This window comes from Paraburkholderia lacunae, from assembly GCF_003353175.1.
GTDB classification, from domain to species: domain Bacteria; phylum Pseudomonadota; class Gammaproteobacteria; order Burkholderiales; family Burkholderiaceae; genus Paraburkholderia; species Paraburkholderia lacunae.
Map to the genome: position 1 here is coordinate 1 of NZ_QHKS01000005.1, position 113,591 is coordinate 113,591.

The window sequence follows — 113,591 nt, forward strand, 5'->3', positions numbered from 1 at the left end:
CGCCAGTGGAGCGGTTTAGCTCAACGAATTGTTAGCGGAACGGAAACGGCCCGTTCGCCGTGCCTTCGACCCTCTCATTGCGCCGTTCCCGTTCCGCTAACAATCCTCTGGGTTATCACGGCAACCGCCTCCTGACAGGAGTTGTAGATCCGGTAGGGCAGGGAGGCGTCTGCCTGCTTCTCGGCCTTAGCCGACCCTCAGGCACCGGCATCATGAGGCGGCTACAGTTCGCTTAGGCCCACCTGCCCTCGCGGCGCACCAACTGTAATCCAGGGATATCGGCGGCATACTTCGTCGCAGCATCAATGTCGCGGGTACCGAGCCGAACATACCGGAGTTCGTGCAAATTGATCATGAACAGGACCCTGCGATTCGCCTATCTCCAAGGATAGGCGGCATTACCCTTGTGCGCGTGCACAACGTTCGTGGTTGCTCGCCCTGGACCTGCTTCGGGCTGGAGACGGAAAGAACGGCTGGCCATCGTTCGCGTGGTCTGGCAAGGAACACATCATGATCAGAGGTCAACGCGCCCGTAACGGCCGCGGGTCACCACACGGTGACCGCTCCCAAAGATGGGGTGCGCCGGTGACTGGGGTTTGCCAGTGCGCCTTGCGCGCATGCTGCATGAGGTGCAGGATCTCCACGTCCTGCACGGATAGAAGTTCGTTCCGGCACTGGCTGGAACGCTCGTCACACCCCGACCTTGGATCTGGATCGAGTGGCCATGCGGCACGATCGCTTCATGCCGTCAATGACATAAAGGTATCACCGTGAAATCCGATCCGTTTACCTGACGATCGCAATCGCCTTGACAAACATGTCCCCATAGAAGCGGCCGTTCAACTTCCTGATCCAACACCAGACGCTAGAACTCGCTTCGGTAAGCGAACAACCCGGGAAGACCACCGGTCATTACGAACAGAATATTTTGCCCCGCAAGATACTTTCGGGAGGCGACGCTTTCCACCAGCCCCGCAAACGCCTTTCCGCCATATACGGGATCAAGCAGGAGGCCTTCCGTCGATGCAAGCAGGCGAACAGCCGCACGCATACTGTCGGTTGGGATTCCGTAGCCCGGCCCGAGTTGCCCTTCATCAATCGAAATCGCATCACTATCAACTCGCAGATTCGCATCGATGAGTCGAGCTGTTTGATTTGCTTTATCGAGCGTGATGGAGTGAGCCTGCTCGGCATTTCCATACACGGTGAATCCAGCAACGAACGACGGATTCAAACCGAGAGCGACAAAACCGGCGACGAGTCCAGCGTGCATTCCGCCGCTTCCATTGGGTACTACGATACGATCAAACGACAAACCCTCTGCACTCGATTGCGCCGTGATTTCAGCCGCGCAATCTGCATATCCCAAACAGCCCGTGGGACTTGAGCCGCCGAGCGGGCACACGTAGACACTCCGGCCTTGCGCACGCAGCTCTTTCGCGCGCTCTTCAGCGAATTGCAGGGCATTAGCGGAGCCGGGCAGATCATGCACGCGCGCACCGAACAGGTCATCGAGCAGGATGTTTCCGTTGCCTAGATAGTCGCTATCGAAACGCGGCACGGCCCTCGTCAGGACAAGCTCGCATTTGAAACCGACACGCGCCGCCGCTGCGGCCGTCAACCGGGCGTGATTCGACTGTCGGGCGCCGACGGTAATTATCGTATCCGCCCCGATTGCCAACGCTTCGCCGATCAGGAACTCAAGTTTTCTCAGCTTGTTACCGCCGCCGCCAAGGCCGTTGAGATCATCTCTCTTGACGAAGACATTCACGCCGCCCAAATGAGTACTTAGGCGAGGAAGATGCTGAATCGGTGTCGGCCCCTCAAGAAGAGTACGACGCGGAAACTTCGAAAGATTGAGCTTGGGTGCTGATTCGATGGTCATTGGCTTTGGGGATCGTTGATTTTCACGACGAAAATGGCTCCGGGTCATACTTGCACAGGCTACAAATGATATTGGATGAGCAGCGACGTCCACCTTGAGCGCCGCCCAATGATCACACGTAGCAGGCGTCTATATGCCGATTGAAAATCATCTAGCGGGCCTCCCCCCGCCGCCCTGACGGGCGACGGGGTTAAAGTGAGTTTGCCAAAACCGCTTTAACCGGAAGGAGGCCATGATGAACTATAGCGGCATTGACCTGCATTCGAACAACAGCCCGGATCACGAGCAATCAGGTCAAGCAACTGGACCAGGCCGCGGTCGACCGGCTGCAACTCCCGGACGACGTGGCGCTCGCGGTCCGCGCGAACGTCGCTGACTAATAAAGCGGAAGTTGAAAAGAAATTCCAGCTTCCGCTTTATTAGTCACTCCCGCACACACCTGAACCCCGCGTAGACATACTGATAGTGCGGTTGAAACCAGTTTCGGAAAGCCGGCCGCAACATGCATTGCGCAGTACGCGCCGAACCGCCTTTGAGCACGTAATGCTGTCCGTCGAAGAAGTTGGCGGAATAGCCGGGATAAAACGGAAACGCCTCGAAGCCTGGCAGCGCGTCGAATACCGTCGATGTCCATTCCCAGCCATTGCCGAACTGACCTTCGACGCCGAACGCGCTAACGTTATCCGGATGAGCGTCGACCGGCTGCGGGTCCCAACTGCGGAAATCGAAATTTCCCGACGCGGCTTGCGGCGCGCCGTGGGCCGCGCGTTGCCATTGCGCTTCGGTGGGAAGCGTCTTGCCGGCCCAGCGTGCGTAGGCGCTGGCTTCAGCGTGACTGACGTACACGGGCCAATCGAGCGGCAGGGGCACTTCAGCGAACATCGTGCGCAACGTCCATGCACCGTCTTCGCGGTTTCCTTCGCGTTGCAACCAACAGGCGGGATGATCGATCCGCTCGGCTTCCCGCCATGTCCAATCTTTTTCCGACCACCACTTCGGCTCCCGATAGCCGCCCGCCTCGATGAACTGGCAATACGCGCCGTTCGTCACCATATGACGGTCGATTTCGAAGGCGGGCACATCGACGCGCAATTCGCCGAACTCGTTGTCCCAGCCGAAGCGACCACTTTCGCGCGCCATGCCGAGCACCGTCGATCCGGCCGGCACGCTGACCATCGACTCGGCAATCGCGCCGCGTCCAACGTGCGTCGGGCTCACATCGCGTGAGTCTGCGACCTTTTGCGCAAGCGGCAACTGATGCAGCATATACGCGAGCGTTTCGGCGTGCATCAGCCGATGCTCGATCGCGACATTCAGCAATTGCTCGGCCGCGCCGGCCTGCGCACCAGCGTGACCCAGGTGAGCCGAATCGCCCAATGCGGCGAGCGTCCGGTCGATCTGCTCGCGAGCGCGCAACCCATAGCCGCGCACGACTTCGAGCGACGGCCAATCGCCGGGCTGGTCGGTGGGGAACCCGCCGTCGACGGGATCGATGCCGAACGCAAAGAGCTGGTCGAGGTGCGGATCGAATGCGGGCAGGTCGCACAGACGCTGATCCAGCAGATTGCGGTCGAAAGCTTCCAGATGGCCAATGTAAAACACGATCCGGTGGCGCTCGCGGATCGGCCGTTCATACAGAAATTCGGGCTTGACGATGGAGAACAGTGCGTCAGTGATGTGACGCGCGTCGATCAAACGCTGAACGAGCGGGTGATGCGGGGCGGGGTCGCGATTCATGTCGGCGGGTCTCCTAGCCGGGGACAGACTAAAGACTGTACCCGCTCGCAGGAGCCATGCCAAGGCGAATGCGTGCCAAAAAGAGATAGGCGGGGGGATAGGCGGGGACGTGACGGCGTGGGCCAGGTCCGGCGCGTCTGGTTTAAACCTGCCGTAGGCCTTCGAGATCGACGATGCGGATGTGCTTGCCTTGCGTGTCGATCAGGCCGCGCTTTTGAAATCTTGACAGGGTGCGGCTGACGGTTTCGAGCGTCATACCGAGGTAGCTGCCCATGTCTTCGCGCGTCATGCGCAGGTTGAATTCCGCCGACGAATAGCCGCGTTGCGCGTGGCGCTCCGACACGTCGAGCAGGAATGCCGCGACGCGCTCGTCTGCCGACAGCGAGCCGAGCACCATCATTTGCGCGGCCTCGCGAATGATCTGTTCGCCCATCAGTTTGTGCAGACGTTCCTGCATCGAACTGATTTCGCGGCACAACGTCTGGAGCGCAGTGTAGGGGATGATGCAAACGGTGCTGTCCTCGAGCGCCACGGCGCTGCATGCGTGCGCGTCTTCACTGATGCCGTCGAGGCCGAGCGCTTCGCCGGCGAGGCGCAGGCCGGTAACCTGCTCCCGGCCGTCGCGGTGCGCCATGACCGTCTTCATCGAACCTGAACGCACGGCGTAAAGGTTGTCGAACCGGTCGCCGCTGCGGTACAGCGCTTCGCCGCGCTGCACGGAGCGTGCAGTGCAGATCAACGCTTCGAGTTTCGGCAGTTCGTCGGACGACAAGCCTTGCGGCATGCAGAGTTGCCGCATCGAACAGCTCGAACAACGCGCGGCGCTCCTCCCGCTAGCCCGCAGCGGCGAAGCACGGCGGCTGCTGCGCGCGGATGAAGTAACAGCGGAACTGGCGGTAGCAGCGGTAGGAGTAAGCATGTTCTGCAGCCATTTGTCGAGGTAATGACTGATTGTCCCACCGCGTAGGGCCCACGTTTAGCGGCAAAATGACGCGTTCGCGCAGCGAGGCTGCTTGAGCGGCGTTACGCTCGCGCTTCCGCTTGCGGATTCCGCCTGTGCATTCCGCTTGCGGCTTCTACTTGCGGCCTCCACTTGTGGCTTCCACGTGTGGCTTCCACTTGTGGTTATGTACTGCTATGCATCGGGATGAACGCCGGCTTCGCTGCTCTTGCCCGCAGCAGAGGGGATCAATAGCACGGGCAAGCTGGCTTGGCGCACGCAGCGTTCGGCGACGCTGCCGAGGATCAGGCGCTGAAACCCGCGCCGGCCGTGTGTGCCCATGACCAGCAGATCGGCGTTAAAAGCGGCGGCGGCCTTCAGTACCACGGTGGAGACGTCGTCGAGCGACGATGCTTCGCCCACCGCAAGTTCCCCTTCGACGCCCTCGTCGCGCATGGCCTGCGCGAATTCCGCGCCGAGTTCCTTGCCCTCCTCGACCAGGCGGTTGCGAAGAATCGAAGGATCGTAGCCGGGTGCTTCGAAATACATGGGCGTATTTTCGACGACATAGAACGGTTGCAGAACAGCGCCCGTGGATTTGGCGAGCGCCAATGCCGCCTCGAACGCGCGGCGCGAGGTGTTGCTGCCGTCGACCGCTACAAGGATGCGTGTGTACATATCAACTCCGCGTCTGAAGGGATTCGGGTGCCGCGGCCAATTCGCATGACCGCGTCCATTGACGATTCATGACCGCTTCGAGCTTAAATGATCGCTGAAAAAGACCCACCCGGGTCAGGATGTAAATCAAACACTTGTCAAATTGTCTTGCCTGGATGGATGGCGTGACAAGCGGCGTGCAGCAAGCGTTTCCGGCCTGCGCATCGACCCGGAACACCTCCATGAAGTCAGGATAGGCTCCGGTTTGCCTTACAATCAAAGCCTACTCAGACAAGCTGGCTCAGCATCGCTGATGAACGAGCGCAAAACGACAGGCCTGCCCGACAGGATTTACGGCGACATTCTTAATCGCATTCTCGAAGGCGAGTACAAGGAAGGCGACCGGCTGCCTACCGAGCATGCGTTGGCCGAGCGCTTCGAAACTTCTCGGCCGACCATCCGCGAGGCGCTGGCGCGGTTGCGGGCGGACGGCATCATCATGACCCGGCACGGTTCCGGCACCACGGTCGCGCGCCGGCCCGATCCGGCCGTGCGTCGCTTCGCACCGCTCGAAACGCTGTCCGACATCCGCCGCTGCTATGAATTTCGTATCGTGACCGAAGCGGGCGCCGCCGAACAGGCCGCGCTCAAGGCCGAGGCCGACGACCTTGCCTCGATCCAGCGCGCGTGGGACGAACTGGAGCGCGTGATCGAAACCCAGGGTATCGGTGCAAAAGACGATTTCATGTTCCACCTGGCGGTGGCGCGCGCATCGAGGAATCCGTTTTTCATCACGGTCATGTCATTCATCGAAGAACAGATCGTGTTCAGCATGAATCTGTCGCGCAATCTGTCGCTCGTGAAGACTGTCGAGCGGCAGCGGCTCGTGCAGGCAGAGCATCTGGCGGTGCTCGAGGCGATTCGTCGCAAGGACGGTCCGGCCGCCGGCCAGGCAATGCGTGCGCACCTGGAAAACGCGCTCGACCGGATGTTCGGTTCCTGAAGTTCTGCACGAGTCGAAACCGGGCCGCCGTCTCCGCGGTCCGGTTTCGACCCGGCTGCGTGTGGCTACGCCGCCACGGCCATCGGCCCGAACAGGGCAGTGAGGGTTTTCGGGCTGACCGCGATATCCAGCGCCACCGCGCGTTCCACGCCGATCTGCAACGGCGGGCCGAGCCGGCTGATCTCCATGCCGGTCTTGCGCAGCAACCGTTCGATCGGCGTAGTGGTGACCGTGACATAGCGCGTGATGCCCATCCGGCCGGCGAACGTCATGACCTCGCGAATCGCCTGCATCGTGAGGTCGGCGAAACCGAACGACTGTTCCTCACCGCTGGTTTCGATCGCGAACCGGCTCAACTCCCAGATGTGCCGCCCGACTGGCGCGGCCGCGCCGTGAAGCAGTTGCGGGAAAGTGTCCTTCAGCATGTTCGGTCCCTCGGTGGGCATCAGGCGCCAACAGCCGCGCAGATGATGGTCGTCGCCCTGAATCAGCATGTAGTGGGGCTCGAGCGCGTCGTAGCCGTCGATTTCCATTCCTGCGATAGTCGGGATGTCCCACCCGAGCCGCCCGTGAAAAACCCGAGCCCGCAGGCGGTACATCTCGTTGATGTCCGCGTTGTCAAATTCTTGCCGCATTCCAATCCGGATCTCTGTTTGCATGACGTTCTCCTGAACGTGTTGGGGTACCCAATACGCAAGAAAACTTATGCATTTTGAATCGATTTGCCACCTACCTACCTGGATAGGTGTGAATGCTTATCGGGTAAAGCAAAATCGAGATAAGCATCAGTAATCAACCGACAGGACACGACATGGAACTTCTGGAAAATCACTGGCAAGCGCAAACCGGCATCCAAGCCCGCATGGCTGAACCGTCTTCGGCAGTGGACCGCGTTCTGATCATCGCCTACCGCAAGAAGAAAAAAGAAAGCCAGCGCCGCTTCTGGGCGCGCTTCGGCGTGACGCAATCGCGCGGCAGCCGGTTTGAGTCGGGCGCTGAGATCCCGGCACCGGTGGCGATCCTGCTGGGCCTTTACTTCACCAAGACCGTTTCCGACGCCGATCTAGGCCGAGCCGAGCGAGTGCTGTACAGCCGCGACGCCGCTGCCTTGTTCAACCCGGGTCAATAAGTCCGAGCTGCGCGGCGATGACGGCCGCCGCGCGCCGCGAATTCACGCCGAACTTCGTCCTGATGTTTTTCATGTGGAAGTTCACCACGGCTTCCGAACAGTTCAGGATATGAGAGATTTCCCAAGTGGATTTGCCGCGCGCGGTCCATTTCAGACATTCCCGTTCGCGCGGCGTGAGCTTGGGCAATAAAGTCTGGGCATGCGTATTCAGGTGGCGCTGACTGGTGTCGATCACCAGATCGCGCAGTAACACGAGATTCGGCAGTGCGACGTCGACGTGGCTCCAGAATGCGTCGGACGGATTGCTGTCGTTGACGAAGCACATCATGCCGGCCTCCTGGTTTGGCCCGTGGATCGGCAACGACACCCCTGCGCACAAGCCGTACGAGCGGGCTTCCTCGTACATCGATTGCTGCGGGGCTGTCGTGAAAATGTCCGGCGACCAGATCAGCGGTGTCGCGCGCGTCATGCAATGCGTGACAGTGGGGTCGATGTGCACGAGACCCTGCTCGTCATACGTGCGACGCCATGCCGACGCGTAAGTGCTGCGTATATAGGCGTCTTCAAGGCGCATGGCCGGGCGCGGCAGCATGGCGATCAACAGGCGGTCGAAGCCCCATGTGTCGGCAAGCCCTGCGACGGCACCGAACCATTCCGCTTCGTCCGCGGCGTTCAGTAACGGAGCCATCTCCTCGATAAAATGTAGCGCCAATTTGACTCTCTCAGATCGCAAACGACACGTTGCGGTTAATTGCGGTACAGCCGTCCGTCCGGTTGTTTTATCGTCACAATCTATCACCAAAATCTACTTCGCAAATCCTGGCTCGGTTCGACAAGAACCGGCGGTGCTACGGCTTGCGCGAGGCGACGTACGAATTGCTCTTTATATCGGATTTTTTCGGTTTTATTGCTATTGGCACAGCAATAAAACGGGTAATTTCCACAACGCTGCTTTCGTTAGGCCACGTATATATTTTCAGTCATGCGAGCAGTCACTGCACTTACGGGAGTTCGGAAAAAAAGACCTTAATCCGTTATTGGCGGAAAATAGTGCTTAATTCCGGCGTACGCTGCATGCGTTTTTAAAGTTGTTTGACAACTTATTGGGCCTGGCGCTACCTTGAATCGTCGAATCCGGCTCCCGTTTGAGGCATCATGAACGATTCCCCGATCCTCGGCAGCGAGTTCGCCGCTTCGTTGGAGCGTCAGTTCGCGCAATCATCCGCAGCGTATTGATCACACATCGATGTGTCGCATTGGTGAAGCATTCGCCGCGCGCAACGATGCTGGCTTCGGCCCGTCTTCACCGACAACCTTCAACTTCAATCCGCCAAAGTACAACCCATGAGCGACAACAGCCGACGCTACCCCGATCCCGCCATCCGCATCGTCGATCCGCGCTTCAAGGCGCTGACCCTCGCGTCGGCGTCGGTCGAATGTCTGTATCAGGGCGCTCGTTGGTCGGAAGGGCCGGTCTGGTTCGGCGACGGCCGCTATCTGCTTTGGAGCGACATTCCCAATGACCGCATCCTGCGCTGGGATGAGCCGAGCGGCACGGTCACGACGTTTCGCCAGTCGTCGAACCATGCCAACGGCAACACGCGCGACCGCGCGGGGCGCCTCGTCACGTGCGAGCACCTGACGCGCCGTGTGACACGTACCGAATACGACGGCTCGACGACCGTGCTCGCCGACCGTTATCGCGGCAAGCGCTTCAATTCGCCGAATGACTTGATCGTGAAATCGGACGGGTCGATCTGGTTCAGCGATCCGACCTTCGGTATCGACAGCTTCTACGAGGGCGAGCAGCAGGAGTCGGAACTGCCGGCGTGCGTCTATCGCATCGATGGACAGACCGGCGAGGTGACGGTGGTCGCCGATGAGGTGCTGGGGCCGAACGGTCTGGCGTTTTCGCCGGACGAGTCGGTGCTGTACGTGGTCGAATCGCGCGGCGAGCCACGCAAGATTCGCGCGTTCGATGTCGATGGTCATAGCGGCGCGCTGTCGAACAACCGGGTGCTGATCGACGCCGGGCCGGGCACGCCAGACGGTTTTCGCGTCGATATCCACGGCAATCTGTGGTGCGGCTGGGGCATGGGCGACGATGAACTCGACGGTGTACGCGTCTTCACGCCGCAAGGCGAGCTGATCGGTCACATTGCCTTGCCGGAGCGCTGCGCGAACGTCTGTTTCGGCGGACGGCACCGGAACCGGCTGTTCATGGCGGCAAGCCACGGGTTGTATTCGCTATATGTGAACACGCAGGGAATTCAGGGCGGGTGAATGTCGGCTTGCGTCCAGGTTGCCTGACAAGTGACGATTCGAGTTTCTATCCGGCTTCGGGTTTGCCCTTGATTTGCTCCGAAAAAATCATTGAAAAATAAAGGCTTTGGACCTAAGCGGCCGGCTTTGTAGTCAAAGCCGTGTCGCCATAATTTGCTTGACATCAGCAGTTGGGCTTCGCTATGTTGCTTTGGTAGAGCGACACCGCCAGCACCGCATTCGACCGGCGGACTTCCATACTAAGAAGCGAGGAGACGCAATGACTGTTTCTGGCAGATTGGCGCTCAGGCTGGTGTCCGTATGTTTCGCGGCAAGCGCCGCCTTCGCATCCGCGGCGCACGCGGCCGATCCGGTGACGCTCAACATCGTCGACGTCGCCGGGAATCTTCAGCTCACTCAAAAGGGCTTCGAGGCGTTCAAGGCGAAGTATCCGAACCTTATCGCCAACCTCACGTTCACGAATGCACCGGCGCCGCAGTTGCCCGGCAAGATCAAGGCGATGCAGGCCGCGGGCCGCTCCGACATCGACCTCGTGCTGACCGGCACCGACGCACTGGCCGCCGGCATCGAACAGAATCTCTGGATGAAGCTGCTACCCGACAATGCAGCGGCCTTCCCGGGCGTGCTCGACAAATACGCGCCCGGGCCGCGCAAGATGCAGGATCTCGCACAAGGCTTCGGCCTCGAAGTCGCGTATATGCCGGCCGGTCCGCTGATCGAGTACAACCCCGCCAAAGTCGGCGATCCGCCGAGGACGCCCGAGCAATTGCTGCAATGGTGCAAGGCGCATCCGGACAAGCTGATCTACGCCCGCCCGGCGAACTCGGGTCCAGGCCGCACGTTCCTGATGGGCTTGCCCTATGTGCTCGGCGACAAAGATCCACAGGACCCGATTCACGGTTGGGACAAGACGTGGGCCTTCCTCAAGCAACTGAACGATTGCATTCCTTACTATCCGGGTGGCACGTCGGCGGTGATGAAAGAGCTCGGCGAGGGCACGCGCGATATGACCGTCACGGTGACGGGATGGGACATCAACCCGCGCGCGCTCGGCATCGTGCCGGCGGAATTCCGTGTGCAGGCATTCGACAACATGACGTGGGTGAACGACGCGCACTACATGGTGATTCCGAAGGGCGTGCCGAAGGAAAAGCTCGACGTGCTCTACAAGCTGATGAATTTCATGCTCGAACCGGCGCAGCAGGCGATGACTTATGACGACGGTTATTTCTATCCAGGTCCCGCGATCAAGGGCGTGAGCGTCGAACAGGCGCCCGCTCATAGCCAGGATGTGCTGAAGAAGTTTGGGCGGCCCGAGTACGCGAAGCTGCTCGCCGAGCGTCCGCATGTATTGCCGCTGAACGCGACCGCGATGGTCGCGGCTTTCAGGAAATGGGACAGCGAGGTCGGCGCGCAGAAGACCAAGTAATCCGCAAGGTGGGTCCGCGAGGTGGTCCGTTGAGGCCGTTGCGATCCGCGCGTCATTCGTATCAGGAAACCGCCATGAAGCATCACTTTGAGCAATTGCGGCTCGATTCGGTGAGCCGCAGTTTCACGAATGCGGAAGGCCATGCGATCGCGGCGTTGCAGGGGCTCGATCTGGACATCCGGCGCGGCGAGTTCATTGCGTTGCTGGGACCGTCGGGCTGCGGCAAATCAACAGCGCTCAATTGCATCGCCGGTTTGCAGCCGTTGAGCGGCGGCGGCATCTGGCTCGACGACGAACGTATCGACGTGCTGCCGCCGGAAAAGCGCGGCTTCGGCATGGTGTTCCAGAACTACGCGCTGTTTCCGCATATGACGGTGCTCGATAACGTCGGCTTTGGCTTGAAGATGCGCGGGGTCGGCAAGAGTGAAATCGCGCGCCGCGCGCGTGAGGCGCTGCAACTGGTTCAACTGGTCGGCCATGAGCGCAAGCTCCCCGGACAACTTTCCGGCGGTCAGCAGCAGCGTGTGGCGATTGCGCGAGCGATTGTGATTGAGCCGCCGCTGATCCTGATGGACGAACCGCTGTCGAATCTCGATACGAAACTGCGCATCGAAATGCGCGCCGAAATTCGCCGTATCCATAGTCAGCTCGAACGCGCGACCCTCTATGTGACGCACGATCAGGACGAAGCGCTGTCGATGGCTGATCGCATCGTCGTTATGAAAGAGGGCGTGGTGCAGCAGATCGCGACGCCGAAAGAGGTTTATACGCGGCCGCAAAACCTGCATGTCGCGCGCTTCATGGGTTATCGCAATGTGGTCGAATTCACGCTCGAGGGGATGCAAGGCGACAGCGTTGCGGTCAGCGCGAACGGGGTACGTCTGATCGGCGTGCCGATGGCCGGTTTCAACAGTAAGCGCGTGAGCGTCGCGTTGCGTCCCGAGGATATGGAACGTGCTGAGCCGGGCGCGGAAAACGCGTTCGACGCCTTGGTGACCATGGTCGAATACGGCGGCCACGATTCGCTGTTGCACGTGAAGACCGCATTCGGCGACTTGTGGGCGCGCGGCGCGGGCGAGTTCAAGCAAGACGAGCGAATCAGCTTGCGCGTGCCGCCGTCACGCACGCTCGTCTATGACGGAGAAGGGCAGTGAGCACGGCTACGCTGCCGCCACCGCTTGCGCCGCGCGACACCAAGGCGTGGCTGGTCGCGCCAGCTTTGATCTTTATCGCCGCGTTGTTCATCTATCCATTTGCCTATGGTTTGGCGCTGTCGTTCCGGCCGATGAACGGCGGCGGGCTGTGGGCCAACTATCTGGCGTTCTTCACCGATACGTCGATGTGGCCGACCATCATCGTCACGTTGAAGCTTGCGGTGCCGGCGACGCTCGTCAATGTCGGCGTGTCGGTTCCGGTGGCATTCGCGCTGCGCCACAATTCGCCCTATCAGAAATTCGTCACGACACTGCTGGTGATCCCGGTTACGCTCGGCACCGTGCTGATCGCCGACGGCATGCTCACGTACTTCGGACCGAACGGCTGGTTTCCGCAAGCCTTGCAAGGCCTGCATCTCTACACCAATGAAGTGCGTCTCACGCATAACTTCTGGGGTGTGCTGATCTCGCTGATCGTGTCAGGCTTTCCGTTCGCGTTTCTGCTCACGCTGTCGTACATAACGGGTATCGATCCGACGCTGGCGAGCGCCGCGGCCACGCTCGGCGCGAGTCCGTGGCAGCAGTTTCGGCGCATCTATGTGCCGCTGCTGGTGCCCGGTCTGACGATGGCCGCGTGCCTGTCTTTCGTGCAGGCGTTTTCGGTGTTTCCATCGGCGGTGCTGCTCGGTGCGCCTGCTGGCCCGACGCGTGTCATGTCGATCGCCGCCGCCGAAGCCGCGTTCGAAAGCTACGACTATTCGCTCGCCTCCGCGATCGCGATGGTGATGGGCTTCGTGCAATTGCTGGTGGTCGCCGCAATGCTCGGGGCGCGCCGCTTTGCCTACCGCGGTCCGGTGACGGGAGGCAAGGGCTGATGGCAACCGATCACCCTGCGCCGCATCCTTCGTGGACCGCGTCCGCATCGAGCGGCCAGGACCACGGCCACGACGACGGTGCCCGCCAACCCAGCAAGCGTATCAAGCAGCGCGACAGTTTGCCGGGCCGCGCGTGGCGCGTGCTGGTGTGGGGCGCGATGGTGTTTTTCCTCGTCAACGTGGTGTTGCTGATCGCGACGGTCGCGGTCAACTCGGTGGCGACACGCTGGTTCGGCACCTTGTTGCCGCAAGGTTTTACGCTGCATTGGTATGCGCAGGCATGGCACGATTTTCAGTTGGCGAGCGTGTTGTGGGTCACCGTGGAAGTGGTCGGCGCGGTGGTGCTGCTGTCGGTGTCGCTTGGCGTGCCCGCGGCTTATTCGCTTGCACGGGTGCAGTTTCCCGGCAAACGTTTCGCGATGCTGATCTTCCTGTTGCCGCTGATGGTGCCGCCCGTCACGTATGGCATTCCTCTCGCGACCGTGATGTACAAGGTCGGCCTCGCCGGCACGCTTGGTGGCGTGATCCTCGCGAATCTCGTGCCTGCGTTGCCGTTCGTGATCCTCGTGATGACGCCGTTCATCGAACAGATCGATCCGGATCTGGAAGCGGCGGCGCGCATTTTCGGCGCCAACACTTTCCGCTATTTTCGCTACGTGCTGCTGCCCTTGCTGGTGCCGGGCATGCTGGCGGCCGGCCTGCTCGTGCTGGTGCGGACCATCGGCATGTTCGAGCTGACATTTTTTACGGCCGGCCCCGCGACGCAAACGCTGGTGGTCGCGTTGTACTACGCTGTGTTTTCAACCGGCGTGCGCGCGCCGCAGTCGATCGACGCGATGGCGATGATCTACATGGCGATCACGCTGATCTGGGTGCTGATCGCGCTGCAATTCGTCAGCCCGACGCAGATCGTGTCGCGCGTGAAGGAACAGAAGCGCTGAAGCGCGGCTGCGGACGCCGCCGGCGAGCCCGCGATTCACCGAGTTCGACGAAGGTCAATACCCGACGCGATAGACGCGCCCCGTCTGCGCGCCTTCGACGCTGCGCAGATAGGCCAACGCGGCGCGCTGGCCAGCCACGGGTTCGAAGCCGCGGAAGTAGGGCGCGAAAGCGTCGAGCGATTCCGTCAGCACCGTCGGGCTCACCACGTTGATGCGGATGCCGCGCGGCAGTTCAATCGCGGCGCCGCGCACGAAACCTTCCAAAGCCATATTGACGGTAGTTGCATTCGCGCCTTCGCGAATCGGCTCGTCGCCGACGATGCCGCTCGTCAGCGTGAACGAGCCGCCGTCGTTGACGTAGGGATGGGCGGTCAGCACCACGTTGATCTGCCCCATCAGCTTGTCGCGCAGCCCGATCCAGAATTGTTCGACGCTCATGTCCGGCAGCGGGCCGAAATGCAGCTTGCCGGTGGTTGTCACGACGGCATCCACTTTGCCGATCTCGCGAAAGAGCCGTTCGATGCTCGCCGGGTCGGTGCTGTCGACGCGATACTGGCCGCGCGTCGCGCCCACTTCGATCACTTCATGGCGCGCCTTCAGCTCCGCGGCCACGGCCTGGCCGAGGGTACCGGTTGCGCCTATCACTACGACCTTCTTCATCTGCTGCTCCGTTGGTGAGTCAATGTGCAGCCGATTGTGTCGGCGTCACGCGAGCGGAAAAAGCCTCTATCGCGTACAGGTCCTGCAACCTGGAGTTTCGAATCCGCACGCAAATCGCACGCCGCCTTTCAAACGGCGCGCGATTAAGATTTCCTTGATTAATAAGCCCGGGCGGCTCGATTCAAACGTCTGTGTCAACCGTGAGCCAGGCGGGCATGAATTATTTCGACCGAAGCAATTCAATCACGCGCGTAGGCCGTAAATGATTGACGGCGTAATGAGTGCGGCCGGATTCGCGTCGGCTGCCGAGCGGGCGCGGGTCGTCGATTTGGGGACCCCGCGAATATGCGGTTTGTGGTTCGACCATGCCTTTGTCGATCACGAGGTAGCCCGGTTCGAGCGCCAGCAGCGGATGATGGCCGCCGACGCGGCTGTCGAAGCCGGCCATGCCGTCCGGCGACTCCGGCATGCTGTTGCAGAGGGTCGCATTGCTGCAGATGATCTCGTCGACGGCAATCGGGCTGTGGTTCGCGATGCGCGCAGCCTCGCGATTCTTGCCGTCGGTGTCGACGGTGCTGTCGTGCGTGCGGTCGTTGTGTAATTCCGCCGTGCTCGGGCGGGCGGCGCCGGGCAGCCTGGCCGCGTTTGCCTGCTTGCTGATTTCGGTGCTGTTCATCATGCTTTCTCCGGTGAAGAGGACATGGTTGAAGTAACAGCAAAACCCGTTCCGTACAGCATCACGCTTGCTTGCGTTCCGGTTGCGCCGCGCTTGAGCGGCGGCTACGCGGAAGGGGTCTTTCGCCTGGCGATTGCGTCCGGGATTCTTTTCGTTTTTTTTAATGAACGCGTATTTTCATCAGAGTATGATCTTACTCCGGCGAGCGGAGCGCGGTGAAATCGGCGACATTTGCCTGACTGTTTCAACACGGCGGGCATGAAACGGCTGCGCCTAACTCAAAACATCTTACGGGGCCGTCAGGGCGGGTGACACATGCACTTCGATGCTGCATTCACACATCGCGGCTACTTGCTGAATTGTGCGCCGGCGCGCGCGGGCGATGGAAGTTGGCAACCCTATGTGGTCATCTCTCGCTCGAGCGACGGCGAACTGGTCGCCAACCGTTTTTTCCCCACCGATCTGCGCTTTCCCGACGAAGCCGCCGCGATCGCGCACGCACGCGACTGGGCGGTGCGCTGGATCGATGCGAGCAGCGTCACCATCTGAATCGCGTCGAGCGGCGGCGCGTCGCGGGCCAGACCGCCCTGCGGCACGGCGTGGCGCGCGAACCGCGGAAAAACGCGGTAATCTCTCGGCATAATCACTCTGAACCGTGCCCAGGCGCGGCGCTGTCCTTTTATGCCTAAAGTGCCTTCCCAGAACTGGGGTCTCGAACAGATCGTCGCGGATCTGCGCGCGTCGCGCGAAGAATTGCATCGCACGCGTCATCCGCTCGGCATTCGCGAGCTGCCGTCGCGTGAAGCGGTGGCCGGGATTGTCACCGGCCTGCGCGCGGCGCTGTTTCCCACGCATTACGGCGCCCCCGATCTGACCGACGAAACCGTCGATTACTACGTCGGCCATACGCTCGAAAGCACCTTGCGATTGCTCGCCGAACAGATTCGCCGGGCGCTGCGCTTTCTGCCCGAATTCGGCGAGACGCCGGAGGCGGAATTGAAAGAACACGCGTTCAATGTCGCGCGCGAATTCGGCATGCAACTGGCGGGCATTCGCGCGTTGCTGGTCAGCGATATTCAGGCTGCCTTCACTGGCGATCCGGCGGCACAGCACATCACCGAAATTCTGCTGTGTTATCCGGGTGTGTGGGCCATGACGCATCACCGTCTCGCGCACGCGCTGCATCGGCTCGGCGTGCCGCTGCTGGCGCGCTTCATCAACGAGATCGCGCATTCGGCAACCGGCATCGACATTCACCCGGGCGCGGCCATCGGGCCGAGCTTTTTTATCGACCACGGCACGGGCGTCGTGATCGGCGAGACTGCGATCATTGGCGAACGCGTGCGCTTGTATCAGGCGGTGACGCTCGGCGCGAAGAGCTTCGCGGCCGATCTCGACGGCACGCTGGTCAAGGGCAAAGCGCGCCATCCGATTGTTGAGGACGACGTGGTGATCTACGCCGGCGCGACGATTCTCGGCCGTGTGACGATCGGGCGCGGCTCGGTGATCGGCGGCAATGTGTGGCTCACGCATAGCGTGCCGCCGGGCAGCAGCGTCTCGCAAGGCAAAGTTCGCGAAGGCGATCGAGGTGACGAGGTGCGCCGGTGATGGGCGCATTGCGTCGCTGTTTGCCGTTCCCCGCCTGAGGGATAAGCTCATGTCGCGCGGCCGTGTTCATATGCCTCGCTGCGCGATCGCCGGCGTGGAAGCGACGGTGGCCGACACCGCGCACGCGTTTCCGCGGCATTCGCATGACCGCTTCGGGGTGGGCGTGATCGTCAGCGGCGGGCATCGGTCCGCGAGCGGGCGCGGCATGGTGGAAGCGCGCGCGAACGACGCGATCACAGTCAATCCCGGTGAAGTGCACGACGGCAGTCCGCTCGATGAGCGCGGCCGTGCCTGGCGCATGCTGTATTTCGAGCCGGCGCTGCTGGGTGGCGTGGCCGGTGAGCTTGGTGAGGCTGCAACGCGCGAGGTCGAGCTCACGCAGCCTGTCGTGCACGATCCATTGCTGAAAGTGCTGTTCGAGCGGCTGTTTGTGGCTGCGGTTGAAGCGCAATCCGCGCATGATGATCTGGTTCGCGAAGAGGCGTTGCTCGGATTGCTGGGGTATCTGGTGCGGCGTCACGCGACGGTGCAGGCGGGGTTGGGTTCGCCGTTGTCGGCGACGAGTGTGTTGGGGCCGATTGCGCGCGCCAAGGCTCGTATCGATGACGATCCGGCGGCACCGCTTACGCTTGCCGATCTTGCCGCCGATGCCGGTATGAGCCGCTTTCAACTGTTGCGCGGTTTCGCGCATGAGATGGGGTTGCCGCCGCATGCTTATCGGATGCAACGGCGCGTTGTGCTCGCACGGCAGCTGATTGCGCGCGGTGTAGGGCTTGCCGATGCTGCCGCCGGGGCAGGGTTTGCCGATCAGAGTCATATGACTCGGGCTTTTGTGCGGTTGCTGGGCGTGACGCCTGCCAGCTATGCGGCGGCAATGCGCTGAGTTTTTTCTGTTTGCCTACGGCGTGCCACGCGTGCGTCCCTGCAATTTCGTTCAAGACCTTCCGTCCGTCCCGCCTCTAATCTGCCTGCTCATTCCAACGAATAAGGAAGGGCAGCATGATGAACTACCCCCACGCTCACATTCGTTCGCTGCCCCCCAAGGGGGCCGCTGCCTCCCTTGGGGCGGCCCGGCGGAAGGCAGCATGAACTCACGCTATGCGGGATACCTGCTCTGCGCGCTCGCGATGATCGGCGTCTGCAGCACGGTGGTCGTCAGCAAATCGATTGCGGCGGGATTGCCGCCGTTCAGCGCGACGGCGCTGCGATTTGCCATTGCGTTTCCAGTATTCGTGCTGGTGATGCGCTGGCGCCGCGTGCGTTGGCCGCGGCTCGATCGGCGCGACACGCTGCTGGTGATCGCGCAGGCCGGAGCGGGTAGCGTCGGCTATACGGTGCTGCTGATCAGCGGTATGAAGCTTGCTTCGGCGGCCGATGCGGGTGTGATCGCAGGCACCTTGCCGGCTGTCTCCGCATTGGTCGCCGTGCTCGCGCTAGGCGAGCGGCCCGCACCCGCGTTGATCGGCGCGATTGCTCTAGCGACGGTGGGCGTGCTGGCCTGCACCGTCCATATCGACGATCTCACCGCGCCTCACGCGGCCAGTTCGCTGATAGGTAACGCGCTAGTGTTCGCGGCGATTGTCTGCGAGGCGCTGTTCATCCTGCTCAATCGCAAGTTGCGCACACCGGTCGCGGCGTTGCCGCTGTCAGCCTTGATGTGCGGCATCGGCTTCGCTGTCGCAATCGTGCCGGCATGCTTCGAAAAACCCTGGAACATACCCTTCGATGCAACCGTGTTGGCCGGCGTCGCCGGCGTGATTTATTACGCGCTCGTACCGACCGTGGCGGGCTTCGTGTTCTGGTACGCGGGCGCGGCGCGCATCAGCGGCGCGCAAGCCGGGCTCATGACGGCGCTCGTACCGGTCAGCGCGGTCGGGCTGGCCGCCGCCGTGTTGCACGAGCCGGTCAGTGCGGCCCAACTCGCAGGCGTCGCGTGCGTGCTCGGTGCGGTGCTGCTCGCTACTGTCGGCCAGATGCGCATGGTGCGCAGCGCGGCATGAGGCAGAGCAGGGGGCACGGTTCGAGCGGCCCTGGATGCCGCAGCGCGACCGGTACCGCTGCTTAGGTATTGGCAACCGAGACCACACCCGGATTGCCGACGATTGCCAGAAACTCACGACGTGTAGACGGATCGGTACGGAACGTGCCGAGCATGCGCGAGGTGACCATCGTGACGCCTGCCTTATGCACGCCGCGCGTCGACATGCATTGATGCGCGGCTTCCAGAATCACGCCGACGCCTTCCGGTTGCAGCACGTCGTTCAATGTGTCGGCGATCTGCACCGTCATCTTTTCCTGAATCTGCAGGCGCTTGGCGAACGCATCGACGAGACGCGCCAGCTTCGAGATGCCGACCACCCGATGCCCCGGCAGATAGGCGACGTGTGCGCGGCCGATGATCGGCACCATGTGATGTTCGCAATAGCTTTCGAAGCGGATATCTTTCAGCACGATCATTTCGTCGTAGCCGTCCACTTCGGAGAAAGTGCGGGCGAGGAGCTCGCGCGGATCGATCAGATAGCCCGCGAAGAACTCCTCATAGGAGCGCACCACGCGCGCCGGTGTGTCGATGAGGCCCTCGCGCTGCGGATCGTCGCCGGCCCAACGCAGCAGCACGCGCACGGCTGCTTCGGCTTCCTCGCGGCTAGGGCGTTCCGGCGCGGCTGCGGGTTTGGTTTTCTTTGCCTTGCTGCTGGTCATCCGTCGCTCCTTTGGGATCGCGCGTCGACGCTCGAAGGAGCGTAAGGGGTCAATGAGTGCGGCCATTGTTCCATGTTTTCGCCGGGTCGCGCTGATATCCCTTTTCGCTGCCGGGGCGCGCGGCTATTTCGGCCACTCGTCCTGATCGTCGTTGAAGAGTTCGGCGACCACGCCGCGCAACCAGCTCCCGCGCGGATCGTTATGAAACTTGCGATGCCAGTGCTGCCGCAGATCGAAGCGCGGCAGCGGCAGCGGCGGCTCGACCAGCGTGATCGACGCGTGCTCCGACACGTACGCGAAACCGATTGCATGCGGCACTGTCGCGAGCAGATCGGTGCGCGCGAGGATGAACGGCAGGCTCATGAAGTGCGGCGTTTCGAGCACGGCGCGGCGCTTGATGCGTTTCTTTTCCAGGAATTTTTCGAGAACTTCCTGGCTGCGTCCTTCGGCGCGGACCACCGCGTGGCCTGACGCCACAAACTGGGGCAGCGTGAGCGGCGCTTTCGAGAGCGGATGACCCGTGCGCATCAGGCAGATGAATCGATGGGTGAAGAGCCGTTGCTGAAAGAAGTTGTTTCCCGACAGATCGGGGAAATAGCCGATGGCCAGATCGACGTCGCCCGATTCGAGTCCGCGTTCGACATGCGAGTGCGAGAGCGACACCGAGCGCAGGTTGGCGTTGGGCGCGCGTTCGGCGAAGAGTTGCAGCAGACGCGGCAGGAAGACGATTTCGCCGACATCGGAGAGCGCGATGGAGAAGGTGTGGGTGCTGGTCACGGGGTCGAAGTCTTGCGCGTCGAGCATGCCTTTTTCGATGCGCAGGAGCGCGTCGCGGGCAGCGGGCAGGATCGTCAGCGCTCGCGGCGTAGGCTCCATACCGCGGGACGTGCGCACGAACAGCGGGTCGCCGAAGTATTCCCGCAGGCGGCCCAGTGCGGTGCTGACGCGCGGCTGGCTGACGCCTAGCTGCTCCGCGGCGCGGCTGACGTTGCGGGTGTCTTCCATTGCCACCAGATAGGGAATCAGGTTTAGGTCTAAATCGAGGTCCGGCATTTTCTTTGGCCTGCGGCGCTGTGAGAGGTATTCGGTATCCGAATAGAGGGTAGTAGGTTAATGGTTGATCTGGATAGTGGGGTAAGCCTGGGGTTCGGTTTTTTTAAACCAGACCGCAGCGCACACAAAACCCTATCATCATGGAATCCCCTGCCTTGACAACCCGCCCGAAGGGCAACCATAATCTGCTGCGACGTTCGCTAATCGAATCAACGTTCATATAGCGAACAAACTCGAGGCGATGAACGAGTACTTCAATCCGGCAGGCACAGCCGGGTAAAAAAGGCCCGGAGACCGTCCCGCAAACGCCACTGCCTGCAAAGGCAAAAGCCGATCGGTGCGCAGCGCCCCAAAAGGAAATTCGACATGATCAACAAGATTTTCGAGTCACTTCAAGCGGCGGTCGCCGACGTCCACGACGGCGCCACCGTCATGATCGGCGGCTTCGGCACGGCCGGCATGCCGTCCGAACTGATCGACGCGCTCATCGAGCATGGCGCGCGCGAACTCACCATCGTCAACAACAATGCCGGCAACGGCGACATCGGCCTCGCGGCGCTGCTCAAAGCCAAACGCGTGCGCAAAATCATCTGCTCATTCCCGCGCCAAACCGATTCGTATGTGTTCGACGCACTCTATCGAGCCGGTGAAATCGAACTCGAACTGGTGCCGCAAGGCAACCTCGCCGAGCGCATTCGCGCTGCGGGCGCAGGCATCGGCGGATTTTTCACGCCGACCGGCTACGGCACCAAACTCGCCGAAGGCAAGGAAACCCGTCTGATCGACGGCAGGCACTACGTGCTCGAGTCGCCGCTGCACGCGGACTTCGCGCTGATCAAGGCGTACCGGGGCGATCGCTGGGGCAACCTCGTCTATCGCAAGACGGCCCGCAACTTCGGACCGATCATGGCTAGCGCGGCCAAAACCGCGATCGTCCAGGTGTCGGAAGTGGTGCCGCTCGGCACGCTCGATCCGGAAGTGATCGTCACCCCCGGCATCTTCGTGCAGCGCGTGATCGAAGTGCCGCAAGCGGCGCATCAAAACGCAGCCGCCACCGCCGCCTGACCCGGAGACCGACATGAAGAAACTGACCCGCGATGAAATGGCCAAGCGCGTTGCGCTGGATATCCCTGAAGGCGCCTATGTGAACCTCGGCATCGGCGTGCCGACGCTGGTGGCCAACCACCTCGCCGCCGACAAGGAAATTTTCCTGCATAGCGAAAACGGTCTGCTCGGCATGGGCCCCGCGCCCGCTCCCGGCGAGGAAGACGACGAACTGATCAACGCCGGCAAGCAGCACGTCACCCTGCTGACAGGCGGCGCCTACTTCCATCACGCGGATTCGTTCGCGATGATGCGCGGCGGCCACCTGGATTTCTGCGTGCTCGGCGCTTTCCAGGTGTCGGCGACGGGCGATCTGGCGAACTGGCATACCGGCGCGCCCGACGCGATTCCGGCCGTGGGCGGCGCCATGGATCTGGCGATCGGCGCGAAGCAGGTCTACGTGATGATGGAGCACCTGACGAAGCAGGGCGAAAGCAAGATCGCCGCCGAATGCACGTATCCGGTGACGGGCGTGGGCTGCGTCGATCGCATCTACACCGACCTCGCGATGCTCGACGTCACCGGCGAAGGCCTGGTGGTCCGCGAGATCTTCTCGGACATCGACTTCGACGCGCTGCACAAACTGACCGGCGTGCCGCTGATCGATGGTACCCAGGCGGCGCGCGCGGCCTGACCCGAAGCGAAAGCGCGGCCGATGTCTGGCCAATGCGCATGATCCAAGCGCATGATCCAAGCGCATGATCCAAGCGCATGACCCAGGCGCATGACCCAGGCGCTACAGAAAGGCGCCCGAACGTCACACCGTCACATCGACGCGCAAGAGGCATACGCGAGGCGCGTGACATGATGGCGCGACTGACGTTCCGGCCGCGTTCGGCGCACAATACTCCGCAGCGCCGTGTGTACGCTGTCTACCGTTCATCAGGCGCGTCTTGCCGCGCGCCGAAAGCCGCGCTAAAACCTTCACTTTCGATTCCCTCGATCATCGTCCATCATGCTCGACTCCAGCGCCCGTCTGACCGGTCTCCTTTGCGGCACGCAGCCGATGAACGACACCTGGGCGCCGCGTGCCACGCTGCAGCGGATGCTCGACGTCGAAGCGGCGCTCGCCCGGGCATCGGCCGCGCATAACGTGATTCCGCCAGGCGCGGTGGCCGCGATCGAAGCGGCCTGCCACGCCGATCAGCTCGACGCCGACGCGCTCGCACGCGACGCGGCGCTCGGCGGCAACCTCGCGATTCCGCTCGTCAAGCAACTCACCGCGCGCGTGAAAGCCGCGGATGCCGAAGCGTCGAAGTACGTCCATTGGGGCGCGACGAGCCAGGACATCATCGATACGGCGACCGTGCTGCAACTGCGCGACAGCTTCGATTTGCTGGACCGTGGCCTGCAGGCCACCTGCGACGCGGTGGCGGCGCTCGCCGCCACCCATCGCGCGACGCCGATGATCGGCCGCACGTGGCTGCAGCAGGCGCTGCCGATCACCCTCGGTCTGAAATTCGCGCAGTGGCTCGACGCGCTGCTGCGTCATCGCGAGCGGCTCGACGCACTGCGCCCGCGCGTGCTCGTGCTGCAATTCGGCGGCGCGGCTGGCACGCTCGCCAGCTTGCGCGAGGCGGCCCCGCAAGTCACGCAAACACTCGCGCGGGAACTCGAACTCGCCGTGCCCACTTTGCCGTGGCACACGCAACGCGATCGCATTGCTGAAACGGCGTCGCTGTTCGGCATGCTGATCGGCACGCTCGGCAAGATCGCACGCGATATCTCGTTGCAGATGCAAACCGAGATCGACGAACTGGCCGAGCCCGCCGCGGCAGGCAAGGGCGGTTCGTCGACCATGCCGCACAAGCGCAACCCGGTTGGCTGCGCGGCGGTGCTGACCGCCGCAACCCGCGCGCCCGGGCTGGTCGCTACGGTGTTCGCCGGCATGGTGCAGGAGCACGAACGCGCGCTCGGCGGCTGGCAAGCCGAATGGGACGCGCTGCCGGATCTCGCGCGTCTCGCGGGCGGCGCGCTCGCCAACATCGAACAGATCGCCGCGGGTCTGAACGTCAACGTGCCGCGTCTTGCGGCGAATCTCGACGTCACGCACGGCCTGATTCTCGGCGAAGCGGTGATGCTCGCGCTCGGCGACAGCATTGGCCGGCTCGATGCGCATCATCTGGTCGAGCGCGCGTCGAAGGCGGCGATCCGCGACGGACAGACGCTCTTCGAGGTGCTCTCGGCCGACCCCGCCGTCACCGAACATCTGCCGCCCGAGCGCTTGCAGAAGCTGCTCGACCCCGCTCAATACGTCGGCCAGGCGCACGCTTATGTGGACGCCGTGCTGGCGCTTCATTCCACGCGCGCGCCGCGCGCCACCTCCAAGGAGTAACCGGCATGGCTTACGCCGCAGTCAACGGCACCGAACTTCACTATCGAATCGATGGTGACCGTCACGGCAACGCGCCGTGGATCGTGTTGTCGAATTCGCTCGGCAGTGATCTGTCGATGTGGACGCCGCAAGTCGCGGCGCTGTCCAAACATTTCCGCGTGCTGCGCTACGACACGCGCGGCCACGGCCATTCGGAAGCGCCGAAGGGTCCGTACACGATCGAACAACTGAGCGGCGACGTGCTAGGCCTGATGGATACGCTGAAGATCGAGCGCGCGAATTTCTGCGGCGTGTCGATGGGCGGCCTGACCGGCGTCGCCCTGGCCGCGCGTCACGCGAATCGTCTCGAGCGTGTCGTGCTGAGCAACACCGCCGCTCGCATCGGTTCGCCCGAAGTATGGGTGCCGCGCGCGGCGCGAGCACGCGCCGAAGGCATGCTCGCGCTGGCGGATGCGGTCTTGCCGCGCTGGTTCACCGCCCAGTTCATCGAGCGCGAGCCGGTCGTCCTGGCGATGATTCGCGATGTTTTCGTGCACACCGACAAGGAAGGCTACGCGTCGAATTGCGATGCGATCGACGCCGCCGATCTGCGCCCCGAAGCGCCCGGCATCAAGGTGCCGGCACTGGTGATCAGCGGCACGCACGATCTGGCCGCGACGCCGGAGCAAGGCCGCGCATTGGCGGCGGCGATTCCGGGCGCGCGTTACGTGGAGCTGGACGCCGCGCACATTTCCAACATCGAGCAGGTGGACGCCTTCACGAAGACCGTGCTCGACTTCCTGACGGGGCCGCGATGAACGACGAAGACCGCTACGAAGCCGGACTCGGCGTGCGCCGCGCGGTGCTGGGCGACGCGCACGTCGACCGCTCGCTCGCGAACCGCACGGAGCTGACTGAAGAATTCCAGAACCTGATCACCCGCTACGCATGGGGCGAAATCTGGACGCGTGAAGGCTTGCCACGTCATACACGCAGTCTGTTGACGATCGCGATGATGGTCGCGCTGAATCGCAGCGAAGAGCTGGCGTTGCATTTGCGCGCTGCGAAGAACAATGGCGTCACGCGCGAGCAGATCAAGGAAGTGCTGATGCAAACCGCGATCTATTGCGGCGTGCCGGCAGCCAATTCGGCGTTCCATCTCGCCGACAAACTGTTCCGCGAAGAGGACGCCGCAGCAAAGCCTTAACGCTCTTAACGCTCGCCTCACGAAGCGCACGCCTGCCACACGGCGTTCGCTTCAGGCGATTTTGCTGCCGTTTCCCACCGCCGCGTCAGCCGGCAATTGCAAACGCACCGCCCGCAACACCGTATCCTTGATGACCTCGCGCCAATGCGCGAGCGCCGCCTTGTCCATCAGCGGCTCGCCGAGAAACGCGCCCAACGTGTATTGGTTGGCGTTATAAAAATAGCCGAGCGACGCGATCATCAAATACACGTCGCGTGCCTTGACGTCCGCGCGAAAGACGTTTTGCGCGTGGCCCGCATCCAGCAACTTCTGCACGACCGAAATCGCATAGCCCGAAATCTCCTTCAGCTTGGACGATTTCTTCGCGTGCTTGCCTTGATGCAGATTCTCGCTCGACAGCAGCGTGACGAACTCGGGATGATCGAGGTAGTACTGCCAGACGAATTCCACCATTTGTTCGAGGCCGTGCACCGGATCGTCGAGGTCGAGATCGAGCCTGCTTTCGGCTTCGTTGAACTGCGTGTAGATGGTCTCCAGCACTTCGACGAACAACTGCTCCTTGCTGCCGAAGTAGTAGTAGATCATGCGGTCGTGCGAACGCGCGGCCTTCGAAATACTTTCGACGCGGCCGCTTGCATAGCCTTGCTTCGCAAAGACCTTGATGGCCGCTTTCAGAATCTTTGCACGCGTGTCCTGCGCCTGTTTCGCACGGACTCCGGTAGCGCCCGGCTTGCGGGCGGCGGTGGGACTCATGGCGGTTTCGTTCTCTTTGTGGGCGTCCGATTAAACGACATGCGCGACATGCGTGACATGCGCCACGGGCACGATGGGCACCGGCGCGCTTGCATCATACAGCCCGCGTCGCACGCCGCGACAGGCGCTGCACGACCATGTGCTTCGGCGTAGATTGACTGGTGATCCACGCGCGAGTGTCGCGCCGCAGCATTCAGGCCGTTACCGGGAAACACGTTGCGCAGTCTATTTTGATCGGTTAGATTTCAGTCCAGTTTGGTGTAGTGGATACTACACGAACGGTGAGTGACCGCAACATTCAAAAAAGCGGATCATGCGAAAGTCCCTGAAAAAAGGGCTATTCGTCAACCGGGCAGGACCGATTGTAATGTCGTCGTATGGGAACCCCACCATGACAGAACATACGAAGGTCGATTTCGGTGCGGAGCGCGTCGACGGCGAAACCGCCTCGACGCCGGGTCCCACCGTGCTCGAAAAAGCGGCGCCGCGCAGTGAGCGGATGGCCTCGAACAAGATCGAATGCAATGCGTGTCCGGTGTTGTGCCAGATATCGGAGGGCCGCACTGGTGCATGCGATCGCTATGCCAATGCGGACGGCCGGCTGATTCGCGTCGACCCGGTGGTGTTTCTTTCGCGAGCGGCTGCATCGTCCGAAGCGGGCGCAACCAGTACGGATGCCACGGTCGAATTTGGTGCATCGTCCGAAGCGCATGATTCCGTCGCGGAACAGGCGCTGTTCGTCACCGGTGTCGGCGCATCGTCCACTTATCCCGACTACAAGCCCGCGCCGTTTATCGTGGCTTCGAAGCTGGACGATGTCGACATGATTACCGTCGTCACCGAGGGCATTTTCAGCTATTGCAGCTTCAAGGTGAAGATCGATACCGACCGCTTTCTCGGACCGGAGCAATCGAACGTGCGCTGCCAGGGCGAGATCGTCGGCCACGTGACCACCGCGGAGTACGGCTCGCAGATGCTGAGCCTCGGCGGCGTCCATCATCTGACCGGCGGCAGCAAGAAGGAAGGCCGCGTGACTTGCGACATGATGCTCGCGCTCGGCAACAAGGAAGCGGTGGCGCTGACCATCGACGGCGGCGCGAGCCTCGTGATTCGCGCGGGGGCGGCGCCGCTTGTCGACGGCGTCGAAGAGCAGCGCATGCGGGTGGGTTGCGGCTCGGCGACCATCGGCATTTTCGCGAAACAATGGTTCGGTCATGCCGATGAAGTCGTCGTGGTCGACGATCACATCACCGGCGTGCTGACCGAACACCAGGCGGGCCGATGTCTAGGCATGACGCGTTCAGGTCTGAAGATTCGCGGGCGCAAATCGACGCCGGGCCGCTATTTCCAGGTGGCGAATCCCGGCACCGGCTGGGGCGGCACCGACATTCAGGACCCGCTGGCGATCGTCGAGGGCTTCGACCCGGCGGTGGCCAAACCCGGCATGCGCCTGCTGATGGTGTCGACCACCGGTGAACATGCGCAGTGGTACGAACTCGATCGCGATCTGGTGCCGCGCGTGGCGCCCATGCCCGACGCGGTGCGCCGCACGGTCGATCGGATCGGCGAGAATTGCGAGCCGTCGCTCGCGACGGTGCTGTTTCTCGGCGGCGCGGGCGGCAGTCTGCGAGCGGGGGCGACGGAGAATCCGGTGCTGCTGACGCGCGCGATCAAGCGCAAACTCGTGAACGTGACCTGCGGCGGCGCGCCGGCCTATGTGTGGCCGGGCGGCGGCATCACGGTCATGGTCGATGTTTCGCGTATGCCCGATCGGTCGTTCGGCACTGTGCCGACGCCCGCGATCGTTGCGCCGATCGAATTCACCATGACGTACGACGCGTATCGCGACCTCGGCGGCCATCTCGACGCGGTGCGTTCGCTGGCGAGCGTGCTGGCAAACGGACCGGACCACACGGAAGGTGCGCCGCTCGCGCGCCGCACGTTGCCGCGCAATCCCGACAACCCGTGGCCGCCCGCCATGCCGCCGATGCCCGGATGATGGGGATGGGGACGATGAGCGCAACCCGCACTCGACTCGACGCGGCACGCTGGCATTGGCAGCATGGCCCGATCGATCTGATTCTCGGCGCCGACGGCGAACCCTCGGCGGTGCAGGCCGCGTATGAGGCCTGCTGGACGCGTTTTGTCGGCGTGTTGCCCGAGTTGGTCGGCGAACTCGAGCTGCTTCGGCAAGCACTGCCGAGCCAGGCCGCCGGCAGCGAATGCGGGTTGAAAGGCGAAGTGGCCCGCCGCATGTGGCGCGCGTGTTTTCCGCACCGCGCCCGCTATATCACGCCGATGGCGGCTGTGGCGGGTAGCGTCGCCGATGAACTGATCGCGGCGTTCGCGCGGCCTGGCGTCGCGCGCGCGTTCATCAACAATGGTGGCGATATCGCGTTGCATTTGACCGAAGGACAGCAGTATCGCGTCGGCGTATTTGCCGACCTCGCCGACCTCGCCGAACGTTCAGGCGCAAGGCTGACGGGCGAGCAGGCGCTCGACGCCAACCTGACGCTCGAGCCCGGCTTGCCGATCCGCGGTATCGCCACGAGCGGCTGGCGTGGCCGCAGCTTCAGCCTCGGTATCGCCGACAGCGTGACCGTGCTCGCCTGCAACGCCGCCACGGCCGACGCCGCTGCGACGATGATCGCCAACGCCGTCGATTGCGATTACGCGGGCATCGTGCGCCGTCCGGCGTCGTCGTTGAAGGACGATAGCGATCTCGGCAACATGCCGGTAACGGTCGAGGTGCCACGCTTGCCGCCGCCGCTGATCGATCTCGCGCTGACCCGTGGCGCCGAGGCGGCGCAGCGCCTGCACGAACGAGGCTTGATTGAAAGCGCCGCGCTGTTCCTGCAAGGGCGGGTGCGTGTCGTCGGCATGACTCGGCAAGGCGATGCGCTTCTGACGCATCGTGCCCAACCACCAACGGAGGCTCCGTGTTCGAAATACGCCGCGTGCTGACGCACGTCGAAGACATCTTTCACGAGTTCGGCCCCGCGCCCGCGCAGCCGTTGCGTCGCGGCGCGATTGCCGCGGTGATGACGAACCCGTTCGCCGGACGCTACGAAGCCCACATCGAACCCGCGATGGAAGCGCTCAAGCCGATCGGCTTCGATATGGCGCAGCGGCTGCTTGCGGCGATGGCCGTGCCGCACGCGTCGATCGAGAGCTATGGCAAAGGCGCGATCGTCGGCTCGCGCGGCGAGCTCGAACACGGCGCGCTATGGCATGTGCCCGGCGGCTATGCGATGCGTGAGCTGCTGGAGAAAAACGGCGTACCTACCAATGCGATCGTGCCGTCCACCAAGAAAGTCGGCGCGCCTTCCACCGCGCTCGACGTGCCGCTCACGCACGTCAACGCGAGCTACGTGCGCAGCCATTTCGATGCGATCGAAGTGCGCGTGCCTGGCGCGCCGGCCGCGGATGAGCTGGTGGTTATCCTCGTGATGAGCACCGGGCAGCGCGTGCATGCGCGCGTCGGCGGTCTTGCGAAAGAGGCGATTGTCGGCAAGGACGGCTTGCGCTGAGTGCTTGCTGAACGCCTGCTGAACGACGAACCGGATATAAGCAACGAACATAGGCAACGAACACAAGCAGCGGATAGACGCAACGCGAGCACCCAAATACGGAGAGCGAAATGGCAATCAAGCTTCGCAAGCTGGTCGTGCAGGTCGATGAAACACGCATTGAAATGGGGCAGACCGTCAACCCGCCGGCACGCCGTGCGGTGGCGATCGCGGTCATCGAGAATCCGTACGCGGGCCGCTACGAGGCCAGGCTCGACGCGCTGATCGAAGCCGGCGAGGAACTGGGCGGCCTGCTCGGCAACAAGTGCGTCGAAGCGCTCGGCATCAAGCCGTCCGAAGCGCAGAGCTATGGCAAGGCGGCGATCGTCGGCGAGGCGGGCGAACTCGAACACGCGGCGGCGATCCTGCATCCGAAGCTCGGCGCGCCGCTGCGGGTGGCGGTCGAGAAGGGGGCGGCGCTGGTGCCGTCGGCGAAAAAAATGGGCACGCTCGGCACCGCGATCGACGTGCCGCTCGGCCACAAGGACGCCGCCTTCGTGCGCAGCCATTTCGATGCGATCGAGGCGCGCGTGGCGGATGCGCCGCGCGCCGGCGAAATCGTCGTGGCGGTCGCGGTAACGGCGTCGGGAAGGCCGCTGCCGCGCATCGGCGGCTTGCAGGTCAGTGAGATCAAGGGCGAAGACGGTTTGCGTTGAGTTATTGTGCTGGCTCCCGAAGGGGACTTCCTTCGGGGCGTATTGTCTTGCCGTTGACGCGTGCGTGCGGGGTGCCGCACGCGTTGCAACGTCTGCTGTCCGTTCGTCGCGTGTCGAGCGCGCTTTAGACGCGATGGTCGAATAGCAAGCTGCCGAGGGTCACGATGCTTTCGAATTTGCTGGTACAGCTGGTCAACGGACTCGCCGACGCGTCGACGCTGTTTCTGGTCGCCGCCGGCTTGTCGCTGATCTTCGGCGTGACGCGCATCGTCAACTTTGCGCACGGCTCGTTCTATATGTTCGGCATCTATGTCGCGTATAGCATGGCGAGCCGTTTCGGCCATACCGTGGGCGGATTCTGGTTGTCGGTGCTGGCGGCGGCGCTGGTCGTCGCGGTGCTCGGCGCGCTGGTCGAAATGATCGTGTTGAGGCGTATTTATCAGGCGCCCGAGCTGTTTCACCTGCTGGCGACGTTCGCGCTCGTGCTGATCTTTCGCGACGCCGCCTTGTGGCTGTGGGGCCCGGAAGACCTGTTCGGCCCGCGCGCGCCGCATCTGGCGGGCGCGGTCGATTTCCTCGGCCATCCGCTGCCCACGTACGATATCGCGCTGATCGTGATCGGGCCGGTGGTGTTGCTGCTGCTGTGGTACGCGTTGACGCGCACGCGCTGGGGCACGCTGGTGCGCGCGGCGACGCAGGATCGCGAGATGCTCGGCGCGCTCGGCATCAACCAGGCGTGGCTGTTCACCGGCGTGTTTTTCGTCGGTGCGTTCCTCGCCGGGTTGGGCGGCGCGCTGCAAGGGCCGCGGATGTCGGCGAATCTGTCGCTGGATCTGGAGACGATCGGCAACGCGTTTGTCGTGGTGGTGGTCGGCGGGATGGGGTCGATCCCGGGTGCGTTTATCGCCGCGTTGCTGATCGCGGAGATCAAGGCGCTGTGCATCGGCATCGGACATGTCACGGTGTTCGGTATCGATCTGTCGTTGAGCCGCTTTACGCTGGTCGCCGAGTTTGTCGTGATGGCGGTGGTGCTGGTGGTGCGGCCCTGGGGCCTGCTTGGCCGGGCGAGCGCGGCGGTGCGGGGCATGGCGGCGCCGGAAGCGTCATTGCGGCGGGCCGGCAAGCGTCTGAAGTGGCTGGCGGGGCTCGCGTTGATGGTGCTCGTATTGGCGCCGCTCGCGGCGAACGCGTTTCCCTACTTGCCCGTCCTGCTCGTTGAAATCCTGATCGCCGTGCTGTTTGCAACGAGTCTGCATTTCATCATGGGGCCGGGCGGCATGCATTCGTTCGGCCATGCCGCTTACTTCGGCCTCGGCGCCTACGGCGCGGCGCTGTTCCTCAAAGTCCTGAATCTGCCGATGGAAGCCGCGCTGCTGCTCGGCCCTTTGCTCGCGGTGGCCGGCGCGCTGGTATTCGGCTGGTTTTGCGTGCGCCTGTCCGGCGTCTACCTCGCGATGCTCACGCTCGCGTTCGCGCAGATCGTCTGGTCGGTGGTGTTCCAGTGGGACGACGTGACGGGCGGCAGCAACGGCATTCTCGGGTTGTGGCCGTCGAGCTGGCTGGGCTCGCCGGTGGCTTATTACTACGTGACGCTGGCCTGCGCGGTGCTCGGCGTGTGGCTGTTGCGCAAGATGCTGTTCTCGCCGCTGGGCTATGCGATGCGGGCGTCGCGCGATTCGGTGTTGCGCGCGGAAGCGATCGGCATCGACGTGAAACGCGTGCAATGGGCAGCGTTCGTGATCGCCTCGCTCTTTTGCGGGCTCGCGGGATCGCTGTATGCGTTCTCCAAGGGCACCATTTCGCCGGAAGTCATCAGCGTCAGCCGCTCCGTCGACGGCCTCGTGATGGTGCTGCTCGGCGGCTTGCAGACGCTGACAGGGCCGCTTGTCGGCGCAGCGGTGTTCACATGGTTGCAGGACACGGTCGCGCGGCAGACCGATTACTGGCAGGCGCTGCTCGGCCTCGCGATTCTGCTGCTGGTGATCGCGTTTCCGCAGGGGATTGTCGGCTTCGTGCGCGAGCGTTTTGGCGACGACACCGCCTCGGAAGACAGCATCAACTCGCCGCCGCGGGCAGCCGCGGTCAAGGAGGGGCTATGAGCTTGCTGCGGGTCTGCGGCCTGTCCAAATCGTTCGGCGGCCTGAAGGCGGTCGACGACGTTTCCTTCGATCTCGAAGCCGGTCAGCTGCTCGCTCTGCTCGGCCCGAACGGCGCGGGCAAGTCGACCTGCTTCAACATGGTCAACGGCCAGTTGCAACCGTCGTCCGGCTCGATCCGGCTCGACGATCACGAACTGGTCGGCATGCGTGCGCGCGATATCTGGCGGCTGGGCGTGGGCCGCACGTTCCAGATCGCCGCGACCTTCAACTCGATGACCGTGCTGGAAAACGTGCAGATGGCGCTGGTATCGCGTGAACGCAAGCTATTCGGCCTGTGGAAATCCGCAGGCTCGCGCTATGCCGACGAAGCTTTCGCGTTGCTCGAACAGGTCGGCATGGCCGCCGACGCGCATCGCGCTTGCGGCGTGCTCGCTTATGGCGACGTCAAGCGCGTCGAACTTGCCATCGCGCTGGCCAACCGCCCGAAGCTGCTGCTGATGGACGAGCCCACCGCCGGCATGGCGCCGAAGGAGCGCAACGATCTGATGGCATTGACCAAACGTCTCGTCACCGAACACCGGATCGGCGTGCTGTTCACTGAACACAGCATGGACGTCGTATTCGCGTACGCCGATCGCCTGATCGTGCTCGCGCGCGGCAAGCTGATCGCCGAAGGGGATGCGGAAACGATCCGCAATGACACGCGCGTGCAGGAGGTCTATTTCGGCACGGGCAAAACTTTCCGGCCACACGCGCCGCTGCAGGAAATCGCGAGCGGCCAGCCGGCGCCAGGAGGCGCGCTGCAATGAGCGAGCCGATGCTGAAAGTCTCCGGCCTCAACGCGTTTTATGGCCGCGCGCATATCCTGTTCGACGTCGGCCTCGAAGTCGGCCGTGGCGAAGTGGTGGCGCTGATGGGCCGCAACGGCGCCGGCAAATCGACGACGATGAAAGCGGTCATGGGTTTGCTGCCGCGCCGTCAGGGTGAAGTGCGTTTTCGCGGGCAGAACATCACGACGCTGCCGCCGTATCGCATCGCGCGGATGGGCATGGGCTTCGTACCGGAAGACCGCCGCGTGTTTGCCGATCTGACCGTGATGGAGAACCTCGACACGGGCCGTCAGCCGCCGCGCGAAGGCGCGCCGCAATGGACGCCGGAAAAACTGTTTCGCCTCTTTCCGAACCTCGGCGAAATGCCGAAACGTCCAGGCGGCCAGATGAGCGGCGGCGAACAGCAGATGCTGACCGTGTCGCGCACGCTGATGGGCAATCCCTATCTGGTGCTGCTCGACGAACCTTCCGAGGGCGTGGCGCCCGTGATCGTCGAGCAGATGGCGAACATGATTCTCGAACTCAAGCGCGAAGGGCTGTCGATTCTGTTGTCCGAACAGAACCTGCACTTCGCCGAACTGGTCAGCGACCGCGCGTATGTGCTCGAAAAAGGGCAGATCCGTTTTAGCGGCACGATCGGCGAACTCGCAAAGAACGAAACAGTCAGGCGCGCTTATCTGAGCGTGTGATTCCATCGGCGGCGAGGCGTGCTCGGTACGCATGCGTGCGGCGCGGGACAGTGGTTGCGACAGGAGAAGCAGATGGCAGCAGAGACGTTGACAGGCTTGTCGGGCAAGGTCGCGGTAACGAACATCGGCTTGCTGTTGTCCGGCGACATCGATCGGCCGATTCTCGACGCCGACACGCTGGTGATCGACGACGGCGTGATCGTCGCGCTCGGCATGAAGAAGGATTGCGACCTCGAAGGCGCGCGCACTACCGTCGATTGCAAAGGCACCACCGTGGCGCCCGGCCTGATCGATTCGCACGTGCATCCGGTGTTCGGCGACTGGACGCCGCGCCAGAATCAGATGGGCTGGATCGAGTCGAATCTGAACGGCGGCGTCACCACGATGATCTCGGCCGGCGAGGTGCATTTGCCCGGCCGCCCGAAAGACGTGCTCGGCGTGAAAGCGCTCGCGATCACCGCGCAACGCTCGTTCGAAGGGATGCGCGGCGCGGGCGTCGGCGGCGGTGTGAAGGTGATGGCCGGCGCGCCGGTGATCGAGAAGGGCATGGTCGAGGAAGACTTCAAGGAGCTGTCTGAAGCAGGCGTGAAGCTGCTTGGCGAAGTCGGTCTCGGCAGCGTGAAGGGCGGCGAGGAAGCGGCGCAGATGGTCGCGTGGGCGCGCAAGTATGGGATTCAAAGCACGATTCATACGGGCGGTCCGTCGATTCCGGGCTCGGGGCTGATCGACCGGGATGTGGTGCTCGCCGCGGATGCCGACGTGATCGGCCACATCAACGGCGGCCATACGTCGCTGTCGTACCGGCATGTATGCGATCTGTGCGAGCAGTCGAGCCGCGCGCTGGAGATCGTTCACAACGGCAACGAGCGGATCGCGTTGCTCACCGCGCGTCACGCGGTCGAATTGAAGTGTCCGCATCGGATCATTCTCGGCACCGACAGCCCCGCGGGTTCCGGCGTACAACCGCTCGGCATTCTGCGGATGATCGCGTTGATCGCGAGCCTCGCCGATGTACCCGCTGAAATCGCCTTCTGCTTCGCGACCGGCAATACGGCGCGGCAACGCAATCTGCGTCAGGGCCTGATCGAGGTGGGCCGTCCCGCCGACCTGGTATTCATGGACCGCGCGCAGCATACGGCCGCCGATACGCTGCTCGAAAGCGTGCAGCTCGGCGATATTCCGGGCGTCGGCATGGTGATGATCGACGGTCTGATTCGCTGCCGCCGCAGCCGCAATACACCGCCGGCGACCGAAGTGCCGGAGGTGATCTGAGCGCGCGGCGCGCACTGTGAGTGGCACTTTCATGAACCGCCCGGCGACGCTCACGCTGAAGGTGAACGGCGCGACGCATCTCGTCAGCGCCGCGGCCGACACGCCGCTGCTTTATCTGCTGCGCAACGACCTCGCGTTGAACGGGCCGAAATTCGGCTGTGGTCTCGGCGAATGCGGCGCGTGCACGGTGCTGCTCGACGGCATGCCGACGCGTTCCTGCGTGACGACTGCGAAGGTCGCGTTGGGCCGCGAGATCACCACGCTCGAAGGATTGGGCACGCGTGCCGCACTGCATCCGGTGCAGCAGGCGTTCATCGAAGAACAGGCCGCGCAGTGCGGCTATTGCCTGAACGGCATGATCATGACGGCCAAAGCGTTGCTCGATCGCGATCCGCATCCGGGCGTCGACACGATCCGGCGCGAGTTGTCGCGCAACCTGTGCCGCTGCGGCACGCACGTCGAGATCGTGCGAGCGGTGCAGCGCGCGGCGGAGTTGCTCGCGGCGCAAACGGTCGCAGGAACGGTCGCAGGAACGGTCGAACAACCGGTCGCACAAACGTCTGCGCAATCAGACGCGCAGACAGGAGCGCGAGCATGACAGGGCCGGATTTCAGCGTCGATCGCCGGTCCGCGCCGCCGTCGCGGCAGCAACTCCATGACGCGCAGAACGTGCTGATCGTCACGCGGCCGCCGCAAGCGCCGCTGAAGCCCGCCATCGGCCAGCCGGGGTCGCGTTCGTCGTTTGTGCCTACGGAAGCAGAGCTGTTTCTCGTCGTGCGCGACGACGGCAGTGTGGTCGCGTTCAACGGTCATGTGGATCTCGGCACGGGCATCGGCACTGCGCTCGCGCAGATCGTCGCGGAAGAACTCGACGTGCCGTTGACGCGCGTGTCGCTCGTGCTTGGACATACCAGCGAGGCGCCGAACCAGGGGCCGACGATTGCGAGCGCAACGATCCAGATTTCGGCGGTGCCGCTGCGTCAGGCGGCGGCGCAAGCCCGGCAGTTTCTGGTGGCGGAAGCGGCGCGGCGCCTGAATGTGAGCGCGGATGCGTTGGACGTGCGCGACGGTGTGGTTTTCCGCCGCGCCGGCGCCGGTTCTGGCGCCGCTTCCGGCGATGTCGAAAAAGGCGTCGGCTTCGGCGAGTTGATCGCGGGACGGCGCATCGAATTGACGCTCGCGGCCGATGCGCCGTTGAAATCGCCGGACACGTACAGGATCGTCGGTACGAGCACGCCGCGCGTCGATATTCCCGCCAAGGCCACGGGCGAATTGAGCTTTGTCCATGACGTGCGCGTGCCGGGCATGCTGCACGGCCGGGTGGTGAGGCCGCCGTATGCGGGCGTCGCGCAGGGCGAGTTCGTGGGCAATAGCTTGCTGCATGTCGATGAAGACTCGGTCAGCGATTTGCCGGGCATCGTCAAGGTGGTGGCGATTCGCGACTTCGTCGGTGTCGTGGCCGAGCGCGAGGAAGTTGCGCAACAGGCGGCGAAGCGGCTGAACGTGCAATGGAGAGCGGTGCAAGGTTTGCCGCCGCTCGAAACCAGCGAGGAAGTAGAGGCTGCGTTACGCGCGAATCCGTCGACGCGGCGCGATCTGGTGATCGACGGCGATGTCGATGCGGCGCTCGGCGCTGCCGGCGCCCGTACGTTCGAACGCACGTACGTATGGCCGTTCCAGATGCATGCGTCGATCGGGCCGTCGTGCGCGGTGGCCGACTATCGCGACGGTGCGCTGAAGGTCTGGTCGGGCACGCAGAATCCGCATTCGCTGCGCGCGGATCTCGCGTTGCTGATGACGCTCGACGAAGCCCGCATCGAGATCGTGCGGATGGACGCGGCGGGCTGCTACGGCCGCAATTGCGCGGACGATGTCGCCGCCGACGCCGCGCTGCTGTCGCGCGCGTCCGGCGCTCCGGTGCGCGTGCAACTGTCGCGCGAAGACGAGCATGCGTGGGAACCGAAGGGCGCCGCGCAATTGATGGACGTGCGCGGCGCTTTGGACGCCGAAGGCGCGCTCGCGGGATACGACTTCGCGACGCGTTATCCATCGAACGACGCGCCGACGTTGGCGTTGCTGCTGACCGGCACGCTCTCCCCGCAGCCACAAGTGTTCGAAATGGGCGACCGCACGGCGGTGCCGCCGTACGACTACCGCACGATGCGCATCGTCTGCGACGACATGCCGCCGATCGTGCGGGCGTCGTGGTTGCGCGGCGTGTCCGCGTTGCCGAATACGTTCGCGCACGAATCGTTCATCGACGAACTCGCGGCCGAGGCGGGCGTCGATCCGGTCGAGTTTCGCCTGAAGCATCTGACCGATCCGCGCGCGATCGATCTGGTCAAAGCGGTGGCGGCGAAGGCGGGTTGGGAGCCGCGCAACGTCGCGCTGAAAGAGGCGGACGAAGGCGACGTTGCGCGCGGCAGAGGGTTCGCTTATGCCCGCTACGTGCACAGCAAATTTCCCGGCTTCGGCGCGGCGTGGTCCGCGTGGGTCGCCGACGTCGAAGTCAATCGCAGGAGCGGTGAACTCGCGGTAACGCGCGTGGTGGTCGGCCAGGACACCGGCACGATGGTGAATCCGGACGGCGTGCGCCATCAGATCCACGGCAACGTGATCCAGGCGACCAGCCGCGCGTTGAAGGAGCGTGTGACTTTCGGCGAAAACGCGGTGACGAGCCAGGAGTGGGGCGCGTATCCGATTCTGACGTTCCGTGAAGTGCCGGTGATCGACGTGGTGATGATGCCGCGCCACGGCGAGCCGCCGATGGGCACCGGCGAATCGGCGTCGCTGCCTGGCGCGGCGGCGATCGCCAACGCGTTGTACGACGCGACCGGCGTGCGTTTTCGCCGCCCGCCGTTCACCCCCGAAACGATTCGCGCCGCGCTCGCCGATGCGCAGGCGGAGGACGCGGCGGCGCGCAAGAAGAAGCGCCGGCGGCTGGGCTTTCTCGGCGCGCTGGCGACCGGCGCGGCCGGCTGGCTCGGCGCATTGGCGTTGGCGCCGCAGGCCATCGCACCGATCATGCCGATCACGCCGCCGCTGGCGAGTGCTTTCGCGCCGGAATGGGTGGCGCGCGGCAAACTGCTCGCTGCGCTGGGCAATTGCGCGGTTTGCCATACCGCGCACAACGGCGTGCCGAACGCCGGCGGCAAGCCGCTCGACACGCCGTTCGGCACCGTCTACAGCACCAACATCACGCCCGACGGACAGACCGGCATCGGCACGTGGTCGCTGGAGGCGTTCGTGCGGGCGATGCGCCAGGGCATCAGCCGCGACGGACATCATCTGTATCCCGCGTTCCCGTACACGTCGTTCAGGAACACGTCCGACGACGACCTGAAAGCGCTCTACGCGTACCTGATGTCGCAAACGCCGGTGCGCTCGCGACCGCCGGAAACGAAGCTGGCGTTTCCGTTTAGCGTGCGTCCGCTGATGAGCGCCTGGAACGGGCTGTTCCTCGGCCGCAATACCTTCGCTGCCGACGCCACGCAAAGCGCGCAATGGAATCGCGGCGCCTATCTGGTGAACGGCCTTGGCCATTGCAGCGCGTGCCATACGCCGCGCAACGCGTTCGGCGCGGAGAAAACCGGCGCGGCCTTCTTGGGCGGCGGCATGGCGGAAGGCTGGGATGCGCCCGCGCTGACGACGCTTTCGAACGCGCCCGTGCCCTGGACCGAGGACGAACTGTTCAGCTATTTGCGCTTCGGTCACGCGCCGCTGCATGGCGTGGCGGCTGGCCCGATGGCGCCCGTCGTCGGCGATCTGGCGGCCTTGCCCGACAGCGATATTCGCGCGATGGCCGCTTATCTGGCGTCGCTCAATCCGCTCGAGCCCAATGCCGATCCGCAGGCCGTGGCGCGTCAGCACGAGCAGGCCAGCGCGATCGCGGAACCCGGCGCGCGCACCGGCGTGGCCACGGCTTCCGGCCTCGGCGCACGCCTCTTCGACGGCGCGTGCTCCGCCTGTCATCACACTGGAAGCGGGCCGCAACTGTTCGGCGCGCATCCGTCGCTGGCGCTCAACACGAATCTGCACAGCGCCACGCCCGACAATCTGATTCGCGTGATTCTCGAAGGCATCGGCTCGCCTGCCCGGCCGGAACTCGGTACGATGCCGGCTTACCGCGACAGTTTCAACGACGCTCAGGTGGCCGAGCTCGTGACGTATCTGCGCCAGCAGTTTGCCGGCGGCAGGCCTGCATGGCAGGACGTCAGGGCGAGCGTTGCCCGAATTCGCGCGACACCGCGAGTCGATTGAATCGCCCGACGTTTGAACACTTGATAAAAATGACCGGCATTCCCGCAATTCTTTTGATAACGGAGAAACGCATGACCACGCGCGCAGGATGGATCACTCGCCTCACGGTTTCGATGACGTTCTCGCTTGCTGCTTTCGGCGCGGGCGCACAGACCATCAAGCTTGGCGAAATCAACAGCTACAAGGCGCAGCCCGCCTTTCTCGGGCCCTACAAGAACGGCTGGAATCTCGCGCTCGAACAGGTGAACGCGGCGGGCGGCGTGCTCGGCAAGCAGCTCGAAGTGGTGTCGCGCGACGACAACGGCAATCCCGGCGACGCGATCCGCGTCGCGCAGGAGCTGATTGCGGGCGAGCAGGTGCAACTGTTGTTTGGCGGCTTCCTGTCGAACACCGGCCTCGCGCTGACCGACTTCGCGAAGCAAAAGAAGATTTTCTTCCTGGCCGCCGAGCCGCTCACCGACAAGATCGTGTGGGCCGACGGCAACAAATACACGTACCGTCTGCGTCCTTCGACGTATATGCAGGTTGCGATGCTGGTGCCGGAAGCCGCGAAGCTGAAGAAGAAACGTTGGGCGCTGGTGTATCCGAACTACGAGTATGGACAATCGGCGGTGGCGACGTTCAAGAAGCTGTTGACGGCTGCGCAGCCCGACGTGGAATTCGTCGCGGAGCAGGCGACGCCGCTTGGCAAGGTCGACGCGGGCGCGGTGACGCAGGCGCTTGCCGACGCGAAACCCGACGCGATCTTTAACGTGCTGTTCGGCGCCGATCTTGGCAAGTTCGTCCGCGAAGGCAATACGCGCGGCTTGTTCAAAGACCGGAGCGTGGTGTCGTTGCTGACCGGCGAGCCGGATTATCTCGACCCATTGGGGGCGGAAGCGCCTGGCGGCTGGATCGTGACGGGCTACCCCTGGTATTCGATCGACACGCCGGCCAACAAGAAGTTTGTCGACGCGTATCAGGCGAAGTATCACGACTATCCGCGACTGGGGTCTGTGGTCGGCTATTCTGCTCTGATGTCGATTGCCGCCGGGATCAAGAAAGCGGGTTCTACCGATCCTGACAAACTTGCCGCTGCGTTCAAGGGGCTCGGGGTTGAGACGCCTTTCGGCCCGATTACCTATCGGGCGCAGGATAATCAGTCGACCATGGGGGCTTATATCGGCGTCACTGGCGTGAAGGATGGGAAGGGCGTCATGACTTCTTATCGCTATATCGACGGCGCCAGCGTGCAGCCTTCGGATGCCGAGGTCAAGAAGCTGCGGGCGGCTGAATAAGGGCGTTTTTTGCGCGTAGCGCGTGCTGGCTTATACGCCATGAAAACCCAGCCAACGTGCCGCGAAGGCAAGCAGATCGGGAACAAGCCGATGCTGCGGCAAGCACCGGCTGCTACGCGCAAAAACTACTCTTCTGCATCGTGCTCGATAACAAACCGCTTCAGATAAGCCAGCACGGCGGCTTCCATCGCCCGATGGTCAGCGGTGCTCTTGGACCCGGCATTCTCCTCGTCGCCGAACAGGCTGGAAGGCGCATCATGCACATCCACTTCCTGGCCTTCGCGAAACACGCGAATCTCATGAACCTCTTCGGCGTACTCGGCGATCCAATGCACACCTTCGATATGCACGCCTGCGCGAACGGTGGGTATCTTCATGGACGTCTCCCGGCGGGTCGGACCACGGCGCCGACCCTCGCTATCACCATACGCTGTCCGGCTAGCCGGCGCGAGTCTTGTCCGGTATTTTCCTGAAGTTTCACCACGCCGCGGGCGCGCGTCCCGCGCACCGCGGTCTTGCCAGCTTCTTACTGCACCGTCGCCAGCACGTCGCGCACGGTCTTGAAGAGGTGCGCGATCTGTTCTTCGTCGATGATGAGCGGCGGCGAGAACGCGAGGATGTCGCCGGTAAAGCGCACCAGCACGCCCGCTTCGAAGCACTTCACGAACGCTTCGTACGCCCGCGCGCCCGGTGCGCCGTCGCGCGATTCCAGTTCGACGCCCGCGATCATGCCGAGATTGCGGATGTCCTTCACATGCTTCGCATCGCGCAGCGTGTGAGCCGCCGCTTCGAAGGTCGGTGCGAGCGATGCCGCGCGCTCGAACAGGCCTTCGCGGCGATACAGGTCGAGCGTCGCAACCGCTGCGGCAGCCGCGGCCGGGTGCGCCGAATAGGTATAACCGTGGAACAGTTCGATCGCGCCTTGTGCGCCGCTGTTGACGATCGTGTCGTGGATCGTGCGGCTCGCCGCCACCGCGCCCATCGGGATCGCGGCGTTGTTGATCGCCTTCGCCATCGTCAGCAGGTCCGGGGTCACGCCGAAGTACTCGCTCGCCGTCGCTTTGCCGACGCGGCCGAAACCGGTAATCACTTCGTCGAAAATCAGCAGGATGCCGTGCTTCGTGCAGATCTCGCGCAGCTTCTGCAAATAGCCTTGCGGCGGAATCAGCACGCCCGTGGAGCCCGCCACCGGTTCGACGATCACCGCGGCGATCGTCGACGCGTCGTGCAGCGCGACGATGCGTTCGAGTTCTTCGGCCAGATGCGCGCCCCACGCCGGCTGGCCCTTCGAAAACGCGTTGTGTTCGAGGTTGTGCGTGTGCGGCAGATGATCGACCGCCGGCAGCAGCGCGCCGGAGAACGTCTTGCGGTTCGGCGCGATCCCGCCGACCGAAATGCCGCCGAAGCCCACGCCGTGATAGCCGCGCTCGCGGCCGATCAGACGCGTGCGCTGGCCTTCGCCGCGGGCACGGTGGTATGCCAGCGCGATTTTCAGCGCGGTGTCGACCGATTCGGAACCGGAATTCGTGAAGAAGATCCGGTCGAGCCCGTCCGGCATCAATTCGGCAACCTTCGACGCCGCTTCGAACGCGAGCGGGTGGCCCATCTGGAAGGTCGGCGCGAAGTCGAGCGTGGAGAGTTGCTGGGTGATCGCGGCGACGATTTCATCGCGGCCGTGGCCGGCGTTCACACACCACAGACCCGCGCAGCCGTCGAGCACTTCGCGCCCGTCCGTGCTGCGGTAATACATGCCCTTGGCCGATTCCAGCAGGCGCGGCGCAGCCTTGAACTGACGGTTGGCGGTGAAGGGCATCCAGAAAGACGACAGGTCGTCGATGACGGGGCGCGAAGTCATGGTTTTCTCCTCGAAGTGGTAGCGAAACTGTAGCGTCCGCGGTTTAATGGCGGCATAAACAGTTGCAGCAGTGTGGTGCTAACTGTATTGGTGAAATGACGATAACTGTGCCGATTGGTTGGGCGCTCCTGCCGCCCGTGCGAGGCCGGTCGGACCTGACCGGCTGCGCCCGCCGGCAGCACCTCGCTGGCCTCACCTCGCCGGTAGCACAAACCTCCGTCCTTACATGATCGAACTGGAACTTGAACGCGACCGCCGCGCCGCCCCGACGCTCGTCGAGCAGGTCGTGCAGGGCTTTGCACGCGCGATCGAGGCGCAATCGCTGCGCGCCGGTGCGCTGTTGCCGTCGGTGCGTCAGTTGGCGCAAAGCCACGCATTGAGCACCTTCACGGTCACAGAGGCCTACAACCGACTGGTTTCGATGGGCCTCGTGGTCGCCCGGCGCGGCTCGGGTTATCGCGTGGCGGCGCGCACGCCGTCCGCGCGGGTCGCCCCGACCGACTGGCAACCGCCGAGCCTGACCGCGACGTGGCTGCTCTCCGACGTGTTCGCCGATCACTCGGTGCCGATCAAGGCGGGCGGCGGCTGGCTGCCGAACGAGTGGATCAACGAGACCGGTTTGCAGCACGCGCTGCGTGCGATGAGCCGGGTGCCGGCGGCGCGGCTGGGCGATTATGGGCACCCGTACGGTTTCGCGCCGCTGCGCGAGCGGATCGCCGAGCAGCTCGACCGGCGCGGCCTGCCGGTCGACGTCTCGAACGTGTTGCTCACGCAGGGCGCCACGCAGGGGCTGGATCTGATCGTGCGCACGCTGCTGCGGGCGGGCGACGCCGTGATCGTCGAAGACCCCGGCTACTGCAATCTGCTGCAGATTCTCAAGCTGGCCGGGCTGGTTGTGCACGGCGTGCCGCGCACGCCGGCCGGCGTCGATACCGACGTGCTCGAAACGCTGGTCGCGCAGCACAAGCCGAAAGCGATCTTCGTCAACACCACGCTGCAGAATCCGACCGGTGCGACCTTCGGCATGTCGGCCGCATTCCGTCTGCTGCAGATCGCGGAGCGCCAGCGGATGTGGGTGATCGAAGACGACGTCAGCCGTGAACTGGCGCCGCCGGGCGCGCCGCTTTTCGCCGCGATGGAAGGCTTGCAGCGCGTGCTGTATGTAGGCGGTTTTTCGAAGACGGTGACGCCGGGGCTGCGCTGCGGCTACGTGGTTGCCGAGCGCGCGGTGCTGCGCGAACTTGCGCGCACGAAGATGGCGGTGGGGTTGACGTCGTCGGAAGCGATCGAGCGGATCGTCGACAAGGTGCTGCTCGAGGGGCGCTACGCGCGTCACGTCGAAGCCGTGAACGAGCGGCTCAAGGCGGCGCACGCGATTGTGGAAGAGCGGCTCGATTCGCTCGGCCTCGAACTGTTTCACCGGCCGCGCGCCGGCCTGTTCCTGTGGGCGCGCCTGCCGATCGAGCCGGAGCGGGCCGGCGAAGTGGCGACAGCCGCGCTCACGCACGGCATCTGGCTCGCGCCCGGCTCCTATTTCCGCCCCGACGATGCGCCGAGCGCGTGGTTCCGTTTCAATGCGCCGTACTCGACCGACGACGCGTTGTGGCGTTTCGTCGAACGGGTTGGCCGGGACTCGGGGCAGGGCGCCGTATAGGCCGCGCTGACGGGCGCCGGGCTTAGGCGAGCAGCTTCAGCGCGACCGGGTACAGCGTCAGCACCAGCAGCAGCGCCATCACCACGTTGAAGATGCGCAGCCGCTTCGGGTCCGACAGCACGCGCCGCATGGCCGTGCCGAAGCCCGCCCACAGGCAGATGCAGGGGAAGCCGACCACGTAGAAAATGATCGCCATCGCGAGTGCGTTGAGGCTGTAGCTCTCGCTGAGATGGATGGTGGTGGCGGCGGTCAGCACCATCATCCATGCCTTCGGATTCACCCACTGGAAAGCGATGGCCTCATGAAACTTCATGGGCCGGCGTTCGCCCTTCTTCACCTTCAGTTCGCCCGACGTGCCGATTTTCCACGCGAGATACAGCAGATAAGCGACGCTCGCGACTTCGAGCACCGTATACAGCACGGGAAAGTGCACGAAGGCTTCGCCGAGGCCGATGCCGACCGACAGCATCAACAGCACGACGCCCGCACTGATGCCCGACAGATGCGGCAGCGTGCGGCGAAAGCCGAAGTTGACGCCCGAGGCCAGCAGCATGGTGTTGTTCGGACCGGGCGTGATGGTGGTGACGAGCGCGAACAGAATGCCGGCGGGCAACGCGCTGAGACTGAGGAAAGACATGGGGGGCTCCGGTGTCGATAGAACTTTCAGAGATTCTAGCGACCCGGGCCGGTACAGTACCGGTACGGATTTTAAGATGGTGTCCGGTACGGATGGAGAGGGGCTGCTGAGGGGCGCGAGCGCGTTGCTCGCCACAGTCGTGCAGACCCGCTGCATGAGTATCAGTGCCGTCCGGATGGACGGCTGCAACCAGGACCTTTGAACTATCGCAACGTGAAGGTTGGCGAACCGGGGGCCGCGAGGCATGACAGGGCCACGGATTTGCTACGGTCTAGGTTTTATGACTGGACTTCCGCGGCGACCCCAGCTTCAACAGTCCTTGGCGATTCGGAAGTGTTCGAAAGGTAGGAAATCAACGAAACCTGATCTTCGGCGAGCCGTCCCGGTAAAGCGGCCTTAACAAACTCGAACCACGCCTGAACCTTGGGCTCGCCATAGTGCGCAGAAGGACACAGCACGTACACGTTTCGGGTTGCCAGCCGATACTGGGGCAAAACCCGAACCAGGGCACCGCTGCGCAATGCGGGCAGAGCCCGCGATAGAGACAGCTGACCGATGCCGCCTCCCCCCTGTATTACGTTGACCAGTACGTCGGTCGTATCAGTCAATAACCGGGTCTGGTCGCAGCGAAACACTTCAGGTCCGGCAAGTCCTTCGAACAGCCATGGCTCGGAAGCGTCGTCCATACGCTTGAGTTGCAAGCAGCTGTGACCGCGAAGTTCGCTTATTGTTTCGGGGACACCATGGCTCGCCAGATAAATCGGTGATGCGCACAGTACGGTACTGGTTGCCCCGGCGCGCTCAAACACCATGCTCTCGATTTGCGGGACAGAATTGCAGAGAAGTATCGTGTCGTGAGTATCCAAAGCTGCATCCAGACTCCCGCCCACGAGCGACGTTTGGACCGTTACCTCGGGATAACGCGCTTGATAGGCGTTAATGAGCCACGCGAGATGGTGAGCATCGAACGTCGGATCCACACCGATTCGTAACGTACCAACCGGCTTGGCGCACAGACCGGCCGCCTCGGCTTCCGCCAGTTCCAGGCGGTCAAGGATGAACTTGCTGTGCACCAGGTATCGGTCGCCTGCCGCAGTCAAAGCCACGCTGCGGGTTGTGCGGCGTAACAGGCGCAAACCCAGGTGTGTCTCCAGCTCCGCGATGGCGCGCGATACCTGTGGCGTGCTAACTCGCATCTGTCGCGCTGCTGAGGTAAAGCTGCTTGCATTTGCGACGGCCACGAAGGCGCGGATACTTTGCAATATGTCCATTCACATTCCGCTGCAATTCAGATAAGCCCCGACTTCATGTCCGATCGACTGCACAGCGGGTAGTAGGCGAGCATGCAGACTCCGCTCCGCATGATCATTTCGCATCTTTGGAGGATGCAAAAGAATCCTATGGCTATTCATTTCCCGACTGTGCGAGAAGGTATGAACTGAAGCGAGATGGTCCCCCGCCGTTTCAAGAGCAAACCCTTCAAGTCTCTGCGTTCTCGCTCCGTCGCACATCGGAAACCAAGTTTGACAGAACAAAATTCCTGTCACCATTTTGCATGATGTGATTCTCACCACCTCGTTCACTTGGTCAAAGTAAGCTGCGGATGATTCTTTTGTCGGGATAGCCTGACCAGTGGTAATCCATATGCCGACATAATTGATCTTATGTACTGACGCCTTCCTTTCAGTATTAGTTAGCATTTCGATGTAAAGCTATCAGTGCTCTGTCATGGAAGAGTCTTTATGAATCCGGTGATGCACTCCGATTCCGCTGAGTCTGATCGTTTACTGGCGCATGTTCATGACGCAACGCTATAAGGATTACCTGATAGACGATAGGGAAATCCTTCGTATCGAGGCTAAGGGAGATAGCTCTCTCCACCGTTGTACTGAACTCCTGGTTCCTGGCCATGCGACATTGCATGGTTTCTTTTGCGCGCCGGAAGGAAGGATGCGGACCGTTTTCGATTCCTAATAGAAGGTTGTTTTTAGCCAACACTTTTTTGTAAGAGTTCTGTCGACGGTTATTCTTCGCTCCGCACTTCAACCAATACTCAAGGACGCAGATGAAGAAGACCACACTGGCAATGCTTTCGCTGGCCACGCTCGGCGCAACCGGCGCAGCTCACGCACAAAATAGCGTCACGCTCTACGGTATCGTCGATACGGGCTTGACGTACGTTTCCAACGACGGCGGCAAACAGTCCTATAGCATGTCGTCGGGTAACGAATCCGGCAACCGCTGGGGCTTGAAAGGCTCGGAAGACCTCGGTGGTGGCATCAAGACAATCTTCCAGTTGGAAAACGGCTTCAACTCGACGACCGGCAAGCTCGGCCAGGGTAGCCGCATGTTCGGTCGTCAGGCGTTCGTCGGCTTGAGCAGCGACTCGCTGGGTACGCTGACGCTTGGGCGTCAATACGATCCGCTGGTTGATCTGGTTCAGCCGGTTCAGGGCGATGGCTTCCTCGGTGGTGTATTCATCTCGCCGGGCGACATCGACAACGCCGACAACAGCGCGCGCGTCAATAACTCGATCAAATACACCTCGCCGTCCTGGGCCGGCTTCCAGTTCGAAACCATGTACTCGCTGGGTGGCGTGGCGGGTACGATGGGTTCGGGTCAGAGCTATGCTGCTGCAGCCGCGTACAGCAACGGTCCGGTCAACCTGGCAGCGGGTTACTATCACCTGAGCAACGGCAGTGGCAAGAACCGCGGCACAACGACGTGGGACTCGCTGTTCAACTCGTCGGTCAACGCCGCGTATTCCACCGCCGCGTCGATCAACAATGCCCGTATCGGCGGCAACTACGTATTCGGCGCGGTGACCCTGGGCGGCTACTACAGCTACGCCGAATACACCGCAGACGCCAGCTCGACATTCACGAAGGCGGAAAAGTACAACACGGGTTCGGTGTACGCCGTGTGGCAGGTCTCGGCACCGCTGCAGACCGAGATTGGCTACGTGTACCTGAAGTCGAGCGGCAACTCGTCGGCGAAGTACAACCAGTTCGCTGTCGCTGCGGATTACTCGCTTAGCAAGCGTACGGATGTCTATGCGTGGGCAGCCTATACGCATGCATCAGGAACGCAAGACCCGTCGGGCTCCGCAGCGGTTGCCGTCGTTGGTTCGGCCACGGGCGATTCCGGCAACAGCAAGCAGGCTACCGTAACAGTGGGTATTCGCCACAAGTTCTGATTGAGCCCAGCTTAAAGAAAAGCCGGCGTTGTTAAACGGCTCCCGCGAAGCGGGGTAGTTCGCAGAGCCGAGGTTGACTGGGCTGAGTCCTGTATTACACAGGGCTCAGCCCTTTCGTTTAGATTCGCGTTTTCCATGCGCAGATAGTTCAGCTTACCGAGCAATGTTGAAAGAAGTGGATCTGCAACATCATCTGGACCGCCTCCACTCTTTCAATCCTCGAAACGCTACACAGACCTGGTTCGCGAATCAACGGAACGGGACTCCAGGGCGGTATGGCCCATGACAGGATTTCTCCGTTGAACGGTCGTGGATGCGCTTCACGCTGAAGCAAATCGGTCGATCAGGAAGGGTGTGACGTCGAGTTCCGGAGATCGTTGCAGAATCAGGTCGGTGAGAAGCCGCGACACGATAGGCGCAAGTGTGTACCCATTCGATGTCACCGCGTTGAAGAAGCCTTCGGTGCCTTTGACTGGCCCGAAAATCGGTGCACCGTCGATGTCGATGTTCATGCCAGCCCATGCTCGCACCATGTGCAATCCATTGAGTGCCGGAAGCACGCGGCTCGCAGCCCATACATTGCCTTCGATGCTTTCGCGCATCGCGTGATTCATGCGTCGTGCCGGGTCGAACGCGGCCGGCCAGCCACCTCCGATCAGAAGGCCGCCGCTCGATGTCTGCTTCAGGCTCAGATGGCGGTCGGCATGGGCGATCAGGTGGTCGACGACTGGCGGCGCCGGTTCCGTGGCGATCATCTGCAGCGGCGCGCCCGCCACCGGCACGTGCACGCCGACCATTGCACCGATCTCTTTCGCCCATGCACCGGCGGCGTTCACGACGATGCGAGCACGAATCCGGCCGCGGCTGGTGTCGACCGAAAAACCGGCGCGATCGCGCACGATTGCAGTGACATTGGTGGCGCGCTGAAAGCGCGCGCCCTGGGCGATGGCCGCGCGCATCACCGTATAGGTTGCGCGCAGCGGATTGATCTTGCCTTCCATCGGGCAATATTCCGCGCCCAACAAGGTCGGCGAAAGCTGTGGCGACAACGCGAGCAGGCCGCGTGTATCGAGCAGTTCCGTTTCGATGCCGAATTGTCTTTCGAGCGCGGACTTTTGTTCGAGGAAGCGCATTCCTGCTTCGCTGTCGGCCACCATCAGGCCGCCGGTCACCCGAATCTCGAGACTTTCGCCACACGCCGCTTCGAGTTCCTGCCAAAGCCGCACGGATGCGGGGCCGAGCGCGAGCGTATTGGCCGCAGGCGCGCCGCCCGCGCGCGCCTTCTTGCCGAAATCGAACGACAGCAACTGAACATGCAGGCTGCCGGCATTGGCGCCGGACGCTTGCAGATTCAGATCATCGCGGTCCACCACCAGCACGTCCCGCCCGGCACGGCTCAGAGCGTGGGCGAGACAGGCACCCATCACACCCCCTCCGATGACGAGCACGTCAGCAGTCTGGTCGCCCAGCACGGGCTCCTTCACAGGGCGCGCCAGGTTCGGTGTCGATGCTTTGCGATGACCGCCCCATTCGGCTTTCTCGAACGCGAGCGCAGCGAGCGGGACCGGCCGCACGGGCACGCGTGGCGCAGGGAAGTGCATGACCTCGCGCGGACGGCCCGTTGCTTCCTCGACGAGCTTTGCGCAGCTCGCCACGCAATTGCGGCCCTGACAACGGCCCATGCCGAGGCGCGTGCTGCGCTTGATCGCGGCGAGCGTATCGTGGCCGGCAGCGAGCTGTTCGAGAATCGCGCCGTTTGTCACGTCCTCGCATCGACAGACGACCGTATCGGGCGGCAGATCCGAAATGCGCGGCACCGGCGCCGCGAAAATGTTCCAGAGCGCGGTCTGGAACCGCTCTGCGCGAGCGAGCGCACGCCGTGCCGATGCACGCAACCGATCGGCAGCGTCATGGGTCTCGAGACCAAGCGCATCCGCTGCCGCCAAACCGGCAAGTGTGCCGCGCGCGAGTGCCACGCGGGCGCCGCCGACGCGCGCGCCGTCGCCTGCCGCGAATACACCTTCGACGCTCGTCTGTCCATTCTCGTCGACGTCGGTCGCAAGGTAGCCGACACCCTTGTCGACGAACGAATGCGCACAGCCCAGCACCCTTGCAATATCGGTAGTCGGCGCAAACCCGTAGCCGACGCAAAGCGTATCGCATGCGACTGTGACCGTCCTGTCGCCGCAACGGTAGGAAATCGCTTCGAGCCGGTGCTTGCCATGGGCGTTCAGTTCGCATGCCTCCCAGACTACCTGCACGCCGGACGCGCGTAGCTTCGCGAGGTAGGCAGCACCGTCGCGCATCAGGCCGGGTGCTGCACGCGTCGTCGCAAGCAGGTCGCGCCATGAGCGCAGGCCGGGCCGTGCCGCGCTGTCGAGAACCGCTACGACATTTGCGCCGCCCGCCACCAGTTCGGCGGCGAGTTGCAGGTTCAACGGTCCATTACCCGCAATGACGATTCTCTCTCCGGGCGCCACACGGTACGCTCGCGCCAGCGTTTGTGCTCCGCCGGTGGTCATCACGCCAGGCAGGGTCCAGCCCGGGAACGGGGCGGTATATTCGTACGCGCCGGAAGCGAGCACGATTTGCCGAGGGCGGAACACGACGCTCGCGCCGTTGACGATCGCACCGATTTCGTGCGGACCGAATGCGCCCCAGACGAATGCCTCCGGCGTAAGCACGACACCCATCGCGAGCGCGCGCCGGATCAACGCAGCGCCCTCGTGGAACTGTCGATCGAGTCGGTTCGCTTGCTGGCTCGGCGCAAGCTGCTTGAAGAACTGTCCACCCGCCATCGGGCGCTCGTCGATCACTTCGACCGATGCGCCACGCGAACGGGCCGCACATGCTGCGCTCAGTCCGGCTGGTCCGGCGCCCACCACCAGCACATCGAGGGCGACCTCACGCGGCTCTCCGCCTTCGGGTGCAGGTGCGAGCGGCACATAGGTGCACGTATCGGTGTGGGACATGCGCAGCACTTCAACCCGCATGCCGTGCGCCGCTTTCGTCATGCAGGCTCGCTGCGCCTCTTTGCCGTCCACAGACACGAGGCATTCGAAACAGTGGCCCATCCCGCAATAGAGGCCGCGCCGCTCGCCAGCGCGCGTCTCGCGATAGACACCGCGTCCCGCGCCGGCAAGCGCGGCGGCAATGGATTCGCCCTCCAGCGCGCTGATGCGCTCGCCGTCGTAATCGAAGGAAATCGGCTTGCCAACCGCGGTGATGTGTGAATTTCTCAGGCGCATCGGAAACGCTGCTTCGTAGGGTTAGAAAGTGTCCATGCACGCGCCGGAATTTAAAAAATCTTGACGCGCGATATTTGTATACAAATGCTATACAAAACATATGCACATTCATAGCTCTCAAAAAAACGGTTCAACTCAAGATGAAAACGTTTCGCGGCACCTACACCGTCCTCGTCACGCCATTTACCGCCGACGGCCAGCACGTCGACGTGCCGGCACTGCGCAAGCTCGTGAACTGGCAGATCGAAGAGGGCATTCATGGACTCATTCCGCTTGGCAGCACAGGGGAGTTCCTGTCGCTCAAAGACTCTGAGCGAATCGAGGTTGCACAGACCGTGATCGACGCGGCCGCGGGCCGCGTGCCCGTTCTGCTCGGCACTGGAATGGAATGGACCGATGACGCGATTGCCCGCTCGCGGGAAGCACAGGAACTCGGCGCGGATGGCGTCATGGTGATTCCGCCGTTTTACAGCACACCGACCGACGACGAACTGTTCGAGCACTACCGGCGGATCGGCGAATCGATCGATTTGCCGATCATGGTCTACAACAATCCGGCTACCGCGAATGTCGACCTGAAGCCAGCACTCGTCGCGCGCCTGTCGCACATCGATAACGTCAGCTACATCAAGGAGTCGACGCTCGAGGTGACGCGAGTGCGCGACATCGTCGAACTATGCGGCGATCGGATGACCGTATTCGCGGGGATTCTTGGCTACGAGTCCATGTGTGTTGGCGCGCAGGGCTGGGTGGCGGTGTGCTCGAACCTGCTGCCCAGACTTTCCGCGCGTCTGTACGAATGCACTGCTGTCCAGCGCGATCTCGATGCAGGCCACGCGATTTATCGCGAGATGCTGCCGATCGTGCGCTGGGTCGGCGGTCATCGTTACGTATCCGCCAGCAAGGCCGGCCTCGCAATGATGGGCTTGCCCGTAGGCGAGCCGCGCGCGCCGCGCCTGCCGCTGCCGCATGACGATCGCGAACTGCTGCGCGCGGATCTTGCCGCGCTCGGCGTCCTGAACTCGCTGTCCTGATTCCACCTTCCTGGAGAAATCGATGTCTATCCGTTCACTCGTCCGCCCGTTGCTGATTCCCGCCGCCCTGGCGCTCGCCACCTTGACGCTCGCCGGGCCGGCCAGCGCCGCGTGCACACCGACGATTCCCGACAGCGCGCTGATCAAGAAAGGCACGCTGATCATGTCGACCAACCCGACGCTGCCGCCGTTGCAATACACGGACGCTTCGGGTGAACTGAAGGGCATGCGTGTCGAACTCGGCGAAGAGGTGGCGAAGCGTCTGTGCCTGACGCCCGAGTACGTGAAGATCGATTTTCCCGCGATGGTGCCGGGCCTGCAAAACGGGCGCTGGGATGTCATCAACACCGGCATTTTCGTGACCGACGAGCGCACCCGCATCATGAACATGATTCCCTACGAGAACCAGGCGATCAGCATCTCGGCGGCGGCTTCCAATCCGCTGAAGTTCGAGAAAATCGATGACCTCGCAGGCCGCACGGTGGCGGTCGAGATTGGCGGCTTCGAGGAAAAGCAGGCCCGCGCGATGATGGCGGACATGACCGCGCGCAACCTGAAACCTTTCACGCTGCGTACCTTCGACACGTTCTCCATCGCCTATCAGGCACTCGCCGCTGGTCAAGTCGAGGCGGTCGTATCGATCGACGCGGTGGCCAGTGAATATCAGAAGCGCGGTTTTTCACGTGTCATGTCCGGCATCCATCCGACGCCGGTTGCGCTTGCCACAAAAAACCCGCAGCTCGCGAACGCGATCGCCGGCGTGCTCGACCAGATGCAGCAGGACGGCACCTACCAGAAGCTGTTCGCGAAGTACGGCATCAAGCCGCTCGAAGCGCCCATCGCCGTCGCGCAGCCCAAGTAAGCGCCGCGGTAGCGAATTGGATTGACACACCAGGAGCCAAGCGATGGCCACAGGATGGAACTGGGACGGCTTCGCCGCTTATTTATTCAACCCCTACCTGATCGGCGGTGCGTTTCAGACCCTCTGGCTGACGCTGGCAGCGATCGCCGGAGGCCTTATCCTCGGCTCCATGATCGCCTTCGCAAGGCTTTCCGGACAGCAATGGCTGTCGGCTCCTGCGGCGCTTTACACATGGGTATTTCGCGGCACGCCGTTGCTCGTGCAATTGATCATCCTCTACACGGGTCTGCCGCAACTCGGGATACGCTTTTCCGTGATCGAGGCCGCGCTTATCGGCCTCATTCTCAATGAAGCCGCGTACCTCGCCGAAATCATTCGTGGTGGCATCGCCGCGGTACCGCGCGGGCAGACCGCGGCAGCGAAGGCGCTAGGCCTGACCAGCGTGCAGACGATGAGGCAGGTTGTCTTTCCGCAAGCCATGCGGCTCATTGTGCCTTCGCTCGGCAATAGCGTGAACGGGCTGCTGAAGACAACCTCGATCGCGTCGGTGATCTCGGTGGAGGAGTTGCTCAGACGCACGCAAGAGCTGATCCAGGAGCGCTTCATGGTGCTCGAACTGTTCGTCGTGGCCGCGCTTTACTACCTGCTGATGACAACCGTCTGGAGTTTCTTCCAGCGCAAGATCGAAGCGTACTACGGACGTGGCTACACCGCGCATGGCGCTGGTCGAAACGGCAGGCGCGCATGGTTTTTCGCGCGCAGGCAGACCGCCCGCATCGACTAACGGAGCACACACATGACCGGTATTTCCCAGCACAGCTTCGATACGGTGATCCGCAACGCGCACATTGCCACGGCGGCCGACACTTATACGGCCGATATCGGTATCAGTGGCGGGGTGATTGTTGCTATCGGCCGCGACCTGTTCGACGGCCGGGAAGTCATCGACGCGCGGGGGCGCTTCGTCACGCCCGGCGGCGTGGACGCGCATGTCCATCTTGACCAGCCGACATCCGACGGGTCAAAAATGGCAGACGACTTTCTGACCGGCACACGCTCGGCGGCATGCGGCGGCACCACCACGGTCATTCCGTTCGCGCTGCAATTCAAGGGATGCAGCCTACGCACCGCGGTCGAGGAATATCATGTCCGGGCCGCGGGTAAGGCGTCGATCGACTATGCGTTCCACCTGATCGTCTCGGACCCGAACGAGGCCGTCCTGAAGGATGAACTGCCCGAGCTGATCGCGAACGGCTATACGTCGATCAAGGTCTACATGACCTACGACGACATGAAGCTCGACGACCGCCAGATTATCGACGTGCTCGCGTGCGCGCGTATTCACGGGGCGATGACGATGATCCACGCGGAGAACAGCGACTGCATCGGCTGGCTGACCGAACGGCTGCTCGCCGCCGGACTGACCGCGCCGAAGTACCACGGCGAATCGCGACCGATGATGGTTGAGCGGGAAGCGACGCACCGTGCCATCGCATTGGCCGAGGTCAGCGAGGCGCCAATCCTGATAGTGCACGTGTCCGGGCGCGAAGCAATTGAACAGATTCACTGGGCGCGCGGCCGCGGCCTGCCGGTCTTTGCGGAAACCTGTCCTCAGTATCTGTTCCTGAGTGAAGACGATCTCTCGCTCGACGGGTTCGCCGGCGCGAAGTGCATCTGTAGTCCGCCTCCGCGCGACAAGGCGAACCAGCAGGCGGTCTGGACCGGATTGCAGAACGGCTTGTTCACGATTGTCTCGTCCGACCATGCGCCCTTCAACTATGACGACCCGAACGGCAAGATGCTGCACGGCGCGAACGGCAGCTTCCATCAAGTGCCGAACGGAATTCCTGGTCTCGAAACGCGGCTGCCTCTGCTATTTTCCGAGGGCGTGCTGGCCGGCCGAATCGACATCAACCGCTTCGTGCAACTTACGTCGACGAACGCGGCGAAGCTTTACGGGCTGTATCCGCGCAAAGGCACGATCGCAGTCGGCAGCGATGCGGACCTGGTGATCTGGGATACGGGCAACGCACGCACGATTCGCAACGAAGAACTGCATCATGCCGCGGATTACACGCCGTATGAAGGGCGCGAAGTAAGGGCATGGCCGGCAATAACGCTGAGTCGAGGTACTGTCGTCTGGGCCGACGGTGAGTTTTACGGGCGGGCCGGTCACGGGCAGTTTCTGCGGTGCGAGCGCCCCGCCGTAGTAATATCGCACCCGAAAACCGCCGTGGCCACCATCTGATGGTCAGTCCGGCGTGCACGAGAAAGCGACGCACAACCATGGCAAAAGTAGACACTAAGGCAGCGGCATCCGGAGCGAAGAAGACTCTGCGGAAAGCGGCAACAGGAATCTCGTCGCCGGATAGCCCGATCAAAAGGGCGCAGATGGTGCCTGCCGAAAGCCGCATGACCACTCCTAGTCTCGGTGAGCGCGCTTATCGACGGCTGCGCGAGATGATCCTCGATCGCGAACTCGAGGCGGGCGCGCTGCTCAATGAGTTGCGTGTCGCCGACCGGCTCGAGATGTCACGCACGCCGGTTCGCGAAGCACTGCTGCGGCTGACCGGCGAAGGCCTTCTGGTGCGTGCCGACGCTCGAAGCTTCGCGGTACGCACTGTGTCCGCGCGCGAGTTCTTCGAAAGCATGCGCGTGCGTGAAGTGCTCGAGGCACACGCGGTCGACCTTGGCATCCAGCGTCTGCCGCTGGCGACGATCGAGCAACTGGAACAGAAGGTCCACGCGCTCGAGGTCGGCAAGCATAGCGAAGTCGAGCATCGTGAACTTGACGATCTGCTGCACAGAGCCATCGCGGAAGCGTCCGGCAACGCTGTGCTGGTCCAGATGATCGGCATGATGCGATTGAATGCGCGGCTCTTTCGTGTGACGAGCCATCTGCACCGCCAGCAGGAAAACCACGTCGAACATCTGGCGATCCTCGCTGCGCTGAAATCACACGACAGGGTCGAAGCACGCAATGCGATGATCGGCCACATTCGCGGTCTGCAGGACGATGTTATCAATGCGATCACGGGCTAGCGGTCATGGATGGATTGGCTCCCTCCATGCGGCTCTGAGTTGTCGGCTTTACCCATATTGAAGCAGGCGTATCCGCGACAGTTCGTGAACCTGCCCGTATTCGAATTAATTGTCACTGTCGGAGTGTCGTGGCCATCGACAGAATGGCCGCGAACCGATTAGTCCTACTGCCGGTTGACTCGAGCATGACGTGCTTCACTGCATGTCGAGGCATCGGTCAAACCGGGTTGCTTCTTCCATCTACGATTAACGGAACACCGTAATGACCCGACTTCGCATCACTTCCTGCGGCCTGACTTTTATTGCCGAAACCAATCCGGACGCACCGCAAACCGTCGCTGCTTTCCTGAAACTGTTGCCGTACAAGCAGAAAATCATCCACGTGCGTTGGAGCGGTGAGGGTTGCTGGGTACCCTTGGGCGAATTCAAGCTGGAAAACGACGGTGTCGCGGTCGGTTTCGAGAATCACACGAGCCACCCGTCGGTTGGCGACATCCTGTTCTATCCGGGCGGCTACAGCGAAACCGAAATCATCATGGCTTACGGTTCGTGCCTGTTCGCGAGCAAGATGGGACAACTCGCGGGCAATCATTTCCTCACGATCGTCGAAGGCAAGGAAAAGCTTCGCGAACTCGGCGTCAAGGTGCTGTGGGAAGGCGCACAAGACATCTCGTTCGAGAAGATCTGAGGCCTTGGCACGCGCTCTGCCGGGTCAGTGGAATCGCGTGCGGTGCGATGTTGCCCTGGCGACCGCCTTTTGAAGCAGACCACCGCCGCGCCGCAGGGCATGTGTGCTCCTGTCGCGGCGGGGTTACCAGCCGTGCGCGCCTGTTTTACCTCGACGCAAGCCACCAGATCTGCGCGGCCACGAGCGACACAGCGGCCGCAGTCCACAGCGCGGCCTGCATGCCGGCTTCGAACGGATGAACAGTCGCGATCAGCGTGCCGAAAATGGCGACGCCTAATGCAGCGCCCGTCTGCCGCGCTGAATTGAGGACCGCGGCGGCGACGCCTGCCCGATGTTTCTCCACGGTCCCCATCGCCGGGGCCGTCGCTGCCGGCGAGACGAAACCGGCGGCAAGGCCGATCGCCAGCATGGGAGCGACGGCGAGCCAGTAAGGCGACGACGGGCCGCACGAGAGCATGCCGAGCGCGCCCACCGCGTAGAAACCGAACGCAGCGCACATCGACCAGCGCGTTCCAAAGAGCCTTGCAATGCGGTTGGAAACAACGCTGCCCACCGCGACCATGGCCGTCATCGGCAGGAATGCGAGCCCTGCCCACAGGGGCGAGTAACCCCGAGCCTGCTGGTAATAGAGGCTCGTGACAAAGAGCAGGCCGTAGAACACGAAAGCCGACGCCATCGAAACACAGGTCGACCCGGCAAAGATGCCGCTCCTGAAGAACGAGAGCGGCAGCATCGGATGCGTGTTGCGCGCCTCGAGCGCAAGGAACGCCGCCCAGGCTGCAACGGTCATGACGATACCCGACACGATCAAGGGCGAGTCCCACCCGAGCGTTTTGCCGTCGATCAGCACGCCGATGAGCGCGCCAAGCGCGACGATCGCCGTCACCTGTCCGGCCGAATCGAAACGGTTGGCCTGCGCGGGCCGTCGGTCGGGCGCAATGCGCCACGTCATCGCCATGCCCAGCAGCCCGATCGGCACATTCACGAAGAAGATGCTCCGCCAATCGAACAGATGGATCAGAATACCGCCGGCCAAAGGCCCGGCTGCCATCGCGACGCCGCCGCAGCCGACCCACACGCCGACCGCGCGCGCCCGTTGCTGCGGAGCGGGGCAGGCATGGTTGATGAGTTTCAGCGAGCACGGCACCAGCATGGCCGCGCCGACTCCCTGCAAGACACGGGCGGCGATCAGGTCTCGCAAATCCGGCGCGACCGCGCAGATCGCCGAGGCGAGCGTGAACACCGTCAGGCCGGCGAGATAGACGTTGCGTGCGCCCCAGCGGTCGCCCAGCGTGCCGCCCGTCAGGAGCAGGCTGGCAAACCCCAGTGTGTACGCGTTCACAACCCATTGCAGACTTGCGATATGGGTCGCGAGCGACACCGAGATACGGTCCAGGGCGACATTCACGATCGACGTGTCCAACACGACGACAACGTAGCTGACGCTGGTTGCAGCCAGAACCCGGCGTTGGATGGCGCCATCGTCGGCCGGGTTCAGCACGTTCGACAAGCTGGCCTGTTCAGGGCGGAGAAGAGCACCTTGAAGCGGCCCTTCGGCATCGTTGCTTTCGATCATCGTCGATTCCCGTCTTGAGCCTGGTGATCCAAAGTCTACGGTGCGTGCAGTGCGCGATGTTTCAGCGCGCGTCGAAGTGTGCGTACATCCCGGACGGCTGCTGCCGGCCCTCACGTTTGCAAATCCCTTGCAGCGCAGCCGGTCTCAATGCGCGCGCAGCTTCGACGCAGCTTCGGCAAGAAAAATCCGGCGTTACCAGGTCGCGTTGAAATGATCCAAGCTGTTTTCATAACCAAAAGTCTTATGATTTGAATTTGCGCGGGTATTCAGAAAATTTATAAAATACGTTGAAAAAATACTTGACATTTTTAAATCGATAAACTAATTTCAATGACATATTTTATGAAAAATATCTTTATAGATCTATTCATATAACTGGCGTAATTTCGTCACATCCGGATGATTAAAAGTCAAAGCAAGACTGGCCATTCGGCCTATCCTGCCGGCTATGTGTTGCCCGTATTTTTCTACGCATGACAGGCTTGGTCGCATTTTGCGACAACGTCCTTCGAGCGCATCTATTCTACTGGCGGGAAGAACCTTGCATGTATGGTCGTCGGGGTTTCCTTGGTAATTTTCAGCTTGTCCATTGCAGGGAACGCAGATGATCTGCGTCGCGTTTATTCATGCAAAATGCAAGTCTCGATGCATTGTTATTCTTAATTTGAGTCGTGAGATTCAGGTGGAATTTTTGTGGCGAAAAATGGCGGAAAGTGCGGAAATCAATAATAAATAATGCAGAATGAATTTTAGAATGGCGTGAGCTATTGCGGGTTGCATAGGATTTTCGTTAAGTAATTCGTTTATTGGCTGGGTTTAATTAATCCTATTCATGCAGGTGACGCGATGGAAAGCCAGTTTGATGATCTCGCCGCACTTTACGATGAAATGGCGTCCTGGCCATTTCGGCGCGACATGGAAATTCCGAACGTTTTGGCAACCCTGGGAGACGTCAGCGGACGCGACATCCTGGACTTTGGCTGCGGAAACGGCATGTACTCCCGGTGGCTAAAGGAGCGCGGCGCCCGCCGCGTGACGGGCTACGACGTGTCGGACGGCATGCTGAACTACGCGAGACGTCGGGAAGAAAAGGATGGGCTCGGAATCACGTTCACGCAAAACCTCTCGGATCTCGATGGGCAGTTCGATATCGTTCTTGCTGTCTATGTGCTGCCCTACGCGACTACTCATGAGGGACTGCATGAACTGTGCGTGTCCATGGCCCGTCCGTTGCGACGCGGCGGGCGGCTCATCGCGCTGCCGATCCATCCAGACTACGCCCGCGATCCTTCGTATTACGAGCCGTATGGTCTTCGCCTGGCACCCGAGGGGCCAGATGTCGACGGTGGGCGCGTACAACTCGATTTATGTTTGCCGCCGCATGAAAGCCGCGTGACTGCCTATGTCTGGAGCAAGGAAAGTCTCGATGCGGCGCTGTACGCGGCGGGTCTCGGTCCCGTCCAGTGGGTTCAGTACGGGCTCATTGGGCGCTCGGCCAACACGGGCGCTGACGATTTTATGGAGGCCTATTGGCGCAAGCCGCATGCTGCCATATTGAACTGCCAACTGAGGTGATGTCGTGCTTGCGTCCGATAACGTCATCGAACGAGCTGGCACGTATGCCGAATTACTCCCGTCGGCACGTGATCTGGAACCGCACGCATGGGATGCCCTCGTTGCCGACAGCGATTTTTTTCATTGCCGGGGATGGTTAAATGGTCTCGACACTGCGCTCGGGCCGACTACCGTGCTGACGCTGCATGGGTCTGCGGGGCTGCTAGGGGGCTGCGCGCTTTGGGACGGTGAAACGGCTCCCGGGTTTTTTTGCCTGCCTGAGTTTTTCCCAGATGTACCAGGCCCCTGGGATGGAGATTTTCTGTGGATCGGAGCACGGCGCTCGACGCATAACGAAATCCCTTGCGTGGTAGGACAGCGGCGCGGGGGAACGTTAACGAAGCTTCTGCATTCTGCGCTGGCGCTCGCAGAGCGTCGAGGTCGCACGGGCATCGTGGTGCCCTATATGCCGCTCGCGAAAGCACTCGAACTGGCCTGCGCAGATGAACGGGGCCGCGTGCTGCTGCATTCGGCTGAGGCACGGATAAACGTGCCGTCTGGGGGACTGCAGGAAATGATGGGCCTCGTTGGTACGCGACACCGGTGGCGCACCCGGGACGAACTGTCGACGTTCGCCAGGAAAGGGAACCGTGTCGAGTGGACGCCACTGACCAGCGAGATCGAAGAGATCGCTGCGCGCCTGATCGCACAAAACCGTTCGAAACACGGCAGCAGTCAGGGCGTGGAGTGGATGCGCCGTATGTTTGCTGGGCAGCGGCAGTCCGGCGTGATCAAGAATGCCATTGCCGCTGTCGCGTATCGCCGGGACCAGGCCGTTGCGGTATCCGTCTTTTATCGATTCGGTCAGACACTGCATCTTCGCTATTTTGGTTCCGACTATGCGGTCGACGACAACGATTTCAGGTATTTCGTGCTGTGCTATTACGACCCGCTGGACTATGCCGCAGCTCGCGGCATCAGTCAGTATCATCTTTCCACGTCGTCGCTACAGGCGAAATCGCTGAGGGGTGCACTTGTTGAACCCCTCGCCGCAGTGGTCCTGTCCGTCGATGGTGATGGTCCTGAGCGCGACGACGTCGACCGGCATAACAGGCAGTTCACAAAGCGTTTCCGGCAACAGTTTGCGTCCCGCCTCAGCCCCGACTGGTCATTGATTCAGCCCTGACCTGATCAAGGAGTGAAGCATGCTACATCTCGTCTATGTTATGCGTCCGACGGCCAAAGCACGCTGCGATCTTCCAGCCTTCTGGAGATGGGTGAAGGAGCGCGAGACGTGGTTTTACGATGGCCTCGACATGGCAAGCAATCCTCGTTGGCTCGTACGCACAATCGGCCCTGATGTGCACGCGCTCGAGCATTCCATTTCGTTTGCTGATGAGGCAGCCTGGGGGGCATATCGCAAGCAGGTTGCGCGTCAATCGCAGAAACCGGAGTGGGAGCATCGTCGAATCGAACAGGAGGAGTGGTGGGAAATCCTCGATGCCCGCATCCTGACCGATGCTCCGATTCCTGCGTCGACCTGAGTAGCGCGTCGCGCTCTTCTCCGGATACAGAACAACCATCATGGCCGAACTCATTGCATTGATTAAACGTAGCCAGTTGCTGCTCCGTACGGGACGGTTCATGACGTTGGCGACGGTATCGCCTGACGGAGAACCCTGGGCTTCGGTCGTCAACTACGTCCCGACCGGCTCGCCGATGAAGCTGACCTGGTATTCGATGCGTGATGCCCGTCACTCAATCAATATCGAGCAAAATCCGTTGGCGTCGGGAACGATCTTTCGTACGGATCTCGATGCTTCCCCGCTTGGACTTGATGGTGCACAGTTTGCAGGTGCCTGCCGGACTATTCCGGACTCGGAAGTTCAATCGTGCCACCGCCAATACTACGAAAAGAACTTTCCGGACAGTACGGTCAGGCAGCAGTGGATGCTTCCTGTGAGCGAATTTGTGGGGCATGGGGCGAGGCGCTTCTACGAGCTGACCGTTGCGCAGTGGTGGCTTTTCGATATTGATCGCTGGCTGGAAGACAAGATAGATGCCCGGATCGAGGTTCGCGTTTCGGCACTTTAAGTCATCGCATTTTTTACAAATCCCTTGCGGCGCGACCGGTCTCGACGCGCGCGCAGCTTTGACGCAGCTTCGACGCAGCTTCGACGCATCTTCGAGTAAGTAACGAGTAAGTCCAACGGTCCTAGAGTCGATGTCGCCCGTCCGTCTACTCCAGGAATCGACGTGAAAAAAACCTTCGCTGTGAGCACACGCTTCTGTTCACTATCGCATCGGCGTTCGGCACGCTCGCGCACGACTATCCGGAAGTCGGCAACAAGGGACAGAAGGCCGGCATCGACTGCAGCAGGTCCTTCGAGTACGGCAACTTCCTGTTCAGGCCGCACGCCGGCGCCGAATGGCTGAGCAGCAAATAGGTCGATTACCATTACGCCAGCCCGCTCGTGAGGAAGCGCTTCATTCCAGAAGCGAGAATCGGCTACTACCTTGACGAATTCAACTGAGCATCGCCGCATGTCGCGAGTCGCATTGATCGAAGACCACGAACGCCTGGCCAGCATGATTCGCCAGGCGCTGTCCGCCGCGGGCATCGAGACCGATGTCTTCAGCAACATTTCGGAGGCTCAGTATGGCGTGAGCCGGGCCGGCTACGCGGTGCTGATCATCGATCGCGGTTTGCCGGACGGCGATGGCCTGACTTTTCTGCGGTCCTTGCGCGCGGCGGGCCAGACGACGCCGTCCCTGATGCTGACCGCTCGCGACGCGCTGCATGACCGCGTCGACGGACTGGAGAGCGGTGCCGACGACTATGTGACCAAGCCGTTCGCGATGAGCGAACTGGTCGCGCGGGTGCGGACGTTGATGCGCCGTCCGGCGGCGTTGACCGAACTGGTCGTATCGTTCGCCGACCTCACTGTCGATCCGCAGCAACGCGCGTTGCGCTGCGGCGGCCAGTCGGTGCTGCTCGCGCCTGCCGAGTTGCAGATCGCGCTGTGCCTCGCGAACGCGGCGGGTGCAACCGTGCGGCACGCGGCGCTCGAACATGCCGCCTGGGGACTCGGCGAAGCCGTCACGCCCAATGCATTGGAGGTGACGCTGCACCGTCTGCGCAAGAAGCTGACGACGATCGGCGCGACGACGCGGCTCGCGAATATCCGCGGCGCAGGCTTCGCGCTGCAGCCCGCTGCGGGTCGCGCCGAGCAACGCTAACCTCAACCGCCTCGAGTTCGCCATGTTCAGTCACTGGATTCGAAGTTTGTCCGCGCGGCTTTGGGTGACCAGCATTGTCGCGCTGGCGATTTGCCTCACCGTGCTGGCGACGGTCAGCATCTATGCGTTCAATCATTTCCCGCAGCGCACGATGGGGCGGCACGAGGAGATGGAAAGCGCCAAGGAGATCACCGCTGGCCTGCGCTTCGACGACGCCGGCCGGCCGGTCTCCGTGCAGCTTTCGGAGGTGGGCGCGTGGGTCTACGAGGTGCTGCCCACGGAGCGGAAGTACCGGATACTCGATGAACGCGGCAACCTGCTGCTCGCATCGAGCGGCGCTCAAGGCGGCGGAGCATGGATCGCAGGCGATCTTTCAGAAGCTGTCGGCAAGATTCGGCGAGTGGAAATCGGGACGAAGCCATTCGAGGTTCTGACGTTGAAGGTTCAGCATCGGACGGCGACCTTCTACACCCAGACTGCGGATTCGGAGCGTTTTGTCGACGCGCTCGTCGGCGCGAAGGTCAAGCAGATTCCTGCGACCGTCAAGACGATCATTTTCGTCGCCACGATCATCTTCGGCCTGACGCTGACGTTTACCGTGCATCGGGTACTCAGGCCGCTGCGGGACGCATCGAGCGCCGCCGCGCGGATCACGCCGCGCAACCTCACTACGCGGCTCTCCACCCAACGCATTCCGAGCGAAATCAAGCCGCTGATCAATGCCTTCAACGAAGCACTCGACAGACTCGAAAACGGTTTCGCTGTTCAGCAGCAGTTTCTCGCATCGGCCGCGCATGAACTCCAGACACCGCTGACCTTGATCCGAGGCCAGATCGAGTTGCAGCCGGGGATCGAGGACAAGGAACTGCTGTTTCGCGAAATCGATCTGATGGCTCGACAGGTCCGGCAGTTGCTGCATCTCGCGGAGGTCAGCGAGTCGCAGAACTTCAGCTTCGGCGCGGTGAACATTGTCGACGTCGCTCAGGACGTGGTGGACTATCTCGCGCGCAAGGCCGACAGAAAGGAGGTCGAGCTGCGGCTCGAAACGCGGGCCGCGCCGCCGTCGATCTGGGCGGACAGAAGCGCATTGTTCATTCTGCTGAAGAACATTGTCGAGAATGCGATCAACGCGTCGCCTTCCCACGGCGCGGTATTGCTGATCGTCGACGGCGTCTCGGTGCTGGTCGAGGACGCAGGGCAGGGGATCAAGCAGGAGTATCTGCCCTTCCTCTTCAAGCGGTTCTGGCGTGCGCCGGATGCCAGACATGCCGGCGCCGGCCTCGGCCTCGCCATCTGCAAGGAGATCGCGACGGCTCATGAATGGCGGTTGACGGTGAGCAGGCTGGTTTCGGGAACGCGGTTCACGGTCTGGTTTTCGTAGCTTTCGTAGCGCAGTGCAAGCGGTTCACACCGGGTTCGCACCGAGTTCACGCCGGGGTTCGCACGGGGTTCGCACCGTCAACCACGTGACGACCCGGGCAGGCGCTGCCCCACCTTCTTGCGCGCCGAGGGCGTCAGCACCCCGGCGAAAAACAGATCCAGCGCTTTCTCCAGTGCTTCGCGCGGCGTCAGCCCCGTTCGCGTGAGCAACGCCGGCTCGTGCACGCCTCTGGCAACCTGCAGCCAGTACTCGGCGGCGAACTTCACGTCGATGTCGGCGCGGATCATCTGCTGTTCGATGCCGAGGTTCAGGAGCCGCGTGAATACCGCCGGGATATTGCGCTCCTTGATGATCTGGATTTCATCGTAGAGGTGCGGCGCGAAGCGGTGGAGATCCTGCAGAAAGCCGGGCGACATCGCGCCCACCTGATCGGTGACCACGCGCAGCAAACCTTCGAGCTTCGCGGGGAACCGGCCGGGTCCGTCGAGTATTTCGGTGGCCTGGCGACGGACAGTGGCGCCGGTCGCCGTGATGATCGCAGCGACCATCGCGTCCTTCGACGGAAAGTGAACGTAGAGCGTCTTTTTGCTCATGCCGAGCGCGAGCGCGAGCCGGTCCATGGTGAGCCCGCTATAGCGCTCCCGCAGCAGGATCTCGCGCGCGGCCGCAAGGATGATTCCCGCTGGCCCGTCGGCGAAATCGACCGGTGGCAAAGGTGTCGGCGGCGTGGCGATGTTACGGTTCTCCTTTGTCGACGAGCCGGATACGCAGGCTCGTTCCCGTCCAGACGATGAGCGGTTCCATGATCTGAACTCCGCGCGGTTTCGCTCGCGCTACGGTTGCTGCTGCTCCATTGCCGCGGCCTGCCATCCGCCGCCCAGCGACTGGAATAGCGCTGCCGTATCGGTAAAGCGGTCGGCTTGCGCACGGGTTCGGTCGAGCGCCGTTTGCAGCGTCTGACGTTGCGTGTCGAGCAAGCCAAACTGACTGACGCCGCCCGCCGCATATTGCGCGTGCGCGATCGCCAAACTCGCCTGCGCCTGTTGCGCGGCGTCGTCGCGCGCCTGCAGTGTCCGGGCGTCGTTCTGCAATGCCGTCAGCGTGTCCGCGACCTGTTGCAGCGCCTGAAGCACGGTTTGCTGATAGCCGGCAAGCGCGTCGTCGTAAGCCGCCTGGGCCGAACGTTTTTTCGCGCGCAATTCACCGCCGTGAAAAATCGGTTGCGTGATGTTCAGACCGATGTTCCAGATGTTCAGACCTTTCACCACGTCCTGTATGTCGGTGCGCTCCGAACCGATTCCCGCCGACAGCGAAAACTGCGGATAAAGGTTGGCTGTCGCCACGCCGATATTCGCGCTCGCCTGATGCAATAACGCTTCTGAGGCGCGAATGTCGGGGCGCTCGCGCGCGAGCGTCGAGGGCAACGTGACCGGCACGTTGCCGGGCAGATGCAGCGAGTCCAGCGTCATCTCGTCGAATTCCGCTTGCGACGGCGCGACCCCGAGCAGGATCGCGAGTTGATGCTCGGCCTGAGCGCGTTGCGTGGCGAGCGGCGGCAGCGAGGCGCGGGTCTGCGCAAGCAGGCCGCGCTGGCTGCGCAGGTCGAGTTCCGACGCGCCGCCCGCCGCGAAGCGGGCCTGCATGATCGCCAGCTGTTGTGCCTGTGTGTCCGCAAGACGCTGCGTCAGTTCAATCTGCTGCTGCAACGAAGCGCGCCGCACGACGGTTGCGACGACATTGCCGGCGATGGACAGCCGCGCGGCCTCGAATTCGAAGGTCTGATAGTCGGCTTGTGCCATCAACGCTTCGAGCGTCCGACGATTGCCGCCGAAGATATCGAACACGTACGACACGCTGACCGACGCGTTGAATAGCGAAAACGGCCCGCGATTCGGTACGTTGGGAATCCCGAATGCAGCGGTGTCGACCTTTTGCCGCGCTCCCGACACCTTTGCATCGACACTCGGGAACTGCGTGGCGCCTGCCTGGGCGTTGTAGTTCTCACGTGCCTCTATCAGTTTCGCGCGAGCTTGCGCGAGGGTCGGGCTCTGCCTTAAGGCCTGGTCGACCAGACGATCGAGCGGTTCCGAATGAAACTGCGTCCACCACATCGACGCGGCGTGGCCGGATGAGGTAAAGGTCTGCGACGAACCCGCCGCGCCGCTTGCCGCCTCCGTCGCGGCAGGCAACCGCTCGCGTGTATAGGTTTGCGTGTCCGGCGGCGCGGGCGCATGAAAGTCCGGGCCGACGGTGCAGGCGCACAGCGCAAGGAAGGGCAGGAGCGCGAGGCGTTTCATGACGGGCTCTCCTAGTCGAGCGTGCGCCGATAGAAGCGCAGTGCCACGCCCATCACGACGGCCGTGAAGAGTGCCATGGGCCACACGGAGGGCCAGAGTTCCGTCCAGCCGTTGCCCTTGAGAACAATGCCGCGGATCAGGCGGTTGAAGTACGTCAGCGGCAGCAGATTGCCGATGAACTGCGCCCAGCGCGGCATGCCGGCGAACGGGAACATGAAGCCCGAAAGCAGGATGTTCGGCAGGAAATAGAACACGGCCAGCTGCATGGCCTGCAACTGGTTCTGTGCGAGCGACGACAGCGTGATGCCGACCGTCAGGTTCGCCGCGATAAACAGCAGCGCCGCGAGATAGATCGCCACCACACTGCCGACGAACGGCACATGGAATGCGTAGCGCGTCGCCACCAGGATGATCGTCGCCTGGATCAGGCCGATCATCACGTAGGGCACGATCTTGCCGGTCATCACTTCGACCGGCAGGGCCGGCGTGGCGAGCAGATTTTCCATCGTGCCGCGCTCGCGTTCGCGCGTGACCGCGAGGCCGGTCATCATCACGAGCGTCATCGTCAGGATGACGCCCATCAGGCCCGGCACCACGTTGTATTGCGTGATGCCCTCGGGGTTGTAGAGACTGTGAATCAGGACGCTGAATGCGGGCTGGCTGCCGTTCAGATGGGCGAGCGGGCCGGTGATGTCCTTGTCGGCGACCGGCTGCACGAGGTTCGGCAGCGCGCCGATGGCCGTATTCGTTGCAGTCGGATCGGTCGCGTCGGCTTCGACCAGCAGTGACGGATGTTCGCCGCGCAGCAGACGCCGCGAAAAATCGACCGGCACGTTCAGCACGAACTGCACGCGGCCCTGCGCGAGGGCAAGGCGGCCGGCCTCCTCGTTGGGCAGCGATTCGACGATGTCGAAGTAAGCGGAGTTCTTCATCGCCGCGACGAAGCTGCGCGAAAACGGGCTGTTATCGCCGATGATGACGGCGGTGGGCAGATGCTTGGGATCGGTATTGATCGCATAGCCGAACAGCGCGAGCTGAATCACCGGCACGCCGACGATCATGCCGAACGTGACGCGGTCGCGCCGCAATTGCAGGAATTCCTTGAGCACAATGCTCCACCAGCGCGTCAGTGAAAATAGCGTGCGTGTTGTCACGGGCGTGCTCCGAAGTTGTCCGTCGAGCGGTTCATCAGATAGATGAATACGTCTTCGAGCCCGGTTTCGATGCGCTCGATGCGCAGTTCAGCACCGGCGGCTGCCTGTTTGACGGCGTTTTCCAGCGCGGCGTGATCGTGGCCGCTCACGTGCAGCGCCGAGCCGAAGACGACGGTCTGGTCGACGCCGGGTGTCTTGCGCAACTGTTCGGACAGCTGGCTCAGATGGTCGCCGTAGAGAGCCCACGTCGCGAGATTCTGCGATTCGATCACTTCTCGCGCCGTGCCTTTCGCGAGCAGCTTGCCGTACGCGATATAGGCGAGCTTGTGACAACGCTCGGCTTCGTCCATGTAATGCGTGCTGACCAGTACCGAGATGCCGTGCGCGGCGAGCTGGTGTAGCTCTTCCCAGAAGTCGCGCCGGGCAGCGGGATCGACTCCCGCGGTGGGTTCGTCGAGCAGCAGCAGCCGCGGTTCGTGCAACATGCAGGCGGCCAGTGCGAGCCGCTGCTTCCAGCCGCCGGACAGGGAACCCGTCAGCTGATGCGCGCGGCTTTGCAGTCCGAGCGATTCGAGCGAGCGGTCGACAGCCTCCTTGCGGTTCTTCATCTGATAGATGCGCGCGACGAAGTCGAGATTCTCGCGAATGGTCAAATCTTCCCAGTATGAGAAGCGCTGCGTCATATAGCCGACGTTGCGCTTGATCTGCGCGCTCTCACGGTTGATGTCGAAGCCGAGGCACGTGCCGGTGCCCGAATCGGGCGTGAGCAGTCCGCACATCAAGCGGATCGAGGTTGTCTTGCCGCTGCCGTTCGGTCCGAGAAAGCCGAAGATCTCGCCGCGTGCTACCTGCAGGGACACGTCGTTGACGACGTGCTTGTCGCCGAAGTGCTTGTTCAGATTCCGCACGTCGATCGCATAGTCCTGGGCGGAAGGGTTCATTGCAGCGTCACCGTGACGGGTTGGCCCGGATGCAGCTTGCTTGCGTCAGCTGCGAACGGATGCGCTTCGACCATGAAAACCAGTTTCGCGCGGCTCTCGTTGCTGTAGATCACGGGCGGCGTGTATTCGGCCTTGCTCGATATGTAGGTGATTCTGGTGGGTATGTCTGCTGCGCAGCCGTCGCAGTGCACCAGCAACGTTCGTCCCGTCGCGAGCCGGCCGACCACGGTTTCAGGCACGAAAATGCGCACCTTCACGTTCTGCGGCGGCAGCATCTGGACGACGGGACTGCCCGCCTGCACCCACTCGCCGGCTCGGTACAGCGTGTCGTAGACAAGCCCGTCAGCGGGAGCGTTCACGCGCTTCTGATCGAGCTTCCATTGCGCCTGAGCGACAGTGGCCTGCGCGGCTGCGATCTGTGCGTTCTGCGCCGCGATCTGTTGCGAGCGGCCGGGCAGGCGCGCTACCTGAACCTGATTGCGGAGCTCACGAACCTGGGCAGCCGTTGCGTCGGCGTTGGCGCGCGAATCGTCGAGTTGTGCCTTCGGAATGCCGCCGGCGTGGAATTGCGCTTCGTCGCGCGTCAGTTGCAGCGACGCCTTGCGCGCATTGGCGAGCGCCTGGGCGAGTTGCGCCCGCACCGCATCGACTTCGGGCGGACGTTTTCCCGTCTCGATGTCCGCCAGCTGCGCGCGTGCCGCCGCGAGCTGCTGCTGCGCCTGTTGAAGTGCGGCGGTTTCGTCGGCCGATTCGAGCGTGAAGAGCGGCGCGTTCGCCTGCACCGTTTGTCCCCGCGCGACCGACAGCTGGGTGAGCGCGCCGGACTGCGACGACGCCAGATAGACGAATTCGCCTTCTATGTAGCCTTGATATTCGTTGTTGTTATGACGCGAGCAGCCGGACAGCACGGCGACGACGAGTAGCAGCGACAGCGGCGCGCAATGAAGCCGAATCATGACTGGCTCCGCAAGGTGCGGCGGCGCAATGCGTACGTGCCGAAGGCTGGAAGGGGCGGGGTTCGCCAGTCTTGCGCGGTGGCAAGCGGCAGCGTCACGCGTGTGATAACCGGATTGAAAACTGGCATGGATTCAAGTTCCGTTTGAGCGCGCCGCACTTGCCGTGCGCTATAAACCAGTAGTCCAAATCGATTGGATTCGGACGTGGCGTTGGACCGCTTTGATGTCCGCGCTCAAAGTGGGCGGCGCTTCAGTTCCGGACAGCACGCCGGTGGATCGATTCGTCCGCGCGCCACCGAACCGCACCCATCGGTCGATGGAAACTATCTTCGTCGTATAGGTTTCCTGGGTCAATCGAAATGTGAAGGCCCGGACTTGTGGAGTGGCGATACGGCTTCGCGGCAACTATGCGGGTGTGGCGCCGACCGGGTATGCGGCATCGGCTTTGGTCCGGGTTTTCCCTGCCGTTCGCGGAACAACCGGGCGGCACGGCATGCCGACGAGGACGGTACTTCGTTTGATCGGCGGAGCTTGTGCCAAAAGCGCCGCTAACGATCCCTATTCAGCTCTTCTATAGCAAGAAGCAACGGCCACGAGGACCGTGGCCGAACGCATGCTTTGCTTTAGCGTACAAGACACGGACGTTTGTTATCGAACTTCCAGTTCGGAATCAGAAACTGCATCGCGATGCCGTCGTCACGCGCGCCCAGGCCGTGCTGTTGATACAGGGCGTGCGCCTTTTCCACTTCGTCCAGATCGAGCTCGACGCCAAGGCCCGCCTTTTCCGGCACCTTCACTTTGCCGCCTACGATCTGCAACGGATTGCGAGTCAGACGCTGGCCGTCCTGCCAGATCCAGTGGGTATCGATCGCGGTGATCTTGCCGGGCGCAGCGGCGGCGACCTGGGTGAACATCGCGAGCGAAATGTCGAAGTGGTTATTCGAATGCGAACCCCACGTCAATCCCCACTCATTGCACATCTGCGCCACGCGGACCGAGCCTTGCATCGTCCAGAAGTGCGGGTCGGCAAGCGGGATGTCCACCGACTGCAGCTGGATGGCGTGGCCCATCTGGCGCCAGTCGGTCGCAATCATGTTGGTGGCGGTCGGCAAGCCGGTTGCGCGGCGGAATTCGGCCATCACTTCGCGGCCGGAATAACCATTCTCGGCGCCGCACGGGTCTTCCGCATAGGCCAGCACGTGGTGTTGATCGCGGCAAAGACGAACTGCCTCGGAAAGCGACCACGCGCCATTCGGGTCGAGCGTCACACGCGCTTTCGGGAATCGTTCGGCGAGCGCCGTGACCGCTTCGATTTCGGCGTCGCCGGGAAGCACGCCGCCTTTGAGCTTGAAGTCGTTGAAGCCGTAGCGCGCTTGCGCGGCTTCGGCGAGGCGCACCACGGCCTCGGGCGTCATGGCTTCTTCGGTGCGAAGGCGCTCCCACTCGTCGCTGCCGTCCGCGCCGCTGGCGTACGGCAGATCGGTTTTGTTGCGGTCGCCGATGTAGAACAGATAGCCGAGCATTTCGACTTCGTCGCGCTGCTGGCCTTCGCCGAGGAGTGCGGCAACCGGTACGCCCAGATGCTGTCCGAGCAGATCGAGCAGCGCTGCTTCGAGCGCGGTCACCGCGTGGATGGTCGTGCGCAGATCGAAAGTCTGCAGGCCGCGTCCGCCGGCGTCGCGGTCCGCGAACTGCGTGCGCGCTTTGTTGAGCACGGCCTGAAGGTTGCCGATCGACTGACCCACGACGAGCGGACGCGCATCGTCGATGGTCTTGCGGATGCTCTCGCCGCCGGGGACTTCACCGACACCGGTGTTGCCCGCGCTGTCGCGCAGAATGACGATGTTGCGCGTGAAGAACGGTCCATGCGCGCCGCTCAGGTTCATCAGCATGCTGTCACGGCCGGCGACCGGAACGACACGCAGCTCGACGACCGTCGGGGTGGCATTCGATTGGAAGGTATTCGTGGACATGGTGGTTGGATCAGATAAGTTAGGAATCCGACTGGCGGGAGCCGTTTGGGTGTGCGGTGCCAGGCGCTGAAGCGAGCGCCGGCAATGAGGCTGAAAGCACGTTGCTCATGGCGGGCTATGCGTTGAAGTCAGTGGGCTTCGCTACGCACGGCTTGCGCCGGCGCGTCACGATTCACGCGACGATTGCGGGTGAGGAAGCCGGCTGCCGCCGCGACCAGCGACGCCACGCCCAGCCCGTACAGGCCGCCGGAAATCGAGCCGGTGTGCTGTTGCAGGTAGCCGAAAGCAGCAGGAGCGAAGAAACCTCCGAGGTTGCCGACCGAGTTGATCAGCGCAATCACGCCGGCCGCGACACGCGCATCCAGATACCCCTGCGGAATCGGCCAGAACAATGATGAAGCGGCCTTGAACCCGATCGCGGCGAAGCAGATCGCCACGAACGACAGAACAGGGTTGCCGGATGTCGAAGCGAACAGCCCGCAAGCCGCGATGACGAGCGCAGCCGCGAGCCATGCCTGCTGGAAGCGCCACTTGGCCGACAGCACCGCGAAACAGTACATCGCGACCATGGCAATGAGCCAGGGTATCGCGTTGAGCATGCCGACTTCGAAGTCCGACAATCCACCCATCTTCCTGATAATCGTCGGCAGCCAGAAGGTCGCCGCGTAGATCGTCAATTGAATCGCGAAATAGAGGAAGCAGAACAGCAGAATTTGCGGGTCCTTCAACAGTTTTGCCGTCGGCAGGCGCGCAGCACCAAGCGCGTCGCGCTCGGCCTGCTCGGCGGCGATGGCCGTGGCGAGAACTTGCTGTTCTTCGGCGCTCAGCCACGCGGCGTCGCGAATGCGCGACTTCAGCAACATCCAGCTCACGGCGCACAAGCCCACCGAAAACCCGCCTTCAATGAGAAACATCCACTGCCAGCCGTGCAGTCCCAAGCCGCGAATCGACAGCAGGGCGCCCGTAATCGGCCCGGACAGCACCGATGCCAGCGCCGAGCCGGCGAGGAAGACCGCGACGGCCTTGCCGCGCTCTTTCTGCGGCAGCCACTGCGTGAAATAGAAAACGACGCCGGGGAAGAAGCCGGCCTCGGCGACGCCCAGCAGGAAGCGCAGCACGTAAAACGACGTGTCGTTCCAGACGAAAGCCATGGCCGCGGCCACCACGCCCCACGTGCCCATGATGCGCGTGAGCCAGGCGCGGGCTCCGTACCTCTGCATGAGAACGTTCGACGGCACTTCGAACAGCGCGTAGCCGATGAAGAACAAGCCGCTCCCGAGTCCATACGCGGCGGCGCCGATTCCAAGATCCGCCTGCATGTGCGAATTGGCGAAGCCGATGTTCACGCGGTCGATATAGTTCGCGATGAACATGATCAGAAAGAGCGGCAGCACGTGCCGCTTGACCTTGGAAACGGCGGACTCGAGCGGGCCGGTCGCGGTGGCGAAAGCAGATGTCAAGGGTGTCTCCAGTGTCGGCCGATTCGACGGCCTGATCGAACGCAACGCGCCGCATCCGGCAGCAGCGGGAACGACCTCCGCTCAATGGCATGAGATACGTTGTCAGACGACAGTCTACGTTTTCCGTTTTCACTTTCCAATGGAGCGTTTACCCTGGTCATTCACGCCTTTATGGCAGCCATTGGACCGGAATCAGCCGTATTGGCGCTGAACTTCAAGCGAACTGGCTAAGACATCTGATGACTCGGACTCTATCGAGTCATCGACTTGGACTACGCTATGATGACCCTATTGAGACGTCAGATGACGTGACGCGCGCGCAACGTGTGCTTTTCCAGTTGATGAGGCAACAAGCTACAAATGAGCAGCCTGACTGAGAAGGTGGTGGCCACCCTTTCCGACGAAATCCGCCGTGGATCGCTTAGGCCGGGAGACCGTATTCCTACGGAAGTCGCGCTGATGAAGCAGCTCTCGGTGAGCCGCTCGGTGGTTCGCGAGGCGATGTCACGCCTGCAGGCCGCGAAAGTGGTTGAGACGCGTCACGGCGTCGGCACCTTCGTATTGGCGCCGGCGGCGGAAGAACCGGTGCAACTGCCTGCCGCCGACCTGTCCAACATGCTCGACGTGATGGCCATTATCGAGTTCCGGATCGACGTCGAGGCGGCATCCGCTGCTTTTGCGGCGGCGCGGCGCACTGCGCAGAATCTCAAGCAGATGCGCAGCGCGCTGGAGCGTTTCGAAGCCGAACTGGAGCGGGGCAGTACCGACGTGCTGGCGCATGACATCGAGTTTCATCTGCAGATCGCGCGAGCCAGCGGGAATCGGTACTTCTTCGACGTTCTCAGTCAACTCGGACGCGCGGTGAGTCCGCGCACGCGGCTAGGTTCCGCCGAGATCGCGGAGCTCGACCATGTCGAACATCTGCGCAATGTGCTGCGCGAGCATCAGTTGATTTACCGGGCAATCGAACGTGAGGACCCGGACGACGCACGCGCCGCCATGCGGATGCACCTGAGCAACAGTCGCGAAAGACTTCGACGCGCGCACGAGTTGAGCAAAGCGGGCGCGTAACCTGTCTTTCCGCGCGGCAGACTTGCCGTCGATGTCATTTCAGCACGAGCTGCATGCCGCAGCACAGAACAAAGACCAGAAGGGCGGCGGCGACTGCCATGTTCAGCGGGTAGCGCATTCTCTTCACCTGGCGCGAGCGTTGCGGTGCTTTCATCCTAATCAGCTGATGGAAGATAAAAAGTGGTCAATGAATGGCTATGTGCGAAAGCCAACGTAGCGCGTCGGCTTATACGGCTGTTTGTTTGCGGGAGCGTTTCCAGTCGCGCAGGCGTTGCGCCGGATTGCAATGCCTCTTTTGCGGCTGGATGGCAGGCATTGCAAACCGCATGCGCGGCGGCGCCGCGGTGACGCCGCCGTGACGTCGGCGACTGGTTACTGCGACACGGCAGGCGGCTGGATACCCGCCGGTGCGCTGCGTGACAGCTTGTTCGCCGCGGCGAGATCTTCCGAGAGGCTGGTGCGCAGCGTCGCGATCGCCTGCTCCGGGTTGGCCGGCTTCAACTGCTCGCGAGCAAGCGAGTCGTAGACGTAGTGGCGCAGCATCGGGTCCTGCGTCTTGTTCAACACCTCGTGATACACCGCGACGATGTCGCCTTCACGTCCGCTCATCGCGTACAGGCGGCGCAGCTGTTCCAGATCGTTGACCACCGCGAAGCCCGGACCCATCGGTCCGTGAGGCGGCAGCCAGTCGCCGTGATGCGGCTCGTCATGCGCGTGGGTCGCTGCGGGCGGCGGTGGCGCTTCCTGTGCGAGCGCGGCTCCTGCGGCAAAGGTCAATACAGCGGCCAACGCCGCGCTCACTGATTTTCTCGTCATGATCTCGCTCCCATCGAGATAGCGCCGGCGCTACAGTGCGCCAGCGCATCAGCAACGATAGTCGACATGAGCTTGCGCCGGGTTACGGAAGACCACGTTGTAACTTACCGAACCTTGCGCAGAGGCCGGCGGAGCCGGCAACGCGAACCGGCATGGCTCGGCCGACGCCAGGGTGTGCCCGCTGGCGCAATGACGCCGGATAGCGCATGATGGCAGCGATGCGCCGTCCGACCCCACAAGCAGCAAGCGTTCGCGGGACGCACGGCACACGCGCGGCCACCGGTCATCTGTCAGGAGGAGTGAATCCGGGCGATGTCCGGTCGGCGAGTATCCAATACGTTAAGGAGGATTTCGCATGGACCGACCCGAGGCCGCCAATCCGTTTGGCGATTTCACCAAAATGCTGGAGCAGTTCAAGCTCCCCGGCTTCGACGTGCCCGCCATCATGGAAGCGCGGCGCAAGGACGTCGAAGCGCTGGTTCAGGCCAATCAAACCGCCTTGCAAGGCATGCAGTCGCTGGCGCAGAAACAGGCTGAGATGCTGCGCGCCACGCTGAGCGAATTGCAATCGCTCACGGGGCAGTTGTCCGCCGGGGGCGCTGCGCCTTCGGCGAAAACCGCCGAGCTGATCCAGCAAAGTCTGCATAAGTCGCTTGCCGATATGCAGCAACTCGCGCAAGCCGCGTATCAGACTCAAGCCGAGTCGTATGCGGTGATCGCCAAGCGCGTGGAAGAGAACGTGCACGAACTCAAGTCGCTTTTGCAGCAACAGAAGAAGTAAGGGCGCGTCGCATTACTCGATTCGAGTGTGACGTGGCCTGAAGAAGTATCGGTGCCGCGGATCGGCCGTCAGGTCATCCGCGGTATTTTTTTGCCTCGCGAATCCGGTTTCAAACGGGCCTTTTCTATTCATGGACAGGCCATCCACTTTGCCGGTTATTGTCAGAGGAAAACGGCGATAAAAGGCGAATTATTCAGCGTTCGCCTACATTTGCATCGGCACGCGCGGCGCGTCGATATTTTTCTGCCGCCACGTGGCGTTTTCACACACCTGTTCGCTTTAAACAGCATGCGTCGCGAATATCTGCGCCGAAGCGCCGCTGCTCGTGGACATCGTCCCCAAAAATCAAACGCGCTCGGACGGCGGGGAGGCGGCTGAAGGTTCGAATCGCCTCGCAAACGATTGCCATGCCTTCGCGCGACGCCTAAAGTTTCGCGCCGCCACTCCGTAGACGCATTCACGCAACCCCACTGGTGTGAATGCAGCACTGGCGCTGCCAGTCGCGGAGTGCGCCCCTAGTTCGTCGTTTGTGATCGGCTGCGCGCCGGGCACGAGCGTTTCACCTCGAAGGAATTCTCTTGAAACCGATGCTCTCTATCGGCATTGCTCGCGCAATGCTCGGGGCAAGCTGCGCGCTGTCGTTTGCCGCGCATGCCACGCTCGGCCAGAACGTCAGCACTATCGACAGCGATCAGACACGCATGCATGCAGTCGCTCATACGGCCACCGCGCAAGGGGCGTACTCGGTGTACCTGCTCACGATGCCGTCCGGCACGCTGGTGCGCGAGTACGTTGCGCCCAACGGCATCGTCTTCGGTGTCGCGTGGGAAGGCCCGACGCTGCCGGATCTGAAGGCCGTGCTCGGCGCCGCGTTCGATCAGTACGCCGCGGCCACCGCAACGCGCAGCGCAACGCCGCTCGCGGTTTCCAGCAGCGATCTGGTGGTGTACTCCGGCGGCCATCTGCGCGCGTTCGCCGGCCATGCCTATGTGCCGCAAGCGGTGCCCGCGGGTGTCGATGTCGGCGTCGTTCAATAACGGAGCGGTCATGCGCCATACGCCTTCGTTTATCACCCTGCTGTGCGCGGCGCTGCTCGCGTTGCTGGTCAGTGCCTGCGGCGGCGGGGGCGGCGGCTCCAGCGGCTCGGCCGCGTCGGCCAATTCCAGCACCTCGGCCAGCCCGACCGTCAGTACCTCGCCTTCGCCCCAAGTGGTGGCGGCCAATGCGGTGCAGGTCAGCGTCGATGCCGGCGTGAGCGGCGTGCCGAACATGCCGTTTGTCAGCGTCACGATTTGCGCGCCCGGCGCGAGCCAGTGTGAAACCATCGATCACGTGCTGGTGGATACCGGTTCGTGGGGCTTGCGCGTGTTCGCGGCGCAATTGCCCGCATCGATGACGCTGCCGCAGCAGAAGGACGGCTCGGGCAATCTGGTCGCCGAATGCATGCAGTTCTTCGACGGCTACACGTGGGGTCCGGTGAAGCTCGCCGACTTGCAGATCGCCGGCGAAAAAGCAGCTTCGTTGCCGATCCAGGTGATCGACCCGGGCTACGCTTCCGTGCCGGCCGATTGCGCGAGCGTAGGCTCGCCGCGCAACACGCCGGTTGCGTTGCAGGCCAACGGCGTGCTCGGTATCGGCGTGTTCAAGCACGACTGCGGCGCGGCCTGCGTTCAACAGGCGGTGTCCGGCACCTATTACGGCTGCAGCGGCTCGGTTTGCACGGCGATTCCGCTGGTCGAGGCGCTGCAGGTCGCCAATCCGATTCCCTACTTCGCCACCGACAACAACGGTTCGGTCCTCAGCCTGCCAACGGTGTCGGGCGGGGCGCCGTCGGTGACCGGGCAACTGGTGTTCGGCATCGGCACGCAGACCAACAATACGCTCGGCAACGCGCAGGTGATCGGCGTGAGTGCGTCCAACGGCACCTTCACGACGGTGCAGAACGGCAGGACGTATTCGCACAGTATCCTGGACAGCGGCTCGACCGGCCTGTTCTTTCAGACCAGCGCGTTGCCGGTGTGCGCGAGTCCGAATAGCGCGTATTACTGCCCGAGTTCGACCGAGCAGCTCAGTGCGACGATCGAAGGCGTGAACGGCATCACGAGTGCGATCACGTTCAGTGTCGGCAACGCCACCGCGATCGCGCAGACGTACAGCGGCGATGCGGCGCTGCCGTTGCTGGCCGGCCCGGCGTTCGTGACGTCGACAATCTTCGACTGGGGACTGCCGTTCTTCTACGGCCGCAACGTGTATGCCGCGGTCGAGCAGCAGACGACACCTGGCGGCACCGGTCCTTATGTCGCGTATTGAGCACTAGCGGCGTGGCGCCGCACGCTTTGGCGGCGCTGCTGGAGTTGCTGCTGGAGTTGCTGCCTTGGCTATCGCCTGAGCCGCAGGCGCCTGCGGTCTCTCCGCCTGAGTGGCAACGTGGGCGAACTGCGGTGGCGGCTCTGCTCGATCTGCCGTTACCGTGGCGTCGCTCCCGCTGCGGCAATCACCCGATGCACGAAGCGCAGCTTGTCCACCACCGGCGCGGCCAGCGTGAACGGATAACCGTCGGGCATCCCGAGGCTGCGGTTCAAACTGTTCAACGCATACGTGAGCGGAAACCAGCGCTTCATCAGATTCTCGAAGCTGGCGTCCTCCACAGGCGTCCGGTCGGTCAGCGTCGGCTCGCTCGGGTCGTCGGGTAAGAGCGCGACGCCATATGAGGTCGACGTATCCAGGACGTCGACGATCAGCAGGTAGTGCGCCCACGTCTCGGCCCAATCTTCCCAAGGATGCATCGTCGCATACGCGCTGATGAAGGACGCCTGCCAGTCAGCCGGCGCGCCATTGCGATAGTAGGCCGTCAGCGCCTCGCCGTAGTCGGCGCGTTCGTCGCCGAACAGCTTGCGATACGGTTTGATCCAGCGCGGGTCGTTCTCCACCAGCCGACTGAAGTAGTAGTGGCCCGTCTCATGGCGGAAGTGGCCAAGCAAGGTGCGATAGGGCTCGCCCATCGCGGTGCGGACCCTCTCGCGGTAGGCGTCGTCGGCTTCGGCGAGGTTCAGCGTAATCAGGCCATTGTCGTGGCCGGTCAGCACCTTTTCGCCATCGTCGCAGTCTTCGAGGAATTCGAAGGCGAGGCCGTGCTCCGGGTCGGTCTGGCGCGACGGCGCGTCGACGCCGAGCGCGCTCAGCGTGTACAGCAGACGCCGTTTCGCCACTTCCATCCGATACCAGTAGAACCGGTTGTCCGTCGTGCTCAGATTCGGAATCGTCAGTGTCAGCTGGCAGGCGTGGCACAGCGCGTCGGGCGAATCGGCGGGGATCATCCAGTTGCAGATGTTTTCGACGGCATAGTTGTGACACTGCCGGAACAGCGCACCCCCGGCGCCTGGATGCAGGCTGCGCCAGCGCCCTTCGCCGGCTTCTTCGAAGGCGCTGATTTCGGCCAGTTCCGGCACATAGCCGAGCAACGCGTCGCAACGCTCGCAACGAACGTTTTCATAGAACACGAGGTGCGAGCAGCGATTGCAGTGGAAGGTTTTCATCGATTGGAGACTCCGCAATCTTCATGCCGCATTTGCCAGACGTCACTGGTTTAACGCACATTACGTGCATGATCGTGCATCGGCTCTGCGCCGCTTTGGTGCGCCGGGCCGGAAAAGGCAGTGGAAAGACGCGTTGTTCGATCGACCGGACGCTCGGCAGACGCGGCAGACTTCCAAGCAGGCTGTAATCCGGGCAGTGCAGACAGTTCACGCGGTTTTTCGATCCACGGCATGAAGCTTGCTTTTGGCGGGCTGCCATCCCTTGTCCCAGGAGTCCAGTGTGTCCATACGCGTCGCGTTGAATCATGTCACACATTATCGCTACGACAGGCTGGTTGCACTGTCGCCTCAGGTCGTGCGTCTGCGGCCTGCGCCCCATTGCCGGACCCCGATTCTGTCGTATTCGATGCGGATCGAACCGGCCGGGCACTTCATCAACTGGCAGCAGGACGCGTTCGCCAACTATCAGGCGCGTCTCGTGTTTCCCGAGAAGACGCGCGAATTCAAGGTGACCGTGGATCTGGTCGCCGAGATGGCCGTCTACAACCCGTTCGACTTCTTTCTCGAACCTTCCGCCGAGCAATTCCCCTTCGAGTATGCGCCTGGCCTCGCGCAGGAACTCGCGCCGTACCTCGTCAAACGCACCCCGACGCCGCGCTTCGCCGATTTTGTCGCGAGTATCGACCGGACGCCCAAGCGCACCGCCGACTTCCTCGTCGAACTGAATCAACGCCTGCAGCATGAAATCCGCTATCTGATCCGCATGGAGCCGGGCGTGCAGACGCCCGAGGAAACGCTGACCAAGGCGTCGGGTTCGTGCCGCGATTCGGGCTGGCTGCTGGTCGAGACCTTGCGGCAACTGGGTCTGGCGGCGCGTTTCGTGTCCGGCTATCTGCTGCAGCTCGCGCCCGATACCAAGTCGATCGACGGCCCGAGCGGCACCGAAGTCGACTTCACCGATCTGCACGCCTGGTGCGAGGTGTACTTGCCGGGCGCCGGCTGGATCGGCTTCGATCCGACCTCCGGTCTGCTTGCCGGTGAAGGGCACATTCCGGTCGCCTGCACGCCGGAACCCGGCAGCGCGGCGCCGATCTCCGGCGCGGTCGACGAATCCGAGGTCGAGTTCGAGCACCTCATGTCGATCGAGCGCGTGCTCGAGACGCCGCGCGTCACCAAGCCGTACAGCGAAGAGGTGTGGAGCGACGTCCTGCAGATGGGCGCGCAGGTCGACCAGCAACTGGGCGAGATGGACGTGCGCCTGACGATGGGCGGCGAGCCGACCTTCGTGTCGGTGCGCGACCGCGACGCCGCCGAATGGAACACCGACGCGCTCGGCCCCACCAAGCGCGGCTATGCGGTGGCGCTGATGGACAAGCTGCGCGCGCAGTACGGCGCGAACGGCTTTCTGCATATCGGCCAGGGCAAGTGGTATCCGGGCGAGCAGCTGCCGCGCTGGGCGATGTCGCTCTACTGGCGCGCCGATGGCGAGCCGTGCTGGCAAGACCCGTCGCTCTTTGCCGACGAACGCGCGCCGGGCGCCTACACCGCCGCGGACGCGCAGCGTTTCCTCGCGCATCTGGCAGGCAAGCTGTCGGTCGACGAAGAGTGCATCCACGCCGGTTTCGAGGACGTCTGGTACTACCTGTGGCGCGAGCGCCGTCTGCCGGTCAACGTCGACCCGTTCGATGCGCGGCTGGACGACGAAATGGAGCGCGCCCGTTTGCGGCGGGTGTTCGACGCCGGTTTGACGAGCGCCACCGGTTATGTGCTGCCGCTCGCCCGTGAACGCGACGTGCCGCATCAGCCGGCGACATGGGTCACCGGCCGCTGGTTCCTGCGCGACGAACGCATGTACCTGATCCCCGGCGACTCGCCGATGGGCTATCGCCTGCCGCTCGACTCGCTACCGTGGGTGTCGAAGACCGACTATCCGTATCAGCACGCCCACGATCCGTTTGCGCCCCCGGCGCCGTTGCGCTCGGCCGCGCAATTGCGGATGCAGTACGAAGGCGAATCCCGCAACCTGAGCGCCGCCGACGCGCGCAATGCGGCTGCCTTGTCGTCGTCGGCGGCTGACTTGCTGAGCGGCATGCCGGGCACCGGCGCGTTGGCCTACGCACCGGACCCGCAGCGAGCGCCGGCCCGCGGAGAGTCGTCGAAGGAGACGATCCGCACGGCGATCTGCGTCGAAGCGCGCGACCCGAAACGTGCCGCCGGTCCCAAAGCGGAGACCGAGGCATTCGGCAGCGGCGACAAGCTGCTGCATGTGTTCATGCCGCCGCTCACCGAACTCGACGACTATCTCGACCTGCTCGCCGCAATCGAAGCGACGGCCGCCGAGTTGCGGATGCAGGTGATCGTCGAAGGCTACCCGCCGCCGCGCGACCCGCGCCTGAAAGTGTTGCAGGTGACGCCGGACCCGGGCGTGATCGAGGTGAACATTCACCCGGCGTCGAGCTGGGACCAACTGGTCAGTCACACCGAGTATCTGTACCAGTCGGCGCACGAAACGTATCTCAGCACCGAAAAGTTCATGACCGACGGCCGGCATACGGGGACCGGCGGCGGCAATCACTTCGTGCTCGGCGGCGCGACGCCGGCCGACAGTCCGTTCCTGCGCCGTCCCGATCTGCTCGCCAGTTTGATCGCGTACTGGCACAACCATCCGTCGCTGTCGTATCTGTTCTCGGGGCTCTTTATCGGGCCGACCAGCCAGGCGCCGCGCGTCGACGAGGCGCGTAACGACCAGGTCTACGAGCTGGAGGTGGCGTTCCGCGAATTGCAGCGGCAGATCGACCTGCTCGGCGGGCGCGACAGCGCGAGTTTGCCGGCCTGGATGATCGACCGGTCGCTGCGCAACATCCTGATCGACGTGACCGGCAACACGCACCGCGCCGAGTTCTGTATCGACAAGCTGTATTCGCCGGATGGCCCGACCGGCCGCCTCGGCCTGCTGGAGTTGCGCGGCTTCGAAATGCCGCCGCATGCGCGCATGAGTCTCGTGCAGCAGCTGTTGCTGCGCGCGCTGGTGGCGCGTTTCTGGCACACGCCGTACACGGAGCGGCTCACGCGCTGGGGCACCGAGCTGCACGACCGGTTCCTGCTCGGCACCTTCGTGAAGATGGATTTCGACGACGTGCTGGGCGAATTGAATGAGGCCGGTTTTGCGTTCGACAGCAGCTGGTTCGCGCCGCACTTCGAGTTCCGTTTCCCGCTGGTTGGCACGGCGACCGTCAACGGCGTCGCGCTGACCATCCGCAACGCGCTCGAACCGTGGCACGTGATGGGCGAGGAGGGCTCGGCGGGCGGGACGGTGCGGTACGTGGATTCGTCGGTAGAGAGGCTCGAAGTGCACGCGCTCGGCCTGAACGGCAACCGCCATGTGCTGGCCGTCAACGGCGTGCCGGTGCCGTTGCAGCCGACCGGCCGCGTGAGCGAGTATGTGGCCGGCGTGCGGTTTCGCGCATGGTCGCAGCCGTCGGCGCTGCATCCCACCATCGGCGTGGACGCGCCGCTCACTTTCGATCTGGTCGATACATGGAGTGGCCGCTCGGTGGGCGGATGCCAGTATCATGTCGCACATCCGGGTGGGCGCAGTTACGATACCTTCCCGGTCAACGCCTACGAGGCGGAAAGCCGGCGGCGCTCACGCTTCTTCGCGTCCGGGCATACGCCGGGGCCGCTCGCGGTGGACACGCCGCAGCGCAGCCTCGAGTTTCCGTTCACGTTGGACTTGCGCTACTGGTAAAACGCAGCAGACCTTTAAACCGACACGATCTTGGCCTTTCAATCGACTTTTCCCTTCGAAACGTCCGCGGCGCGCGCGGACGCTTCTTCCCTGCTGCGGCTGTTGCCGGCCTACGAAGGACACTGGGACGAGTTGCGCGACGTGTCGGGCGCGCTGCGCGAGCCGTGGCGGCAATTTTTCGAGCGGCTCGGCGAAGACGGGATCGCGCGGCTGGATCACAACTGTGCTTCGGTCGCGCAGCAGGTCCGCGACAACGACATCAGCTACAACGTCTATGCGGACAACGGCGTGCCGCGGGCCTGGGCGCTCGACCTGCTGCCGTTCCTGATCAGCGAGGACGAGTGGGCGCATATCGAGCGGGGCGTGACGCAGCGCGCGCATCTGCTCAATGCGATCGTCGCCGATATCTACGGGCCGCAGACCCTGCTTCAGCGCGGGCAGTTGCCCCCCGCGCTGGTATTCGGGCATCCGGGCTATCTGCGCTCGGTGAAAGGCTTCACGCCGCCGGGCGGCCACTACCTGCAAGTGGTCGCGCTCGATCTGGCGCGCCCGCCGAGCGGCGAGTGGACCGTGATGGCGCACCGCACCGAGGCGCCCTCCGGCCTCGGTTACGCGCTGGAGAACCGGCTGATCGTGTCGAGCCTGTTCGCCGATCCGTTCCGCACGATGCACGTGAGCCGCCTCGCACCGACCTATTCGCAACTGATCGCGACGCTCGTGCAGGCGGCGCAGGCCACCATGCGGCACGACGCGCCGGAAAAAGATCATTCGCCGCATATCGCGTTGCTCACGCCGGGGCCGTTTAGCGAAACCTACTTCGAGCACGTATTTCTCGCGCGCTATCTCGGCGTCACGCTGGTCGAAGGCAAGGACCTGACGGTGCGCGACGACATGCTGTACCTGAAGACGCTCGCCGGTCTCGAACGCGTGCACGTCGTACTGCGCCGTCTGGACGATGCATTCTGCGACCCGGTCGAACTGCGCGCCGATTCCACCATCGGCGTCCCCGGTCTGTTGCAGGTGATGCGCGCGGGCAACGTGATCGTCTCGAACGTGCCGGGCTCGGGCTTTGTCGAATCGCCGGCTTTGCATGGTTTTCTGCCGGGCATTGCGGAGGTCCTGCTCGACGAAGATCTCGTGTTGCCGAGCGTGCCGACCTGGTGGTGCGGCGAAGAGGCGGCGCGCGAGCATGCCTTTGCGCATCTGGACGAAGCGTTTGTCGTGCCGACGTGGCCGGTCGCGCCGCGCGATGCGCCGCCCGGCGTCGAGCAGGGCACCCAGCGGCTCGCGGCGTGGCGCGAGCGCATCGAAACCATGCCCGACACTTTCACGATCCAGCAGCCGCTGCACTTTTCGTGCACGCCGCGCTACGAAGACGGCACGCTTGGCCGCCGCCCCTCGGTGTTGCGCGTGTACGCGATCGCCGATTTCAACGGCGGCTGGCATGTGATGCCCGGCGGCTTCACGCGAATGGCCGCCGACCGCCAGGCAACCGTCTCGATGCAGTACGGCGGCAGCAGCGTCGATACGTGGGTGCTGTCGAGCCAGCCCACTTCGACCTTCACGCTGCTGCCTTCGCCGATGCAACCCGCGGACCTCGCGCGCAAGCATCGGACCGTGTCGAGCCGGGCGGCGGAAAATCTCTTCTGGGCCGGACGTTACGGCGAACGCTCCGAAAACAACGTGCGGCTCCTGCGGCTGATTCTCGACTCGCTGGAAGGCAACGATGCCGACGCGATGTTCCCCACGCTGGTCGAGCTCGCCATGCACTGCGGTCTCGTGCAGGCCGGCGACATGTTTTCGCCGAGCTCGCCGCAAGCGTTCGAGCGTGCGCTGGTCGCGAACCTGAGCGAGGCCACCGGCCCCGCGAGCATCGGCCAGAACCTCGCGTGGCAAGCGCGTTCGAACGGCGAGGTGCGTGGGCGGCTGTCGAACGATCACTGGCGCACGATTCTCGCGGCGCGTAACGACTTCCGCGATGCGTTGCAGGAACTGATGCCGGCGACGGGCTCGAACGGCAATGGAGCGCAAGGCAATGGCCGCGCTGAGCGCGTCGAGCGCATCGACCGTTATGACCGCGTGACGCTGATAAGCGCGCTCGAGCGCCTGTCGGTGCAACTGTCGGCGATCAGCGGCGCGCAAGGCGACCGCATGACGCGCGACGAAGCCTGGCGCCTGCTGTTCGCGGGGCGGCACATCGAGCGCGTATCGGCGATGACGTCGATTCTGCGCGTGGTCGCCGACAAGGGGCAGCTCGCCACGCCCGCCGGCTTCGATCTGCTACTGCAGCTGTTCGACAGCACGCTGACGTATCGCGCGCTCTATCCGGGCCGCTTCGAAGTGCCTGCCTTGCTCGATCTGCTGGTCATCGAGCCGACCAATCCGCGCGCCCTGTATGGCGTCTATGAGCGCCTGCGCAAGAAGCTCGACGAGATTGCCGTGGCGGCGGGCAGCATGCGGCATCGTCCGTTCGCGGAGCTGATGCCGCCCGCCGGATCGTTGCCGACGCTGGAGCGTCTGTGCGCGACCGACGAAGACGGCACCTACGCCGACCTGATCGCGGTCTGCGATCAGGTCGGCAGCTTTGTCGCCGCGGCGGCGCATGAGATCAGCGCGCGCTATTTCAGTCACGCGAGTACCGTTGCATCGCAGGTGTGGTCATGAAGAGCACGCAAACCGTATTGTCCGTATCGCATCGCACCACCTATCACTACTCGACCTACGTCGAGACCGCGCAGCATCTCGCGACGATCCGGCCGATCGTGTGCGCGTGGCAGCGCGTGGTGTCGCATAGCGAGCGGATCGAGCCGGAGCCGTCGTATCTGAATAGCCGTATCGATGCATTCGGCAACGACGTGCTGTACTTCGCTCTGGACGCCCCGCACGAACGCCTGCAACTGGTGAGCGAAACGACGGTGGCGCTCACGCCGCGCTGGACCGACCTCGATCCGCTCGCGACACCCGAATGGGAAGACGTGGCGGACGCGCTGCGCTTTCGCGTCGGCGGCCAATTCCGGCGTGAAGCCGAATTCTGTTTCGCGTCGCCGAATATCGTGCCGCGGCCGTCGCTGCGCGACTATGCGTTGTCCAGCTTTCCACCGGGCACGCCAATCGCGGCGGGTGCGATCGATTTGATGCACCGGATTCACGAGGACTTCGAATACAAACCCTCCGCGACGATGTTCGATACGCCTGCCGACCGCGCTTTTGAGTTGAAGAACGGCGTGTGCCAGGATTTCGCGCAGGTGATGATCGGCTGCTTGCGCTCGCTGGGCTTGCCGGCGCGGTATGTGAGCGGTTATCTGCGTAACGATCCGCCGCCGGGGCAGCCGCGGCTGATCGGTGCGGATGCGTCGCATGCGTGGGTGTCGGTGTATTGCCCGGGCAGCGGCTGGATCGACCTCGATCCGACGAACGACGTGCTTGCCGATATGGATCACGTGACGCTCGCGATCGGGCGCGATTACAGCGACGTGTCGCTGCTGCGCGGAATGATCCTCGGCGGCGGGGCGCATCGGGTGGAGGTGGGGGTCACGGTGCTGGCACTTGACTCTGTGCGTATGCACATATAGACTACAGAGCATGAACCGTCCTCTCTCTTACGACGAATGCAACTGTTTCGCGCTGCGCCAGGCGGCGCGGCACGTTACGCAGATCTACGAACGCCATCTCGGGCAGGTCGGGCTCACGGCTGCGCAGTTCACCATCCTCGCCAAGCTGGCGCGCGCGCCCAATACGTCGATGGCGGACCTTGCCGACGCCATGGTGATGGAGCGAACCACCCTGGTCCGTGCCATGAAGCCTTTGCAGCGTGACGGTCTGGTGACCGCGGAGTCGGCTGAGCACGACGGGCGTACTTTTCTGTTCAGTCTCACGGAAGAGGGCGAAACGACCTTCGACCAGGCGGTCATCGCCTGGCGGGCCGCGCAAGACGAGTTCGAAGAAAAGTTCGGCCACGCACGCGCGAAAGCGCTGCGCTCCGAGTTGTTCAGCATGACAGGCTAACAGGCGCGCAAGCTCGTTCCCGCGAGCTTCAGTTCGTCTTTGTATGTGCATACGCACTTTTTAAAAAGGAAGCGCGCCAATGGAAGGCTTACTCGACGACGACTGCTTTGCGATCCGTCAGGCCGCGCGCTACGTATCGCAGCTTTACGACCGCCATCTGGCGAACGTCGGCCTCACCATCACGCAGTTTTCGCTGATGGGTCGCTTAAGGCGCGAGGGCTCGATGACGATGAGGCAACTGGCCGAAGCCATGCGCATGCAGCGCACCACGCTGGTCCGCACGATCCAGCCGCTGCGGCGCAACGGGCTGGTGTCGAGCGAAGCGCTCGGCCAGGACGTGCGGGCATTGTCGATATCACTCACCTCTGCAGGTGAAGAGCGGCTCAAGGCGGGACGCGAACATTGGTATGCGGCACAAGCCGAATTCGAGCACCGTTTCGGCGAGCAACGCGCGGCAGCATTGCGCGGGGAACTGTTTGCGATGACACGAGATTCCATCTGAAGCCAGCAGCCAGCAGCCAGCAGCCGGCAACCAGCAGCCAGCGGAGCCAAGGCCGGCGCAGCAGAATCGCGCCGTTTTTTTCAGCCTAACCAGTGCATACGCACATTTAATCATGTCCACTACACCATCGACTTTTGCACCGCCCAGCGCCGCCACCGCCGCCAAAGCTGCACGGCGTATTCCGTGGATGCTGCTGGCGATCATCACGGTGCTCGCCGTGCTGGCGATCGCCGCGTCGTACTGGTTTATCGCCGGCCGCTTTGTCGAAACGACCGACGATGCGTACGTAGGCGGCGACGTCACGGTCATGGCGCCGAAGGTGAATGGTTTCGTGACCGATGTGCTGGTGAGCGACAACCAGTTCGTGCACGCGAACCAGGTGCTGATCCGGCTCGACGCGCGCGACTATGACGCCCGCCTCGCGCAAGCCACCGCCGAAGTGCAGAGCGCACAAGCCGCGGTCGTCGAATTGCAGGCGAAGAAATCCTTGCAGCTCGCCACCATCAACGAGCAGGCCGCCGAGGTCCGCGCCTCGGGCGCCGAGTTGACGCGTAGCGCGGCCGACCAGGCGCGCTATCGCGAGCTGGTGAAAGACGATGCGGTATCGAGCCAGGTCGTCGAGCGCGCCGACGCCGATCTGACCAAGGCGCATGCCGCGGTGGACCGCAGCAGCGCGGCATTGACCGCGGCGCAACGCCAGCTCGCCGTGCTCGACGCGCAGATCGGCGACGCCGAGGCGCGCATCGCAACCGCGCAGGCAGCGCAGCGCGTCGCGGCGTTGAACGTCGAGTACACGACGATACGTTCGCCGATCGACGGCTATGTCGGCAATCGCACCGCACGCGTCGGCCTGCTGGCGAATACCGGTGTTTCGCTGCTCACGGTGGTGCCGTCGAACGGCTTGTGGATCGACGCCAACTTCAAGGAAGACCAGTTGAAGAAGATGCGCGTCGGCGACAGCGTCGATGTCGATCTCGATGCGTCGAGCAAACGCATTCGCGGCGTGGTGGAGAGCCTGGCACCCGCGACCGGCGCGACCTTCAGCGTGCTGCCCGCGGAAAACGCCACCGGCAACTTCACGAAGATCGTGCAGCGCGTGCCGGTGCGAGTGCGCCTCACCGTGCCCAAAGACATGCAAGGCGTGCTGCGTCCCGGCTTGTCGGCGACGGTGAAGGTTCATCTCGACGCGAACACCGCACCGGCTCGCGGATAACGATCATGAGCCACGCTCATCCCGCCAATCCCGCCGACCAGCCGACGCGCACCAAAGCCTTCGCGTTCGCGCTGATGTGCCTCGGCTTTTTCATGGCGACGCTCGATATCCAGATCGTTGCGTCGTCGCTCAAAGATATCGGCGGGGGCTTGTCCGCGAGCCAGGACGAACTCTCGTGGGTGCAGACCTCGTATCTGATCGCCGAGATTCTGGTGATTCCAATGTCCGGCTGGCTCACGCGCGTGTTCTCGACGCGCTGGCTGTTCGCGTTCTCCGCGCTCGGCTTCACGATCACCAGCATGCTGTGCGGCCTCGCGTGGGACATCAATTCGATGATCCTGTTTCGCGGCCTGCAAGGCGCGCTCGGCGCCGCCATGATTCCGACGGTGTTCACCACCGCGTTCGTGCTGTTCCCCGGCAAGCAACGGCTGATTGCGTCCACCACCATCGGCGCGCTGGCGTCGCTCGCGCCGACCATCGGCCCGGTGATCGGCGGCTGGATCACGTCGCAATGGTCGTGGCATTGGCTGTTCTATCTGAACCTGGTGCCGGGCATCGCCGTCACGCTGATGGTGCCGAAGTACGTTCATATCGACCATGTCGATCTTTCGCTGCTTAAAAAAGGCGATTACCTCGGCATTCTGCTGATGTCCGGTTTCCTGGGCTGCCTCGAATACGTGCTGGAAGAAGGCCCGCGCAAGAACTGGTTCGGCGACGACGTGATCGTTCTGTGCACATGGGTCTCGGCGATCTGCGGCTTTCTGTTCATCGTGCATGCGTTCACGGCGAAAGAGCCGATCGTCGATTTGCGCGCGCTGGCGATCCGCAACTTCGGCATCGGCAGCCTGCTGTCGTTCATCACCGGCATCGGGATTTTCTGTGCGGTGTTTCTGACGCCGGTGTTTCTGTCGCGCGTGCGCGGCTTCGATTCGTTGCAGATCGGTTTGGCCTTGCTGTCGGTCGGATGCTTTCAACTGCTGGCGCTGGCTGCCTATTCGACGCTGGCCCGTTTTATCGACATGCGCTTGCTGATGATCGTCGGGCTCGTGCTGTTCGGCGTCGGCTGTTATCTGTATGTGCCGTTGACGAATCAATGGGGCTGGCAGGAGCTGCTGATTCCGCAGGCGCTGCGCGGCATCGGCCAGCAGTTTTGCATTCCGCCGATCGTGACGATGGCGCTCGGCTCGCTGCCGCCATCGCGGCTGCGCTCGGCAAGCGGGCTGTTCAACCTGATGCGCAATCTCGGCGGCGCGATCGGCATCGCCGTCAGCAGCACGATGCTCAACGATCGGCTGAACCTGCATTACGAGCGGCTCGACGAGCATGTGAGCGCCGGCCGCCCCGTTGTCGAATCGATTTTGCAGCAACAGAGCGCGCACTTCGCGGCAGTCGGCGGCGATGCGCTCAATGCGGCGAACGCGGGCCTCGGCGTCTTGCATGCCTTGTTGATGCGCGAAGCGCTCGTGCTGACTTTTTCCGATACTTTTCTCGCGTTGTCGCTGTGTTTCGTGGTCGGTTTGCTCAGCGTGGCGTTTTCCCGACCGTTCGGCAACACCGCGCCGCCACCCGACGCTCATTGAGGAACCCGCATGAAATCGATCGTGATGAAAGCGCTGGCGAGCGCGGCCCTGCTCAGCCTTGCGGCGTGCGCGGTGCAACCGGCCATGCACCCGGACCTGCCGCACACCGTGCAGACGGTCGCGCCGGGCGCATGGAACGTCGACGCGCCGCAAGACAGCGTGACCGCGCGCATCTGGTGGACGCAATTCGGCGACCCGGTGATGCATCAACTGGTCGAATCGGTGCTGACCAGCAATCTCGACGTGCAGGCGGCAGTGGAGCGCGTGAAGCAGGCGCAGGACCTCACCACGCAGACTCGCGCCGCACTGTTGCCGGAACTGAACGCGAGCGCCAATGCGTCCGACGCACGCCAGAACACGCCGCCGCCGCTCGGTTATGTGCGCGAGGCCGGCGTCGGCGTGACGGCGAGCTGGACGCCGGACGTCTTCGGCGGCGAACGTCTCGCGGTGCTCGCGGCGCAGGCGCAGGTGTCGGGCCGACAGGCGGCCTTGAACCAGCTGCGTCTCGCGCTAGCGGCGAACACGGCGGCGGCTTATATCGATCTGCGCTGGGCACAGTCGCAATTGCAGATTCTCAGCGACAACGAGCAGATCCGCGCTCGTGCGTTGAAGCTCACGCAGGAGCGTCTGCATTACGGGCTGTCGACGCAGCTCGACGTTTCCCGCGCGCTGAATCAGTTGCAGGATTTGCAGGCGCAGATTCCGCGCGTGCAATCGACCGTGCAGCATCAGCTGAGTCTGATCGCGGTGTATTCGGGGCGCACGCCGGAAAGCGTCGACAGCTTGCTGCTCGCGAATGCGCGCGAGATTCCGGTGCCCGCGCAAAGCGTGCCGCAGACGCTGCCGTCCGAAGCACTGCTGCAGCGTCCCGACGTCCGCAATGCGTATGCCACGGTCGAACAGCGCGCGGCGGAAGTGGGCGTGTCGAAGGCACAGCGCTATCCGCAGTTCAGGCTCAATCTCGCCGACGGCCTGCTCGCGTCGTCGTATCTCGGCTTGCCGACACTCACCGACAACCTGTTCAGCGCCGCGTTGAGCGCGACGAGTCCGATCTTCAACGCTGGCCGGATCACCGCGAACATCGACGCGAGCGAGAGCCGTATGCGCGAATCGCAACTCGGTTTGCAGCAAACCATGCTGCAAGCGCTCAAGGAAATCGAGGACAACCGCAGCGATCTGGTGAATGGCGCGGTGCAGGTGGAGCGCCTGGGCGGCGCGCTCGATGCATCGGATCACGCGCTGCGTCTGTCGAGCGAGCTGTATAAGGGCGGCGCGTCGAGTTTCCTCGATGTGCTGAGCGCTCAGGAAGCGTATCTGCGTGACGCGGAATCGTTGAACCAGGCCAAACGCGAGCATGCGCTCGCGGCCGTCGCGTTGTACCGGTCGCTGGGTGGCGGCTGGGATGTGCCTGACACGGTCACGGCCGCGTCAACTAACTGATGCACGGATGCATCGGGTGGAGCGGCAAATGCCGTAGTAGTCCAACTGGAGAGAAACAATGAGTACGCGAGAAGTAGTGATCTGCAATCCGGTGAGAACGCCGATCGGCGCGTTCGGCGGATCGCTGAAAGATGTGCCCGCAACCGAACTCGGCGCGATCGCGGTACGCGAGACCCTGCATCGCAGCGGTCTCGATGCGGCGGCGTTGGCGTCGGTGGTGATGGGCAACGTGATTCAGGCCGGCAACAAGATGAATCCGGCGCGCCAGGCGTCGATCGGCGGCGGCGTGCCGGTGGCCGTGCCGGCGCTGACAGTCAATCGCGTATGCGGCTCGGGCGCCCAGGCGATTGCGTCGGCGGCGCAGGAAATCTGGCTGGGTTTTGGCGATGCGGCCGTTGCGGGCGGCATGGAAAACATGGACCGTGCGCCGTATCTGCTCGACGGCGGCCGCTGGGGCTACCGGATGGGCAACGCGCAAATCCATGACAGTCTGCTGCGCGACGGCCTGAACGACGCGTTTTCCGGCGAGCATTCCGGCTGGCATACCGAAGACCTCGTCACGCAATTCGACATCACGCGCGAAGCACAGGACCGCTGGGCCGCGCGTTCGCAACAACGCTTTGCCGACGCACAGGCGCGCGGCGACTTCAATGCCGAGCTGGTCGCCGTGGAAACGCAGGGACGCAAAGGCCCGCAGCGTTTTACGAGCGATGAACAACCGCGTCCGGACACGACCGTCGAAACGCTGGCCAAACTGCGTCCGGCGTTTCGTCCCGACGGCACGATCACCGCGGGCAACGCACCGGGATTGAACAGCGGCGCAGCGGCGATGCTGGTCGCCGAGCGCGGATTTGCCGAAGCGCGCGGCATCGAACCGTTCGCGCGGCTGGTGGCTTACGGCGTCGCGGCAGTGGAGCCGGGCATGTTCGGCCTCGGTCCGGTGCCGGCCGTGCAATTGGCGCTGGCGCGCGCCGGCTGGCAGTTGGCCGATGTCGAGCGCTTCGAGATCAACGAAGCCTTCGCCGCCGTGCCGATTGCGGTGGCGCACAAACTCGGCATCGCGGACGAGCTGATCAACGTGCAAGGCGGCGCCATCGCGCACGGTCATCCGATCGGCGCAACCGGCGCGGTACTCACTACGCGTCTGCTTCATTCGCTGCGCCGCGATGGTCTGAAGCGCGGCATCGTGACGTTGTGCATCGGCGGCGGGCAGGGGATTGCGCTGGCGTTGGAACTGATCTGACTGACTGTCGAGGGCATCCCCCTAAATGAGGTGGAAGTGTCGTGGCGTACCGCCTAAACTCATTGAGGATTTGGCGCGTCGCCAGCGTTCGTCGGCAACGACGTGAGAACGGAGTTCGGTTCGGGGCCGGCGATAAGGTCGCCCACGCGGACCGCTGCAATCTCAGGCACAGGGGGGACCGGCACCATGGCCGAAGTACCGACCGAGCGGCTCAAGCTCAAGGAAACGCGCTTTCTGTCACCCCCTGTCGTCGGCGAGCCGCTGTATCAGTGCGCTAAAGCGCTGGTGATCCTCGGGTTCGATCCCGGGGCCACGCTCGATGTTGAACGCAACGGCGCGCTTTTCTTGAGCGGCGTGCCGGGCGGCTTTCCACAACCGCAGGGAGCGATCCTCAGCCTACCGGCCGCGCTCGCGGCTGGCGACGTCATTCGCGCGCGGCAGAAGGCGAACGGCTTGACGAGCGGCTGGTCCGTTGCCGTGACCGTACGTGACCACACGCAGGACTTTCCCGACGGGCCACCGCGACCGCAGATCGATCCGGCGCCGGTTTACCAGTGCGGCTCACGCACGGGGGTCAACAATCTGTTGACCGGTTGCGATGTATGGATCACCGCCGACGGCGTCGAAGTCGGCAAGGTCAAGGGGGCAGCACCTCATCAGGGCATCAACGTGACGCCCGACTACGGCCTCGGCCAGCAGGTGCGCGCGTGGGCGATGATGTGCAAGGACCCGAGTCCACCCTCCCTGGCCTACGACACCATCGCTCCGCCCAATCCGCTTCCCACCCCTGGCATCGACGCGGCATACGCGGGCGCGCAGCAGATCCGCATCAACAATCTAGTGAATGGCGCCCGCTTCGAGCTGTCGCTCAACGGCGCCTCACTCGGCGTCTGGCGTACCTGGGGCTACGCACACCTGGTTGGGTTGCCGGCGCCGCTCAATACCGGCGACTCACTGTCGGTCGTGCAACGCATGTGCCCGGGCAACCCGCCCAGCAACCCGGGCGGCACCACCGTCCTGCCATGCTCTGCTCTGCCCGCACCGCAGGTGGCGGCCGTTCAATGCAGCGACCAGTTTGTCACGGTCACTCAGATCGCGACGGGCGCAACGGTGAAGGTGTATGTCAATCACGTGAAGGCCGGCGAAGGCGGGGGGCCGACCGTTTTGCTGAAAGCGCCTGTCCAGCACGGCGACGTCGTCGACGTGGTCCAGCAGGTCGGCACCTGCGTGAGCCACCTGGCGCAAGAGCTGCAATGCCTGTGCGTGGCCCCGCCGGTGACGTTCGATCCTTCCGCACTCGACCTGTTTCCTGTCGGCTTCACTGACTACGACGGCGGCACCGTCTCGATCGATGGGCAAACGCTGCATGTACGCGGCAACGTCTTCTACCCGGCCGAAGACGACGGCAGCGGCCAGCCGTTCAACAAGCGCCGCGCCAAACGCGGTCCGGTACCGTTGATCTTCATGGCCCACGGTAACCATTCGCCGGCGGATCCGAGTTATCTCGGCTATGACTACTTTCAGAATGCGCTCGCCAAGATGGGTTTCGCCGCGATCTCGGTCGATTGCAACGAGCTCAACGGCAACACGGCAGGCGCCGGCAACATCCTTGACCGCGCCGATCTGATCAACGCGTCGATCGCGCACTTCCAGGCGCTGAACGGCACTGATCCGCTGCTCAAGAACAAGCTCGACTTCAGCAAGGTCGGACTGATGGGCCACTCGCGAGGCGGCGAAGCCGTGGTGATTGCGCCGGTCCGAGCCAGCAAGCCGGCCAATGCGGTCGTGCTCGCCGTCCTCTCGCTGGCGCCGACCGACTGGGGTGCGACAAGCGGCCCGCCAACCGGCTACGAATTCCAGACGCTGCTGCCCGCTGCCGACGGCGACGTGCAGAACAACGACGGTGCCAAGTACTACGACCGCTGCCTGCCGCCAGCTTTCAAGTCGCAGCTCTACGTGCACAACGCCTGCCACAACTTCTTCAACCGGCAATGGCTTCTGAACGACAATGGCGGCACGCTACCGACGATGTCGCGCCCGGATCACGAGAGGGTGCTGCTCATCTATGGCTGCGCGTTCTTCCGCAGCGTGCTTGCCGGGCACGGCACGGTCGGATTTCTCACCGGCAACGAGCAGCCGCCGGCCGCGCCGACCGCGCTGGTCCATCTCTCATTCCAGTGGGTCAAGAGCCTCACCGTCGACGGTCAACAGCAGAACAACTGGATCCCAAAGAACAACCTGGGCCAACCAACGAGCCAGAGCGGACTTGCGGCCGGCGAATACGGCCTGAGCCAGACCGCGGCCAATCGCTACAACAACTCGTTCTATGGCGACTCCGTCGGCATGGTGGCGAAACCGAAGAAGACCAACGGCACTTTCCGCTCGCAGCTGCCGGCAAAGACGCATCTCACCAACCAGGAAGTCTGGATTCGCGTAGCCGACGTCTTCGACGGCAGCTTTCCCACGGCCGCGACAGGCTTCGAATTGGGGCTCGAGCTGTCCGGCGGAACGATCCAGTGGGTCGATTCGGATGATGTCGGCGGTGTGCCGCTACCGTTCGATCGTGGCAGCATGACGAAGAGCATGCCATCGACGTTGCGCTTTCCCGTTCGCTGCTTCGCGCTCGGCCGGCGCGATAAGAGCGTGCGGGCAATCCTGTTGCGACTGAAGCGCAAGAACGCCCGGGCGCTGGCGTTCGAAGATCTTCAGATCGTGTAGATGCGGAGACGAACATGACACTTCCCAACGACGGTGCGGCCCGCGAGCCATCGCGAGAGGAAAAACCGATCTCGCTGCCGAAACTCAAGACGGCGATTGCCAGCCGCGTACGGCAGGAGAAGCCGAGGCGCTTCGTGACGCAAGGCAGCGAGTATTTCGAAACCGACGTCATCGAAATCGATGTCGAGACCGATGGTGACTTCGCGATCGCGGGCACCGGACCAGCGTTGTTCGTTGGAGAAGTGCCTATCGTCGACAGCGAGAAGCTGGGCCCGCACCGGTATCGTTTTTTTGCGCCGGGTTCGACTACGCTGCCGGAAGATGCACGTCTCGCGTTGGGACGTGCCGGCTCCGGTGCTCCGCAGCCGGAACAGAAAACGAAGCTGCGACTGCAGTGGAAAACGGCTGCCGGCCGCTAGCCTCAGAAGGAAGGCTTCCCGCCACAGCCCTTGCAAGACGCTGAATTAGCGTTTGATCGCGCGTGTCATCAGATAGTGCTGCCGCAGCATGTTGTTTTCCAGGTGGCGGCCGATGTAGCCGTCCAGCTCGGCGCGGAAGGCCGCCAGCCTGGACGCATCACGTTGCAAGGTCTGCACCAGCTTTACGACCGGCCCAAGTGTCTCCTCCAAAGCTTTTCGGTAGTGCTGTGGGCTTAGTGTCGGAAAGCACATCACGCCGCGGTCGAACACGATGTCAGCGACCGTCTCGCCCAGCCGCTGACGGACAATATTCGGGTCGCCCCATTGCGGCGGGGGCGCTGCGCCCGGGGGCGGCGGCTGGTATTTGCCAACCAGTGCGAACATCTGGCCGACAAAGTGTTCCGGTGGCCAGGTCGAAAACGCGATGGTGCCGCCCGGTTTTAGTACGCGCAGCATTTCCGCAATCGCCACTTCGGGCCGTGGTGCGAACATGTGGCCGAATTGACTTAGCACTACGTCGAAGCTGGCATCGTCATAGGGCAGCGCCTCGACGTCGCCTTCCCGGAAATCGATCTCGACGTCGGCGAGTGCGGCATTCTGCTTCGCGTGCTCGATCAGTGCCGGTGCCAGATCCAGGCCACATACCCGGGCGCCGAGGCGCGCAGCGGTCAGCGCGACCACACCAGTGCCGCAACCGACGTCGAGTACCGATTGCTGTGGAAACACACGCGCATGGCGGACCAATTCAGCCGCCGGCATCGTCGTAACCGCTTCCAGCGGCACAAAGACTGCCCAGGCTTCGCGCTGCAACGTCTTCAGTTCGGCAAAGGGATCGTCAGGCATGGGGACCTCCACGGGAAAGCGTTGGACACTATCAGGGAGAAGATCGTTGGCATTCCACCCGTCAGAGTAGTTCGTGGTGGAGGAGGGTGCAAATCGACTGGACCAAGGTGGGGAGATGGAGTAACTCGTGCTGGATTCCTGGCGCGCGCTTCAACTATTGGCATACCTTTAGTCGATACAGCAAGGGTATCGGGTCGGCTACGGCCAAGTGCCATTTGGAATTTCCGCGTATGCGTCTGCTTCTTGGGCGAGCGGTCAGACGGTTGAGTTCTACGAATGACCGCTTGCGGCGAAAATCATCATTGATGAAACTAGCTCTGGTCAGCATTCAACCATTGCGTTCACCGTCAGACGCTACGGGTATCTCCCCCAAACCATAGTAGATCCGCAAACCCAACGCTCGGCCGAGAGCCACGTCCGCGTCGGCACCGGACGATTCACCCTCGATACGCAGGATCGCATCGCATTGTCGGAGCAGACGATGCGCTGCCGGATAAAGAAACGTTTCGCTGATTTCGTCACCCGTGCGCTGCGATCCCGCCGCGCGGGCCAACGGCAGCGATAGCCATTCGCCAATCACGGGAACGTGCCCGCGCTCGTAGACGGCCAGTGCGGCGCACTCGAGCCGCGACAAATTCTTTGCGATGCGGGCTGGCACGCCATCCGTGCCACTGCGAAACGGTCCGGCGATAAGGATGAGTTGGGGATTCATTAGCGTTGCTCCGCACGTTCGAGCAACGCGACATGCTGCAAGAGCATGATCGTCTTGCCGTCGACGATTTTCCCTTCGTCGATCAGTCGCAACGCCGTTTGCAGCGGCATTTCCATGACTTCCAGATCCTCGCCCTCGTCTTTGACACCGCCACCGTCGCTTACTCGCATCGAGGAGTCGTATTCGCCGATGAAGAAGTAAAGCTTCTCCGTTACCGACCCAGGGCTCATATATGCCTCGAAAACCTTGCGCACGTCGCGAACGCGAAATCCGGTTTCTTCCTCTACCTCATGGCGGATGCGTGCCTCCGGACTCGCATCGTCGAGCAGTCCAGCGGGTGCTTCTATCAGCATGCCGTCGTGCCCGTTCACGAATACCGGCATGCGGAATTGACGCGTGAGCACGACATTGCCCGTTTGTCGGTTATGCAGCAGCATCGTCGCGCCATTTCCGCGGTCGTAAGTCTCGCGGCTTTGACGTTGCCACGTGCCGTCGCGACGCAGGAAATCGAATGTGACTTTCTTAAGTGTGTACCAGTCGTTCGACAGCACCGTCGTATCAACGACGCGAACGCGATCTCGGGTCAACGCCATGGTGTCTCCTGTCGACGCGTGAAGAGCGTTCATGGTATCGTGCAGATTCGTGCAATATCAAGATATTTCGTGCAATCCCATGCTGACGACCCAACGAAAGAAGGCGATTCTCGATGTACTTGCGCGTGACGGTCAGGTGTTGGCCGGCAAGCTGAGCGAGGAATTCGGCGTATCCGAAGACACAATTCGGCGCGACCTGCGTGAACTCGCGGCCGAGGGTCGTCTGCAACGCGTGCACGGCGGTGCGCTGCCGGTGTCTCCAGCGATCGCGCCATTCGGGGTGCGTCAAGATATCGAGTCGACAGCGAAAGAAAAGATTGCGCGTCGCGCCGCCAGCATGATCGCGCCAGGACAGACCGTGATCGTTGACGGGGGAACGACATCGGCCTTGCTCGTCAAGGCGCTTCCGCCGGATTTACGCGCGACGATCGTTACGCACAGTCCGAGCGTCGCCGTGGCACTCGCCGATCACGCGACGGTTGAAGTGATTCTGATTGGCGGATTGCTATTTAAGCATTCGGTCGTCGCGGTCGGTGCGGCCGCGATGGAGGGGATCTCACGCATCCACGCCGACCTGTACTTCATGGGTGTGACTGGCGTTCACGCGACAGCGGGTTTGAGCACGGGGGACTTCGAGGAAGCTGCGATCAAACGTGCGCTCGCTGCGCGCTCTGCAGAGACGGTCGTGCTCGCGTCGTCATCGAAACTAAACGCGGCCTCCCGGTTTGTCATCGGGGACATTACGCTCGCGCAAACCATCGTCGTCGAAGCGCAATGCAGTGCGGAATTGACGAGACCGATTGAGGCGGCGGGCGTAAGCGTTTTGCGTGCTTAGCACGGGCGATTGCTCTGTTGTGCGCGTGACCGAGGTCAGCGCGTTCGGGCCGCTCCGCGGTTGATCCACCGTTCGATGAACCAAGCCCGCGTTTTCGAGTAGCTTGAGATGCTTCGAGACGGCGGCCAGCGACATATTCAGCGGCCGCGCGACTCGCCCCTAAGCGCCAGGCGCTGAAAATAATTTCGGCCGGTGCGATGCATGACCGGGCGCTGGGACGTCTTACTCCACGTTACTAACATGGAGGAGCCCGCAATGGCCAATTTGTCCCGTACCCCCGTCACCCTCATCGGCGCTAGCCGCGGTCTCGGCCGCGTGCTGGCCGAAACCTTTCATCGTCTCGGCGCGCAGGTGCTGGTTGTGGCGCGGGGGCAGGCCGGCCTCGACGCCGTGGCGCGCGACCTGCCGGGCGTGGCGGTGCTGGCCTGCGACGCGTCGGCGGCCGATGCGCCGGACCGCGTGTTCGCCATCCAGGCGCCGCGCATCCTGATCCTGTGCGGCGGCGCCATACCGCCATGCCGCCCCTTCCCCGAGGTCGACTGGGAGGCGTTCAGCGGCAACTGGAACAACGATGTGCGCATGAGCTTCCATTTCCTGCAAGCGGCGCTGAAGCGGCCCCTGCCGCCGGGCGCTACCGTCGTCACGATCACCAGCGGCGCCGTGCGCCAGGGCTCGCCGATTTCCGGCGGCTATGCCGGCGCCAAACAGATGCAGATTTTCATGACCGGCTATGCCCAGAAGGCGGCCGACCGCACTGGCCTCGACCTGCGGTTCCTGTCGCTGGCCCCAGCGCGCCTCATGCCGCAGACGGACATCGGCGCGGCGGCGGTCAAGGGCTATGCCGCCTTTAACGGCACCAGCGAAGCCGCGTTCCTCGAGGCAATGGGGCCGGGGCAGACGCCGCAGCAAGTCGCCGACGTGCTGCTCGACCTGATCGGGGAGGCGCCGCCGGGCGGCAATTTTATCGTTTCCGCCGATGGCGTCGCGGCGCTAAGCTGATGCGAATGGAGACTTCGACCACCGTTCCCGATGCTTCAGGCGTGCCCGATGCGTCAGGCGCCTTTTCCGCCCTGGCCGGCGCCATGCGCAGCGAGCTGAAGCGCCATTGCTATCGCATGATGGGCGGCGTGCAGGACGCCGAGGACTGCGTCCAGGAGACCCTGCTGCGCGGCTGGCGCGAATTCGCCAGCTTACGCGACGGGGCGGCGGGGCGGCCGTGGCTTTACAGCATCGCCACCCGCGTCTGCCTCGACGCCCTGCGCACGCGCCGGCGGCGGCAAACCCTGTTCGGCCCCAGCCTCGATGAGGTCGAGCCGGGGACGGATCCGTGGGTCGAACCGTGGCCGGGCGGGGTTCCGCCGAGCGGCCCCGAGCGCGGGCAGGACATCCGGCTGGCCTTCGTCTCGCTGCTACACGGGCTGCCACCGCGCGCCCGCGCCGTGCTGCTGCTGCACGACGGCGTGGGCATGACGGCGGCGGAGGCGGCGGCCGCGCTCGGCATCAGCGTGGCGGCGGCTCGCAGCGCCCTGCAACGGGCGCGGACCGCCCTGCCGCTGCAGGATGTCGTGGCGGCGGAAGACGCACCGGTGGAGGCCTATGTCGACGCCTGGAACGCGGGCAATGTCGGTGCGCTGATCGGCCTGTTGCACAGGGATATCGTGCTAACCATGCCGCCGTGGCACCGCACATTCACCGGCCGCGACGAGGTGGCGCGCTTCATGACCGGCGTCTGGCCGCGCTATGTCGGCTTCCGCGCTGTGGCCGTCGTCGCCAACGGGCAGCCGGCGGCGGCCGTCTACGCCCGCCGCGGCGACGCGGCTTATCTGCCGCATTCCCTGCATGTCCTGGCTGGCAGCGGACAGGTCGGCGAAGTCGTCCTCTATGCCCCACCGCTCGGCGCGAGCCTGTTTGCGGCTTTCGGCCTGCCGCCGACGGGCTGATGCATAGCGCGTCGGCGGCATCCACGCGTTGTACCCCCGGCATGCGTTGCAGGGCGAACCGATGGCTCTCGCAGCCATTGCAGTGGATTTTTTCGTCACCGGTGACGATGAAATTAATCCGGTCTGCCATGAAGTACGACTTCCGGTTTTGCGTGAGCCCGGCGCCTCGCCTGGGTCGAAACGCTCAAGCCGGTCCGGCATGGCCCGTGCAGATCGAATCGGCCTAGCTTGCCAAATGAATGTCCGCTAACGAGTGCCTACTGAGTCCATTTCATGTGGATTCGACGTGTTGCGAGAAGCGTGCGCCTCCACGGAATGCCTATAACCGGCTTGAGAGCCATGGAATAAGCGCATGCATGCCAGATGCTGCTACTTCCCTATGGCCCAGCTTTCCGGTGCGGTCTGATCGTTCGGTGTCAGTGCGCGACGCGATCTGTTCGTGCCAGGTGATGCTCCAGCTTGTGCAGGCCGATCGTCAGCGCGAACGTCATCAGCCAGTACGCTGCGGCTATGGCCAGGTAAGGCTCCCAGTAGCGGCCGTAGGCACCGGCCACTGTGCGCGCGGCATAGGCCATCTCACCCAGACCGATCGCCGAGACCAACGACGTGTCCTTGAGCAGCGAAATCATGTTATTGCCGAGCGGCGGCAGCATGCGCCGGAACGCCTGCGGGATCACCACATAACGCATCGTCTGTCCATACGTCATGCCCAGCGACAGGCTCGCCTGCTTCTGCCCGCGTGCAATCGACTGGATGCCGGCGCGAAATACTTCCGAGATATACGCGCCGGAGTTCAGCGTCAGCGCCACCACGCCCGAGATCAGAGCCCCGTGATCCTGCTTCAGTGTGCGAGCCAGATCGCCACTGATCAAAAGCCCGTTCACCGGATGGATGAACACCGGCATCACCGCAAAATGCATCAGCAAAATCTGCACGAACAGCGGTGTGCCGCGAAAAAAGCTCACATAGGCGGTCGACGGCCAGCGCAGCAGGTATTGGCACACCGCCCGCCACGGCTGATGTCTCGCCTCGGCCAGCCGCGCCAGCGCCAACAGCAGGCCCAAGGCGCAGCCCATCAGCACACAGGCCACGGTCGTGCCGACGGTGACCAGCGCGCCTTGCCAGAACAGTTGCTTATACTCCACCAGGATGTCCGGACGGAACCACCCGAACCACAAGATCGGATTGCTGTCTTCCATGCTCACTTTAAAAAAAGAAAGGGCCGCAGCGCGGCCAAGGGCTTGTTTGCTCCGCGGCCCGCGCCAGGCCCTGCGCGCGCGGCCGCATCACACCATCACTGCGACTTGAAGTCCTGGTTGAACCACTTCTTATAGATCACGTTGTAGCTGCCATCGGCACGGATCGCAGCAAGACCGGCGTCGATCTTGGCCAGCAAGGCCTTGTCGCCTTTGCGCACGACGATGCCGTAGTACTCCTTGGGGAAGTTCGCATCTTCCACGGTCTTGAGGCCGGGATTCTGCGATACACGGTAGGCGATGACACCGTTGTCGCCAATAGCCGCATCCACGCCGCCCGAAGCCAGTTCGGAGACAATGAGCGGCGTGCTCTCAAAACGGCGGATATTGGGACTGGTCTTGCCTACTTCACGGCTCATGACATCGTCGGCCGTGGAGCCGCTGACCACCGAGACCTTCTTGTCGTCCAAATCCTTCAACGACTTCACCGGACTGTTCTTGGGCACGGCAATCAATTGGCGCGCATCGAAATACGGTGCCGAGAAGTCAAAACTCTGCTTGCGCTTGTCGTTGATGGTGACGCCCGAGATCACCAAGTCGACATCGCCATTGTTGAGTGACGCAAAGATGCTGGTGAACGGCGTATTCACAATACGCAGTTTCAAGTGCTGCTGCTTGGCGATGGCATTGACGATGTCGATGTCAAAGCCGACGATCTGCTTGTCCTTGTTTTCGAACGCGAACGGTGTGTAGGTGGCACTCGATGCCACTACCAGTTCTCGGTCTTGTGCCTGTGCTCCGGTAGACCAAAAAGCACAAGCGGCCACCGAGGTGGCCAGTGTGAGAATGATTTTTTTCATAGCGGCATCGCCCCGGGACACGAAAAAAGAAGGAAATCATATGGCTTTCGTCAGCAAGACCGAACCCAAAACGCTTTGATTCCAAAGCTGCCACATGTATGCGCCACGCCTGGAATCCGTGGCGAAGGATGCAGCCTAAAAGCCTTGGATGGCAAAATGTCCAATGCCTCGAACCGGTAACGGACGAGCAGTATTCGGGCCGACCCCGATCCCACGATGACAGGCGCAGATCACCCCACAAGAGATCAAGGCAACCTGGAAAAAGTCAACGGCGTGCGCAGCGAGGCGACCTAGGTCATCGCTGGCTCGTTTGTTCGTGGTGAGCGCGTAGTCAATGGTACGTCGTCGTAGACGACTGCAGCTTCGTCAGCGCGCCGCCTTTGAATCGGAACCAGCCTTGCGAGCTTTGCATCACGACTTCATCGCCTTGCCAGAACACGCGCTTGACCGTCATACGCTTACCCAGGCGTTGCACAAGTGGCGGATGCTGGCGAAAGTCGTATAGCACCGGCCCGGAGTCAGTTTGCACGAGCGTGCGCGTGACGCTGTCATTCGCGTTGCCGACGTCGTCGAAATGCGTGAGCGTGCTTGCGCTGAAGCGATCGAAAATTTCCTCGTCGAGCGTCCCCTCGAAATTGCGGTCGACGCGTACGAATTGCAATTTACCCGCGGGTGTGAAGAGCGGGCCGGACGCGTTACTTTGCGCATGAACGCAAGTCACGAAAGAGGTGGCTGCGAGCGCAGCGAGGAATATCCGTCTCATGGTTCCTTTCAGATTTAGCGGCGTCTCCGACGACGAGCACGACTGGCACTCGCTCCTTGGGAACATTGTCGTCAATTTGGGTAGACACGTCGATGGTCTTTAATCGGCCGCGGCGGGCGCCGTCGCGGGAATGGTCATGAATAACCTTTGCTACGCAGTCTTGCCGATGCCTTGAGCAAGCGATCTGCTCAGAGCACCGTCCAGGACTTCACCGCTCTGTCGCCAAGGTTTCGTCCTCGGCCGACCCCGTCTGTGTCTTCTCCACACGTTCGACCTGCACGCGCATCGAGCGCGCGTCTGGCAAACCCAGGGCTTCAGCCGCTGCGTAAGAGAGATCGATAATCCGGCCTTTGACGTAGGGTCCGCGATCGTTGATGCGAACGACAACCGACTTTCCGGTAGCCAACGATCGGACGCGCACATAGGTACCGAGCGGCAGTGTTCGATGGGCGGCCGTCAACGCGCCGCCATCGTAGCGTTCTCCGTTTGCGGTCGGATGCCCCTGGAACGTTGCCGAATACCACGACGCCTCGCCGGATTGCGACATCGCGTGCTCGTGCCGAGGGCGACAGGAATCTGATCCACACGCAGCATGCCTGGACGGAATCTGTCCGCAAGCAGTGAACAAAGCGCAGATTCCCAAGACTCCCAAATAGCGAAGTGATAGCACCATAGACCATCCGTCAGTCAATGAGACGTGATTCTAAAGGTCTTCAAAAGGTCCCGTTGGCGGCATGTCCGGGCTACATAACACCTTGACAATATTTTAGGCGACACGCGACGCTCCCGAAAGCGTGGCGTGACGATCACGTTCCGGCGGGTGATCGCGTGTCGTTGTCACGTCGGGATGGCGCGCGAGGGTCCCGACGATGTCACGGCCCTATGTAACACCCGCGGAATTCACGCCGGGAATCTTTCGCAGGACTTCCGAGAAGGGACAAAGGCGCATTCACGCTCGGCGAAAAAGCCATTGAGTGGCGGGGCTCGTTCAGGCAGGCGCGCTGCTGATTAACCACATCGCACCGGGCAATCGCACACTCGCACCGTCCGCATAGGGCGCAAGCGCCTCATGAACAGAGGCGGTGGCGGCGGAGACGATCTCTGCTGGCTGGTTGCGCAGCCAACTGTTCACGGCGCCGATTTGGGTCGACTGAACCACCGCCTCCTCCAGCCCGCGGCCGGCGGCGATATCGAGGGCCATGTCGAGTTTCTCGAAGCGCGGCGGCGTCCAACCGGCCGCCGTGACAACCTCGGTCACGTGGTCCCGATCGGCGAAGGCGAACATTCCGGGAGCGTTCGGCACCGGCTGCGGCCTCGGCGGCAGGTGCCGCGCGGCCGCGGTCATCGGCACTTCCATCCACGGGTTTTCGGCCAGCGAGCGCCAGCACACGAGCGCCATGCGTGCGTCCGGAGCGGCGGCGCGGCGCATATTGGCGAACGCCGCCACCGGGTCGCCGAAGAACATTACTCCGAAGGCGGAGATCAGCAAATCGTATTCGTCCAGCGCGGCCGTTGCCGGATCGGTCTGTCGCCAATCGACATTGGCGATGCCGGCGGCGCTCGCGCGCCTTTTACCCTCAGCAAGCATTGGCCCGGAAATGTCCAACCCCGCCACGCGGCCGGAGGGACCCGCGGCGCGCGCGAATTCCAGCGTGGGCGCGCCACAACCACAGCCGATATCCACCACCCGTTCGCCGGCACGCGGAGCGGCAAAGACAAGCAAGGCGTTTGTCACCGGCGCGAGCGTGATGTCGGTGTGCTCCTGTCGAGCCACCCAGATGTCGCCGCCGTTCCCGTTCCAGAAGGCAAGCATGTCGGCGTTGATCTCTTCGGGCGAGGCCATCCGGGTTCTCCTACCAGGCGGGTGAGCACGTTGCGGCTTCGCCGAGCGTACAGCAAGCGGCGGCGCGGCGCTTGCATTCGATGCCGGGAAGTTACGTCCCTTGGCGCAGCGCATTAGCAACGACGACAAACGCAGGAGTCGGCTGGTGGCGGGTAGGGTAGTACAGGTGAAAGCCAGAGAACGACGGGCACCAGTCGGACAGCACCCGCAGCAGCTCCCCGCTGTTGAGCTGCGATAAGACCCGTTGTTCGGGAACAAAGGCGAGACCGACTCCGGCAAGCGCGGCTTTCACTGCCATTGTCCCGGTATTGAAGACAAGTTGCCCTTCGACGCGCACGTTCAACTCGCGCCCGCCTTTCTTGAACTCCCACGCGTAAAGACCACCGGCGGTTGGCAACCGGATGTTAATGCAGTTATGCGCCGTCAATTCCTGCGGCGTCTTCGGCTTTGGATGAGTGGCGAAATAGCTGGGAGTGCCAACAACGGCCATGCGCACGTCCGGTCCGATGCGAACGGCAACCATGTCCCTGGCAACCTGTTCTCCCAGCCGCACGCCTGCGTCGAGCCGTTGTTCGACGATGTCCGTGAGTCCGTTGTCGACTACGATTTCGATCGTTATGTCCGGATAGTCGGGCAACAGCCGTTCGATCACCGGCCACAGCAGCAGTTCTGCCGCGTACTCTCCGGCGGCAATGCGTACAGTGCCCGCCGGCGTATCCCGCAAAGCGGTGAGCGCACTCAGCTCCGCCTCGATCTCATCGAGCCGGGGGCCGACCGACTGGATCAGCCGTTCGCCCGCTTCGGTCGGCGAGATCTTGCGTGTTGTCCTCGTCAAAAGCCGGAGTCCGAGCCGCGCTTCGAGATTACGCACCGTCTGGCTAAGCGCCGACTGCGAAACGCCGAGCTTCGCGGCGGCCTTGGTAAAGCTGCCCTCGCGAGCGACGCAGAGAAATGCCGTGATATCGGATAGATCGGAACGCGCCATTTATAAGTCCACCTTCTAACTTCATGCGGATTTTAGCTCTTTATCGAAGGAAGACGCGTTGCTACATTGAAAGTCGAGGCAACTAACGCAAGGAACACTCATGCAGATCACCCAATGCGGTTCCCAGCCCTCTGCGGCGGGCCCCGCTGACTATTTCACCGGGGTGGTGAGGATCGACGCGCCATTCGCTGGCGAAGAGCCTGCCCGGATTGGCGGCGCAACCGTGACATTTGAACCGGGCGCACGGACTGCGTGGCATACGCATCCGCTCGGTCAGACGCTTATCGTGACCGCGGGCTGCGGCTGGGTCCAGCGCGATGGCGGACCGGTCGAGGAAATCCGACCAGGCGACATCGTCTGGATCGCTCCCGGAGAAAAGCACTGGCACGGCGCGACCGCCAACACGGCGATGACACATATCGCCATTGCTGAAAAGCTCGATGGCAGCCCGGTCGATTGGATGGAGAAGGTCACGCACGAGCAGTATCAAGCTGCCGTAACCGCAAGCTAAGGAGTTGGAAAATGCAGAAACGTATTCTTGGAAAGAGCGGTCTGGAGGTCTCGGCGATCGGCCTCGGCTGCATGGGCCTGAGCTATGGCTATGGGCCCGCAACGGAGAAGGCCGACGCGATCAAAGTCATCCGGTCTGCGTTCGAGCAAGGCGTGACCTTCTTCGATACCGCCGAAGCGTATGCGCAGGGTGCGAATGAAGAACTGCTGGGCGAGGCGCTGGAGCCGTTTCGCGATCACGTTGTGATCGCGACCAAGTTCGGCTTCGAAGGCGGTGACGTTCAGAAGGGTGTCAATAGCAAGCCGGACAATATTCGCGCGGTGACCGAGGCCGCACTCAAGCGGCTGCGCACGGATTGCATCGATCTGCTCTATCAGCATCGGGTCGACCCTCAAGTGCCGATGGAAGACGTGGCCGGCGCGGTCAAAGATCTGATTCAACAAGGAAAGATCAAGCATTTCGGCATGTCGGAAGCGGGCGTTCAGTCGATCCGCCGTGCTCATGCCGTGCAACCGGTCGCGGCGCTGCAAAGCGAATACTCGCTGTGGTGGCGCGAACCGGAGAAGGAGATCCTGCCGCTGCTCGAAGAACTCGGCATCGGCTTCGTGCCGTTCAGCCCTCTGGGCAAGGGCTTTCTAACCGGCGCGATCGACGCAAGCACCGGCTTCGACAAATCCGACTTTCGCAATGTCGTGCCGCGCTTCTCCGAGGAGAACCGCAGGGCCAATCAGGCGCTCGTCGACGTGGTCAAGCAGATTGCCGCTAGTCTGAACGCGACGCCGGCGCAAGTCGCGCTCGCGTGGCTGCTCGCGCAAAAGCCGTGGATCGCACCGATTCCCGGCACGACGAAGCTGCATCGACTGAAGGAAAACGTCGGCGGTGCTGCGATCGAATTGACGGCCGGCAACCTGAGCGATATCGATGCGCAGCTCGCGAACATCACCGTGCAAGGCGAGCGCTACCCGGCTCATTTGCAGGCGCGCGTCGCCAAGTGACTCGTATCCACCCAACGCGCTCATTGGCGCAAGGATGCGTGCTCTCCGAAGGGCTGCGCCAGGAGGTAAAGCCTCACAACATCCGCACGACGATCATTTCGCCGGGCGCGGTGCAATCGGAACTGCCGCAAAGCGTCACAGAAGCGGACGTGGCCGCAGGCATCGCCGACTTCTACGAGAAGTTCGCGATTCCCGCGGACAGCTTCGCCCGCATGGTGGCTTTCGCGATCCAGCAGCCGGAGGACGTGGATGTGAACGAGATCCTGTTCCGGCCAACGGCTCAGGAACTATGAGGCGAACGAGAAACGGCCTCGAATGACAAGGATCCTGATCCTCGGCGCCAACGGCCAGTTGGCCCGCAATACCACAGGGTGCTGCTCGGCACGACCGATGCCAGGTTGACGCTGTATCTGCGTCGGGCGAGCAGGCTGGCGAATCCCGATACGGGAAGGTGCACAGTCGTCTAAGGCGATGTGCTCGATCCGTGTCGCGACTCCGCAGCGGTAATCGAGGCGTCCGATCTCGACTAAACGGTCCTTCGGTCTGGCTGGTTCACACTCGACCCCGCAGGGCCGTACAACATTACGCGCAAGGGCAAGCCGTTCGTGGGTCACGACATATCGCTCGACAGCCTTGCGGGGCTGATCGCGAAGATTGCGAGCACGCCTGATCTCCACGTTCGCGAGAGCATCGGCGACAGCGATCGGTGAACTGGAAAACGAGGAGGGAGATCATCCAAAAAGTTGTCGTTGTTATCGGCCCCGGATCGATCGGGCAGGCCATAGCGCGTCGGGTAGGCGCGGGAAGGCAACTGCTGCCCGCGGATCTGCGCGAGGAGAATGCCACTTCAGCCGCCAAAACGCTCAGCGAAGCGGGCTTCGATGTCACGACGGAGGTTGCAGGGACGCGAAATAATTGTGTCAACGGGGAAGCCGGGTGGCACCCGCCCGGGCGGCAGCATTCGGCGAGCGGAGGGCGCCGCTCGTCCGGCACCGGTCGGCCATTTACGGTCGTTGGCAAGCTTTCTCATGCAGTCATTCGAACGTCGGCTTCAAGTTGGCAACGGACGCATGCGTTCCGATCGCGTCCGTCGCATCGTCAGCCATTCCGTACGTTGGTGAACCGTTGGTTTCTGTTACTCGCGAATGTCCGCATACTTTGCTGTCAAAAGAGTGAACCCGATATCCACGCTTTGTTTAATCGGGGGCACCTGCTTGTGTTTGCGCCAGCCGTTGACCTGAAGCCACACTGTCGTAGCCTAACCATTAGGATTAGTCCACTGCTCTTGCTTGTCTATACGTATGCTCCATCTTGCGTCCGAGTAATCCACCTAGCGTGCCTTACCGACGTACAACACTACCCCTTGTTGAACAGGCTCACGACACGGGACATAGATTTCGCTGCCAGAACGAGCAGAGCGCCGGAGAGGCTGTAGTCGACGTGGTGCATCAGGTCGGTCAAATAGAACATGCTTAGCGCGATGAGCGGGTGGTACATCGCACGGCTTATCAGGCTTTTCATCGGTATCTCACGCGGTTTCGTTTGCACGAACCGGTAAGTCACTGTGCGTGAACCGATCTGCGCAAGTTTCGTGGTGCGCCAGGCTTCCGGAATCCGTGGAAGATTTGGCTGCGAAGTACGGATGACGCTGATCTGCCACGCCCCGTCCTGTGATGAACTTTGCCTCTCGCAACCTGTTGCCGTCCTGCCCGTGCGTCGACGTTTCTTGTCCGATCGTCCAAGTCTTGCCGATGGTTCGCCTGTCCATTGCAGGGCGTCCAGAAAGCTTGTCCGATCCTCCTGCAGAAGAGTGGGATTTGGTTGCACACGGTTGTATCGCGCGGCGATGCGCCCACACTCATAGGTATCGAGGTAGACCCAAAGGGGTTGTGATGACGAGGCAAGACGTCATCGCATTGGCCCACCGCGAATGCAAATCGCGATTGCTACGCAGACCAAGAACGACAGAGGAACGCGCAGACTCAGGACGGCCTGACGCCGGAACTAATCGGAGTCGGACATGCTCGCTAACGGACCGCCTGCGGACATCCACACGCATCCCGCAGCGATGCATCAAGCTTGGTGAAATCATCGGGAAGGGATTTGTCATCGACCGCCGCCGGAGGTATAACATGTACCCCTTGGCCAGGTTGAGGAATGACCGGCATCCCGGTTCTCTTGCTCGGGAAATCGCATTTCACGCGAGCTATTCATGGATGCAGTTTCTGACGTTCTGCGCGCCGTGCGCCTGAGCGGCGCGGTGTATCTGAACGGGACCTTCACGGCACCGTGGTGCGTGATAGGGCGAACAGATGCGGCGCTCTGTGCAGCCTATCTGCCGCAATCCGAGCGCGTGATTTCATATCATCTGATCATAGAAGGTAGCTGCTGGGCTCAACTGGAAGACGACCCCAATTCGGCTATTCATCTCAATGCTGGCGAACTGCTGGTGGCGCCGCAAGGTGAAACGCATCTGATGGGCAGCGCCGTCGATCTTTCGCCAGTGCCTTCGGAGTTGCTATTAGCCGGCCAGATGGCGGCAACGCCTGGCGAGGTGATGACGCTGTCCTACGGAGGCGGGGGACCTACGACTCGCATCGTATGTGGCTTTTTGGCGTGTGACGATACACTGAGCAACCCTCTGCTCTCATCGCTGCCGCGACTCTTCAAGATTGACATGCGCCACGATCCGCGCGCGGCATGGCTTGAGTCCTCACTCAAGTTTGCTGCCGCCGAGGCGGCGGATTCGCGGGCGGGCGGGACGATCGTCCTCGCCAGACTATCGGAGCTCCTGTTTGTCGAGGCGGTCCGTAGCTGTATTGAAACGCTACCTGCGGACCAGACAGGATGGCTCGCCGGAGTGCGTGATCGCTATGTGGGACGTGCGCTTTCGTTGCTCCATGCTCAATTGATCCATCCTTGGACCGTCGATGAGCTTGCGCGCAAGGTGGGATTGTCGCGCTCCGCGTTGGCACAACGCTTCACCGATCTTCTTGGACAACCGCCGATGCAGTACCTGGCGCGATGGCGCATGCAGATCGCGGCGCAGGAACTTCTGATCGGCAGTAAGTCACTCGCCGCTGTTGCGGAGCAGATTGGTTACGAGTCGGAGGCAGCGTTCAGTCGAGCCTTCAGGCGCGAATTTGGAATGCCGCCGGCAGGCTGGCGCAAGAGCAAAGGAAAGATGAACGGCGCTGCCGAATCTGCGCAGACCGCCCTCGGCGCGAGTGGCATTGCGCCACCACCGCATCATTGACCCGACTGCCAAGCCCAACGGTGCCTCGATAACACCAGCGAGCGCACGATCTGATCGGCGGCTCATTGCGGCAATTGGCCAGATCGCCAGATCGCTAGTGTGCCTGCTGCCATGTCCGACGCAACGTTCATTCACACGCGTCAAAGCTGACCAGGCGTTTCGGTCATATCTCCCGGCGGCCCAACCATAGAACATCAGGTCTCCAAATCGTACATTCGAGTGTACCGGACTGCCAGATCAACCATCTGGTTCTGACCGGTAGATGAATACTCACAGCTCGACCGCATGTCGATCCATAATGGGAGAAATGCTATGAACGCAGTATCGCGAGTCTCTGACCGAGACCGTTACGCCCGTTGCATTCGCGCTTCAAAGATGATCAGTTGGGACATCGACCGCGATGTGATTGGAGCCCGCACCTTCGACACGTCCCAGAAATATTTGCCCGACGGGCTCTCACTGGCTCCGAAATTCATCACGCTCTCCGAGATCGAAAAGCGTTTCGTCAGCCAGATTCAGGGACGCACGTATGCCAACGTGTTCGGATTGGTAGAGCGCTTCATCAACGCCAAGGTGCTGGAAGTGAGCCGTGACTATTGGCTCGGCGATCAGGTGGCGCTTGAAGCGCTGGTCCGGTTTAGCGACGAGGAACTCAAGCATCAGGCGCTGTTTCGTCGCATCGACAAGATGATCGGTGAGACCCTTCCACCCGGCTATCACTTCGACGCCGATCCGGATGCCGTTGCCTCTGCAGTCCTCGGGAAAAGCACGTGGGCCGTATTGGCGCTGACGCTGGATATCGAACTGTTCAGCCAGCTCCACTACCGCCAGAGTATCGATCCAGACGATCAGCTATCGGAGCTATTCAAGAACGTGTTCCTCTACCACTGGAAGGAGGAGAGCCAGCACGCCATCCTCGACGAGCTCGAATGGGTCCGTCACGACGCCACTGTGACGGACAGTGATCGCGACAAGGCTGTTGACGAATTGATCGAGCTGGTCGCCGCGATCGACGGCATTCTGCAGGCGCAGGCCGCAGCCGACGCGCGTTACTTCAAGGCGAACTGCGGCCGCGCAGTCGACGAGGCGGAAACCCTGTCGGTCGAAGCGAATTTCCTCGAGGCTTACCGGTGGCAATACATCCACTCGGGTGTACGTCATCCCCATTTCGGGAAGGTCCTTTATAGCCTCATCTCCGAAGACCAGGGCATGCGCATCCAGGCTGCACTCGCCACACTGCAATGAGATTTGCCGAAGCTGAACAATCCACTTGTGTTAAAGGAGATGGAATATGAATTCCAATGCACGGACCAACGAACTTAACATCGTTAACGGCCTCAACGTCGACGACCTGTTCGCCCTGATCGAGGTCATCAAGGGAGATGCCTCGAAAGCCACCACAAGCTGGCGCGTAGCGACGACCTGGCAGGGCCAGACCCGGACTCGCGCCGAGGTAGAGGGATTCTCGATCGGAGGGCAGGATGTGTCGCGCCGGTTCACGATCGATATCGATGAGCCTTGCGAACTCGGTGGCTCGAATAAGTTTGCCAATCCTCAGGAGCATCTGATCGCGGCGCTAAATTCCTGCATAACGGTGGGTTACGTGGCGCAATGCGCCGTCCGCGGGATTACGCTCGAATCGCTGGAGATTGAGACTGAGGGTGAAATCGACCTCAGGG

At 62.7% G+C, this 113,591-nt stretch carries 102 protein-coding genes and 3 pseudogenes (1 of these 105 running past the window's edge); 68 read left to right on the plus strand and 37 right to left on the minus strand.

All coding sequences use genetic code 11. The features are described from left to right. Positions 1-865 precede the first annotated feature (865 nt). The 4 genes from DLM46_RS08475 to DLM46_RS08495 form a co-directional block, all read right to left on the minus strand. Positions 866-1,885 carry a D-cysteine desulfhydrase family protein gene (locus tag DLM46_RS08475; protein WP_115100332.1) on the minus strand — a complete coding sequence of 340 codons (1,020 nt, stop codon included), beginning with the start codon at positions 1,883-1,885 and terminating at the stop codon, positions 866-868. 423 nt (positions 1,886-2,308) lie between these two features. Next, the gene (locus DLM46_RS08485; protein WP_115100333.1) at positions 2,309-3,622 is read right to left on the minus strand and encodes an SUMF1/EgtB/PvdO family nonheme iron enzyme; all 1,314 of its coding nucleotides are present in this window, start codon (positions 3,620-3,622) and stop codon (positions 2,309-2,311) included. 142 nt (positions 3,623-3,764) lie between these two features. Continuing rightward, on the minus strand, positions 3,765-4,541 hold the full coding sequence (fnr, locus tag DLM46_RS08490) for a fumarate/nitrate reduction transcriptional regulator Fnr (protein ID WP_115100335.1): 777 nt from the start codon (positions 4,539-4,541) through the stop codon (positions 3,765-3,767). A gap of 216 nt (positions 4,542-4,757) precedes the next feature. Then, complete coding sequence (locus DLM46_RS08495) at positions 4,758-5,240, minus strand: universal stress protein (protein ID WP_115100336.1); 483 nt, start codon at positions 5,238-5,240, stop codon at positions 4,758-4,760. Between the two features lie 292 nt (positions 5,241-5,532). Between DLM46_RS08495 and DLM46_RS08505 the strand changes: the two genes are divergently transcribed. Next, entirely contained in the window at positions 5,533-6,222 is a 690-nt protein-coding gene (locus DLM46_RS08505) for a FadR/GntR family transcriptional regulator (RefSeq protein WP_115100340.1), read from the plus strand. Positions 6,223-6,287: 65 nt separating this feature from the next. On the opposite strand, the gene DLM46_RS08510 is transcribed toward DLM46_RS08505, so the two are convergent. After that, on the minus strand, positions 6,288-6,881 hold the full coding sequence (locus tag DLM46_RS08510) for an acyl-homoserine-lactone synthase (RefSeq protein WP_115100341.1): 594 nt from the start codon (positions 6,879-6,881) through the stop codon (positions 6,288-6,290). 152 nt (positions 6,882-7,033) lie between these two features. Between DLM46_RS08510 and DLM46_RS08515 the strand changes: the two genes are divergently transcribed. After that, a complete protein-coding gene (locus DLM46_RS08515) occupies positions 7,034-7,351 on the plus strand; it encodes a helix-turn-helix domain-containing protein (protein WP_115100342.1) in 318 nt (105 codons plus the stop codon). Here DLM46_RS08515 and DLM46_RS08520 read toward each other — a convergent pair. After that, entirely contained in the window at positions 7,335-8,039 is a 705-nt protein-coding gene (locus DLM46_RS08520; protein ID WP_115100343.1) for a helix-turn-helix transcriptional regulator, read from the minus strand. The genes DLM46_RS08515 and DLM46_RS08520 overlap by 17 nt on opposite strands. A gap of 656 nt (positions 8,040-8,695) precedes the next feature. Here DLM46_RS08520 and DLM46_RS08525 point away from each other — a divergent pair. From DLM46_RS08525 to DLM46_RS08545, 5 genes are all read left to right on the plus strand, one after another. After that, entirely contained in the window at positions 8,696-9,634 is a 939-nt protein-coding gene (locus tag DLM46_RS08525) for an SMP-30/gluconolactonase/LRE family protein (RefSeq protein WP_115100344.1), read from the plus strand. A 259-nt stretch (positions 9,635-9,893) separates the two neighbouring features. Further along, entirely contained in the window at positions 9,894-11,063 is a 1,170-nt protein-coding gene (locus DLM46_RS08530) for an extracellular solute-binding protein (RefSeq protein WP_115100345.1), read from the plus strand. Between the two features lie 74 nt (positions 11,064-11,137). Continuing rightward, complete coding sequence (locus DLM46_RS08535) at positions 11,138-12,217, plus strand: ABC transporter ATP-binding protein (RefSeq protein ID WP_115100346.1); 1,080 nt, start codon at positions 11,138-11,140, stop codon at positions 12,215-12,217. Beyond that, positions 12,214-13,092, plus strand: a complete 879-nt coding sequence (locus DLM46_RS08540) for an ABC transporter permease (protein WP_115100347.1) — start codon at positions 12,214-12,216, stop codon at positions 13,090-13,092. The genes DLM46_RS08535 and DLM46_RS08540 overlap by 4 nt, the downstream gene beginning before the upstream one ends. Continuing rightward, positions 13,092-14,033 carry an ABC transporter permease gene (locus DLM46_RS08545; RefSeq protein ID WP_115100348.1) on the plus strand — a complete coding sequence of 314 codons (942 nt, stop codon included), beginning with the start codon at positions 13,092-13,094 and terminating at the stop codon, positions 14,031-14,033. Before DLM46_RS08540 ends, DLM46_RS08545 begins: the two co-directional genes overlap by 1 nt. A gap of 54 nt (positions 14,034-14,087) precedes the next feature. On the opposite strand, the gene DLM46_RS08550 is transcribed toward DLM46_RS08545, so the two are convergent. Next, entirely contained in the window at positions 14,088-14,693 is a 606-nt protein-coding gene (locus tag DLM46_RS08550; RefSeq protein WP_115100349.1) for a short chain dehydrogenase, read from the minus strand. A gap of 220 nt (positions 14,694-14,913) precedes the next feature. After that, positions 14,914-15,369 carry a DUF3005 domain-containing protein gene (locus DLM46_RS08555; protein WP_115100611.1) on the minus strand — a complete coding sequence of 152 codons (456 nt, stop codon included), beginning with the start codon at positions 15,367-15,369 and terminating at the stop codon, positions 14,914-14,916. 24 nt (positions 15,370-15,393) lie between these two features. On the opposite strand from DLM46_RS08555, the gene DLM46_RS38975 reads away from it, so the two are divergent. The 5 genes from DLM46_RS38975 (at position 15,394) to DLM46_RS08575 (ending at position 18,977) form a co-directional block, all read left to right on the plus strand. Then, positions 15,394-15,588, plus strand: coding sequence for a hypothetical protein (locus DLM46_RS38975; RefSeq protein ID WP_133300313.1), 195 nt, complete (start codon positions 15,394-15,396; stop codon positions 15,586-15,588). Positions 15,589-15,684: 96 nt separating this feature from the next. Next, positions 15,685-15,918, plus strand: coding sequence for a hypothetical protein (locus DLM46_RS08560; protein WP_013342515.1), 234 nt, complete (start codon positions 15,685-15,687; stop codon positions 15,916-15,918). Positions 15,919-16,050: 132 nt separating this feature from the next. Further along, positions 16,051-16,977, plus strand: a complete 927-nt coding sequence (gene epsC, locus DLM46_RS08565) for a serine O-acetyltransferase EpsC (protein ID WP_115100350.1) — start codon at positions 16,051-16,053, stop codon at positions 16,975-16,977. A 49-nt stretch (positions 16,978-17,026) separates the two neighbouring features. After that, positions 17,027-17,860, plus strand: coding sequence for an AraC family transcriptional regulator (locus tag DLM46_RS08570; protein ID WP_115100351.1), 834 nt, complete (start codon positions 17,027-17,029; stop codon positions 17,858-17,860). Positions 17,861-18,062: 202 nt separating this feature from the next. Continuing rightward, on the plus strand, positions 18,063-18,977 hold the full coding sequence (locus DLM46_RS08575) for a DMT family transporter (RefSeq protein WP_115100352.1): 915 nt from the start codon (positions 18,063-18,065) through the stop codon (positions 18,975-18,977). Positions 18,978-19,038: 61 nt separating this feature from the next. Here the strand turns inward: DLM46_RS08575 and folE are convergent, their stop codons facing one another. Both folE and DLM46_RS08585 read right to left on the minus strand, forming a co-directional pair. Beyond that, entirely contained in the window at positions 19,039-19,677 is a 639-nt protein-coding gene (gene folE, locus DLM46_RS08580) for a GTP cyclohydrolase I FolE (protein WP_115100353.1), read from the minus strand. A gap of 123 nt (positions 19,678-19,800) precedes the next feature. Beyond that, positions 19,801-20,730, minus strand: coding sequence for a LysR family transcriptional regulator (locus tag DLM46_RS08585; protein WP_115100354.1), 930 nt, complete (start codon positions 20,728-20,730; stop codon positions 19,801-19,803). 366 nt (positions 20,731-21,096) lie between these two features. On the opposite strand from DLM46_RS08585, the gene DLM46_RS08590 reads away from it, so the two are divergent. The 5 genes from DLM46_RS08590 to pcaC all read left to right on the plus strand — a co-directional run bounded on the left by DLM46_RS08590 (position 21,097) and on the right by pcaC (position 25,355). Next, on the plus strand, positions 21,097-21,795 hold the full coding sequence (locus DLM46_RS08590; protein ID WP_115100355.1) for a 3-oxoacid CoA-transferase subunit A: 699 nt from the start codon (positions 21,097-21,099) through the stop codon (positions 21,793-21,795). A gap of 13 nt (positions 21,796-21,808) precedes the next feature. Further along, positions 21,809-22,468, plus strand: coding sequence for a 3-oxoacid CoA-transferase subunit B (locus tag DLM46_RS08595; RefSeq protein WP_115100356.1), 660 nt, complete (start codon positions 21,809-21,811; stop codon positions 22,466-22,468). A gap of 321 nt (positions 22,469-22,789) precedes the next feature. Beyond that, positions 22,790-24,169 (plus strand): 3-carboxy-cis,cis-muconate cycloisomerase, encoded by a 1,380-nt coding sequence (locus DLM46_RS08600; protein WP_115100357.1) that lies wholly within the window; start codon positions 22,790-22,792, stop codon positions 24,167-24,169. A 5-nt stretch (positions 24,170-24,174) separates the two neighbouring features. Beyond that, positions 24,175-24,966 (plus strand): 3-oxoadipate enol-lactonase, encoded by a 792-nt coding sequence (gene pcaD, locus DLM46_RS08605; protein WP_115100358.1) that lies wholly within the window; start codon positions 24,175-24,177, stop codon positions 24,964-24,966. Beyond that, positions 24,963-25,355: a 4-carboxymuconolactone decarboxylase gene (gene pcaC / locus DLM46_RS08610; protein ID WP_115100359.1), complete on the plus strand. Its 393-nt coding sequence runs from the start codon at positions 24,963-24,965 to the stop codon at positions 25,353-25,355. Before pcaD ends, pcaC begins: the two co-directional genes overlap by 4 nt. Before the next feature lie 51 nt (positions 25,356-25,406). Here pcaC and DLM46_RS08615 read toward each other — a convergent pair whose 3' ends face one another. Continuing rightward, positions 25,407-26,108, minus strand: a complete 702-nt coding sequence (locus DLM46_RS08615; protein WP_115100360.1) for a TetR family transcriptional regulator — start codon at positions 26,106-26,108, stop codon at positions 25,407-25,409. Between the two features lie 391 nt (positions 26,109-26,499). Here DLM46_RS08615 and DLM46_RS08620 point away from each other — a divergent pair, with 391 nt between their 5' ends. The 11 genes from DLM46_RS08620 to DLM46_RS08670 all read left to right on the plus strand — a co-directional run bounded on the left by DLM46_RS08620 (position 26,500) and on the right by DLM46_RS08670 (position 40,760). Continuing rightward, complete coding sequence (locus tag DLM46_RS08620; RefSeq protein ID WP_115100361.1) at positions 26,500-28,107, plus strand: 6-hydroxynicotinate reductase; 1,608 nt, start codon at positions 26,500-26,502, stop codon at positions 28,105-28,107. A gap of 14 nt (positions 28,108-28,121) precedes the next feature. Continuing rightward, a complete protein-coding gene (locus DLM46_RS08625) occupies positions 28,122-29,072 on the plus strand; it encodes a UPF0280 family protein (protein ID WP_115100612.1) in 951 nt (316 codons plus the stop codon). Next, the gene (locus DLM46_RS08630) at positions 29,048-29,638 is read left to right on the plus strand and encodes an amino acid synthesis family protein (RefSeq protein ID WP_115100362.1); all 591 of its coding nucleotides are present in this window, start codon (positions 29,048-29,050) and stop codon (positions 29,636-29,638) included. The genes DLM46_RS08625 and DLM46_RS08630 overlap by 25 nt, the downstream gene beginning before the upstream one ends. A 110-nt stretch (positions 29,639-29,748) precedes the next feature. Beyond that, positions 29,749-30,333, plus strand: a complete 585-nt coding sequence (locus DLM46_RS08635; protein WP_115100363.1) for an amino acid synthesis family protein — start codon at positions 29,749-29,751, stop codon at positions 30,331-30,333. 164 nt (positions 30,334-30,497) lie between these two features. Further along, complete coding sequence (locus DLM46_RS08640) at positions 30,498-32,432, plus strand: ABC transporter permease (RefSeq protein ID WP_115100364.1); 1,935 nt, start codon at positions 30,498-30,500, stop codon at positions 32,430-32,432. Further along, positions 32,429-33,241 carry an ABC transporter ATP-binding protein gene (locus DLM46_RS08645; RefSeq protein WP_115100365.1) on the plus strand — a complete coding sequence of 271 codons (813 nt, stop codon included), beginning with the start codon at positions 32,429-32,431 and terminating at the stop codon, positions 33,239-33,241. Before DLM46_RS08640 ends, DLM46_RS08645 begins: the two co-directional genes overlap by 4 nt. Continuing rightward, positions 33,238-33,951, plus strand: coding sequence for an ABC transporter ATP-binding protein (locus DLM46_RS08650; RefSeq protein WP_115100366.1), 714 nt, complete (start codon positions 33,238-33,240; stop codon positions 33,949-33,951). Before DLM46_RS08645 ends, DLM46_RS08650 begins: the two co-directional genes overlap by 4 nt. Before the next feature lie 72 nt (positions 33,952-34,023). Further along, a complete protein-coding gene (locus DLM46_RS08655; RefSeq protein ID WP_115100613.1) occupies positions 34,024-35,223 on the plus strand; it encodes an amidohydrolase family protein in 1,200 nt (399 codons plus the stop codon). A 31-nt stretch (positions 35,224-35,254) separates the two neighbouring features. Then, complete coding sequence (locus DLM46_RS08660) at positions 35,255-35,821, plus strand: (2Fe-2S)-binding protein (protein WP_115100367.1); 567 nt, start codon at positions 35,255-35,257, stop codon at positions 35,819-35,821. Next, a complete protein-coding gene (locus DLM46_RS08665; RefSeq protein WP_115100368.1) occupies positions 35,818-39,483 on the plus strand; it encodes a molybdopterin cofactor-binding domain-containing protein in 3,666 nt (1,221 codons plus the stop codon). Before DLM46_RS08660 ends, DLM46_RS08665 begins: the two co-directional genes overlap by 4 nt. A gap of 71 nt (positions 39,484-39,554) precedes the next feature. Beyond that, positions 39,555-40,760, plus strand: a complete 1,206-nt coding sequence (locus DLM46_RS08670) for an ABC transporter substrate-binding protein (protein ID WP_115100369.1) — start codon at positions 39,555-39,557, stop codon at positions 40,758-40,760. A gap of 125 nt (positions 40,761-40,885) precedes the next feature. Here DLM46_RS08670 and DLM46_RS08675 read toward each other — a convergent pair whose 3' ends face one another. Beyond that, on the minus strand, positions 40,886-41,137 hold the full coding sequence (locus tag DLM46_RS08675; protein ID WP_115100370.1) for a hypothetical protein: 252 nt from the start codon (positions 41,135-41,137) through the stop codon (positions 40,886-40,888). Between the two features lie 149 nt (positions 41,138-41,286). Beyond that, complete coding sequence (gene aptA, locus DLM46_RS08680; RefSeq protein WP_115100371.1) at positions 41,287-42,615, minus strand: omega-aminotransferase AptA; 1,329 nt, start codon at positions 42,613-42,615, stop codon at positions 41,287-41,289. A gap of 226 nt (positions 42,616-42,841) precedes the next feature. Here aptA and DLM46_RS08685 point away from each other — a divergent pair, with 226 nt between their 5' ends. Continuing rightward, a complete protein-coding gene (locus tag DLM46_RS08685) occupies positions 42,842-44,269 on the plus strand; it encodes an aminotransferase-like domain-containing protein (RefSeq protein WP_115100372.1) in 1,428 nt (475 codons plus the stop codon). A gap of 22 nt (positions 44,270-44,291) precedes the next feature. On the opposite strand, the gene DLM46_RS08690 is transcribed toward DLM46_RS08685, so the two are convergent. Together DLM46_RS08690 and DLM46_RS08700 are read right to left on the minus strand one after the other, a co-directional pair. Then, positions 44,292-44,906 (minus strand): LysE family translocator, encoded by a 615-nt coding sequence (locus DLM46_RS08690; RefSeq protein ID WP_115100373.1) that lies wholly within the window; start codon positions 44,904-44,906, stop codon positions 44,292-44,294. 278 nt (positions 44,907-45,184) lie between these two features. Then, positions 45,185-46,177, minus strand: a complete 993-nt coding sequence (locus DLM46_RS08700; protein ID WP_115100375.1) for a LysR family transcriptional regulator — start codon at positions 46,175-46,177, stop codon at positions 45,185-45,187. A gap of 794 nt (positions 46,178-46,971) precedes the next feature. Here DLM46_RS08700 and DLM46_RS08710 point away from each other — a divergent pair. Continuing rightward, positions 46,972-48,102 (plus strand): porin, encoded by a 1,131-nt coding sequence (locus DLM46_RS08710; protein ID WP_115100377.1) that lies wholly within the window; start codon positions 46,972-46,974, stop codon positions 48,100-48,102. A gap of 320 nt (positions 48,103-48,422) precedes the next feature. On the opposite strand, the gene DLM46_RS08715 is transcribed toward DLM46_RS08710, so the two are convergent. After that, entirely contained in the window at positions 48,423-51,350 is a 2,928-nt protein-coding gene (locus DLM46_RS08715) for an FAD-dependent oxidoreductase (RefSeq protein ID WP_115100378.1), read from the minus strand. Between the two features lie 140 nt (positions 51,351-51,490). Here DLM46_RS08715 and DLM46_RS08720 point away from each other — a divergent pair, with 140 nt between their 5' ends. From DLM46_RS08720 to DLM46_RS08745, 6 genes are all read left to right on the plus strand, one after another. After that, positions 51,491-52,384: a dihydrodipicolinate synthase family protein gene (locus DLM46_RS08720; protein WP_115100379.1), complete on the plus strand. Its 894-nt coding sequence runs from the start codon at positions 51,491-51,493 to the stop codon at positions 52,382-52,384. 22 nt (positions 52,385-52,406) lie between these two features. After that, positions 52,407-53,246 (plus strand): ABC transporter substrate-binding protein, encoded by an 840-nt coding sequence (locus tag DLM46_RS08725; RefSeq protein ID WP_115100380.1) that lies wholly within the window; start codon positions 52,407-52,409, stop codon positions 53,244-53,246. A 43-nt stretch (positions 53,247-53,289) separates the two neighbouring features. Continuing rightward, positions 53,290-54,030, plus strand: a complete 741-nt coding sequence (locus DLM46_RS08730) for an amino acid ABC transporter permease (protein WP_115100381.1) — start codon at positions 53,290-53,292, stop codon at positions 54,028-54,030. Between the two features lie 12 nt (positions 54,031-54,042). Next, a complete protein-coding gene (hydA, locus tag DLM46_RS08735; protein ID WP_115100382.1) occupies positions 54,043-55,494 on the plus strand; it encodes a dihydropyrimidinase in 1,452 nt (483 codons plus the stop codon). 164 nt (positions 55,495-55,658) lie between these two features. Continuing rightward, on the plus strand, positions 55,659-56,288 hold the full coding sequence (locus DLM46_RS08740; protein ID WP_244305999.1) for a GntR family transcriptional regulator: 630 nt from the start codon (positions 55,659-55,661) through the stop codon (positions 56,286-56,288). A gap of 262 nt (positions 56,289-56,550) precedes the next feature. Continuing rightward, a complete protein-coding gene (locus DLM46_RS08745) occupies positions 56,551-56,976 on the plus strand; it encodes a DUF3830 family protein (protein ID WP_115100384.1) in 426 nt (141 codons plus the stop codon). A gap of 145 nt (positions 56,977-57,121) precedes the next feature. Here DLM46_RS08745 and DLM46_RS08750 read toward each other — a convergent pair whose 3' ends face one another. Further along, positions 57,122-58,552 (minus strand): MFS transporter, encoded by a 1,431-nt coding sequence (locus tag DLM46_RS08750; RefSeq protein WP_115100385.1) that lies wholly within the window; start codon positions 58,550-58,552, stop codon positions 57,122-57,124. A gap of 846 nt (positions 58,553-59,398) precedes the next feature. Here DLM46_RS08750 and DLM46_RS08755 point away from each other — a divergent pair. From DLM46_RS08755 to DLM46_RS08780, 6 genes are all read left to right on the plus strand, one after another. Then, complete coding sequence (locus DLM46_RS08755; RefSeq protein ID WP_115100386.1) at positions 59,399-60,127, plus strand: class I SAM-dependent methyltransferase; 729 nt, start codon at positions 59,399-59,401, stop codon at positions 60,125-60,127. Between the two features lie 4 nt (positions 60,128-60,131). Then, a complete protein-coding gene (locus DLM46_RS08760) occupies positions 60,132-61,292 on the plus strand; it encodes a GNAT family N-acetyltransferase (RefSeq protein ID WP_208866247.1) in 1,161 nt (386 codons plus the stop codon). Between the two features lie 19 nt (positions 61,293-61,311). Beyond that, entirely contained in the window at positions 61,312-61,650 is a 339-nt protein-coding gene (locus tag DLM46_RS08765; RefSeq protein ID WP_115100387.1) for a hypothetical protein, read from the plus strand. Between the two features lie 40 nt (positions 61,651-61,690). Then, positions 61,691-62,200, plus strand: coding sequence for a pyridoxamine 5'-phosphate oxidase family protein (locus tag DLM46_RS08770; protein WP_208866248.1), 510 nt, complete (start codon positions 61,691-61,693; stop codon positions 62,198-62,200). Between the two features lie 450 nt (positions 62,201-62,650). Further along, the gene (locus tag DLM46_RS08775) at positions 62,651-63,346 is read left to right on the plus strand and encodes a response regulator transcription factor (RefSeq protein ID WP_115100388.1); all 696 of its coding nucleotides are present in this window, start codon (positions 62,651-62,653) and stop codon (positions 63,344-63,346) included. A 22-nt stretch (positions 63,347-63,368) separates the two neighbouring features. Continuing rightward, positions 63,369-64,727 (plus strand): sensor histidine kinase, encoded by a 1,359-nt coding sequence (locus DLM46_RS08780; protein ID WP_115100389.1) that lies wholly within the window; start codon positions 63,369-63,371, stop codon positions 64,725-64,727. A gap of 77 nt (positions 64,728-64,804) precedes the next feature. Here DLM46_RS08780 and DLM46_RS08785 read toward each other — a convergent pair whose 3' ends face one another. From DLM46_RS08785 to DLM46_RS08815, 7 genes are all read right to left on the minus strand, one after another. Next, on the minus strand, positions 64,805-65,440 hold the full coding sequence (locus DLM46_RS08785) for a TetR/AcrR family transcriptional regulator (RefSeq protein WP_165847931.1): 636 nt from the start codon (positions 65,438-65,440) through the stop codon (positions 64,805-64,807). A gap of 120 nt (positions 65,441-65,560) precedes the next feature. Continuing rightward, positions 65,561-67,024, minus strand: a complete 1,464-nt coding sequence (locus DLM46_RS08790) for an efflux transporter outer membrane subunit (RefSeq protein WP_115100391.1) — start codon at positions 67,022-67,024, stop codon at positions 65,561-65,563. Positions 67,025-67,035: 11 nt separating this feature from the next. Then, positions 67,036-68,178, minus strand: a complete 1,143-nt coding sequence (locus DLM46_RS08795; RefSeq protein ID WP_115100392.1) for an ABC transporter permease — start codon at positions 68,176-68,178, stop codon at positions 67,036-67,038. Next, positions 68,175-69,119 (minus strand): ABC transporter ATP-binding protein, encoded by a 945-nt coding sequence (locus DLM46_RS08800; protein WP_115100393.1) that lies wholly within the window; start codon positions 69,117-69,119, stop codon positions 68,175-68,177. The genes DLM46_RS08795 and DLM46_RS08800 overlap by 4 nt, the downstream gene beginning before the upstream one ends. Further along, on the minus strand, positions 69,116-70,075 hold the full coding sequence (locus DLM46_RS08805; RefSeq protein WP_115100394.1) for an HlyD family secretion protein: 960 nt from the start codon (positions 70,073-70,075) through the stop codon (positions 69,116-69,118). Before DLM46_RS08805 ends, DLM46_RS08800 begins: the two co-directional genes overlap by 4 nt. 623 nt (positions 70,076-70,698) lie before the next feature. Continuing rightward, positions 70,699-72,048, minus strand: a complete 1,350-nt coding sequence (gudD, locus tag DLM46_RS08810; RefSeq protein ID WP_115100395.1) for a glucarate dehydratase — start codon at positions 72,046-72,048, stop codon at positions 70,699-70,701. A gap of 128 nt (positions 72,049-72,176) precedes the next feature. Beyond that, positions 72,177-73,508, minus strand: a complete 1,332-nt coding sequence (locus tag DLM46_RS08815) for an MFS transporter (RefSeq protein ID WP_115100396.1) — start codon at positions 73,506-73,508, stop codon at positions 72,177-72,179. Between the two features lie 360 nt (positions 73,509-73,868). Between DLM46_RS08815 and DLM46_RS08820 the strand changes: the two genes are divergently transcribed. Continuing rightward, a complete protein-coding gene (locus DLM46_RS08820; protein WP_115100397.1) occupies positions 73,869-74,579 on the plus strand; it encodes a FadR/GntR family transcriptional regulator in 711 nt (236 codons plus the stop codon). A gap of 372 nt (positions 74,580-74,951) precedes the next feature. Here DLM46_RS08820 and DLM46_RS08825 read toward each other — a convergent pair whose 3' ends face one another. Then, entirely contained in the window at positions 74,952-75,395 is a 444-nt protein-coding gene (locus tag DLM46_RS08825) for a hypothetical protein (protein WP_115100398.1), read from the minus strand. A 355-nt stretch (positions 75,396-75,750) separates the two neighbouring features. On the opposite strand from DLM46_RS08825, the gene DLM46_RS08830 reads away from it, so the two are divergent. From DLM46_RS08830 to DLM46_RS08840, 4 genes are all read left to right on the plus strand, one after another. Further along, entirely contained in the window at positions 75,751-76,176 is a 426-nt protein-coding gene (locus DLM46_RS08830; protein ID WP_115100399.1) for a phasin family protein, read from the plus strand. A gap of 27 nt (positions 76,177-76,203) precedes the next feature. After that, positions 76,204-76,554 (plus strand): hypothetical protein, encoded by a 351-nt coding sequence (locus tag DLM46_RS38980; RefSeq protein ID WP_133300314.1) that lies wholly within the window; start codon positions 76,204-76,206, stop codon positions 76,552-76,554. A gap of 209 nt (positions 76,555-76,763) precedes the next feature. Then, positions 76,764-77,213, plus strand: a complete 450-nt coding sequence (locus tag DLM46_RS08835; protein ID WP_115100400.1) for a DUF2844 domain-containing protein — start codon at positions 76,764-76,766, stop codon at positions 77,211-77,213. A 10-nt stretch (positions 77,214-77,223) separates the two neighbouring features. Continuing rightward, positions 77,224-78,486 carry a DUF3443 domain-containing protein gene (locus tag DLM46_RS08840; protein WP_115100616.1) on the plus strand — a complete coding sequence of 421 codons (1,263 nt, stop codon included), beginning with the start codon at positions 77,224-77,226 and terminating at the stop codon, positions 78,484-78,486. 155 nt (positions 78,487-78,641) lie between these two features. Here DLM46_RS08840 and DLM46_RS08845 read toward each other — a convergent pair whose 3' ends face one another. After that, positions 78,642-79,712 (minus strand): zinc-binding metallopeptidase family protein, encoded by a 1,071-nt coding sequence (locus DLM46_RS08845; protein ID WP_115100401.1) that lies wholly within the window; start codon positions 79,710-79,712, stop codon positions 78,642-78,644. Between the two features lie 280 nt (positions 79,713-79,992). Between DLM46_RS08845 and DLM46_RS08850 the strand changes: the two genes are divergently transcribed. The 11 genes from DLM46_RS08850 to DLM46_RS08900 all read left to right on the plus strand — a co-directional run bounded on the left by DLM46_RS08850 (position 79,993) and on the right by DLM46_RS08900 (position 96,580). Further along, positions 79,993-83,460: a transglutaminase family protein gene (locus DLM46_RS08850; protein ID WP_115100402.1), complete on the plus strand. Its 3,468-nt coding sequence runs from the start codon at positions 79,993-79,995 to the stop codon at positions 83,458-83,460. Positions 83,461-83,490: 30 nt separating this feature from the next. Continuing rightward, the gene (locus tag DLM46_RS08855) at positions 83,491-86,124 is read left to right on the plus strand and encodes a circularly permuted type 2 ATP-grasp protein (protein WP_115100403.1); all 2,634 of its coding nucleotides are present in this window, start codon (positions 83,491-83,493) and stop codon (positions 86,122-86,124) included. Continuing rightward, positions 86,121-87,032, plus strand: a complete 912-nt coding sequence (locus DLM46_RS08860) for a transglutaminase family protein (RefSeq protein WP_115100404.1) — start codon at positions 86,121-86,123, stop codon at positions 87,030-87,032. The genes DLM46_RS08855 and DLM46_RS08860 overlap by 4 nt, the downstream gene beginning before the upstream one ends. Before the next feature lie 10 nt (positions 87,033-87,042). Further along, entirely contained in the window at positions 87,043-87,465 is a 423-nt protein-coding gene (locus tag DLM46_RS08865; protein WP_115100405.1) for a MarR family winged helix-turn-helix transcriptional regulator, read from the plus strand. Positions 87,466-87,544: 79 nt separating this feature from the next. Next, positions 87,545-87,967 carry a MarR family winged helix-turn-helix transcriptional regulator gene (locus DLM46_RS08870; protein ID WP_115100406.1) on the plus strand — a complete coding sequence of 141 codons (423 nt, stop codon included), beginning with the start codon at positions 87,545-87,547 and terminating at the stop codon, positions 87,965-87,967. 112 nt (positions 87,968-88,079) lie between these two features. Then, positions 88,080-89,180 carry an HlyD family secretion protein gene (locus tag DLM46_RS08875; protein ID WP_115100407.1) on the plus strand — a complete coding sequence of 367 codons (1,101 nt, stop codon included), beginning with the start codon at positions 88,080-88,082 and terminating at the stop codon, positions 89,178-89,180. A gap of 5 nt (positions 89,181-89,185) precedes the next feature. Then, entirely contained in the window at positions 89,186-90,760 is a 1,575-nt protein-coding gene (locus tag DLM46_RS08880; RefSeq protein WP_115100408.1) for a DHA2 family efflux MFS transporter permease subunit, read from the plus strand. A gap of 9 nt (positions 90,761-90,769) precedes the next feature. After that, a complete protein-coding gene (locus DLM46_RS08885; RefSeq protein ID WP_115100409.1) occupies positions 90,770-92,200 on the plus strand; it encodes an efflux transporter outer membrane subunit in 1,431 nt (476 codons plus the stop codon). 58 nt (positions 92,201-92,258) lie between these two features. Next, entirely contained in the window at positions 92,259-93,443 is a 1,185-nt protein-coding gene (locus DLM46_RS08890) for a thiolase family protein (protein WP_115100410.1), read from the plus strand. Between the two features lie 186 nt (positions 93,444-93,629). Continuing rightward, the gene (locus tag DLM46_RS08895) at positions 93,630-96,161 is read left to right on the plus strand and encodes a hypothetical protein (RefSeq protein ID WP_115100411.1); all 2,532 of its coding nucleotides are present in this window, start codon (positions 93,630-93,632) and stop codon (positions 96,159-96,161) included. Between the two features lie 14 nt (positions 96,162-96,175). Further along, complete coding sequence (locus tag DLM46_RS08900) at positions 96,176-96,580, plus strand: hypothetical protein (RefSeq protein WP_115100412.1); 405 nt, start codon at positions 96,176-96,178, stop codon at positions 96,578-96,580. A gap of 45 nt (positions 96,581-96,625) precedes the next feature. On the opposite strand, the gene DLM46_RS08905 is transcribed toward DLM46_RS08900, so the two are convergent. From DLM46_RS08905 to DLM46_RS08915, 3 genes are all read right to left on the minus strand, one after another. Then, positions 96,626-97,390 (minus strand): class I SAM-dependent methyltransferase, encoded by a 765-nt coding sequence (locus DLM46_RS08905; protein ID WP_244306001.1) that lies wholly within the window; start codon positions 97,388-97,390, stop codon positions 96,626-96,628. 361 nt (positions 97,391-97,751) lie between these two features. Beyond that, complete coding sequence (locus DLM46_RS08910) at positions 97,752-98,135, minus strand: DUF4406 domain-containing protein (protein ID WP_115100414.1); 384 nt, start codon at positions 98,133-98,135, stop codon at positions 97,752-97,754. Next, positions 98,135-98,728, minus strand: a complete 594-nt coding sequence (locus tag DLM46_RS08915) for an NUDIX domain-containing protein (protein ID WP_115100415.1) — start codon at positions 98,726-98,728, stop codon at positions 98,135-98,137. Before DLM46_RS08915 ends, DLM46_RS08910 begins: the two co-directional genes overlap by 1 nt. A 31-nt stretch (positions 98,729-98,759) precedes the next feature. Here DLM46_RS08915 and DLM46_RS08920 point away from each other — a divergent pair, with 31 nt between their 5' ends. Continuing rightward, positions 98,760-99,563, plus strand: coding sequence for a DeoR/GlpR family DNA-binding transcription regulator (locus tag DLM46_RS08920; protein ID WP_115100416.1), 804 nt, complete (start codon positions 98,760-98,762; stop codon positions 99,561-99,563). 84 nt (positions 99,564-99,647) lie between these two features. Here DLM46_RS08920 and DLM46_RS40900 read toward each other — a convergent pair. After that, positions 99,648-99,704 (minus strand): annotated as a pseudogene (locus tag DLM46_RS40900) (hypothetical protein); the annotation flags it as partial. Between the two features lie 114 nt (positions 99,705-99,818). Here DLM46_RS40900 and DLM46_RS08930 point away from each other — a divergent pair. Continuing rightward, positions 99,819-100,562 carry an SDR family oxidoreductase gene (locus DLM46_RS08930; protein ID WP_165847932.1) on the plus strand — a complete coding sequence of 248 codons (744 nt, stop codon included), beginning with the start codon at positions 99,819-99,821 and terminating at the stop codon, positions 100,560-100,562. 5 nt (positions 100,563-100,567) lie between these two features. Next, the gene (locus DLM46_RS08935) at positions 100,568-101,503 is read left to right on the plus strand and encodes an RNA polymerase subunit sigma-70 (RefSeq protein ID WP_165847933.1); all 936 of its coding nucleotides are present in this window, start codon (positions 100,568-100,570) and stop codon (positions 101,501-101,503) included. A gap of 416 nt (positions 101,504-101,919) precedes the next feature. On the opposite strand, the gene DLM46_RS08945 is transcribed toward DLM46_RS08935, so the two are convergent. The 6 genes from DLM46_RS08945 to DLM46_RS08970 all read right to left on the minus strand — a co-directional run bounded on the left by DLM46_RS08945 (position 101,920) and on the right by DLM46_RS08970 (position 107,150). Next, positions 101,920-102,702, minus strand: a complete 783-nt coding sequence (locus DLM46_RS08945; RefSeq protein WP_115100419.1) for an amino acid ABC transporter permease — start codon at positions 102,700-102,702, stop codon at positions 101,920-101,922. Between the two features lie 95 nt (positions 102,703-102,797). Further along, positions 102,798-103,559 carry a basic amino acid ABC transporter substrate-binding protein gene (locus DLM46_RS08950; RefSeq protein ID WP_115100420.1) on the minus strand — a complete coding sequence of 254 codons (762 nt, stop codon included), beginning with the start codon at positions 103,557-103,559 and terminating at the stop codon, positions 102,798-102,800. Between the two features lie 331 nt (positions 103,560-103,890). Continuing rightward, positions 103,891-104,322, minus strand: coding sequence for a hypothetical protein (locus DLM46_RS08955; protein ID WP_115100421.1), 432 nt, complete (start codon positions 104,320-104,322; stop codon positions 103,891-103,893). A 208-nt stretch (positions 104,323-104,530) separates the two neighbouring features. Next, on the minus strand, positions 104,531-104,869 hold the full coding sequence (locus DLM46_RS08960) for a septal ring lytic transglycosylase RlpA family protein (RefSeq protein WP_115100422.1): 339 nt from the start codon (positions 104,867-104,869) through the stop codon (positions 104,531-104,533). A gap of 441 nt (positions 104,870-105,310) precedes the next feature. After that, on the minus strand, positions 105,311-106,165 hold the full coding sequence (locus DLM46_RS08965) for a class I SAM-dependent methyltransferase (RefSeq protein WP_165847934.1): 855 nt from the start codon (positions 106,163-106,165) through the stop codon (positions 105,311-105,313). A 91-nt stretch (positions 106,166-106,256) separates the two neighbouring features. Continuing rightward, positions 106,257-107,150, minus strand: a complete 894-nt coding sequence (locus tag DLM46_RS08970) for a LysR family transcriptional regulator (RefSeq protein WP_115100424.1) — start codon at positions 107,148-107,150, stop codon at positions 106,257-106,259. A 100-nt stretch (positions 107,151-107,250) separates the two neighbouring features. Here DLM46_RS08970 and DLM46_RS08975 point away from each other — a divergent pair, with 100 nt between their 5' ends. From DLM46_RS08975 to DLM46_RS41105, 4 genes and pseudogenes are all read left to right on the plus strand, one after another. Next, positions 107,251-107,661, plus strand: a complete 411-nt coding sequence (locus DLM46_RS08975; protein ID WP_115100425.1) for a (R)-mandelonitrile lyase — start codon at positions 107,251-107,253, stop codon at positions 107,659-107,661. Positions 107,662-107,672: 11 nt separating this feature from the next. Then, positions 107,673-108,656, plus strand: a complete 984-nt coding sequence (locus DLM46_RS08980; protein ID WP_115100426.1) for an aldo/keto reductase — start codon at positions 107,673-107,675, stop codon at positions 108,654-108,656. Between the two features lie 38 nt (positions 108,657-108,694). Continuing rightward, positions 108,695-108,949 (plus strand): annotated as a pseudogene (locus DLM46_RS08985) (SDR family oxidoreductase); the annotation flags it as partial. 440 nt (positions 108,950-109,389) lie between these two features. Then, positions 109,390-109,548 (plus strand): annotated as a pseudogene (locus DLM46_RS41105) (SDR family oxidoreductase); the annotation flags it as partial. Positions 109,549-110,012: 464 nt separating this feature from the next. Here DLM46_RS41105 and DLM46_RS39330 read toward each other — a convergent pair. Beyond that, positions 110,013-110,177, minus strand: coding sequence for a hypothetical protein (locus tag DLM46_RS39330; protein ID WP_165847935.1), 165 nt, complete (start codon positions 110,175-110,177; stop codon positions 110,013-110,015). A 691-nt stretch (positions 110,178-110,868) separates the two neighbouring features. Here DLM46_RS39330 and DLM46_RS09000 point away from each other — a divergent pair. The 3 genes from DLM46_RS09000 to DLM46_RS09010 form a co-directional block, all read left to right on the plus strand. Further along, on the plus strand, positions 110,869-111,912 hold the full coding sequence (locus tag DLM46_RS09000; RefSeq protein ID WP_115100427.1) for an AraC family transcriptional regulator: 1,044 nt from the start codon (positions 110,869-110,871) through the stop codon (positions 111,910-111,912). Positions 111,913-112,224: 312 nt separating this feature from the next. Continuing rightward, on the plus strand, positions 112,225-113,157 hold the full coding sequence (locus tag DLM46_RS09005) for a hypothetical protein (protein WP_115100428.1): 933 nt from the start codon (positions 112,225-112,227) through the stop codon (positions 113,155-113,157). 46 nt (positions 113,158-113,203) lie between these two features. Further along, on the plus strand, positions 113,204-113,591 hold the 5' portion of the coding sequence (locus tag DLM46_RS09010; protein WP_115100429.1) for an OsmC family protein. It continues 185 nt past the right edge of the window; 388 of the gene's 573 nt are visible here — the first part of the coding sequence; it begins with the start codon at positions 113,204-113,206; its stop codon lies beyond the right edge, outside the window.

Excerpts from the sequence above, each read along its gene's own strand:
- DLM46_RS08880 (WP_115100408.1), top strand. The coding sequence starts at position 89,186 with ATGAGCCACGCTCATCCCGCCAATCCCGCCGACCAGCCGACGCGCACC.
- DLM46_RS08670 (WP_115100369.1), top strand. The coding sequence starts at position 39,555 with ATGACCACGCGCGCAGGATGGATCACTCGCCTCACGGTTTCGATGACG.
- DLM46_RS08890 (WP_115100410.1), top strand. The coding sequence starts at position 92,259 with ATGAGTACGCGAGAAGTAGTGATCTGCAATCCGGTGAGAACGCCGATC.
- DLM46_RS08535 (WP_115100346.1), top strand. The coding sequence starts at position 11,138 with ATGAAGCATCACTTTGAGCAATTGCGGCTCGATTCGGTGAGCCGCAGT.
- DLM46_RS08770 (WP_208866248.1), top strand. The coding sequence starts at position 61,691 with ATGGCCGAACTCATTGCATTGATTAAACGTAGCCAGTTGCTGCTCCGT.
- DLM46_RS08520 (WP_115100343.1), bottom strand. The coding sequence starts at position 8,039 with ATGGCTCCGTTACTGAACGCCGCGGACGAAGCGGAATGGTTCGGTGCC.
- DLM46_RS08635 (WP_115100363.1), top strand. The coding sequence starts at position 29,749 with ATGGCAATCAAGCTTCGCAAGCTGGTCGTGCAGGTCGATGAAACACGC.
- hydA (WP_115100382.1), top strand. The coding sequence starts at position 54,043 with ATGACCGGTATTTCCCAGCACAGCTTCGATACGGTGATCCGCAACGCG.
- DLM46_RS08965 (WP_165847934.1), bottom strand. The coding sequence starts at position 106,165 with ATGGCCTCGCCCGAAGAGATCAACGCCGACATGCTTGCCTTCTGGAAC.
- pcaC (WP_115100359.1), top strand. The coding sequence starts at position 24,963 with ATGAACGACGAAGACCGCTACGAAGCCGGACTCGGCGTGCGCCGCGCG.
- DLM46_RS08740 (WP_244305999.1), top strand. The coding sequence starts at position 55,659 with ATGACCACTCCTAGTCTCGGTGAGCGCGCTTATCGACGGCTGCGCGAG.
- DLM46_RS08825 (WP_115100398.1), bottom strand. The coding sequence starts at position 75,395 with ATGACGAGAAAATCAGTGAGCGCGGCGTTGGCCGCTGTATTGACCTTT.
- DLM46_RS08685 (WP_115100372.1), top strand. The coding sequence starts at position 42,842 with ATGATCGAACTGGAACTTGAACGCGACCGCCGCGCCGCCCCGACGCTC.
- DLM46_RS08555 (WP_115100611.1), bottom strand. The coding sequence starts at position 15,369 with ATGAACAGCACCGAAATCAGCAAGCAGGCAAACGCGGCCAGGCTGCCC.
- DLM46_RS08650 (WP_115100366.1), top strand. The coding sequence starts at position 33,238 with ATGAGCGAGCCGATGCTGAAAGTCTCCGGCCTCAACGCGTTTTATGGC.
- DLM46_RS08780 (WP_115100389.1), top strand. The coding sequence starts at position 63,369 with ATGTTCAGTCACTGGATTCGAAGTTTGTCCGCGCGGCTTTGGGTGACC.
- DLM46_RS08950 (WP_115100420.1), bottom strand. The coding sequence starts at position 103,559 with ATGAAAAAAATCATTCTCACACTGGCCACCTCGGTGGCCGCTTGTGCT.
- DLM46_RS08885 (WP_115100409.1), top strand. The coding sequence starts at position 90,770 with ATGAAATCGATCGTGATGAAAGCGCTGGCGAGCGCGGCCCTGCTCAGC.
- DLM46_RS39330 (WP_165847935.1), bottom strand. The coding sequence starts at position 110,177 with ATGAAAAGCCTGATAAGCCGTGCGATGTACCACCCGCTCATCGCGCTA.
- DLM46_RS08935 (WP_165847933.1), top strand. The coding sequence starts at position 100,568 with ATGGAGACTTCGACCACCGTTCCCGATGCTTCAGGCGTGCCCGATGCG.
- DLM46_RS08875 (WP_115100407.1), top strand. The coding sequence starts at position 88,080 with ATGTCCACTACACCATCGACTTTTGCACCGCCCAGCGCCGCCACCGCC.
- DLM46_RS08660 (WP_115100367.1), top strand. The coding sequence starts at position 35,255 with ATGAACCGCCCGGCGACGCTCACGCTGAAGGTGAACGGCGCGACGCAT.
- DLM46_RS08945 (WP_115100419.1), bottom strand. The coding sequence starts at position 102,702 with ATGGAAGACAGCAATCCGATCTTGTGGTTCGGGTGGTTCCGTCCGGAC.
- aptA (WP_115100371.1), bottom strand. The coding sequence starts at position 42,615 with ATGACTTCGCGCCCCGTCATCGACGACCTGTCGTCTTTCTGGATGCCC.
- DLM46_RS08570 (WP_115100351.1), top strand. The coding sequence starts at position 17,027 with ATGTCGCGCGGCCGTGTTCATATGCCTCGCTGCGCGATCGCCGGCGTG.
- DLM46_RS08910 (WP_115100414.1), bottom strand. The coding sequence starts at position 98,135 with ATGAATCCCCAACTCATCCTTATCGCCGGACCGTTTCGCAGTGGCACG.
- gudD (WP_115100395.1), bottom strand. The coding sequence starts at position 72,048 with ATGTCCACGAATACCTTCCAATCGAATGCCACCCCGACGGTCGTCGAG.
- epsC (WP_115100350.1), top strand. The coding sequence starts at position 16,051 with ATGCCTAAAGTGCCTTCCCAGAACTGGGGTCTCGAACAGATCGTCGCG.
- DLM46_RS08865 (WP_115100405.1), top strand. The coding sequence starts at position 87,043 with ATGAACCGTCCTCTCTCTTACGACGAATGCAACTGTTTCGCGCTGCGC.
- DLM46_RS08765 (WP_115100387.1), top strand. The coding sequence starts at position 61,312 with ATGCTACATCTCGTCTATGTTATGCGTCCGACGGCCAAAGCACGCTGC.
- DLM46_RS08805 (WP_115100394.1), bottom strand. The coding sequence starts at position 70,075 with ATGATTCGGCTTCATTGCGCGCCGCTGTCGCTGCTACTCGTCGTCGCC.
- DLM46_RS08690 (WP_115100373.1), bottom strand. The coding sequence starts at position 44,906 with ATGTCTTTCCTCAGTCTCAGCGCGTTGCCCGCCGGCATTCTGTTCGCG.
- DLM46_RS08720 (WP_115100379.1), top strand. The coding sequence starts at position 51,491 with ATGAAAACGTTTCGCGGCACCTACACCGTCCTCGTCACGCCATTTACC.
- DLM46_RS08600 (WP_115100357.1), top strand. The coding sequence starts at position 22,790 with ATGCTCGACTCCAGCGCCCGTCTGACCGGTCTCCTTTGCGGCACGCAG.
- DLM46_RS08560 (WP_013342515.1), top strand. The coding sequence starts at position 15,685 with ATGCACTTCGATGCTGCATTCACACATCGCGGCTACTTGCTGAATTGT.
- DLM46_RS08510 (WP_115100341.1), bottom strand. The coding sequence starts at position 6,881 with ATGCAAACAGAGATCCGGATTGGAATGCGGCAAGAATTTGACAACGCG.
- DLM46_RS08675 (WP_115100370.1), bottom strand. The coding sequence starts at position 41,137 with ATGAAGATACCCACCGTTCGCGCAGGCGTGCATATCGAAGGTGTGCAT.
- DLM46_RS08955 (WP_115100421.1), bottom strand. The coding sequence starts at position 104,322 with ATGAGACGGATATTCCTCGCTGCGCTCGCAGCCACCTCTTTCGTGACT.
- DLM46_RS08665 (WP_115100368.1), top strand. The coding sequence starts at position 35,818 with ATGACAGGGCCGGATTTCAGCGTCGATCGCCGGTCCGCGCCGCCGTCG.
- DLM46_RS08655 (WP_115100613.1), top strand. The coding sequence starts at position 34,024 with ATGGCAGCAGAGACGTTGACAGGCTTGTCGGGCAAGGTCGCGGTAACG.
- DLM46_RS08980 (WP_115100426.1), top strand. The coding sequence starts at position 107,673 with ATGCAGAAACGTATTCTTGGAAAGAGCGGTCTGGAGGTCTCGGCGATC.
- DLM46_RS08745 (WP_115100384.1), top strand. The coding sequence starts at position 56,551 with ATGACCCGACTTCGCATCACTTCCTGCGGCCTGACTTTTATTGCCGAA.
- DLM46_RS08750 (WP_115100385.1), bottom strand. The coding sequence starts at position 58,552 with ATGATCGAAAGCAACGATGCCGAAGGGCCGCTTCAAGGTGCTCTTCTC.
- DLM46_RS08530 (WP_115100345.1), top strand. The coding sequence starts at position 9,894 with ATGACTGTTTCTGGCAGATTGGCGCTCAGGCTGGTGTCCGTATGTTTC.
- DLM46_RS08515 (WP_115100342.1), top strand. The coding sequence starts at position 7,034 with ATGGAACTTCTGGAAAATCACTGGCAAGCGCAAACCGGCATCCAAGCC.
- DLM46_RS08585 (WP_115100354.1), bottom strand. The coding sequence starts at position 20,730 with ATGCCGGACCTCGATTTAGACCTAAACCTGATTCCCTATCTGGTGGCA.
- DLM46_RS08545 (WP_115100348.1), top strand. The coding sequence starts at position 13,092 with ATGGCAACCGATCACCCTGCGCCGCATCCTTCGTGGACCGCGTCCGCA.
- DLM46_RS08590 (WP_115100355.1), top strand. The coding sequence starts at position 21,097 with ATGATCAACAAGATTTTCGAGTCACTTCAAGCGGCGGTCGCCGACGTC.
- DLM46_RS08870 (WP_115100406.1), top strand. The coding sequence starts at position 87,545 with ATGGAAGGCTTACTCGACGACGACTGCTTTGCGATCCGTCAGGCCGCG.
- DLM46_RS08625 (WP_115100612.1), top strand. The coding sequence starts at position 28,122 with ATGAGCGCAACCCGCACTCGACTCGACGCGGCACGCTGGCATTGGCAG.
- DLM46_RS08755 (WP_115100386.1), top strand. The coding sequence starts at position 59,399 with ATGGAAAGCCAGTTTGATGATCTCGCCGCACTTTACGATGAAATGGCG.
- DLM46_RS08895 (WP_115100411.1), top strand. The coding sequence starts at position 93,630 with ATGGCCGAAGTACCGACCGAGCGGCTCAAGCTCAAGGAAACGCGCTTT.
- DLM46_RS08595 (WP_115100356.1), top strand. The coding sequence starts at position 21,809 with ATGAAGAAACTGACCCGCGATGAAATGGCCAAGCGCGTTGCGCTGGAT.
- DLM46_RS08790 (WP_115100391.1), bottom strand. The coding sequence starts at position 67,024 with ATGAAACGCCTCGCGCTCCTGCCCTTCCTTGCGCTGTGCGCCTGCACC.
- fnr (WP_115100335.1), bottom strand. The coding sequence starts at position 4,541 with ATGCTTACTCCTACCGCTGCTACCGCCAGTTCCGCTGTTACTTCATCC.
- DLM46_RS08525 (WP_115100344.1), top strand. The coding sequence starts at position 8,696 with ATGAGCGACAACAGCCGACGCTACCCCGATCCCGCCATCCGCATCGTC.
- DLM46_RS08495 (WP_115100336.1), bottom strand. The coding sequence starts at position 5,240 with ATGTACACACGCATCCTTGTAGCGGTCGACGGCAGCAACACCTCGCGC.
- DLM46_RS09005 (WP_115100428.1), top strand. The coding sequence starts at position 112,225 with ATGAACGCAGTATCGCGAGTCTCTGACCGAGACCGTTACGCCCGTTGC.
- DLM46_RS38975 (WP_133300313.1), top strand. The coding sequence starts at position 15,394 with ATGGTTGAAGTAACAGCAAAACCCGTTCCGTACAGCATCACGCTTGCT.
- DLM46_RS08960 (WP_115100422.1), bottom strand. The coding sequence starts at position 104,869 with ATGTCGCAATCCGGCGAGGCGTCGTGGTATTCGGCAACGTTCCAGGGG.
- folE (WP_115100353.1), bottom strand. The coding sequence starts at position 19,677 with ATGACCAGCAGCAAGGCAAAGAAAACCAAACCCGCAGCCGCGCCGGAA.
- DLM46_RS08640 (WP_115100364.1), top strand. The coding sequence starts at position 30,498 with ATGCTTTCGAATTTGCTGGTACAGCTGGTCAACGGACTCGCCGACGCG.
- DLM46_RS08845 (WP_115100401.1), bottom strand. The coding sequence starts at position 79,712 with ATGAAAACCTTCCACTGCAATCGCTGCTCGCACCTCGTGTTCTATGAA.
- DLM46_RS08710 (WP_115100377.1), top strand. The coding sequence starts at position 46,972 with ATGAAGAAGACCACACTGGCAATGCTTTCGCTGGCCACGCTCGGCGCA.
- DLM46_RS08575 (WP_115100352.1), top strand. The coding sequence starts at position 18,063 with ATGAACTCACGCTATGCGGGATACCTGCTCTGCGCGCTCGCGATGATC.
- DLM46_RS08700 (WP_115100375.1), bottom strand. The coding sequence starts at position 46,177 with ATGGACATATTGCAAAGTATCCGCGCCTTCGTGGCCGTCGCAAATGCA.
- DLM46_RS08830 (WP_115100399.1), top strand. The coding sequence starts at position 75,751 with ATGGACCGACCCGAGGCCGCCAATCCGTTTGGCGATTTCACCAAAATG.
- DLM46_RS08725 (WP_115100380.1), top strand. The coding sequence starts at position 52,407 with ATGTCTATCCGTTCACTCGTCCGCCCGTTGCTGATTCCCGCCGCCCTG.
- DLM46_RS08475 (WP_115100332.1), bottom strand. The coding sequence starts at position 1,885 with ATGACCATCGAATCAGCACCCAAGCTCAATCTTTCGAAGTTTCCGCGT.
- DLM46_RS08485 (WP_115100333.1), bottom strand. The coding sequence starts at position 3,622 with ATGAATCGCGACCCCGCCCCGCATCACCCGCTCGTTCAGCGTTTGATC.
- DLM46_RS08715 (WP_115100378.1), bottom strand. The coding sequence starts at position 51,350 with ATGCGCCTGAGAAATTCACACATCACCGCGGTTGGCAAGCCGATTTCC.
- DLM46_RS08970 (WP_115100424.1), bottom strand. The coding sequence starts at position 107,150 with ATGGCGCGTTCCGATCTATCCGATATCACGGCATTTCTCTGCGTCGCT.
- DLM46_RS08730 (WP_115100381.1), top strand. The coding sequence starts at position 53,290 with ATGGCCACAGGATGGAACTGGGACGGCTTCGCCGCTTATTTATTCAAC.
- DLM46_RS08975 (WP_115100425.1), top strand. The coding sequence starts at position 107,251 with ATGCAGATCACCCAATGCGGTTCCCAGCCCTCTGCGGCGGGCCCCGCT.
- DLM46_RS08615 (WP_115100360.1), bottom strand. The coding sequence starts at position 26,108 with ATGAGTCCCACCGCCGCCCGCAAGCCGGGCGCTACCGGAGTCCGTGCG.
- DLM46_RS08645 (WP_115100365.1), top strand. The coding sequence starts at position 32,429 with ATGAGCTTGCTGCGGGTCTGCGGCCTGTCCAAATCGTTCGGCGGCCTG.
- DLM46_RS08835 (WP_115100400.1), top strand. The coding sequence starts at position 76,764 with ATGCTCTCTATCGGCATTGCTCGCGCAATGCTCGGGGCAAGCTGCGCG.
- DLM46_RS08550 (WP_115100349.1), bottom strand. The coding sequence starts at position 14,693 with ATGAAGAAGGTCGTAGTGATAGGCGCAACCGGTACCCTCGGCCAGGCC.
- DLM46_RS08840 (WP_115100616.1), top strand. The coding sequence starts at position 77,224 with ATGCGCCATACGCCTTCGTTTATCACCCTGCTGTGCGCGGCGCTGCTC.
- DLM46_RS08800 (WP_115100393.1), bottom strand. The coding sequence starts at position 69,119 with ATGAACCCTTCCGCCCAGGACTATGCGATCGACGTGCGGAATCTGAAC.
- DLM46_RS08900 (WP_115100412.1), top strand. The coding sequence starts at position 96,176 with ATGACACTTCCCAACGACGGTGCGGCCCGCGAGCCATCGCGAGAGGAA.
- DLM46_RS08775 (WP_115100388.1), top strand. The coding sequence starts at position 62,651 with ATGTCGCGAGTCGCATTGATCGAAGACCACGAACGCCTGGCCAGCATG.
- DLM46_RS08860 (WP_115100404.1), top strand. The coding sequence starts at position 86,121 with ATGAAGAGCACGCAAACCGTATTGTCCGTATCGCATCGCACCACCTAT.
- DLM46_RS08915 (WP_115100415.1), bottom strand. The coding sequence starts at position 98,728 with ATGGCGTTGACCCGAGATCGCGTTCGCGTCGTTGATACGACGGTGCTG.
- pcaD (WP_115100358.1), top strand. The coding sequence starts at position 24,175 with ATGGCTTACGCCGCAGTCAACGGCACCGAACTTCACTATCGAATCGAT.
- DLM46_RS09000 (WP_115100427.1), top strand. The coding sequence starts at position 110,869 with ATGGATGCAGTTTCTGACGTTCTGCGCGCCGTGCGCCTGAGCGGCGCG.
- DLM46_RS08920 (WP_115100416.1), top strand. The coding sequence starts at position 98,760 with ATGGTATCGTGCAGATTCGTGCAATATCAAGATATTTCGTGCAATCCC.
- DLM46_RS08505 (WP_115100340.1), top strand. The coding sequence starts at position 5,533 with ATGAACGAGCGCAAAACGACAGGCCTGCCCGACAGGATTTACGGCGAC.
- DLM46_RS08930 (WP_165847932.1), top strand. The coding sequence starts at position 99,819 with ATGGCCAATTTGTCCCGTACCCCCGTCACCCTCATCGGCGCTAGCCGC.
- DLM46_RS08820 (WP_115100397.1), top strand. The coding sequence starts at position 73,869 with ATGAGCAGCCTGACTGAGAAGGTGGTGGCCACCCTTTCCGACGAAATC.
- DLM46_RS08620 (WP_115100361.1), top strand. The coding sequence starts at position 26,500 with ATGACAGAACATACGAAGGTCGATTTCGGTGCGGAGCGCGTCGACGGC.